At 59.1% G+C, this 110,193-nt stretch carries 119 protein-coding genes, 1 tRNA gene, 1 other RNA gene and 1 riboswitch (2 of these 122 only partly in view); of the genes, 96 read left to right on the top strand and 25 right to left on the bottom strand.

The window, feature by feature from the left end; genetic code table 11:
* The 3 genes from pomA to corA form a co-directional block, all read left to right on the top strand.
* Window positions 1–513: the 3' portion of a flagellar motor protein PomA gene (gene pomA / locus JJQ76_RS06595; RefSeq protein ID WP_210395920.1), read on the top strand. Its footprint begins 252 nt before the window's first position; 513 of the gene's 765 nt are visible here — the last part of the coding sequence; the start codon falls outside the window, past its left edge; the stop codon is at window positions 511–513.
* Between the two features lie 27 nt (window positions 514–540).
* Window positions 541–1,491: a flagellar motor protein MotB gene (locus tag JJQ76_RS06590; RefSeq protein WP_210395919.1), complete on the top strand. Its 951-nt coding sequence runs from the start codon at window positions 541–543 to the stop codon at window positions 1,489–1,491.
* Between the two features lie 115 nt (window positions 1,492–1,606).
* Window positions 1,607–2,557, top strand: a complete 951-nt coding sequence (corA, locus tag JJQ76_RS06585) for a magnesium/cobalt transporter CorA (RefSeq protein WP_210395918.1) — start codon at window positions 1,607–1,609, stop codon at window positions 2,555–2,557.
* An 18-nt stretch (window positions 2,558–2,575) separates the two neighbouring features.
* Here the strand turns inward: corA and JJQ76_RS06580 are convergent, their stop codons facing one another.
* Both JJQ76_RS06580 and JJQ76_RS06575 read right to left on the bottom strand, forming a co-directional pair.
* Complete coding sequence (locus tag JJQ76_RS06580) at window positions 2,576–3,229, bottom strand: DsbA family oxidoreductase (RefSeq protein ID WP_210395917.1); 654 nt, start codon at window positions 3,227–3,229, stop codon at window positions 2,576–2,578.
* On the bottom strand, window positions 3,226–3,591 hold the full coding sequence (locus JJQ76_RS06575; protein ID WP_210395916.1) for a rhodanese-like domain-containing protein: 366 nt from the start codon (window positions 3,589–3,591) through the stop codon (window positions 3,226–3,228). Before JJQ76_RS06575 ends, JJQ76_RS06580 begins: the two co-directional genes overlap by 4 nt.
* Before the next feature lie 85 nt (window positions 3,592–3,676).
* Here JJQ76_RS06575 and JJQ76_RS06570 point away from each other — a divergent pair, with 85 nt between their 5' ends.
* From JJQ76_RS06570 to JJQ76_RS06555, 4 genes are read left to right on the top strand one after another with little or no spacing between them, the layout of a single operon-like run.
* Complete coding sequence (locus JJQ76_RS06570; protein WP_210395915.1) at window positions 3,677–4,021, top strand: ArsR/SmtB family transcription factor; 345 nt, start codon at window positions 3,677–3,679, stop codon at window positions 4,019–4,021.
* Entirely contained in the window at window positions 4,014–7,313 is a 3,300-nt protein-coding gene (locus tag JJQ76_RS06565) for an efflux RND transporter permease subunit (protein WP_210395914.1), read from the top strand. The genes JJQ76_RS06570 and JJQ76_RS06565 overlap by 8 nt, the downstream gene beginning before the upstream one ends.
* Window positions 7,310–8,368 carry an efflux RND transporter periplasmic adaptor subunit gene (locus JJQ76_RS06560; RefSeq protein ID WP_210395913.1) on the top strand — a complete coding sequence of 353 codons (1,059 nt, stop codon included), beginning with the start codon at window positions 7,310–7,312 and terminating at the stop codon, window positions 8,366–8,368. Before JJQ76_RS06565 ends, JJQ76_RS06560 begins: the two co-directional genes overlap by 4 nt.
* Before the next feature lie 39 nt (window positions 8,369–8,407).
* Entirely contained in the window at window positions 8,408–8,881 is a 474-nt protein-coding gene (locus tag JJQ76_RS06555; protein ID WP_210395912.1) for a peroxiredoxin, read from the top strand.
* Window positions 8,882–8,902: 21 nt separating this feature from the next.
* Here JJQ76_RS06555 and JJQ76_RS06550 read toward each other — a convergent pair whose 3' ends face one another.
* The 3 genes from JJQ76_RS06550 to JJQ76_RS06540 all read right to left on the bottom strand — a co-directional run bounded on the left by JJQ76_RS06550 (window position 8,903) and on the right by JJQ76_RS06540 (window position 12,311).
* Complete coding sequence (locus JJQ76_RS06550) at window positions 8,903–9,358, bottom strand: thioesterase family protein (RefSeq protein WP_210395911.1); 456 nt, start codon at window positions 9,356–9,358, stop codon at window positions 8,903–8,905.
* Between the two features lie 100 nt (window positions 9,359–9,458).
* Window positions 9,459–10,034, bottom strand: a complete 576-nt coding sequence (locus JJQ76_RS06545; protein WP_425515224.1) for a TMEM165/GDT1 family protein — start codon at window positions 10,032–10,034, stop codon at window positions 9,459–9,461.
* A 4-nt stretch (window positions 10,035–10,038) separates the two neighbouring features.
* Window positions 10,039–10,219: riboswitch (yybP-ykoY riboswitch) on the bottom strand.
* A gap of 55 nt (window positions 10,220–10,274) precedes the next feature.
* Window positions 10,275–12,311, bottom strand: a complete 2,037-nt coding sequence (locus JJQ76_RS06540; protein ID WP_210395910.1) for an NADPH-dependent 2,4-dienoyl-CoA reductase — start codon at window positions 12,309–12,311, stop codon at window positions 10,275–10,277.
* A 113-nt stretch (window positions 12,312–12,424) separates the two neighbouring features.
* On the opposite strand from JJQ76_RS06540, the gene JJQ76_RS06535 reads away from it, so the two are divergent.
* The 5 genes from JJQ76_RS06535 to JJQ76_RS06515 all read left to right on the top strand — a co-directional run bounded on the left by JJQ76_RS06535 (window position 12,425) and on the right by JJQ76_RS06515 (window position 16,624).
* Window positions 12,425–13,021 (top strand): TetR/AcrR family transcriptional regulator, encoded by a 597-nt coding sequence (locus JJQ76_RS06535; RefSeq protein WP_210395909.1) that lies wholly within the window; start codon window positions 12,425–12,427, stop codon window positions 13,019–13,021.
* Window positions 13,022–13,131: 110 nt separating this feature from the next.
* A complete protein-coding gene (locus JJQ76_RS06530; RefSeq protein WP_210395908.1) occupies window positions 13,132–13,560 on the top strand; it encodes a hypothetical protein in 429 nt (142 codons plus the stop codon).
* A gap of 152 nt (window positions 13,561–13,712) precedes the next feature.
* A complete protein-coding gene (locus JJQ76_RS06525) occupies window positions 13,713–13,889 on the top strand; it encodes a hypothetical protein (RefSeq protein WP_210395907.1) in 177 nt (58 codons plus the stop codon).
* 4 nt (window positions 13,890–13,893) lie between these two features.
* The gene (locus tag JJQ76_RS06520) at window positions 13,894–15,993 is read left to right on the top strand and encodes a marine proteobacterial sortase target protein (RefSeq protein ID WP_210395906.1); all 2,100 of its coding nucleotides are present in this window, start codon (window positions 13,894–13,896) and stop codon (window positions 15,991–15,993) included.
* Window positions 15,986–16,624 (top strand): class GN sortase, encoded by a 639-nt coding sequence (locus JJQ76_RS06515; protein WP_210395905.1) that lies wholly within the window; start codon window positions 15,986–15,988, stop codon window positions 16,622–16,624. Before JJQ76_RS06520 ends, JJQ76_RS06515 begins: the two co-directional genes overlap by 8 nt.
* Before the next feature lie 2 nt (window positions 16,625–16,626).
* On the opposite strand, the gene JJQ76_RS06510 is transcribed toward JJQ76_RS06515, so the two are convergent.
* The 3 genes from JJQ76_RS06510 to smpB form a co-directional block, all read right to left on the bottom strand.
* The gene (locus JJQ76_RS06510) at window positions 16,627–17,919 is read right to left on the bottom strand and encodes a GAF domain-containing protein (RefSeq protein WP_210395904.1); all 1,293 of its coding nucleotides are present in this window, start codon (window positions 17,917–17,919) and stop codon (window positions 16,627–16,629) included.
* Between the two features lie 137 nt (window positions 17,920–18,056).
* Window positions 18,057–18,419, bottom strand: a transfer-messenger RNA (tmRNA) gene (gene ssrA / locus JJQ76_RS06505).
* Window positions 18,420–18,499: 80 nt separating this feature from the next.
* Complete coding sequence (smpB, locus tag JJQ76_RS06500; RefSeq protein ID WP_210395903.1) at window positions 18,500–18,976, bottom strand: SsrA-binding protein SmpB; 477 nt, start codon at window positions 18,974–18,976, stop codon at window positions 18,500–18,502.
* 121 nt (window positions 18,977–19,097) lie between these two features.
* On the opposite strand from smpB, the gene JJQ76_RS06495 reads away from it, so the two are divergent.
* The 3 genes from JJQ76_RS06495 to JJQ76_RS06485 are packed head-to-tail and all read left to right on the top strand — an operon-like array spanning window position 19,098 to window position 21,218.
* Window positions 19,098–20,465: a sodium-dependent transporter gene (locus JJQ76_RS06495; protein ID WP_210395902.1), complete on the top strand. Its 1,368-nt coding sequence runs from the start codon at window positions 19,098–19,100 to the stop codon at window positions 20,463–20,465.
* Between the two features lie 11 nt (window positions 20,466–20,476).
* Window positions 20,477–20,911 (top strand): type II toxin-antitoxin system RatA family toxin, encoded by a 435-nt coding sequence (locus JJQ76_RS06490; RefSeq protein WP_210395901.1) that lies wholly within the window; start codon window positions 20,477–20,479, stop codon window positions 20,909–20,911.
* Between the two features lie 4 nt (window positions 20,912–20,915).
* Window positions 20,916–21,218, top strand: a complete 303-nt coding sequence (locus tag JJQ76_RS06485) for an RnfH family protein (protein ID WP_210395900.1) — start codon at window positions 20,916–20,918, stop codon at window positions 21,216–21,218.
* A gap of 25 nt (window positions 21,219–21,243) precedes the next feature.
* Here JJQ76_RS06485 and JJQ76_RS06480 read toward each other — a convergent pair whose 3' ends face one another.
* Window positions 21,244–21,564, bottom strand: coding sequence for an outer membrane protein assembly factor BamE (locus JJQ76_RS06480; RefSeq protein WP_210395899.1), 321 nt, complete (start codon window positions 21,562–21,564; stop codon window positions 21,244–21,246).
* An 81-nt stretch (window positions 21,565–21,645) separates the two neighbouring features.
* On the opposite strand from JJQ76_RS06480, the gene fur reads away from it, so the two are divergent.
* Window positions 21,646–22,068 carry a ferric iron uptake transcriptional regulator gene (gene fur / locus JJQ76_RS06475; RefSeq protein ID WP_210395898.1) on the top strand — a complete coding sequence of 141 codons (423 nt, stop codon included), beginning with the start codon at window positions 21,646–21,648 and terminating at the stop codon, window positions 22,066–22,068.
* A gap of 61 nt (window positions 22,069–22,129) precedes the next feature.
* Here the strand turns inward: fur and recN are convergent, their stop codons facing one another.
* Window positions 22,130–23,788: a DNA repair protein RecN gene (gene recN / locus JJQ76_RS06470; protein WP_210395897.1), complete on the bottom strand. Its 1,659-nt coding sequence runs from the start codon at window positions 23,786–23,788 to the stop codon at window positions 22,130–22,132.
* A gap of 181 nt (window positions 23,789–23,969) precedes the next feature.
* On the opposite strand from recN, the gene grpE reads away from it, so the two are divergent.
* The 3 genes from grpE to dnaJ all read left to right on the top strand — a co-directional run bounded on the left by grpE (window position 23,970) and on the right by dnaJ (window position 27,866).
* Window positions 23,970–24,596, top strand: a complete 627-nt coding sequence (gene grpE / locus JJQ76_RS06465) for a nucleotide exchange factor GrpE (RefSeq protein ID WP_210395896.1) — start codon at window positions 23,970–23,972, stop codon at window positions 24,594–24,596.
* Window positions 24,597–24,694: 98 nt separating this feature from the next.
* Complete coding sequence (dnaK, locus tag JJQ76_RS06460) at window positions 24,695–26,617, top strand: molecular chaperone DnaK (protein ID WP_210395895.1); 1,923 nt, start codon at window positions 24,695–24,697, stop codon at window positions 26,615–26,617.
* 109 nt (window positions 26,618–26,726) lie between these two features.
* On the top strand, window positions 26,727–27,866 hold the full coding sequence (gene dnaJ, locus JJQ76_RS06455) for a molecular chaperone DnaJ (protein WP_210395894.1): 1,140 nt from the start codon (window positions 26,727–26,729) through the stop codon (window positions 27,864–27,866).
* Window positions 27,867–27,920: 54 nt separating this feature from the next.
* Here the strand turns inward: dnaJ and JJQ76_RS06450 are convergent, their stop codons facing one another.
* Window positions 27,921–28,898: a PA2778 family cysteine peptidase gene (locus tag JJQ76_RS06450; protein WP_210395893.1), complete on the bottom strand. Its 978-nt coding sequence runs from the start codon at window positions 28,896–28,898 to the stop codon at window positions 27,921–27,923.
* Between the two features lie 3 nt (window positions 28,899–28,901).
* A complete protein-coding gene (locus JJQ76_RS06445; protein ID WP_210395892.1) occupies window positions 28,902–29,294 on the bottom strand; it encodes a DUF6627 family protein in 393 nt (130 codons plus the stop codon).
* A gap of 237 nt (window positions 29,295–29,531) precedes the next feature.
* Between JJQ76_RS06445 and dapB the strand changes: the two genes are divergently transcribed.
* The 9 genes from dapB (at window position 29,532) to JJQ76_RS06400 (ending at window position 38,605) form a co-directional block, all read left to right on the top strand.
* A complete protein-coding gene (gene dapB / locus JJQ76_RS06440; protein ID WP_210395891.1) occupies window positions 29,532–30,335 on the top strand; it encodes a 4-hydroxy-tetrahydrodipicolinate reductase in 804 nt (267 codons plus the stop codon).
* 231 nt (window positions 30,336–30,566) lie between these two features.
* Complete coding sequence (locus JJQ76_RS18120; protein ID WP_210395890.1) at window positions 30,567–31,355, top strand: OmpA family protein; 789 nt, start codon at window positions 30,567–30,569, stop codon at window positions 31,353–31,355.
* Between the two features lie 258 nt (window positions 31,356–31,613).
* On the top strand, window positions 31,614–32,744 hold the full coding sequence (gene carA / locus JJQ76_RS06430) for a glutamine-hydrolyzing carbamoyl-phosphate synthase small subunit (protein WP_210395889.1): 1,131 nt from the start codon (window positions 31,614–31,616) through the stop codon (window positions 32,742–32,744).
* Window positions 32,745–32,815: 71 nt separating this feature from the next.
* Window positions 32,816–36,049, top strand: a complete 3,234-nt coding sequence (carB, locus tag JJQ76_RS06425; RefSeq protein WP_210395888.1) for a carbamoyl-phosphate synthase large subunit — start codon at window positions 32,816–32,818, stop codon at window positions 36,047–36,049.
* A complete protein-coding gene (gene greA / locus JJQ76_RS06420) occupies window positions 36,046–36,522 on the top strand; it encodes a transcription elongation factor GreA (protein WP_210395887.1) in 477 nt (158 codons plus the stop codon). Before carB ends, greA begins: the two co-directional genes overlap by 4 nt.
* A 67-nt stretch (window positions 36,523–36,589) precedes the next feature.
* Entirely contained in the window at window positions 36,590–37,018 is a 429-nt protein-coding gene (locus JJQ76_RS06415) for a hypothetical protein (protein WP_210395886.1), read from the top strand.
* 57 nt (window positions 37,019–37,075) lie between these two features.
* Entirely contained in the window at window positions 37,076–37,369 is a 294-nt protein-coding gene (locus tag JJQ76_RS06410) for a hypothetical protein (protein WP_210395885.1), read from the top strand.
* A 142-nt stretch (window positions 37,370–37,511) separates the two neighbouring features.
* A complete protein-coding gene (locus JJQ76_RS06405; RefSeq protein ID WP_210395884.1) occupies window positions 37,512–38,024 on the top strand; it encodes an outer membrane lipoprotein in 513 nt (170 codons plus the stop codon).
* A gap of 125 nt (window positions 38,025–38,149) precedes the next feature.
* Window positions 38,150–38,605, top strand: coding sequence for an Lrp/AsnC family transcriptional regulator (locus tag JJQ76_RS06400; protein WP_246480332.1), 456 nt, complete (start codon window positions 38,150–38,152; stop codon window positions 38,603–38,605).
* Between the two features lies 1 nt (window position 38,606).
* On the opposite strand, the gene JJQ76_RS06395 is transcribed toward JJQ76_RS06400, so the two are convergent.
* The 4 genes from JJQ76_RS06395 to JJQ76_RS06380 form a co-directional block, all read right to left on the bottom strand.
* Window positions 38,607–39,494, bottom strand: a complete 888-nt coding sequence (locus JJQ76_RS06395; RefSeq protein WP_210395883.1) for a DMT family transporter — start codon at window positions 39,492–39,494, stop codon at window positions 38,607–38,609.
* A gap of 155 nt (window positions 39,495–39,649) precedes the next feature.
* Window positions 39,650–41,524 (bottom strand): methyl-accepting chemotaxis protein, encoded by a 1,875-nt coding sequence (locus tag JJQ76_RS06390; RefSeq protein ID WP_210395882.1) that lies wholly within the window; start codon window positions 41,522–41,524, stop codon window positions 39,650–39,652.
* A 149-nt stretch (window positions 41,525–41,673) separates the two neighbouring features.
* Window positions 41,674–41,886 (bottom strand): hypothetical protein, encoded by a 213-nt coding sequence (locus tag JJQ76_RS06385; protein ID WP_210395881.1) that lies wholly within the window; start codon window positions 41,884–41,886, stop codon window positions 41,674–41,676.
* A gap of 60 nt (window positions 41,887–41,946) precedes the next feature.
* Window positions 41,947–42,321 carry a hypothetical protein gene (locus JJQ76_RS06380; protein ID WP_210395880.1) on the bottom strand — a complete coding sequence of 125 codons (375 nt, stop codon included), beginning with the start codon at window positions 42,319–42,321 and terminating at the stop codon, window positions 41,947–41,949.
* 195 nt (window positions 42,322–42,516) lie between these two features.
* Here JJQ76_RS06380 and ahpC point away from each other — a divergent pair, with 195 nt between their 5' ends.
* Together ahpC and ahpF are read left to right on the top strand one after the other, a co-directional pair.
* Entirely contained in the window at window positions 42,517–43,083 is a 567-nt protein-coding gene (gene ahpC / locus JJQ76_RS06375) for an alkyl hydroperoxide reductase subunit C (RefSeq protein ID WP_210395879.1), read from the top strand.
* An 83-nt stretch (window positions 43,084–43,166) separates the two neighbouring features.
* Complete coding sequence (ahpF, locus tag JJQ76_RS06370; protein ID WP_210395878.1) at window positions 43,167–44,744, top strand: alkyl hydroperoxide reductase subunit F; 1,578 nt, start codon at window positions 43,167–43,169, stop codon at window positions 44,742–44,744.
* A gap of 50 nt (window positions 44,745–44,794) precedes the next feature.
* Here the strand turns inward: ahpF and JJQ76_RS06365 are convergent, their stop codons facing one another.
* Window positions 44,795–45,790, bottom strand: coding sequence for a hypothetical protein (locus tag JJQ76_RS06365; protein WP_210395877.1), 996 nt, complete (start codon window positions 45,788–45,790; stop codon window positions 44,795–44,797).
* Window positions 45,791–45,963: 173 nt separating this feature from the next.
* Window positions 45,964–46,050, bottom strand: a tRNA-Leu gene (locus JJQ76_RS06360).
* 147 nt (window positions 46,051–46,197) lie between these two features.
* Between JJQ76_RS06360 and queA the strand changes: the two genes are divergently transcribed.
* The 6 genes from queA to rnr all read left to right on the top strand — a co-directional run bounded on the left by queA (window position 46,198) and on the right by rnr (window position 54,232).
* On the top strand, window positions 46,198–47,238 hold the full coding sequence (gene queA, locus JJQ76_RS06355; RefSeq protein WP_210395876.1) for a tRNA preQ1(34) S-adenosylmethionine ribosyltransferase-isomerase QueA: 1,041 nt from the start codon (window positions 46,198–46,200) through the stop codon (window positions 47,236–47,238).
* A 21-nt stretch (window positions 47,239–47,259) separates the two neighbouring features.
* Window positions 47,260–48,375 (top strand): tRNA guanosine(34) transglycosylase Tgt, encoded by a 1,116-nt coding sequence (gene tgt, locus JJQ76_RS06350; RefSeq protein ID WP_210395988.1) that lies wholly within the window; start codon window positions 47,260–47,262, stop codon window positions 48,373–48,375.
* A gap of 50 nt (window positions 48,376–48,425) precedes the next feature.
* Window positions 48,426–48,752, top strand: coding sequence for a preprotein translocase subunit YajC (yajC, locus tag JJQ76_RS06345; protein WP_210395875.1), 327 nt, complete (start codon window positions 48,426–48,428; stop codon window positions 48,750–48,752).
* A gap of 71 nt (window positions 48,753–48,823) precedes the next feature.
* Window positions 48,824–50,689, top strand: coding sequence for a protein translocase subunit SecD (gene secD, locus JJQ76_RS06340; RefSeq protein ID WP_210395874.1), 1,866 nt, complete (start codon window positions 48,824–48,826; stop codon window positions 50,687–50,689).
* Between the two features lie 4 nt (window positions 50,690–50,693).
* Window positions 50,694–51,602: a protein translocase subunit SecF gene (gene secF / locus JJQ76_RS06335; RefSeq protein WP_210395873.1), complete on the top strand. Its 909-nt coding sequence runs from the start codon at window positions 50,694–50,696 to the stop codon at window positions 51,600–51,602.
* Between the two features lie 110 nt (window positions 51,603–51,712).
* Window positions 51,713–54,232 (top strand): ribonuclease R, encoded by a 2,520-nt coding sequence (rnr, locus tag JJQ76_RS06330; protein WP_210395872.1) that lies wholly within the window; start codon window positions 51,713–51,715, stop codon window positions 54,230–54,232.
* Window positions 54,233–54,786: 554 nt separating this feature from the next.
* Here the strand turns inward: rnr and JJQ76_RS06325 are convergent.
* Window positions 54,787–56,202: a bifunctional DedA family/phosphatase PAP2 family protein gene (locus tag JJQ76_RS06325; RefSeq protein WP_210395871.1), complete on the bottom strand. Its 1,416-nt coding sequence runs from the start codon at window positions 56,200–56,202 to the stop codon at window positions 54,787–54,789.
* Window positions 56,203–56,308: 106 nt separating this feature from the next.
* On the opposite strand from JJQ76_RS06325, the gene serB reads away from it, so the two are divergent.
* The 34 genes from serB (at window position 56,309) to rplQ (ending at window position 76,980) form a co-directional block, all read left to right on the top strand.
* Window positions 56,309–57,517, top strand: a complete 1,209-nt coding sequence (gene serB / locus JJQ76_RS06320; RefSeq protein WP_210395870.1) for a phosphoserine phosphatase SerB — start codon at window positions 56,309–56,311, stop codon at window positions 57,515–57,517.
* The gene (locus tag JJQ76_RS06315; protein WP_210395869.1) at window positions 57,504–58,169 is read left to right on the top strand and encodes a TetR/AcrR family transcriptional regulator; all 666 of its coding nucleotides are present in this window, start codon (window positions 57,504–57,506) and stop codon (window positions 58,167–58,169) included. Before serB ends, JJQ76_RS06315 begins: the two co-directional genes overlap by 14 nt.
* 132 nt (window positions 58,170–58,301) lie before the next feature.
* Window positions 58,302–59,876 carry an ABC transporter ATP-binding protein gene (locus JJQ76_RS06310; RefSeq protein WP_210395868.1) on the top strand — a complete coding sequence of 525 codons (1,575 nt, stop codon included), beginning with the start codon at window positions 58,302–58,304 and terminating at the stop codon, window positions 59,874–59,876.
* Window positions 59,863–60,942, top strand: coding sequence for an ABC transporter permease (locus JJQ76_RS06305; RefSeq protein ID WP_210395867.1), 1,080 nt, complete (start codon window positions 59,863–59,865; stop codon window positions 60,940–60,942). Before JJQ76_RS06310 ends, JJQ76_RS06305 begins: the two co-directional genes overlap by 14 nt.
* Window positions 60,939–61,871, top strand: a complete 933-nt coding sequence (locus tag JJQ76_RS06300) for an ABC transporter permease (RefSeq protein ID WP_246480330.1) — start codon at window positions 60,939–60,941, stop codon at window positions 61,869–61,871. The genes JJQ76_RS06305 and JJQ76_RS06300 overlap by 4 nt, the downstream gene beginning before the upstream one ends.
* Before the next feature lie 51 nt (window positions 61,872–61,922).
* Entirely contained in the window at window positions 61,923–62,993 is a 1,071-nt protein-coding gene (locus tag JJQ76_RS06295) for a BMP family ABC transporter substrate-binding protein (protein ID WP_210395866.1), read from the top strand.
* Between the two features lie 247 nt (window positions 62,994–63,240).
* Entirely contained in the window at window positions 63,241–63,552 is a 312-nt protein-coding gene (gene rpsJ / locus JJQ76_RS06290; protein ID WP_210395986.1) for a 30S ribosomal protein S10, read from the top strand.
* 98 nt (window positions 63,553–63,650) lie between these two features.
* Window positions 63,651–64,289: a 50S ribosomal protein L3 gene (gene rplC, locus JJQ76_RS06285; RefSeq protein WP_210395865.1), complete on the top strand. Its 639-nt coding sequence runs from the start codon at window positions 63,651–63,653 to the stop codon at window positions 64,287–64,289.
* 12 nt (window positions 64,290–64,301) lie between these two features.
* Window positions 64,302–64,907, top strand: coding sequence for a 50S ribosomal protein L4 (rplD, locus tag JJQ76_RS06280; RefSeq protein WP_210395864.1), 606 nt, complete (start codon window positions 64,302–64,304; stop codon window positions 64,905–64,907).
* Window positions 64,904–65,200: a 50S ribosomal protein L23 gene (gene rplW / locus JJQ76_RS06275; RefSeq protein ID WP_210395863.1), complete on the top strand. Its 297-nt coding sequence runs from the start codon at window positions 64,904–64,906 to the stop codon at window positions 65,198–65,200. Before rplD ends, rplW begins: the two co-directional genes overlap by 4 nt.
* A gap of 3 nt (window positions 65,201–65,203) precedes the next feature.
* The gene (rplB, locus tag JJQ76_RS06270) at window positions 65,204–66,028 is read left to right on the top strand and encodes a 50S ribosomal protein L2 (RefSeq protein WP_210395862.1); all 825 of its coding nucleotides are present in this window, start codon (window positions 65,204–65,206) and stop codon (window positions 66,026–66,028) included.
* Between the two features lie 26 nt (window positions 66,029–66,054).
* A complete protein-coding gene (gene rpsS / locus JJQ76_RS06265) occupies window positions 66,055–66,333 on the top strand; it encodes a 30S ribosomal protein S19 (protein ID WP_210395861.1) in 279 nt (92 codons plus the stop codon).
* A gap of 8 nt (window positions 66,334–66,341) precedes the next feature.
* Window positions 66,342–66,680 carry a 50S ribosomal protein L22 gene (gene rplV, locus JJQ76_RS06260; RefSeq protein WP_425515227.1) on the top strand — a complete coding sequence of 113 codons (339 nt, stop codon included), beginning with the start codon at window positions 66,342–66,344 and terminating at the stop codon, window positions 66,678–66,680.
* An 11-nt stretch (window positions 66,681–66,691) separates the two neighbouring features.
* The gene (gene rpsC / locus JJQ76_RS06255) at window positions 66,692–67,375 is read left to right on the top strand and encodes a 30S ribosomal protein S3 (RefSeq protein ID WP_210395859.1); all 684 of its coding nucleotides are present in this window, start codon (window positions 66,692–66,694) and stop codon (window positions 67,373–67,375) included.
* An 11-nt stretch (window positions 67,376–67,386) separates the two neighbouring features.
* Window positions 67,387–67,800, top strand: coding sequence for a 50S ribosomal protein L16 (rplP, locus tag JJQ76_RS06250; RefSeq protein ID WP_210395858.1), 414 nt, complete (start codon window positions 67,387–67,389; stop codon window positions 67,798–67,800).
* The gene (gene rpmC / locus JJQ76_RS06245; RefSeq protein WP_210395857.1) at window positions 67,800–67,991 is read left to right on the top strand and encodes a 50S ribosomal protein L29; all 192 of its coding nucleotides are present in this window, start codon (window positions 67,800–67,802) and stop codon (window positions 67,989–67,991) included. The genes rplP and rpmC overlap by 1 nt, the downstream gene beginning before the upstream one ends.
* 2 nt (window positions 67,992–67,993) lie before the next feature.
* Complete coding sequence (gene rpsQ, locus JJQ76_RS06240) at window positions 67,994–68,254, top strand: 30S ribosomal protein S17 (RefSeq protein WP_210395856.1); 261 nt, start codon at window positions 67,994–67,996, stop codon at window positions 68,252–68,254.
* Between the two features lie 74 nt (window positions 68,255–68,328).
* Entirely contained in the window at window positions 68,329–68,700 is a 372-nt protein-coding gene (gene rplN / locus JJQ76_RS06235) for a 50S ribosomal protein L14 (RefSeq protein ID WP_210395855.1), read from the top strand.
* 107 nt (window positions 68,701–68,807) lie between these two features.
* A complete protein-coding gene (gene rplX / locus JJQ76_RS06230) occupies window positions 68,808–69,125 on the top strand; it encodes a 50S ribosomal protein L24 (protein ID WP_210395854.1) in 318 nt (105 codons plus the stop codon).
* A 14-nt stretch (window positions 69,126–69,139) separates the two neighbouring features.
* Window positions 69,140–69,679: a 50S ribosomal protein L5 gene (gene rplE, locus JJQ76_RS06225; RefSeq protein ID WP_210395853.1), complete on the top strand. Its 540-nt coding sequence runs from the start codon at window positions 69,140–69,142 to the stop codon at window positions 69,677–69,679.
* Between the two features lie 12 nt (window positions 69,680–69,691).
* On the top strand, window positions 69,692–69,997 hold the full coding sequence (gene rpsN / locus JJQ76_RS06220) for a 30S ribosomal protein S14 (RefSeq protein WP_210395852.1): 306 nt from the start codon (window positions 69,692–69,694) through the stop codon (window positions 69,995–69,997).
* 53 nt (window positions 69,998–70,050) lie between these two features.
* On the top strand, window positions 70,051–70,443 hold the full coding sequence (rpsH, locus tag JJQ76_RS06215) for a 30S ribosomal protein S8 (protein WP_210395851.1): 393 nt from the start codon (window positions 70,051–70,053) through the stop codon (window positions 70,441–70,443).
* A 10-nt stretch (window positions 70,444–70,453) separates the two neighbouring features.
* The gene (gene rplF, locus JJQ76_RS06210; protein WP_210395850.1) at window positions 70,454–70,987 is read left to right on the top strand and encodes a 50S ribosomal protein L6; all 534 of its coding nucleotides are present in this window, start codon (window positions 70,454–70,456) and stop codon (window positions 70,985–70,987) included.
* Between the two features lie 12 nt (window positions 70,988–70,999).
* Window positions 71,000–71,350, top strand: a complete 351-nt coding sequence (gene rplR / locus JJQ76_RS06205) for a 50S ribosomal protein L18 (RefSeq protein ID WP_210395849.1) — start codon at window positions 71,000–71,002, stop codon at window positions 71,348–71,350.
* An 11-nt stretch (window positions 71,351–71,361) separates the two neighbouring features.
* Window positions 71,362–71,862, top strand: a complete 501-nt coding sequence (gene rpsE, locus JJQ76_RS06200; protein ID WP_210395848.1) for a 30S ribosomal protein S5 — start codon at window positions 71,362–71,364, stop codon at window positions 71,860–71,862.
* 6 nt (window positions 71,863–71,868) lie between these two features.
* Window positions 71,869–72,051, top strand: a complete 183-nt coding sequence (gene rpmD, locus JJQ76_RS06195) for a 50S ribosomal protein L30 (RefSeq protein ID WP_210395847.1) — start codon at window positions 71,869–71,871, stop codon at window positions 72,049–72,051.
* A 14-nt stretch (window positions 72,052–72,065) separates the two neighbouring features.
* The gene (rplO, locus tag JJQ76_RS06190) at window positions 72,066–72,500 is read left to right on the top strand and encodes a 50S ribosomal protein L15 (RefSeq protein ID WP_210395846.1); all 435 of its coding nucleotides are present in this window, start codon (window positions 72,066–72,068) and stop codon (window positions 72,498–72,500) included.
* Window positions 72,501–73,826 (top strand): preprotein translocase subunit SecY, encoded by a 1,326-nt coding sequence (gene secY, locus JJQ76_RS06185; RefSeq protein ID WP_210395845.1) that lies wholly within the window; start codon window positions 72,501–72,503, stop codon window positions 73,824–73,826.
* 20 nt (window positions 73,827–73,846) lie between these two features.
* Window positions 73,847–73,963 carry a 50S ribosomal protein L36 gene (rpmJ, locus tag JJQ76_RS06180; RefSeq protein ID WP_114697044.1) on the top strand — a complete coding sequence of 39 codons (117 nt, stop codon included), beginning with the start codon at window positions 73,847–73,849 and terminating at the stop codon, window positions 73,961–73,963.
* A 141-nt stretch (window positions 73,964–74,104) separates the two neighbouring features.
* The gene (rpsM, locus tag JJQ76_RS06175; RefSeq protein ID WP_210395844.1) at window positions 74,105–74,461 is read left to right on the top strand and encodes a 30S ribosomal protein S13; all 357 of its coding nucleotides are present in this window, start codon (window positions 74,105–74,107) and stop codon (window positions 74,459–74,461) included.
* Window positions 74,462–74,485: 24 nt separating this feature from the next.
* Complete coding sequence (gene rpsK, locus JJQ76_RS06170; protein WP_210395843.1) at window positions 74,486–74,875, top strand: 30S ribosomal protein S11; 390 nt, start codon at window positions 74,486–74,488, stop codon at window positions 74,873–74,875.
* A gap of 13 nt (window positions 74,876–74,888) precedes the next feature.
* Window positions 74,889–75,509, top strand: coding sequence for a 30S ribosomal protein S4 (gene rpsD / locus JJQ76_RS06165; protein ID WP_210395842.1), 621 nt, complete (start codon window positions 74,889–74,891; stop codon window positions 75,507–75,509).
* Between the two features lie 23 nt (window positions 75,510–75,532).
* Window positions 75,533–76,537 (top strand): DNA-directed RNA polymerase subunit alpha, encoded by a 1,005-nt coding sequence (locus JJQ76_RS06160; protein WP_210395841.1) that lies wholly within the window; start codon window positions 75,533–75,535, stop codon window positions 76,535–76,537.
* A 41-nt stretch (window positions 76,538–76,578) separates the two neighbouring features.
* A complete protein-coding gene (rplQ, locus tag JJQ76_RS06155; RefSeq protein WP_210395840.1) occupies window positions 76,579–76,980 on the top strand; it encodes a 50S ribosomal protein L17 in 402 nt (133 codons plus the stop codon).
* A 74-nt stretch (window positions 76,981–77,054) separates the two neighbouring features.
* Here rplQ and uvrA read toward each other — a convergent pair whose 3' ends face one another.
* Entirely contained in the window at window positions 77,055–79,898 is a 2,844-nt protein-coding gene (gene uvrA, locus JJQ76_RS06150; RefSeq protein ID WP_210395839.1) for an excinuclease ABC subunit UvrA, read from the bottom strand.
* Between the two features lie 177 nt (window positions 79,899–80,075).
* On the opposite strand from uvrA, the gene ssb reads away from it, so the two are divergent.
* The 7 genes from ssb (at window position 80,076) to JJQ76_RS06115 (ending at window position 85,348) form a co-directional block, all read left to right on the top strand.
* On the top strand, window positions 80,076–80,639 hold the full coding sequence (gene ssb / locus JJQ76_RS06145; RefSeq protein WP_210395838.1) for a single-stranded DNA-binding protein: 564 nt from the start codon (window positions 80,076–80,078) through the stop codon (window positions 80,637–80,639).
* A gap of 12 nt (window positions 80,640–80,651) precedes the next feature.
* A complete protein-coding gene (locus JJQ76_RS06140; RefSeq protein WP_210395837.1) occupies window positions 80,652–81,521 on the top strand; it encodes an SDR family oxidoreductase in 870 nt (289 codons plus the stop codon).
* 111 nt (window positions 81,522–81,632) lie between these two features.
* Window positions 81,633–82,643: a GTP 3',8-cyclase MoaA gene (gene moaA / locus JJQ76_RS06135; protein WP_210395836.1), complete on the top strand. Its 1,011-nt coding sequence runs from the start codon at window positions 81,633–81,635 to the stop codon at window positions 82,641–82,643.
* Between the two features lie 125 nt (window positions 82,644–82,768).
* Window positions 82,769–83,887 (top strand): 1-acyl-sn-glycerol-3-phosphate acyltransferase, encoded by a 1,119-nt coding sequence (locus tag JJQ76_RS06130; RefSeq protein ID WP_210395835.1) that lies wholly within the window; start codon window positions 82,769–82,771, stop codon window positions 83,885–83,887.
* A 3-nt stretch (window positions 83,888–83,890) separates the two neighbouring features.
* The gene (moaC, locus tag JJQ76_RS06125; RefSeq protein WP_210395834.1) at window positions 83,891–84,403 is read left to right on the top strand and encodes a cyclic pyranopterin monophosphate synthase MoaC; all 513 of its coding nucleotides are present in this window, start codon (window positions 83,891–83,893) and stop codon (window positions 84,401–84,403) included.
* Window positions 84,396–84,644, top strand: a complete 249-nt coding sequence (gene moaD / locus JJQ76_RS06120; protein ID WP_210395833.1) for a molybdopterin converting factor subunit 1 — start codon at window positions 84,396–84,398, stop codon at window positions 84,642–84,644. Before moaC ends, moaD begins: the two co-directional genes overlap by 8 nt.
* 5 nt (window positions 84,645–84,649) lie before the next feature.
* Window positions 84,650–85,348, top strand: a complete 699-nt coding sequence (locus tag JJQ76_RS06115; protein WP_210395832.1) for a lysophospholipid acyltransferase family protein — start codon at window positions 84,650–84,652, stop codon at window positions 85,346–85,348.
* 70 nt (window positions 85,349–85,418) lie between these two features.
* On the opposite strand, the gene fabB is transcribed toward JJQ76_RS06115, so the two are convergent.
* The 3 genes from fabB to ispB form a co-directional block, all read right to left on the bottom strand.
* On the bottom strand, window positions 85,419–86,636 hold the full coding sequence (gene fabB, locus JJQ76_RS06110) for a beta-ketoacyl-ACP synthase I (protein ID WP_210395831.1): 1,218 nt from the start codon (window positions 86,634–86,636) through the stop codon (window positions 85,419–85,421).
* Window positions 86,637–86,752: 116 nt separating this feature from the next.
* Entirely contained in the window at window positions 86,753–87,268 is a 516-nt protein-coding gene (gene fabA, locus JJQ76_RS06105; protein WP_210395830.1) for a 3-hydroxyacyl-[acyl-carrier-protein] dehydratase FabA, read from the bottom strand.
* Window positions 87,269–87,358: 90 nt separating this feature from the next.
* On the bottom strand, window positions 87,359–88,327 hold the full coding sequence (ispB, locus tag JJQ76_RS06100) for an octaprenyl diphosphate synthase (RefSeq protein WP_210395829.1): 969 nt from the start codon (window positions 88,325–88,327) through the stop codon (window positions 87,359–87,361).
* 227 nt (window positions 88,328–88,554) lie between these two features.
* Here ispB and rplU point away from each other — a divergent pair, with 227 nt between their 5' ends.
* The 4 genes from rplU (at window position 88,555) to proB (ending at window position 91,635) form a co-directional block, all read left to right on the top strand.
* A complete protein-coding gene (gene rplU / locus JJQ76_RS06095; protein ID WP_210395828.1) occupies window positions 88,555–88,866 on the top strand; it encodes a 50S ribosomal protein L21 in 312 nt (103 codons plus the stop codon).
* 28 nt (window positions 88,867–88,894) lie between these two features.
* Window positions 88,895–89,152 (top strand): 50S ribosomal protein L27, encoded by a 258-nt coding sequence (gene rpmA / locus JJQ76_RS06090; protein WP_210395827.1) that lies wholly within the window; start codon window positions 88,895–88,897, stop codon window positions 89,150–89,152.
* Window positions 89,153–89,293: 141 nt separating this feature from the next.
* Window positions 89,294–90,496 (top strand): Obg family GTPase CgtA, encoded by a 1,203-nt coding sequence (gene cgtA, locus JJQ76_RS06085; RefSeq protein ID WP_210395826.1) that lies wholly within the window; start codon window positions 89,294–89,296, stop codon window positions 90,494–90,496.
* Window positions 90,493–91,635, top strand: coding sequence for a glutamate 5-kinase (gene proB / locus JJQ76_RS06080; RefSeq protein WP_210395825.1), 1,143 nt, complete (start codon window positions 90,493–90,495; stop codon window positions 91,633–91,635). Before cgtA ends, proB begins: the two co-directional genes overlap by 4 nt.
* Window positions 91,636–91,703: 68 nt before the next feature.
* Here proB and rpsT read toward each other — a convergent pair whose 3' ends face one another.
* Window positions 91,704–91,964, bottom strand: a complete 261-nt coding sequence (gene rpsT / locus JJQ76_RS06075; protein WP_210395824.1) for a 30S ribosomal protein S20 — start codon at window positions 91,962–91,964, stop codon at window positions 91,704–91,706.
* A gap of 149 nt (window positions 91,965–92,113) precedes the next feature.
* Between rpsT and murJ the strand changes: the two genes are divergently transcribed.
* From murJ to JJQ76_RS06005, 14 genes are all read left to right on the top strand, one after another.
* Window positions 92,114–93,670: a murein biosynthesis integral membrane protein MurJ gene (murJ, locus tag JJQ76_RS06070; RefSeq protein ID WP_210395823.1), complete on the top strand. Its 1,557-nt coding sequence runs from the start codon at window positions 92,114–92,116 to the stop codon at window positions 93,668–93,670.
* 71 nt (window positions 93,671–93,741) lie between these two features.
* Entirely contained in the window at window positions 93,742–94,686 is a 945-nt protein-coding gene (gene ribF, locus JJQ76_RS06065; protein ID WP_210395822.1) for a bifunctional riboflavin kinase/FAD synthetase, read from the top strand.
* Window positions 94,687–94,710: 24 nt separating this feature from the next.
* Window positions 94,711–97,530 (top strand): isoleucine--tRNA ligase, encoded by a 2,820-nt coding sequence (gene ileS, locus JJQ76_RS06060; protein WP_210395821.1) that lies wholly within the window; start codon window positions 94,711–94,713, stop codon window positions 97,528–97,530.
* On the top strand, window positions 97,517–98,029 hold the full coding sequence (gene lspA, locus JJQ76_RS06055) for a signal peptidase II (protein WP_343232487.1): 513 nt from the start codon (window positions 97,517–97,519) through the stop codon (window positions 98,027–98,029). Before ileS ends, lspA begins: the two co-directional genes overlap by 14 nt.
* Before the next feature lie 13 nt (window positions 98,030–98,042).
* Window positions 98,043–98,480 carry an FKBP-type peptidyl-prolyl cis-trans isomerase gene (locus tag JJQ76_RS06050; protein ID WP_210395819.1) on the top strand — a complete coding sequence of 146 codons (438 nt, stop codon included), beginning with the start codon at window positions 98,043–98,045 and terminating at the stop codon, window positions 98,478–98,480.
* Between the two features lie 198 nt (window positions 98,481–98,678).
* Window positions 98,679–99,221, top strand: coding sequence for a GspH/FimT family pseudopilin (locus JJQ76_RS06045; RefSeq protein WP_210395985.1), 543 nt, complete (start codon window positions 98,679–98,681; stop codon window positions 99,219–99,221).
* Complete coding sequence (gene pilV / locus JJQ76_RS06040) at window positions 99,218–99,658, top strand: type IV pilus modification protein PilV (protein WP_210395818.1); 441 nt, start codon at window positions 99,218–99,220, stop codon at window positions 99,656–99,658. Before JJQ76_RS06045 ends, pilV begins: the two co-directional genes overlap by 4 nt.
* Complete coding sequence (locus JJQ76_RS06035) at window positions 99,655–100,680, top strand: PilW family protein (protein ID WP_210395984.1); 1,026 nt, start codon at window positions 99,655–99,657, stop codon at window positions 100,678–100,680. Before pilV ends, JJQ76_RS06035 begins: the two co-directional genes overlap by 4 nt.
* A gap of 21 nt (window positions 100,681–100,701) precedes the next feature.
* On the top strand, window positions 100,702–101,208 hold the full coding sequence (locus tag JJQ76_RS06030) for a pilus assembly PilX family protein (protein ID WP_210395817.1): 507 nt from the start codon (window positions 100,702–100,704) through the stop codon (window positions 101,206–101,208).
* Window positions 101,209–101,235: 27 nt separating this feature from the next.
* Window positions 101,236–105,036: a pilus assembly protein gene (locus tag JJQ76_RS06025; RefSeq protein WP_210395816.1), complete on the top strand. Its 3,801-nt coding sequence runs from the start codon at window positions 101,236–101,238 to the stop codon at window positions 105,034–105,036.
* Window positions 105,037–105,093: 57 nt separating this feature from the next.
* Window positions 105,094–105,543 carry a type IV pilin protein gene (locus JJQ76_RS06020; protein ID WP_210395815.1) on the top strand — a complete coding sequence of 150 codons (450 nt, stop codon included), beginning with the start codon at window positions 105,094–105,096 and terminating at the stop codon, window positions 105,541–105,543.
* 78 nt (window positions 105,544–105,621) lie between these two features.
* Complete coding sequence (locus JJQ76_RS06015; protein WP_210395983.1) at window positions 105,622–106,209, top strand: GspH/FimT family pseudopilin; 588 nt, start codon at window positions 105,622–105,624, stop codon at window positions 106,207–106,209.
* A gap of 64 nt (window positions 106,210–106,273) precedes the next feature.
* Window positions 106,274–107,383 (top strand): NAD(P)/FAD-dependent oxidoreductase, encoded by a 1,110-nt coding sequence (locus JJQ76_RS06010; protein ID WP_343232486.1) that lies wholly within the window; start codon window positions 106,274–106,276, stop codon window positions 107,381–107,383.
* Between the two features lie 52 nt (window positions 107,384–107,435).
* Window positions 107,436–109,061, top strand: coding sequence for an NAD+ synthase (locus JJQ76_RS06005; RefSeq protein WP_210395814.1), 1,626 nt, complete (start codon window positions 107,436–107,438; stop codon window positions 109,059–109,061).
* Between the two features lie 21 nt (window positions 109,062–109,082).
* Here JJQ76_RS06005 and JJQ76_RS06000 read toward each other — a convergent pair whose 3' ends face one another.
* Window positions 109,083–110,033, bottom strand: coding sequence for an outer membrane protein assembly factor BamD (locus JJQ76_RS06000; RefSeq protein ID WP_210395813.1), 951 nt, complete (start codon window positions 110,031–110,033; stop codon window positions 109,083–109,085).
* 149 nt (window positions 110,034–110,182) lie between these two features.
* Between JJQ76_RS06000 and rluD the strand changes: the two genes are divergently transcribed.
* Window positions 110,183–110,193, top strand: partial view of a 23S rRNA pseudouridine(1911/1915/1917) synthase RluD gene (gene rluD / locus JJQ76_RS05995; protein ID WP_210395812.1) — the 5' portion only. It continues 955 nt past the right edge of the window; the window shows 11 of its 966 coding nt (coding positions 1–11); it begins with the start codon at window positions 110,183–110,185; the stop codon falls past the right edge of the window.

The raw sequence follows: 110,193 nt of genomic DNA, 5'->3' as shown, positions 1-110,193 counted from the left end.
GACGCGGCCCGCAAGGGTGGCCTGTTGTCGCTGGAAGAGAAAGAGGTCAGCAACGATTTCATGCAGCGGGGTATCCAGCTGCTGGTGGATGGCCACGACCCCGAGGTGGTGCGTCTGCTGCTCAACAAAGACAAGGTGCAGGCCGAAGAGCGCCACGAGGTGGCCATTGGCATGTTCAAGGCGATGGGGGATGTGGCACCGGCGATGGGGATGATCGGTACCCTGGTCGGTCTGGTGCAGATGCTCTCCAATATGGATGACCCCAAGGCGATCGGACCGGCGATGGCGGTGGCGCTGCTCACCACCCTCTACGGCGCCATTATCGCCAACATGATCGCGATTCCGATCGCCGACAAGCTGGCGACACGTAACGCCGAGGAGACCACCAACAAGGCCCTGATCATCGATGGCTTGTTGGCGATTCAGGCCGGTCAGAACCCCCGCGTGATCGAATCGATGTTGCGCAACTACCTGCCCGAAGGCAAACGCGGCTCGGCCGAAGCGGATGCCTGATTTTAGTTCGCGGAACGGTATCCTGGCATGAGTGACGAGCAGAAGTGCAAATGTCCACCACCCGGCGCGCCGGCGTGGATGGCCACCTTTGCCGACCTGATGTCGTTGTTGATGTGTTTCTTCGTGCTGCTGCTCTCTTTCTCCGAAATGGATGTGCTCAAGTTCAAGCAGTTGGCCGGCTCCATGCGCGAAGCGTTCGGGGTGCAGAACCAGATCAAGGTCAAGGATATCCCCAAGGGCACCAGTATCATTGCCCAGGAGTTCAGTCCGGGGCGGCCGGAGCCGACACCGCTCAACGAGGTGCGCCAGTTCAGCACCGAAACCGCCAAGTCCGATCTCGATGTGCGTCGCCAGGAGGGCGAATCCGATTATCTGGATCCCAAGGCGGGTGAGCTGCAGGAGCTGATCCGCAAGATGCAGGCCCAGCAGCTTGAAGATCAGTCCGAGGCCGAGCAGGATGCCATGACCATGGCGATGGCGCTCGAAGAGGAGATCGGCGAGGGCAGCGTCGATGTCGAGACCAAAGAGGGCAAGGTGATCATCCGGGTGCGGGAGAAGGGCTCCTTCGAATCCGGTGCGGCGGAACTGAATGCGGCATTCGTACCGATCATCGCCAAGATTCGTGACGTTCTGGTCAACGTTCGCGGTGCCGTGTCCGTCGAGGGACACACCGACAATATCCCCATCTCCACCGCGGAGTTCGAGTCCAACTGGGGGTTGTCCATGGCACGTGCGCTGTCGGTAGCGCAGGAGTTGTTCGCCGACCCGCGCATTGACCAGCGGCGTTATCAGGTCACCGGTTACGCCGATACCAAGCCGCTCGCCCCGAACGACAATGCGCTCAATCGCGCCCTCAATCGGCGTGTGGAGATCGTGATTCAGAAGGGCAAAGACGAAGAACTGCTCAACCGGCTGCAAGCGCTGCCTGATGGCGCCCAGAGTGTCGGCGGCGAGCTGTCCCCCCAAGAAATTTTCTGACCGGCAGCGGTCGGCTGCTAACCTTTTAATGGCGGCACCCGGTGCTGCCATAGTTGTCACATTGTGTTGCGAGAATCGGTAGCTTACCGGTACCGGTGGTAAACGGGAGAACTCTATGCTGCGTGTGTTTAATATCGAACAGGGTAGTCTGGCTGAGCAGGAACAGGGTCCGGAAGGACACTTGCTGTCGGCCCGGGGTGTCTGGGTCGATACGCACGAGCCCACTGATGAGGAGCGTGAACTGCTACAGCAGTTTCTGCGCACCGAACTGCCCGAATCGGATGATGTTGAAGAGATCGAGTCATCGGCGCGCTATTTTGTCGATGCGGCCGGGATCCATGTCCACTCCCTGTTCTTGGCCCAGAGCGAGGGCCGCCATCACACCGTTACCACCGCGTTCATCCTGCAGAAAGATCGTCTGTTCACCCTGCGTGAGGAGGAGTTGGCGGACTTTCGTCTGCTGCGGATGCGCGCGCGGCGCGGTCAGGTCGAGGTGCATTCGCCGCGTGAGCTGATGGTGGAGATCTTTGACCAGAAAGTGGAAAACCTGGCGGACCAGCTGGAGGATATCCATACCAAGCTGGAAACGGTCAGTCATCTGGTGCTGGAGGATGAAGATGCCAGCCTGGAGGACGCCATCGACCAGCTGGCCAAGCTGGAGGACAGTAACGGTAAGATCCGCCTCTGCCTGATGGACACCAAGCGTTCGGTCTCCTATTTGATGCGGCATCTGCGCAGTGATCAGGAGATGCAGGAGAACGCTCGCATCATCATGAAGGACGTTGATACCCTGATGTCCCACAACACCTTCTTGTTCGACAAGATCAACTTCCTGATGGACTCCACCCAGGGCTTCATCAACATCGAGCAGAACCAGATCATCAAGATCTTTTCTATCGCTGCGGTCACTTTCCTGCCGCCGACGCTGGTGGCCAGTATCTACGGCATGAACTTCCAATTGATGCCGGAACTCAACTGGCAGTTGGGTTACCCGTTTGCCCTGGGATTGATGGTGATATCCGGCATCTCCCCCTACCTCTATTTCAAACGCAAAGGCTGGTTGTAGCTGTTTGCGCCCGAACGCTCAGCACCAGCAGGCTTCGTCGGCTGGGTGTTTGAGTAGCTCTTCAACGTTGGCGCTCAACACTCGGTAGCCAACGTTGCCATACAGGGTCTGTCGACCCTCGTTCATGATCCAGCAGGGGCTGCCTTGCAGATTCTGGGCTCGCGCCTGCTGATAATCCGCCATCAAGGCTGCCATGGCGCGGCCGTCGTCCAGACGCTGGCGCAAAGCTTTGACGTCGATCTGCTGCTCCGCCGCGATGGCGATCAGGGTGTCGCGGTGACTGATGTCACGGGCATCGACAAAGAACGCATGACGTAGTGCCAGTGCCAGGCGGTCGGCGATCGGGCTGCCGCTCACCAGCTCGGCGGCCTTGATCAGCAAATGGGCCGGCAGGCTACTGGTGGGGCGCACCTGGCGCCAGATAGCGGGATTGACCGGTGCGGTGTCGTAGGGGGCGGCGGCGGCTTCCACATGCTCGGCAAATCCCTCGAATCCGCCGCGATCCTGCCACTGCTTCTGCAGCCGCCCGTGGGCATCGCCAAACACATCGACAAAGCGGTTGGTGATGGTTACCTGCTGGTCCCATTGCCGACCCAGCTCCTCCACCCGTTTCTGCGCGATCCAGGCCCACACACAGAGCAGATCGCTGTAGTAATCGATGGGCAGGCTCATGCGCAGGTCTCCGGGCGACAGAGGCTGTCCATGGTGTCGATCGGGCAGCTGATGACGGTGACATTGCGGTAGCCGATCCGTTGCAGCTGTTCAGCCGACAGCGTGGCACGCGCGCCGGTGGCGCAGTGAAGGTAGATCGGCAGATCCGGATCGCCGTAATGGCTGCTGAGTTTCATCTCCAGTACACCGCGGGGAATATTGATGGAGCCGTCGATGGGGCGCTCGGCAACCTCGGCGGGTTCGCGCACGTCAATCACCAGACTGTTGGGGCGCTGCGCTGCTTCGGCCAGCGCCTGTTCGGCGCTTAGCACGCGGAGGTGGGGGCGAATGGAACGGATCAGTTCGGGGATAGTGGTCAGCATGGTGCGTGCTCCTGTGGTTACCGGGGTTATTCTATTAATAAAATGCTAATATAGACAAGTCTTAAATAATGCTTATACTGGCGCCATGAAGCAGAATTTGACCGAAGATGCCATCCAGGCACGCGCCGAGCTGGAGCGCCGCGCGACCCGGGCGGAGCAGTTGCTGCGCCGCCTGGGTAATCGCCAGCGCCTGATTATTCTGTGTTTGTTGTCCGATACCGAGCTGTCGGTGGGTGAGCTTAACCGGCAAGTGGCGCTCTCTCAGTCGGCGTTGTCACAGCACCTGGCGCAACTGCGCCGTGCCGGGGTGGTGGCAACGCGGCGGGAGTCGCAAACCATCTATTACCGCTTGCGTGATCAGCGGGTGCTGTCGCTGTTGACCGCACTCTGTGATCTGGGGGCTCCGGCGGGGGGGCAGATCGATGCATAAGCCAGACTGGCTGGACCGCGTGGTGGAACGCTCGCTCGGCGGCGCGCTGCCGGCACTGATCTTTGTGATGGCGCTGCTGGCGGGGGCGATCGCGCTGCAGTGGACGCCGCGCGAGGAGGAACCGCAGATTGTGGTGCCGATGGTGGACGTCAGGGTAGCGGTGCCTGGCCTGGATGCCGAACAGGTCGAGCGTCAGGTGACCCAGCCGCTGGAAAAACTGCTGGCGCAGATACCCGGTGTCGAGCACCTCTATGCCAGCTCCTTTGCCGGCGGTGGCAACGTGACCTTGCGCTTTTTCGTCGGTGAAGACCGTGAAGACGCGCTGCTCAACACCTACAACAAGTTGTACTCCCATCAAGACCAGGTGCCGGCCATTGTCAGCCGCTGGCAGGTAAAGCCGGTAGAGGTGGACGACGTGGCCATCCTGCTGCTGGGCCTCTGGAGCAGTGAGCCGGAGCGCTATAGCGATTTCGAACTGCGGCGTGTGGCTGAGGAGTTGACCACTGGCCTGCAGGCACTGCCACAGGTGAGCGAGATTCAGCTGGTTGGCGGGCGGCCGCGCAGGGTGCAGATAGAACTGGATCCTGAGAGGTTGGCGGCGCGCCTGACCACGCCGATGGAGGTGGCTGCGGCTATCGGTCAGTCCAACCTGCGCCAGCGTGCGGGTACCTTGACCCTGGCCAACCGCGCGTTGGTGCTGGAGGGTGGTGACTTGTACACCGATCTTGAGGATCTGCGCTCGCAGGTGGTCAACGTGGTTGACGGTACTCCGGTCTATCTCCGCGATGTGGCGACCGTGGTCGATGGTCCCGCCGAGCCGTCCCGCTATACCTGGCTCGATTTTGCTGATTCCCGCCTCGGTGACGGGCGGCCGATGGTGGCGCTCAGCATCGCCAAGCAGCGGGGCAGTAATGCGGTGGCGGTTGCTGCGGCGGTGCATGCGGAGTTGGCCCGGTTGAAAGCCGATCTGTTGCCGCCGGCCATCGACGTAGCGGTGCTGCGCGACTATGGCCAGACCGCCGACGACAAGGTTGATAATCTGGTTTCCAGCCTGGCGTTCGCGGTGTTTACCGTGGTGGTGTTTATCGGCGTGTTTCTTGGTTGGCGGCCGGCGCTGGTGGTCGGACTGGCGGTGCCAATCTGCTACGGCGTCACCCTGGCACTGGATCTCTGGTTCGGTTACACCATCAACCGGGTCACCCTGTTTGCGCTGATCCTGTCGCTGGGACTGCTGGTCGATGATCCGATCACCGGGGTGGATAATATCGAGCGCTTCATGCGCGGGGGTGAAGGCAGCACCAGCGAGCGGGTAGTGGCAGCGATTCGTGAAATTCGGGTGCCGTTGGTGATGTCTACGCTGGCGATCGTCATGGCGTTTCTGCCGCTGGCCTACATCACCGGCATGATGGGGCCCTATATGGCGCCGATGGCGTTTAATGTGCCGGTCAGCGTCGGTGTCAGCACGCTGGTCGCTTTTCTGGTGACGCCCTGGCTGGCGGCGCGCCTGTTGCGCCCGAATGCCACCGCTACCGTCGCAGCGGGCTCGTCGATGGAACGGCTATACCGGGCCCTGCTGGCACCGCTGTTGCAGCGCCGTGCGCGTGCTCGCTGGTTGCTGTGGGGCGTGCTCGGATTGTTTCTGCTGGCGGCCTCACTGCCGCTGCTGCGGTTGGTGCCGCTGAAACTGCTGCCGTTCGACAACAAGAGCGAAGTGCAGGTGGTGATTGATCTGCCCGAGGGCAGCAGTCTGGAACACACCGCCGCGGTGGCACAGCGGGTATCGCTGGAGGTGCGGCGGCTGCCGGAGGTGACCGCGGTGGCCGCTTTTGTGGGTGAGCCGTCGCCGATCGATTTCAACGGCATGGTGCGTCAGTACTACCTGCGCACCCAACCCCATCAGGCCGATCTGCGCCTGACCCTGGTCGACAAGTCCGAACGTGAACACCAGTCTCACGCGGTGGTGCTGCGGCTGCGTCAGCTGCTGGCCCCGCTTAACGCTGACGGGGTGCAGGTCAAGGTGGTGGAAGTGCCGCCGGGTCCGCCGGTGATGAGCACCCTGGTGGCGGAGGTGAGCGCAGACCCGCTGGTGCCCTACGCCCGTCAGCAAGCCGCGGCGGAGTTGCTGATGGCGCGTCTGGCGGCGGAGCCGCACGTGGTTGAGATCGACTCCAGTCTGGAACAGCCGGCCGAACGGCTGCGGTTTGTGTTGGATAAGCAGAAAGCCGCGCTTTCCGGCGTCTCCACCGAGGATGCCAACCAACTGCTGGCGCTGGCCAACAGTGGCCTGATTGCCAGCTATCTGCAGCAGCCGCGTGAAGCGCGGCCGTTACCGATCGAACTACGCCTGCCTCTGGATCAGCGTAGCGATCCCGGCGACTTTGAGCGCTTGCAGTTGAAGGGGCGCGCGGGGGTGGTGCAGCAGCAAAGCAGCGGCGGCCTGGATGCCGCGCCGCAGGCGCTGGTGGCGCTAGGCGAGCTGGGAGAATTTTTGCGCCTGCCCACCGAGCCTGCCCGGCTGCGCAAGGATCAGCGGCCGGTGATCTACGTGACCGCGGAACTGAACGGCCGCACCCCGGCGGACGTTATTGCCGACCTGCATGCGGATTTGGGCGCTCCTCCGGGCGAGCCGAGTGACTGGCAGCAGCGCACCTTCCTCACGGCGGGTGCCGGTCTGGGTTGGAGCTTGCCGGCCGGGACCGATATTCACTGGACCGGCGAAGGTGAATGGCGAATTACCAAGGATGTGTTTCGGGATATGGGGTTGGCGTTCATGTTTGCGCTGGTGGCGATCTTCTTCGTGCTGCGGGCGCAGACCGGCTCGGTGGCGTTATCGCTGATTATCATGCTGGCAATTCCGCTGACGGTGATCGGTATCATGCCCGGCTTCTGGCTGCTTAACCAGTTTGGCGAGCGTGTGGTGGCCGGCGCCCCCGATCCCGTTTTGTTCACCGCTACGGCGATGATCGGGATGATTGCTTTGGCTGGTATCGTAGTGCGCAACTCGCTGATTCTGGTTGAGTTCATCTCTCAGGCGCGGGCGGCTGGTGCGGCACTCAAGGAAGCCCTGATTCAGGCCGGTGCGGTGCGTATGCGGCCGGTGCTGCTGACCGCCGGGACCACCTTACTGGGCAATCTGGTGATTATTCTGGACCCGGTGTTCAGTGGTCTGGCGCTGGCGATCATCTTCGGCATCATCGCCTCGACCCTGTTCACCCTGCTGGTGGTGCCGGTGGTTTATCTGCTGGTGTTTGATCGACCGACGGCTGCTGCTAATGAGGAGATAGATCCATGAGTCAAGCCAAGCGTATAGGGGTGCCGCTGCTGGCGGTGGCGGGGCTGTTGCTGATGGTGGCCTACATGGCGGGGATGTTCAGTGAACGTCTGGCACCGTCGCTTGAGCGACTACCGCAGGCGCTGCCGCAGGACCTGCTGCCGGTCAGGACCCTGACCCGTGAACGGATTGAAAAGGTCCCCGCCAGCGTGCAGGCCAAGCAGGCGTCGTTGATATCGTCACGGCTACTGGCCACCATCAACGCGGTGCATGTTCGCGCCGGTGATATGGTCAGGGCCGGTGATCTGCTGCTGGAACTGGATCCGCGCGATCTGCAGTCACGCCTGGCCCAAAGCCAGGATCAGGTGCGCGTGGTTGCAGCCAGGCTGCAAGAGGCACGCGCTAACCGCGAGCGGATAGAGGGTCTGTTTCAGCGCAAGCTGGTAGCTCAGGCCGATCTTGACCGGGTGCGGGCCGAGTTCGACAGTCTGACAGCGGAGCTGGACTCGGCCCGGGGGCGAGTTGAAGAGGCGCGGGCGGCGCTCAGTTATACCCGCATTGAGGCGCCCATCGACGGGCGGGTAATCGATCGTCTGGCCGAGCCCGGGGATACCGCTTCTCCCGGTGTGCCGCTGCTGTCGATCTACAATCCGGGCACGCTGCGCATCGAAGCCCGGGTGCGTGAGGAGCGCGCACTGGCGCTGCAACCCCAGCAGATCCTGAAAGTATCCGTGCCGGCGCTGCAGGTTACGCTGGACGCTACGCTGGAGGAGCTGGTGCCGAGCGCCGATCCCGGCTCGCGCAGCTTTCTGGTCAAGGCCCGGATAGCACAGGACAACCGCCTGCTGCCGGGTCTGTACGCTGAACTGCAAGTGCCTGCAGGCGAGGAAACACTGCTGCTGATTCCGCAGCAGCGGGTGGCCCGTGTCGGTCAGCTCAATCTGGTGCTGGTTTCAACTCCGGTGGGCCCGGAACGGCGCTTTGTGCGCCTCGGCGGCGAGGTGGGCGATCACTCTATCGTGCTGTCCGGGGTCGAGGCGGGCGAACCGCTGCTGCCCGTCACAGATCAACCCTAACCAGCTACACTGACCAGACTAACCAACTGGAGAACTGTCATGATCGCCGTAGGAGACAAGATACCCGCCGTTAACCTGACTTTGGTTGCCGCCGAAGGAGACGAAGTGCTGACTGCTGACGCGCTGTTTGCGGGTAAGAAAGTGGTGCTGTTTGCTGTGCCCGGCGCGTTTACCCCCACCTGCTCCCGCGCTCACTTGCCGGGTTTTGTGGTGCATGCCGACGAGATCAAAGCCAAGGGGGTGGATATGATCGCCTGTGTGGCGGTCAACGACGGCTTTGTGATGCGCGCCTGGGGTGAGCAGCAAAATGCCGAGGCCATAACCATGCTCGCCGATGGTGGTGCGGCCTTCACCAACGCCATCGGACTGACGATGGATACCGGTGATTTCGGCGGTGTGCGCTCTCAGCGTTACGCCATGATCGTCGAGGATGGCAGCGTAACCCACCTCAACGTCGAACAACCCAAGAGCTTTGAAGTCAGCAGCGCCGAGGCGATGCTGGCGCTACTGTAATCTCGCCAGCTGGCCGCCGCCTCAGCTGACGCTGTAGGTGGCGGTGCCCAGTGCGATCTCGTTACCACTTTCGTTCTTCAGGGCCATGCGGGTTACGGCGACCCGGTTGCCATGGCGAATCACGTGGGCCTCGGCTTCGAAATAGTCCCCGCGCCCCGGCATCAGGTAATCGACGCGCATATCGATGGTACTGATTTTCTGCAGCCGTTTGACCACTTCGTCGATGCCGATCGCGCTCAGCTTGTTGATGGTGCCGCTCATGGCGGCCAGTCCGCCGGCGATATCCAGCAGGGTGGCGGTGACACCGCCGTGCAGAATCTGCTGGAAGGTGTTGCCGATCAGCTCCGGCTTCATCGGCGCGCGGATCAGGGTGTGGGCGGCGGAAACATCGATCACCTCGATCCCAATCAGTTGGTGAAACGGGACCTGATGGTTGAAGTGGTCGGTTATTCCGTCAATCAGTTGCTGCTGCTCCACATTCTGCTCCTGTCTGCTTTGGGCTGGCTCGCTGTCCGGCTGCTGAAACGCTAGCCGGTGAGCGGATGGATGGCAATGACCAAACAGCTCGCCCTGCGGCTCAGAGCCCGTAGGCTTCACCCGCGCCGAGCAGGGTAAGAACACCCAGCACGGCAAAGATCAGCGCGGCGACACCGTGGACCAGTCGGGTGGGCATCTTGTGAGCGATTCTGTCACCCAATATTACAGCGGGCGCGTTAGCGATCATCATGCCCAGTGTCGTTCCGGCCACGACCCAGCCCAGTGCCTGATACTGGGCGGCCAGCGCCACGGTGGCGATCTGGGTCTTATCCCCCATCTCGGCAAGAAAAAAAGCGATCAGGGTGGTGGTGAATACGCCAAAGCGTGCCAGCTTGGCGTCCTCTTCGTCGAATTCGTCCGGCACCAGAATCCAGGCAGCCATGGCAAGAAAAGAGCCGCCCAGGATCCAGCGCAGGGTTTCGGCGCTGATCAGGGTGGTGAGCCATTGGCCGAGGGCGCCGGCAAAACCGTGATTGACCAGGGTTGCGACCAGAATCCCCCAGATGATCGGCCAGGGGCGGCGAAACTTGGCGGCCAGAATGAACGCCAGCAGCTGGGTTTTATCACCGACTTCCGCTAACGCGACAATTCCGGTGGAGACGAGAAAGGATTCCACAATTGATTCTCCGGGCCGGTTCAACACCAAAGACCACGACACCTCCCGGCCCATGCGAGGGGATCGTGGTCAAAGGTCTTGCCAAACCGAGGTCGCCTGCACCATGGCCTTCGGCCAAGTCTGTTGATACAGGCCCTTTTTTCCGGTTAAGGAGGGAAAGGAGGCTACTCCCCAATGACGAGCGCGATTCTAATCAGCGCCCGCCGCGCTGTCCAGTCCGGCGGGCGCTGGTGGCCCTGCTCAGATCGCCATGGCCAGCCGCGTACCCTGATCGATGGCGCGCTTGGCATCCAGCTCGGCCGCCTTGTCGGCACCGCCGATCAGGTGATGGGGTTTGTCGAGGCCATCAACCAGCGCCCGCAGCGGTTCCTGACCGGCACAGATCACCACGTTATCCACCGCAAGCAGCCTTGGCTCTCCGGCAATACTCAGATGCAGGCCGTGGTCGTCGATCCGCTGGTACTCACAGCCCGACAGCATCTCTACTCCTTTGGCCAGCAGCCCCGCCCGGTGCGCCCAGCCGGTGGTTTTGCCGAGGCCCGCGCCGACCTTGCTTTGTTTGCGCTGCAGCAGCCAGATCTGACGGGGCGACGGCGCGACCTCCGCGCGGACACCCTCCACGCCGCCGCGTGCTTGCAGCGACATATCCACTCCCCAGCTTTGCATAAACGCCGGAATGTCGGTGCTGGTATCAGCACCGGCGTGAGTCAGTACCTCACAGATGTCGAAACCGATGCCGCCGGCACCGATCACCGCGACCTTGTTGCCGACGGCAGTGCCGTTCATTACCTCCAGATAGCTCAGTACCTTGGGGTGGTCGACGCCGTCGATGGGCGGGGTGCGCGGCACGATGCCGGTGGCCAGAACTACCTCGTCGTAGTCGCCCTGATTGAGGCGGTCGGCATCAACTTCGGTATTGAGTCGCAGCTCGACGCCGGTCAGCTCCAGTTGACGCTGGAAGTAGCGCAGGGTCTCGTAGAACTCGCCCTTGCCAGGGATGCGCTTGGCGATATTGAACTGGCCACCGATCTCGCTCTGGCGGTCGAACAGGGTGACCCGGTGACCACGGGCCGCCGCGGTGGTGGCAAAAGCCAGCCCGGCGGGACCTGCGCCTATAACCGCCAGCTTCTTGGGTGTAGCGGTCGGCGTGGGGTTAAGCTCGGTTTCGCGACAGGCGCGTGGATTGACCAGACAGCTGGTCAGCTTGCCCTGAAAAATATGGTCCAGGCAGGCCTGATTGCAGCCGATACAGGTGTTGATTTCATCAGCGCGGCCGGCCGCCGCTTTGGCGACGAAGGCCGGGTCGGCCAGGAAGGGGCGTGCCATGGAGACCATGTCGGCGTCACCGCGTTCGAGCACCGCTTCGGCCACATCCGGCGTATTAATGCGGTTGGAGGTGATCACCGGAATGCTCAGCGCCTGTTTCACCTTGGCGGTCACCCAGGTGAATGCGGCGCGCGGCACCTTGGTGGCGATGGTGGGGATCCGTGCTTCATGCCAACCGATACCGGTGTTGATCAACGTAGCGCCGGCTTGTTCGATCGCTTGCCCGAGGGTCACAATCTCGTCGTAACTGCTGCCGCCTTCCACCAGATCCAACATCGACAGGCGGTAGATGATGATGAACTGTTCGCCCACCCGTTTGCGTACCCGCTTGACCACCTCGATGGCGAAACGGATTCGGTTCTCGTAGGCACCGCCCCAGGCGTCGTCGCGCTGGTTGGTACGGGTGACGATGAACTGGTTGATGAAGTACCCCTCGCTGCCCATGATCTCCACGCCGTCATAACCGGCCTCTTTGGCCAGCGCGGCGCACTGGGCGAAGTCTTCGATCTGCTGTTCGATCTCCGCTTCAGTGACCGCGTGGGGTTTGAACGGGTTGATCGGTGCCTGAATGGCCGAGGGGGCAATCAGCTGCGGGCTATAGGCGTAGCGACCGGTGTGCAGGATCTGCATGCAGATCTTGCCACCTTCCGTGTGCACCGCGTCAGTGACTATACGATGGGCCTCGGCATCTTCGGCGCTGGCCATCACGCTGGCGCCCGGCATCACCACGCCCTGCTGGTTGGGGGCGATGCCGCCGGTGACAATCAAACCCACACCGCCGCGGGCGCGCTCGGCGTAAAACGCGGCCATTTTTTCGTGCCCGTTGGGCAGCTCCTCCAGACCAGTGTGCATGGAGCCCATCAGGACCCGGTTCTTAAGCGTGGTAAAGCCCAGATCCAGCGGGGCCAGCAGGTGCGGGTAGGGTGTTTCGGTGGCGATAGCGGCGCTCATGATGATGATCCTGTCGAGCCGTTACGACGGCGTTTATTAGGGTTGTAGTAACTGGACGGTGTCAAGATAACGCCTCATTTTGACGCCGTCAAGATGAGGTGTAAGATGCGTCCATGAACAATCCAAAATCGAGTTACCACCACGGCGACCTACGCAGTACCCTGTTGCAAGCCGCTACCGACCTGATTCGTGAGGGCGGTGTCGAGGCACTGAGCATGCGTAAGCTGGCGGATCGTGTCGGGGTGTCGCGCACCGCCCCCTATCATCACTTCACCGATAAGCACGCGCTGCTGTCGGCACTGGCCGAGGAGGGTTTTCGCCGTTTTGAGCAGCGGCTGCAGGCAGAGGTCGGCGACTGCGCGCCGGCCGAACGGCTGGATCAGTTCGTGCGCTGTTACATGGATTTCGCCCTGGCCAGCCCCGAGACCTACAACCTGATGTTCGGCAGCGGTGTCTGGCAGGCTGGCGCGCCGACCCCGACGCTGAAGGCGGAGGCCCATGGCAGCTTTCGCCGTTATGTCGAGCGGGTGGAACAGTGGCAGGCCGAGGGGGTGCTCCCGGCAGAAGTCGATCCGTTGCGATTTGCGCAGATTAGCTGGAGCACTCTGCACGGGCTGGCGCGGCTGATGATCGACGGGATCTATGTGGATGCCCATCATCTGGAGGCGTTGCTGGATACCGCGGTTGGACTGTTTCGGCAGGCGTTGTAGCTCATTGGCGCAACCGGAAAGCGGGAACTAGACTGTGCAGGTGTTGTTTTTTTCACGAGGAGCCTGATTAACCGGGGCGTCGCACGCGTCCGCAACGAGGAGGAATCGCCATGGGATTCTTCAGCGATCTGTTTTCAAGTCATCCGAAATACCCGCCGCTTGACCTTAACAGCCACTCCGCCCAGCTGCTGGAAGAGGTCAAACCCCAACTGAAAGAGCTGGCTGGCAAAGTGTCCGACCCGCTGGAGGTGATTCCCTCCGAGCATGCGGCCTATGTCTTTATCGGCAAACCTCCGAAGAGCTTCGGTCTGGCCTGGGTGCACGACGGTGAGGTCAGCGGCCTCAATACCCTGATTGAAGAGCACGGCATGAAACCGGACGAGATCGCCCATGTGGTCGATGAGCTGCGAGAGGCCTACAAGCACTGTGATCGGGCCGAACGGTACAGTGCCGAACTGGAAGGCACCAAACTGGTGGTCACGCCGTCCGATCAGCTGGAGCACGAAGTTCACGACATCATCGATAAACTGACCCACTGACTCTTGCCACGGGGCGGGATTCACCCGCCCCGTGGCAACCGGCTCCCTTTTCTCTCCCTTTTTCCTCCCTCCTGGGTCCCATTCTTTTGGTTGCCCGCTTGCTTTAATGCGCTCATTCCCACCCGCAACTTCACCTGAACACGGAGCGCGCGATGAAATACTTTGTCCCCCTTGATGATGATCAGCTGTACCGCAGTCAGCCGTTAAAACAGTACCGGCTGGTGCCTTACGACCCCGCTCTCCATCTCAGCGCGGTGCGCAAGCGATACGCCCAAAAGAACGGTGCCCGGGCAGAGGGGAGGACGCGCGATGCCAATGGTAAGAGCTAGGGACATGATCGTGCTGGGGCTGATGCTGCTCGGGTCCCACGCGATGGCCATGGTAACGCCATCACTGGCGTCTGAGGTCCGCGCGGGGCTTTTGCTGCAGACCGACGATGGCCGCCGCTCTGCGGCGCTGCTGCAGCACACCACTGTCAGTTTCGACATCAGTGGTCTGTTGGTGCGCACCCGGGTGGAGCAGGCCTTCGTTCATCAGGGTGACGGCTGGGTCGAGGGTATCTACAGCTTTCCGCTGCCCGACGATGCGGCGGTTGACCGGCTGCGGATGCAGATCGGTGAGCGGCTGATCGAGGGCCAGATTCACGCACGCGAGGAGGCTCGCCAGCGTTATGAGCAGGCCCGCGTGCAAGGCAAACGAGCCAGTATTGTCGAGCAGCAGCGCCCCAATATCTTCACCACCTCGGTAGCCAACATCGCCCCGGGAGACAGGGTGGTTATCGCTATCGAGTATCAGCAGCGAGCCGGTTACAGCGGTGGCCGTTTCAGCTTGCGGTTTCCGCTGACACTTATGCCGCGCTACATCCCCGGTACCCCCTTGCTGCCCTCCGAGGCGCGGATTGGCGATTCCGACCAGCGACCTGCTGCGCTCATTATCGACAATCGAGCCTTTGGCTGGGCAGCCGCCACCGATCAGGTGCCGGATGCCGCTCTGATTACCCCGCCGGTGGCGGCTTCCGGTGAACCCTTAACCCATCGGGTCTCGCTCAGTGCCCGCCTGAAACCGGGCTTTGCCCTGGCGCGGGTTGAAAGCCGCTATCACCCGGTGACGGTGACGTCGATCGCGCCCGGTGAGCTGGCTATTGAACTGGCCGATGAGAGCGCCATCCCGGACCGTGACTTTGCTTTGGAGTGGGAGGCAGAGTCTGGAGCGCAGCCCGTGGCCGCGTTGCTGGAGCATGAGCAGGATGGTGCCTACTACGGCAGCCTGATGATTCTGCCCCCGGCGCCTGAAAGCGGCGCGACCCCTCTGCCCCGGTCGCTAACGCTGGTGCTCGATATATCCGGCTCCATGCATGGGGCGTCGATCACACAGGCCCGGCAAAGCCTGCAACAGGCGATCGCCGCGCTGAGGCCGCAGGACCGGTTCAATATTATCGTGTTCAACAACCGCTCTTATAGCCTGTTCGAGCGGCCCCTGGCCGCGTCGCCCGTTAACCGGATGCAAGCACTTACTTACATTGCGGGTCTGGAAGCAGAGGGCGGCACCGAAATGGCCGCAGCGATCAAGCGCGCCCTGTCCCAGCCGGAGCAGCCGGGCTATGTTGAGCAGCTGCTGTTTATCACCGACGGTGCAGTGGGCAATGAAGCGGCGCTGTTTAACCTGATCCAAGCCCGGCTCGGTCGCCAGCGGTTGTTCACCGTTGGCATCGGCTCGGCACCCAACAGTTACTTCATGCGCAAGGCGGCGCAGTTGGGGCGGGGCACCTTTACCTTCATCGGCAGCAGCGGCGAGGTGCAGCAGCGGATGGAGGCGTTGCTCGGCAAGCTCGATGCGCCGCAAATGACGGCGATCGGGATTGACAGCGACGAGGCCCTGGAACTCTACCCCGACCGCCTGCCGGACCTGTATCCCGGTGAGCCGCTGATGGTCACCTTCCGCGCCCGCCAACGACCGGGTCGGCTTACGCTGCGCGGCAGCACGGGCGAACGCCCCTGGCAGCAATCGCTGATGCTCAAGACCGGCGCTGAGAATCCTGCGATCAGCGTGCTCTGGGGCCGGGAGCGAATTGCCGCACTGATGGATGATTACCGCCAGGCCGGTGATCCTTCAGCGCGGGATGCGCTCCGCCAACAGGTGGTGGAAGCGGCGTTGGCACACCATCTGGTATCCCGGTTTACCAGTCTGGTGGCGGTGGATGTGACCCCGTCCCGTCCGGTGGGTGAGTTGCTCGCAACGCAGGTGGAAAAGAACCGCTTGCCGCATGGCACCAGCCAGCAGCAGATCTTTGGGTTGGCCAAAACCGCCACCAGCGCGCCGCTGCAGATCGCCATGGGGCTGCTGTTGCTGCTGGCGGCCTGGCTGGCTCATGCCCAGGGTAGGCGGCTGGTGAGTTGCTGTATGGCGATCAGAAAGGAGTGTGATCATGCTTAAGCGGGTCCCGTTGCTCGGTGTGGCGCTGGGTCTGGCGGGGCTTATGTTGCTGACCAACGGTGGCTGGATCTGGGCCAAAGCGCAGTTGGCCCAGCTGTTGTTGCAGCGCAGCTGGAGTGCGATGCAACAGCAGGGGCGTGAGCTCAAACCCTGGCCCTGGGCCGATACCCATGCGTTAGCCCGACTGCGCCTGCCGGCGCTCGGTGTCGACCAGCTGGTGCTGGACGGCGATAGTGGCCGCACTCTGGCTTTTGGACCGGGCTTGAACAGTAATAGTGGTCTGCCCGGGAGCAGCCGGTTAACCCTGATCAGCGGTCACCGCGATACCCATTTTCGCTTTTTGAGCCGAATCGAGTCCGGCATGGAGATAGAGGTGGAAACGCTCCAAGGACGCTGGCGCTACCGGATTGAAGCCCGTCAGGTGATCAACATTGATGAAGGGGCGGTCAGCGTATCGGACAACCGGCCCGGTCTGCTGCTGGTGACCTGCTACCCCTTTGATACGCTCGAACCGGGCGGACCGCTGCGGTTGTTGGTGTGGGCAGAACCCGCAGAGCAGGCTTTGGCCCACACCAACGACCCGGCACTATCGGCGCCACAGCCTCAGGGGCTGGACCCGGTGCGGATATGAACTTAGTGCTTGGGCTGGGTGACTTCGTAGACCGCTTCAGTGTGCTGCGCTGCTTTTCCCAGGTTGCTGGCCGGTAGCTGGGTCGCTTGAAAGGGTTCCGGCAGCAGCTGTTGCAGCTGCTCGTCGATTATTACTACGTTGCGATCACGCGGCCCGCTCTGGCATAAATTAACCGCTGCGTTGACTGCGGGGCCGAACAAGGTTTGGTACTGGTACTGAGGATGGCCGATGGTCGCTTGCTGAACGGGGCCGTAGGCCAAGCCCGCACGGAAGTAAACGCCAGTCAGGTCCTCGCCCATGGTAAGCCACTCCTGTTTGATCTGCTCAAACACACGACTCATCTCCAGCGCGGCCTCCACGGCCACTTGGGGGTGATTGTCTACCGCTTGCGGGACGTTAAAGCGCAGTAATACACCGTCCCCCATGTACTTATCCACGGTGGCGCCGTATTTGAAAGCGACACTGCAGACCCCTTCAAGGTACTCGTTGATGTGATGAATGGCGGCGGTAACGTTGAGTTGGTTAAACAGCTGCGACGAGTTGGTCAGGTCGCTAAACAGCAGCGTGGCGTACTCTGTTTTACGCACATTGTTGACGCCGAGAAGATCGCGAAAGCCCGGTTGTTCTGTGAACTCGGCCACCTTGCGTGCCAGCCGGTTGGACAGTTGCTCTACCAGCGCTAGGCAGGCGTCATCAAACTGCCCCTGCTGGCGATTCAGCAGCTGCAATACTCCTACCGCCTCGTTTCCGTCGAATAGCGGGACGCAGAGTATATCCTCGGAGTGATATCCGCTAACCGCGTCGGCCTTGGTAAAGTGATCGGGGGAAACCAGCGAGTTGGACAAAGTGAACGATTGGGCGTCGGTGAAGCATTTGCCGGCTAGACTTTTCAGTGGAATGATCTTGCGCCGCAGCTTCAGGGTTTGGTCGTTGACCGGCAGCAGTGATAGAAACACCAGGTCGGTGACCTGATCGTTGTCGCTGCGATTGGGCAGATAGACGGAACCACCGCTGGCTTGAGTCATCTGCATCAGATTGGCCAGCTCCCGATCGATTTCCGACTTCTTGGCCGATGCGGCTGCCCCGGTGCGTCGGGCAATCGACAGCTCGTCCAGCAGCAGCTTGTTGGTGGCGCGCAGGTTAGCTTGGTTCTGGTCCAGTTGATTCTTCTCGTTTTCCAGCCGTTCCAGCTTAACCTCCAGCTGCAGTTTGGTGATGTAACGGGTTACCGCCACAATCACCCCCGCGACCGATAACAGGCCGGTGACAATACCCAGTATTTCTGACCAGGCCATAACGCCACTCCTTGAACCGCTGCTCAGGTACTGACTCAGTGTAGACGGCGCGCTTGGCAAAGGCGGTGGACAAAAAAATGCCCGCTAAAGCGTTGGTGGGCTTTGCGGGCATCGGTTAGGTCGCGGTGACCTGTTGTTGGTGGAGCTGGCGGGACTTGAACCCGCGTCCAGAATGTTTCCGAACCAGTGATACTACATGCTTAGTCAGTCATTTGGTTAACCCTATGGACTCCGGCTGACAGGATTCCGTCGGGCGAGCCTGATTGGTTTTAGCGCTTTGGCTCCAGGCGAAGCCGCCGTCGCGATCCTGTATAGGATGACCTTCCGAACCCCGACCTACAGGCAAATACAGGTGGAAGGGCTTCTACTGCTGTTTAGGCAGCGAGAGCGTAGTTTTCGTCGTTTGCGACTATATGTTGGTAAGGTTGATTTACGTGATCACTTACCGCTCACGGCATGCACACAGGACATACGCACCCTGTCGAAACCAAATCAGCCCCGGAAACCGGTTTTGTTGGGCAGGTGGGTTACCTGTAACGCTTAGGACCGACATTGTGGCAGAAAATTCCTGCCGCGAACATCAGTGCCTGTTCATAATCCGTTGTTTCTGGCGATTCCAGTCGCGATCTTTCTCGGTATCGCGCTTGTCGTGCTGGCGTTTGCCCTTGGCCAGGGCTATTTCACACTTCACCTTGGAGCCTTTCCAGTACAGCGCCAGCGCGATGCAGGTGTGGCCTTTCTGTTCGGTAGCAGCGAACAGTTTGGCCAGCTCGCGCCGGTGCAGCAGCAGCTTGCGATCACGGGTGGGATCGGCCACTACATGCGTACAGGCGGTCTGCAGCGGGCTGATATGGGCGCCCACGAGCCAAGCCTCCTGATTCTGGAGGATGACGTAGGAGTCCACCAGCTGCGCTTTTCCGGCCCGCAGGCTTTTGACTTCCCAGCCGGCCAACGCCATACCCGCCTCGAAGGTCTCTTCGATGTGATAGTCGAAGCGGGCCTTTTTGTTGAGCGCGATGGTGCCGCTGCCGGTACCTTTTTTCTTTGCTTTTGCCATGGGCGGCGATTATATAGAGGCGCTGGTGCGAAAGCGAGATGCGGCTTCGCCTTCGTGGCGGTTGTGTCAGCCGGTCGGTCCGGTACAATGCGCCCTTTTTTATCCAAGCAGATGATTTTTTATGCAGGAACGGCAGTCGATACACGGTTCTTGGGCGAGCCGCTGGACCTTTATTCTGGCCGCAACGGGGTCATCCGTCGGTCTCGGTAACATCTGGAAGTTCCCCTACATTACCGGCGAGAACGGTGGTGGCGCCTTTGTGCTGGTCTATCTCGCCTGTATCGCGGCCGTGGGGATTCCCATCTTTATGGCTGAAGTGGTGGTGGGGCGCCGAGGTCGCCAGAGCCCGATCCACTCCATGCGTGATGTAGCGCTGGAGGCGGGACGCGATCCGCGTTGGTCCTGGCTGGGCTGGATGGGCGCGCTGGCAGGCTTCATGATCTTTGCCTTTTACAGCGTGGTTTCCGGTTGGGTGCTGGCGTATGTGTTTCATACCCTGAACGGTACCTTCAACGGCGCCGGCAGCGAGGCGGTGGGCGCAGTGTTTGACGGTATGCTGGGCGATCCGACCACGCTGACCCTGTGGCACACTATCTTTGTGGCGATGGTGATGGTGGTGCTGTCCCGGGGTATCAGCAAGGGGTTGGAGCAGGCGATCCGCATCATGATGCCGTCGTTGTTCGTGCTGGTGTTGCTGCTGTTGATGTATGCGCTGACCACCGGTTCCTTCGGGCGTGGCGTGGAGTTTCTGTTTGCGGCTGATTTCTCCAAGTTGAGCTGGAACTCGGTGCTGGTAGCGCTGGGTCATGCGTTCTTCACCCTCAGCCTGGGGATGGGGGCGATGATGGTTTATGGCTCTTACATGCCCAAAAATGCCTCCATTGCCGGTACTGCCATGATCGTCGCGGGTCTGGATACCTTGGTGGCGCTGGCCGCGGGGATGGCGATCTTTCCGCTGGTGTTTGCCAACCAGCTCGATCCCGGTGCCGGTCCCGGCCTGATGTTCGTGACGCTGCCGGTGGCCTTTGGCGGGATGCCCGGCGGACAGGTGTTCGGCTTCCTGTTCTTTCTGATGGTGTCGATTGCCGCCTGGAGTTCAGCGGTATCGCTGATGGAGCCGGCGGTGGCTTGGATGGTGGAGCGCTTTCCCGTCAGTCGTAACCAGGCCTGTCTGGTGCTGGGCGCCGGTGGTTGGGTGCTGGGTCTGGGCGCGCTGGCGTCGTTCAATATCGGTGCCGACTGGCTGCTGTTCGGGATGAACTTCTTTGATTTCCTTGATTTTGTCACCGCCAACCTGTTGCTGCCGCTGGGTGGGCTGCTGACGGCGCTGTTTGTCGGCTGGTGGCTGCCGGCGCGTATCAGTCGTGACGAGATGAGCAGGGATAACGCTGCGGGTTACTCCCTGTGGCTTTTGCTGGTGCGATTTATCGCCCCGGTGGCGGTTCTGGTAGTATTTGTAGCGAATCTTTACAGCAAGTTCGCAGCATAAGGGGCGTTTTGATGACACAGGTAGATCGCAGTGCGCTGGTTCTGCATTCGGCGCGGCAGATGTTCGACCTGGTCAACGATGTGAAAAGTTACCCCGGTTTTCTGCCTTGGTGTTCCGGGGCCGAGATCATAAGCGCCGGTGAAGAGGAGATGGTAGCCAAGCTTAAGGTCGCCAAGGCGGGCTTCAAGTACAGCTTTACCACCCGTAACCGGCTGGAGGCACCTGACCGTATCCACATGGAGCTGGTGGAAGGGCCGTTTAGCTCGCTGGCGGGGTACTGGACGTTCACCCCATTGAGTGAGGACGCGTGCAAAGTGAGCCTGAGTCTCAGTTTTGATTTTGCCGGCAAGCTTACCGGTATGGCGATGGGAAAAGTGTTCAATCAGATCGCGGTGGCGATGGTCGACGCGTTTTGCCGTCAGGCCGACCAGCGCTACGGAGGTTAGTACCATGATTCAGGTCGAGGTCGCTTATGCGCTGCCCCACGATCAGAAGATCGTCAAGCTGAAGGTAGAAGAGGGCTGTACGGTATATGAGGCGGCTGTGCGCTCGAAGTTGAAAGATCATTTCCCCGAGATCGACCTGAACAGTGCGCCGATGGGGATCTTCGGCAAGGCGGTGCGTAACCCCAAAGGTGAGCTGATCCGTGAGGGGCAGCGGGTTGAGATCTACCGGCCGCTGTTGATCGATCCCAAGGCTGCGCGAGCGAATCGTGCAGCGAAGGTGAAAGCTGAAAAAAAGGCCGCTGACTAACGGCCTGTTGTCTCGCTGTTGCTACTCAGGGTTGGGGGCGGAAATCGCCGCTGAGGCGACTCAGCTTGTCGTCGTCGAAGTACAGGGTCAGACGTTGTTGCTGACGCTCTCCGCCACCCTCTTGCAGGGTATAGAGATAATCCCAGCGGTCCTGATGGAAGGTGTCCGTGACGGCCGGCGTGCCGAGCACAAAACGCACCTGGCTGCGGCTCATGCCGGGGCGCAGCTGGTCAACTTGCTCCTGAGTAATGACGTTGCCCTGCTGGATGTCGATTTTGTGCACTCCGGGAAAGAAGGAGCAGCCGGCCAGTGTCAGGGCGAGAATGCTAATAATAACCTTTTGCATTTGTAAACAGCTTCCACTATCGCGCGAAATCGGGATAATACAGCAATACTAAGCATAAGCTAAGAGTTCAGAGTGGCCCCTATGACGGTTGAAAATCAGGAGTTGCGCAAGGCAGGTCTTAAGGTGACCCTGCCGCGAGTCAAGATCTACCAGATCCTCGAACGTGCCGGTGAAGGTGATCACTGGAGCGCAGAAGATATCTACAAGATCCTGATGGAGTCCGGTGATGATGTGGGTCTGGCGACCGTCTATAGGGTGTTGACCCAGTTTGAAGCTGCCGGTCTGGTGGTGCGCCATCACTTTGAGGGCGGGCACTCGGTATTCGAGCTGGCGGCTGACGAGAAGCACGACCATATCGTCTGCGTTAAGTGTGGCCGGGTGAAGGAGTTCAGTGATCCTGAGCTCAAGCGCCGTCAGGACCAGATTGCTAAGGAGCTGGGTTTTACCATCTCTGATCGCACCCTCTATCTCTACGGGGAGTGTGATGGCGGTTGCGAGAAGTAACCGCTGGTTCAAGCGTTAAAAGCCGGGCTGAGCCCGGCTTTTTTTGTGGGTACTGGCTGGATTAACGTAGAGCCAGCATCTCTTCGGCGTGGTCCAGCGAGCGCTGGGTGATTTCAATACCACCGAGCATGCGGGCCACCTCTTGCACCCGGGCCTGTTGGTCAAGCGCTTCGACCCGCGAGTAGCTGTCGTTGTTGGCGCTTTGCTTGCTCACGTAGAGGTGGTGATGGCCGCGGGCAGCAACCTGGGGTTGATGGGTGACGCAGAGAACCTGGCAGCGCTCGCCCAGTTGGCATAGCAGGCGCCCGACCACTTCGGCGATGGCCCCGCCGATACCCACATCCACCTCATCAAAGGCCAGCACTGGTGTGGCGCTGGTTTTGGCGGTGACCACCTGGATGGCGAGACTGATGCGTGACAGCTCACCGCCGGAGGCGATCTTTGCCAGCGCCTTGGGCGGGTTGCCGGGGTTGGTGCTGATCAGGAATTCAATCTCCTCCAGCCCTCCGGGGCCCGGGTCACGCTCGTTCAGGCGGGTTTCGAAGCGGGCGTTGCTCATCCCAAGCTCGGTCAGTTGGTCGTTGATCTGCTGGTTCAGGGCGGCGGCAGCGTCGCGTCGGCGTGTCGTGAGCTGGTCGGCCAGTTGGCGGTACTGCTGTTCGGCGGCGTCGGCTTCGGCGTTCAAGGCTTCAATGGCGGCTTCCGGCTGCTCCAGGCTATCCAGTTCGTCGGCCAGACTCTGGTGCAGTGCGGGCAGCTCTTCCGGTGCGACCCGGTGCTTGCGTGCGACCTGCAACAACAGGCTGAGGCGCTCGTCGACCTCCTGCAGGCGCTGGGGATCGAGTTCGATTCGGTCCAGGTAGCGGGCCAGTTCTGCGGAGGCTTCTTCGACTTGGATCAGCGCGCTGCTCAGCAACTCGTTAACGTTGTTGAGTTCGGCGGAATCGATCTGCAGGTCTGCCAGGCAGTGCAGGCTCTGGTTGAGCAGGCTGGCGCAGCTGCCTTCTTCACCCTCGGTGATCCACTGGCGCACCCCTTCGCCGCTCTGCAGCAGTTCACCGGCGTTGGCCAGCTCGCGCTGTTCGGTTTCCAGTTGCTGCAGTTCCCCCTCGGTCGGCGAGAGCTGGTCCAGCTCCTCGACCTGGTAGCTCAGCAGTTGAATCCGGGCGCTCTGATCGTCGGCGTTCTGTTGAACCTGGGCCAACTGCTTGGTCAGGCCGCGCCAGTGGCGAAAATGCTCGCGCAGCTCGTTGGCGTCGTTGTCGAGACCCGCGTAGGCGTCCAGTAGTGGGCCGTGATTGTCGCGTTTGAGCAGGCGTTGGTGTTCGTGCTGGCCGTGGATCTCGATCAGTAGCTCGCCCAGTTCGCGCAGGTGCTGCAGGGGGCTGGGTTGGCCGTTGATAAACGCCCGCGAGCGGCCGTTGCGGCTGATCACCCGGCGCAGGATGCAGTCATCGCTCTGGTCGAGGGCGTGCTCCTGCAGCCAGAGCCGTGCCCCCTGCAAGGTGCTTAGATCAAAGCTGGCGCTGATGTCGGCGCGGTCACAGCCCTGGCGGATCATGTCGCTGTCAGCGCGGTCACCTAGGGCCAGGCCCAGGGCGTCGAGCATGATCGATTTGCCAGCACCGGTTTCGCCGCTAATCACGGTCATGCCGGTGTCCAGCTCCAGTTCCAACTGGTCGATAAGGGTGAAGTCGCGGATGCTGAGATGGGTAAGCATAAGGGGGCGCCTGCACTGTGGTGTCTGTGTATTTATACAGTAGTTTTGGGGTTCTCGCCAGCGATTCAAAAGCCATGCGTAACGGGGGGTAAAAAACCGCTTGAAACGGATGGCATCATCCCCATATAGGGGAGTCAGATCGATTTGATGCTCGGATTTCACCCGATATTTGGAGGCGTAAATGGCGAACGACAAGAAAACTCAGGCAGCACAGCCGGAGACGGAGGCAGACGTAGTGCAGCCCGAAACCGCAGAGACGGCCGCGGCTGAGGAAGCGGTTGCCGGGAACGAGGATTCTGTCGGCGTAGATCAGTTGCAGGCGGAGCTGGAGAAGGCTCAAGCCGCGCTGAAAGAAGCTGAGGAGCAGGTGCTGCGGGCGCGTGCCGATGCCCAGAATATTCGCCGGCGAGCTGAGCAGGATGTGGAAAAAGCGCACAAGTTTGCGCTGGAGAAGTTCGCCAACGAGCTACTGCCGGTGGTAGATAACCTGGAGCGCGGGCTCGAGTCTGCGGGCCAGGAAAATGTTGCGGTCGAAGCGATCCGCGAGGGGGTTGAGATGACCCTGGGGATGTTCCAGAGCGCGCTGGGTAAGTTCAATGTTGAAGCGCTCGACCCTGCCGGTGCAGCCTTTGATCCCCAGCATCATCAGGCGATGTCGATGGTGGAAAGCCCCGATGCGGCCCCCAATACCGTGCTGCACGTGATGCAGAAAGGTTACCTGCTCAACGGTCGTCTGCTGCGCCCGGCGATGGTGGTGGTAGCCAAGGCGCCGGCTGGGCAGGCGACATCGATCGACGAAAAGGCTTGAAACCCTGATTTTCGAACCAATATAGAGACCAAGATTCACGAATTTGTCGGCCCGGGTCCCGATTCCGGTGCCGAACATGACCAAACCTGGAGAAAGCAATGGGCAAAGTAATTGGCATCGACTTGGGTACCACCAACTCCTGTGTGGCGATCCTGGATGGCGACAAAACCAAAGTTATCGAAAACGCTGAGGGCGATCGCACTACGCCTTCCATTATCGCTTATACCGATGACGATGAGATTCTGGTTGGCCAGTCTGCCAAGCGTCAGGCGGTAACCAACCCCAACAACACCCTGTTTGCCATCAAGCGTTTGATCGGCCGTCGTTTCAAAGACGACGTGGTGCAGAAAGATATCAAGATGGTGCCCTACAAAATCATCGAAGCCGACAACGGCGACGCTTGGGTTGACGTAAAGGGCAAGAAGCTGGCTCCGCCGCAGATCTCTGCCGAAACCCTGAAGAAGATGAAGAAAACCGCCGAAGATTTCCTCGGCGAGAAAGTGACCGAAGCGGTAATCACTGTACCGGCCTACTTCAACGACTCCCAGCGTCAGGCGACCAAAGACGCCGGTAAGATCGCGGGTCTGGAAGTCAAGCGGATCATCAACGAGCCGACCGCGGCCGCTCTGGCCTACGGCATGGACAAGCAACGCGGTGATCGTACCGTCGCGGTTTATGACCTGGGTGGTGGTACTTTTGATATCTCCATCATCGAGATCGCCGACATGGATGGCGAGCACCAGTTCGAGGTGCTGTCCACCAACGGTGACACTTTCCTCGGTGGTGAGGACTTTGACCTGCGTGTGATCGAATATCTGGCCGAGTCCTTCAAGAAGGATACCGGCATCGATCTGCACAACGACCCGCTGGCGCTGCAACGCCTGAAAGAGGGCGCAGAGAAGGCCAAGGTTGAACTGTCCAGCTCGCAGCAGACTGACGTTAACCTGCCCTACATCACCGCAGATGCCAGTGGCCCCAAACACCTTAACGTCAAACTGACCCGCGCCAAGCTGGAGTCGCTGGTTGAAGAGCTGGTTACCCGTTCGCTGGCACCCTGTGAGCAGGCGCTGAAAGACGCAGGCCTGTCCACGTCCGAGATCGACGACGTGATTCTGGTCGGCGGCCAGACCCGGATGCCGCTGGTGCAGCAGAAGGTGAAAGAGTTCTTTGGCAAAGAGGCGCGCAAGGACGTAAACCCCGACGAAGCGGTTGCCATTGGCGCGGCGATTCAGGGTGCGGTGCTTTCCGGTGACGTCAAAGACGTGCTGCTGCTGGACGTAACCCCGCTGACTCTGGGTATCGAAACCATGGGTGGCGTTGCGACGCCGCTGATCGAGAAGAACACCACCATCCCGACCAAGAAATCGCAGGTGTTCTCGACCGCTGACGACAACCAGACCGCGGTAACCATTCACGTGGTTCAGGGTGAGCGCAAGCAGGCGGCGCAGAACAAGTCGCTGGGGCGTTTTGACCTGGCCGATATTCCGCCGGCGCCGCGTGGTATGCCGCAGATCGAGGTCAGCTTCGACATCGACGCCAACGGTATCCTCAACGTGTCCGCCAAGGACAAGGCCACCGGCAAGGAACAGTCCATCGTCATCAAGGCTTCCTCCGGTCTGTCCGATGAGGAGATCGAAAAGATGGTGGCGGACGCCGAGGCGCACTCCGCCGAGGACAAGAAGTTCGAAGAGCTGGTCACAGTGCGCAACGCTGCCGATGGTATGATCCACACCAGCAAGAAGACGCTGGAAGAGGCGGGCGACAAGGCAACCGCGGACGAAAAAGCGGCGATCGAAAAGGCGATCGAAGAGCTGGAAGAAGCCCTCAAGGGCGACGACAAGGATGCCATCGAGGCCAAGACCACCGCGCTGACCGAAGCGGTTTCAACTGTAGCTCAGAAGATGTACGCCGAAGCGCAGCAGCAGGCTGAAGCAGAAGGTGCCGAGCAGCAGGCTGACAGCGGTGCTTCGGACGACGCGGTAGACGCCGAGTTTGAAGAGGTGAAAGACGACAAGAAGTAATGCTTGTCGCCTGAACTCATCATACTGACGCAACGCGGGAGACTCTCCCGCGTTTGCGGTTAAGTCTGCGGGCCTTCGGCCCGGGCTGATTTAAGACAACGGACCCGTTATGTCGAAGAGAGATTACTACGAAGTTCTGGGGGTTTCCCGTGACGCCTCTGATCGCGATATCAAGAAGGCGTATCGCCAGGCGGCGATGAAACACCACCCGGATCGCAACCCTGGCGATAAAACGTCGGAAGAGAAGTTCAAGGAGGCCAATGAGGCCTACGAAGTGCTTTCCGACGCGCAGAAGAAGGCGGCGTACGACCAGTATGGCCATGCCGGTGTTGATCCCAACTCCGGTGGCTTCGGTGGCGGCGGTGGTTTCCAGGGTGGTGGTTTTGGCGACATCTTCGGCGATGTATTCGGCGATATCTTCGGCGGCGGAGGCGGTGGCGGTGGTCGTCGTTCGCGCGTTCAGCGCGGCGCTGATCTGCGCTACAACATGGAGCTGGATCTGGAGGAAGCGGTCCGCGGGGTCGAGAAGAAAATTCGTATCCCGACGCTGGTTGCATGTAAGAAGTGTTCCGGCACCGGTGCCAAAGAGGGCTCCAAGCCCAAGCAGTGTACTACCTGTGGCGGTGTCGGCCAGGTGCGGATGCAACAGGGCTTCTTTTCGGTTCAGCAAACCTGTCCCGCCTGTCACGGTGAAGGCTCTATTGTCACTGACCCCTGTGGTGATTGTCGCGGCCGTGGTCGGGTCGAGGAGACCAAGACCCTGTCGGTGAAAATTCCGGCGGGGGTTGATACCGGTGATCGTATTCGTCTGTCCGGCGAAGGCGAGGCGGGTACCCACGGCGGCCCGGCGGGCGATCTGTTTGTGCAGGTGGCGGTGCGCAAGCACGCGATCTTCGAGCGCGACGGGCGCAATCTCTACTGCGAAGTGCCGATCAGCTTTGTCGACGCGGCCCTGGGCGGCGAACTGGAAGTGCCGACTCTGGATGGTCGGGTGAAACTGAAAGTTCCGGAAGAGACCCAAAGCGGCAAGATGTTCCGTCTGCGCGGCAAGGGGGTGACTCCGGTGCGCGGTGGCCCAGCTGGCGATCTGCTGTGTCGGGTATTGGTGGAAACACCGGTCAACCTCAACAGTCGTCAGAAAGAGCTGCTGCGTGAATTCCAGTCCAGTCTGGATGAAAAGTACGCCAAGCACTCCCCCAAGAAGACCAGCTTCTTCGACGGGGTGAAGAAATTTTTCGAAGATATCTAGAGATGTTGCGGTAAAACAACGTGATATCAAGCGGCCTGCGGGCCGCTTTTGCGTTCAGGGGCAGAGGATGATCGGGCAGTTGTCCGCCTGAGGTTGACTCACGGGTTTGCTCGCGTTGCCCAGTTCGTTCAGGCTGTCGAGCAACCGGGCATCGCTCGGGTCGTACCTTAAGCCGCAGTGCAGTGAGGCAATCGCCTGCCCATCGCACCCGATACGCTCCAGTGCGTAGGCTTGGTTGTTCCAAGCGCTGGTATTGGCTAAGTCCAGCCTCAGGGCCTGCTGATAGTGGCTTAGCGCTAGGGCAGGGCTGCCCGCGCTGTAGTCGGCGTTGGCTCGCGCGATCCAACCATCGACGAATTCAGGCCACTGGGTGGTCAGGCTGCGGTAGCCCTGTTGCGCGCTGGACAGCTGTCCGACCTGCTCCAGCTGCAGGGTGGCCCGCAACCAGGACTTGGCGGTGGCCGTGGCGGGCGGTTGGGTCGGCGAGGTAACCACCAGTGCCCAGCGTTGGGCGCGGCTCCAGCTTTGTTCGAATAGTGCCAGGGGGCGGCGCAGTGCCCTGTTTTCGCCGGAATGTAGAATAATGGCCTGCTGCTCGCGATCGTAACCGACCGCCACGGCGTAGTGCCAGCGGGGAAGCATGTCCAGGCCGAGATTCTGCAGTACCAGCACCGGGTTGCCGGCGGCCAGCTCCTGCAGCAGCGCACCCAGCTCTGGCGGGAGCGGAAAGGGCTGTAACCCGGCGGCACGGGTCGCCGCAATCAGGTCGCTTTGCAGGCTGCCGCCACGCTGCGCCAGATAAACGCTTTGGCGCAGCTGCTCCGGGTTGGTGTCTATCTGGCGAAAGTTAAGCACGGCGGCCAGTGCTGCCGGGCCGCACTGGTCGGTAGTCTGGGGGTAAAACGGCACCCCGCTAACCAGCGACGATGGCTGGTCGAGCAAGCCGCTCTCTCGTAGCTGGGTGGTTTGTGGGGCGCTGGTACAGCCGGTCAGCATGGCGGCCAACAGCGCCGCCAGCCATAGCCTGTTCATAGGTCAGTGTTTTACCGGGTGGATGAACGGGAAGATGTCGGTGGCACCGATCACATCGGTGACGACGAAGACAATAAACACCACCAGTGCGATACCCAGCACACCCGATCCGGCGGGCAGCTCTTCAAGCTTGCCATTGATCGCGGCCAGCTCATCGGTTGTCAGGTGGTTGATGCGCTGGTCCAGTGTGGCCGGGTCGGCGCCCAGTGCCAGCAGTTGGTCGCGGACGTCGTCGCGAGCCAGCAGTTGTTTCAGTTGCTGGCGCTGTTCGTCCATCTGGCTGTGTCCGAACAGAGTGCTGTTGTCGACCATCGCTGCGTTCGCGGCCGGCAGCGTGGCGAACAGCAAGGAGAAAGAGGTAGCAAGGGCAAGAAGCTGACGGGAAAAACGATGCATGGTGATCTCCTGTTGAGTTGTGCCTGAGACAGTATAAGCGAAGCGTGCCCCTGGGCTGGAAAGCGCCAGCTAAGGGTTTATAGATACGCAGCGAATGCGTGCCGGAAGCACGCGCCCCTTAGTGGCGCTTGATGTGACAACACCTCAGGCGCTCAGTTCTTCCCGCGTGGACTAACCTGCGCAAGCCGAATCTGTATAATGGCCGCCATTGGGCAGTATTGAGTGTGGAGACAAGCTATGACACGCATCGCGGTGACCGGCGCAGCCGGACGGATGGGTAAGAACCTGTTGCAGGCCGTAGTGGCGGCAGAGGGTGTTGAGCTGGGCGCGGCTATTGTAAACCCGAGCAGCAGCCTGGTGGGGGTCGATGTCGGCGAGTTGATTGGTGTCGGCAAGCTCGGCGTGCCGGCTTCCGGGAGCCTGGCGGCGGTAGTTGATCAGTTCGATGTGCTGATTGACTTCACCACCATCGAACTGACACTGGCCAATCTGGCGTTCTGTTGCCAGCACGGCAAGCAGATTGTGATTGGTACTACCGGTTTCAACGATGCGCAGAAGCAGCAGATTGCCGCGGCAGGTGAATCGGTTGGTGTGGTGTTTGCGCCCAACATGAGCGTGGGAGTGAACCTCTGCTTCAAGCTGCTGGAAGTGGCCGCCAAAGTGCTGAACGAGGATTACGACATCGAGGTGATCGAGGCGCACCATCGCCACAAAGTGGATTCGCCATCGGGCACTGCGCTGCGCTTGGGCGAGGTGGTGGCTGAAGCGCTTGGTCGCGATCTGTCCGAGTGTGCGGTCTACGGCCGCGAAGGCCAGATTGGCGCCCGTCCCGCCGGGGAGATCGGGTTTGCCACCGTGCGTGCTGGTGATGTGGTGGGGGATCACACCGTGCTGTTTGCCACCGAAGGTGAACGGGTAGAGATTACCCACAAGGCCAGCAGCCGGATGACCTTTGCCAAAGGTGCGGTGCGTGCTGCAGCGTGGTTGCAGCAGCATCACAAGGGGCAGTTCGATATGCAGGACGTGTTGGGGCTGCGCTGAGTTCGCGACTGGGTAGTGCGCTGATAGAAGCCGGTTTTTACCGGCTTTTTTTGTTTCCGGCTGGTTTTTTTCGAGGCAGCAACTATAACCACTTGTACCACCCCCATTACTGCGTGGTTCGTTTGTCCGGCGGCTGTCCGTATCAGACGACCCGCGTGACAAGTTCGAGGCCGGTAGTGGCAGCAAGGGGGGCTGTCGGGGTGCGGCAGCGTGACTACAAGGAGAGCGTTTATGAGAAAACTGGTATTGGTTTCCGCGGCTTCGGCTCTGCTGTCGCTGCCGCTGCAGGTGCTGGCTCATGGGAGTTGTACAGAGGGCGATTTGGATCACTGTGCCTATTGGCATGACAGCAGTGGCGTTTATGCCAAAGACAGTGACGGTGACTGTGTCCGCACCGGGCGTTGGACCAAGGGCACCCAGGTTGAAGGCTGTGACGAGATCATGAAACCGATGATGGCGGCACCGGAGCCGGTTGATTCGGACGGTGACGGTGTTGTTGACGCCCAGGATCAGTGCCCGAACACCCCCAGGGGGGTTGAGGTTGATGCCGTGGGCTGTCCGCTGGATAGCGATGGCGATGGCGTGGCCGATTATATGGACCAGTGTCCGGGCACCGCGCCGGGTGTCGCGGTTGACGACAAGGGGTGTGAACTGCAGACGATGAAAACCGTCTCGGTTAGCCTGAACGTGCAGTTTGCCAACAACTCAGCTGAAGTGACGTCGGCGTATGCGACCCAGATGGAGGCGCTGGCTTATGTGCTGAAAGCGGATCCGGACACCAGAGTCACTATTCACGGACACACCGATAGCCAGGGCGCTGCGGCCTATAATCAGGATCTGTCCCAGCGCCGAGCGGATGCGGTCAAGCAGTACATGGTGGATAACTACGGTGTCGACGCCGGTCAGCTAGAAGCTGTGGGTCATGGCGAGAGCGACCCGATCGCCGACAATAGTACCCGCGAGGGGCGTGCCAAGAACCGTCGTGTCGAGGCCGAGGTGAGCGGTATGGTTAAAAACTAGCTCGTTACCCTTCCAGGCATGGCCGCGGCGGTTAACGTCGCGGCTTTTTTTTTGGCGCCGCAGCAAGTTGGTGAGTGCCAATTGGCGCTGGAATCGATGCGGCTATTCCGGTAATATGCAGCCAATTTGGCCGACAGAAAGTCGCCAGGAAAAATCTTCCTGAAAAAGCGGGATGCGGATGATCGGTTCGCATCTCGCTTTTTTGCAGATAACGGCCAGCTTTTTATCAGGTTACAGCGCATTTCGGGGGAAATAACATTGAGCAAACCAGCCATTCTGGCCTTGGCGGACGGATCCGTCTTCAAGGGTGTGGCCATCGGTGCAGACGGACAAACCAGCGGCGAAGTGGTTTTCAACACTTCCATGACCGGCTATCAGGAGATACTCACCGATCCCTCCTACGCCCGTCAGATCGTCACTCTGACCTATCCCCATATCGGTAATACCGGTACCAACAGTGAAGACGAGGAGTCCAGTCGCATCTGGTCAGCGGGCCTGGTCATCCGTGACCTGCCGTTGCTGTCGAGCAACTGGCGCCAGGAAAAGTCGCTGGATCAATACCTGCGCGATAACAACATCATCGGCATTGCCGATATTGATACCCGTCGCCTGACCCGCATCCTGCGCGAGAAGGGCTCGCAGAACGGGTGCATCATGGCGGGTGACGCAATCGATGAGGCTGCCGCCATTGCCGCAGCACAGGCGTTTCCCGGTCTCAAGGGTATGGACCTCGCCAAAGAGGTGACTACCAACGAAACCTATCAGTGGACAGAGTCCACCTGGCAGCGCGGCGTCGGCCACCCTACCCCCGAGGGTGAGCAGCCCTACCACGTGGTGGCTTATGACTTCGGCGTCAAGCGCAACATCCTGCGGATGTTGGTGGAGCGCGGTTGCAAACTGACCGTGGTGCCGGCCAAGACTCCGGCTGCGGATGTGTTGGCGATGAATCCTGACGGCGTGTTCCTTTCCAACGGCCCTGGCGACCCAGAGCCCTGCACCTATGCCATCGAGGCGATTCAGCAGGTGCTGGAAACCGAACTGCCGGTGTTTGGCATCTGTCTGGGGCACCAACTGCTGGCGCTGGCCAGTGGCGCGCAGACGATCAAGATGAAGTTTGGCCATCACGGTGCCAACCATCCGGTGCAGGATATTGATCAGGGCACGGTGATGATCACCAGCCAGAATCACGGCTTCGCTGTGGACGAAGCGACTCTGCCGACCAACCTGCGTGCCACGCACAAATCACTGTTTGACGGCTCGCTGCAGGGCATTGAGCGTACCGACAAGTCGGCGTTCAGTTTCCAGGGGCATCCGGAAGCCAGCCCCGGGCCGCGTGACGTGGCGCCGCTGTTCGACCGCTTTATCGACGCCATGCAGGCGCGTCGCTGATCACCAGCGAACGGGATGTGCGGTGCCAGTCACCGCACCGTCAGAGAACGAATTACTATCGGTTTTGATCCATGCCAAAACGTACAGACATTGAAAGCATCCTTATTCTCGGTGCCGGCCCCATCATCATCGGCCAGGCGTGTGAATTTGACTACTCCGGCGCCCAGGCGTGTAAGGCGCTGCGCGAAGAGGGCTACCGCGTCATTCTGGTGAACTCCAATCCGGCCACCATCATGACCGATCCGACCATGGCCGATGCGACCTATATCGAGCCGATTAACTGGAAGACCGTCACCAAGATCATTGAAAAAGAGCGCCCCGATGCGGTGCTGCCCACCATGGGCGGCCAGACGGCGCTCAACTGCGCCCTGGACCTGGCCCGTGAAGGGGTGCTGGAGAAGTACGGTGTCGAGATGATCGGCGCCACCGCCGATGCCATCGACAAGGCCGAAGACCGCGACCGTTTCGACAAGGCGATGAAGAGCATCGGCCTTGAGTGTCCGCGCGCGGCGATTGCCCATAGCATGGAAGAGGCGCTGCAGGTACAGGCATCATTGGGCTTCCCCTGCATCATCCGCCCCAGCTTTACCATGGGCGGCTCTGGTGGCGGTATTGCCTACAACAAAGAGGAGTTCGTGGAGATCTGCGAGCGCGGCCTGGAGCTGTCGCCCACCAACGAACTGCTGATCGACGAATCCCTGATCGGCTGGAAAGAGTATGAGATGGAGGTGGTTCGCGATAAGAACGACAACTGCATCATCGTCTGCTCGATCGAAAACTTCGACGCCATGGGTGTGCACACCGGCGACTCCATCACCGTGGCGCCCGCTCAAACCCTGACCGATAAAGAGTATCAGGTGATGCGGGACGCCTCGCTGGCGGTATTGCGCGAGATCGGTGTCGAGACTGGCGGTTCCAACGTCCAGTTCGGCATGTGCCCCACTACCGGCCGTATGGTGGTGATCGAGATGAACCCGCGGGTGTCGCGCTCCTCTGCACTGGCTTCCAAGGCGACCGGCTTCCCGATCGCCAAAGTGGCTGCCAAGCTAGCGGTGGGTTACACCCTGGATGAGCTGCAGAACGAGATCACCGGTGGCCGCACGCCCGCGTCGTTTGAGCCCTCCATCGACTATGTCGTGACCAAGATCCCGCGGTTCGCCTTCGAGAAGTTTCCGCAGGCCAACGACCGCCTGACTACCCAGATGAAGTCTGTGGGCGAGGTGATGGCGATCGGCCGGACCATTCAGGAATCGATGCAGAAAGCCCTGCGCGGGCTGGAGGTCGGGGTCAATGGTCTGGATCCGGTGCTGGATCTTAACGACGAAGAGGCCCGCGATCAGCTGATGCGCGAGTTGAAGGATCCGGGTTCCGATCGCATCTGGTATATCGGCGATGCCTTCCGTGCCGGCATGAGTGTTGATGAGCTGTACAAGATCACCGGTGTAGATCCCTGGTTCCTGGTGCAGCTGGAAGACCTGATTAAAGAGGAGGCCAAGGTTGCCAAGCTGGGTGCTGCCGACCTCAATAAAGAGTTAGTTTACCGCCTCAAGCGCAAGGGCTTCTCTGACGCTCGTCTGGCCGAATTGCTGGGCGTGTCCGAAAAAGAGTTCCGCAAGCGCCGCCACGCGCTGGGCGTGCGTCCGGTTTACAAGCGGGTGGACACCTGCGCCGCCGAGTTTGCCACCGATACCGCGTACATGTACTCCACCTACGAGGAGGAGTGTGAAGCCAATCCCTCCAGCCGCGACAAGATCATGGTACTGGGTGGTGGTCCCAACCGCATCGGCCAGGGGATCGAGTTCGACTACTGCTGCGTACATGCTGCGCTGGCGATGCGTGAAGACGGTTACGAGACCATCATGGTCAACTGTAATCCCGAGACGGTATCCACCGATTACGATACCTCTGACCGGCTGTTCTTTGAGCCGGTGACGCTGGAAGATGTGCTTGAGATCGTCAATGTTGAAAAGCCCAAGGGTGTGATCGTCCAGTATGGCGGTCAGACCCCGCTGAAGCTGGCCGTGGCGCTGGAAGCGGCCGGCGTGCCAATCATCGGTACCAGCCCTGAAGCTATCGACCGTGCCGAGGACCGCGAACGGTTCCAGCAGATGATTCAGAAACTGGAGCTCAAGCAGCCGGAAAATGCCACCGTGCGCTCGCTGGAAGAGGCGGTCGTGAAGGCCGAACAGATTGGCTATCCGATGGTGGTGCGCCCCTCCTACGTGCTGGGTGGCCGGGCGATGGAGATCGTTTACAACGAGGACGAACTGCGTCGCTACATGAACGAGGCGGTGCAGGTTTCCAACGACGCACCGGTACTGTTGGATCGCTTCCTGTCCGCCGCCATCGAGGTCGATATTGACGCCGTTTGCGATGGTGAACGCGTCGTTATCGGCGCGATCATGCAGCATATCGAACAGTGTGGTGTGCACTCCGGTGACTCTGCCTGCTCCCTGCCGCCCTATAACCTGGCCAAAGAGGTTCAGGACCAGATGCGTGACATGGTTGCGGCCATGGCCATGGAGCTGGGTGTGGTGGGCTTGATGAATACTCAGCTGGCCTATCAGGATGGTGAGATTTACGTCATCGAGGTGAACCCGCGCGCGTCGCGTACCGTGCCCTTCGTTTCCAAGTGCATCGGAACTTCGTTGGCCAAGATCGCGGCTCGCGTGATGGCGGGTACGAGCCTGGAAGCGCAGAACTTCACCCAGGAGATTGTACCCAGCTACTTCAGCGTCAAAGAAGCGGTGTTCCCGTTCAACAAGTTCCCGGGCGTCGACCCGATCCTTGGTCCGGAGATGAAGTCTACCGGTGAAGTCATGGGTGTCGGTGACACCTTCGGTGAGGCGTTCTGGAAAGCCCACGTGGGTACCGGCGAGAAGATGCCTTCCACTGGCAAGGCGTTTATCAGCGTTCGTGACGTCGACAAGGACGGCGTGGTTGCTGTTGCTCGTGATCTGGTGGCGCTCGGCTTCGAACTGGTGGCGACCGAAGGAACCCACACTCTGCTGAGCGAGAATGGCATTGCGTCGGAGCGGGTCAACAAGGTTAACGAGGGGCGCCCCAATATCGTCGACATGATCAAGAACGACGAGATCGTGTATGTGGTCAATACCACCGAAGGGCGCCGTGCGATCGCCGATTCCGCGGCTATCCGTCGCTCTGCGCTGCAGCATAAAATCCCCTACACCACCACCTTGGCCGGTGCCGTGGCGGAGGTTGCGGCAATGCAGTTTGGTGAAGAGAAACAGGTTCGGCGTTTGCAGGATCTGCACGCCGGAATCAGTGCAGGTAATCAGCTATGAAGAAGATCCCGATGACCGTAGCGGGGGAGAAGCGCCTCCGCGAAGAGCTCAATACGCTGAAAACTGTCGAACGTCCGCGCATTATCCAAGCGATCGCCGACGCGCGGGAGCACGGCGATCTGAAAGAGAACGCCGAGTATCATGCTGCGCGTGAGCAGCAGGGCTTTGCCGAAGGTCGGATCAAGGAGATCGAGAGCAAACTGTCGTTGGCTCAGGTGATCGATGTCACTGCGATTCCCCATAGTGGGAAGGTGATTTTTGGCACCACGGTTGATCTGATCAATCTGGGTACTGACGAAGAGGTGAGCTATCAAATCGTTGGTGACGACGAGGCCGACCTCAAGTTGAAGAAGATTTCAGTTAATTCACCTATCGCACGTGCGCTGATCGGCAAAGAGGAAGGCGACGAGGTCGTGGTGCAAACACCGGGTGGCGAGGTTGAGTTTGAAATCGCCCAGGTGCATCATCGTTAACTGATGCTGCGTTAAAAAAGCCGGGCATGCCCGGCTTTTTTGTGCCCGATTGAGCCGGAGAACAGAGATGAGCGGTAAATTATCGAGCCAGGAGTGCGACCGTCTGTTGGTGGGGCTGCAGCAACTGTCGGCCACGGCATTCCCCAAGCGTTGCGCCAACTGCGGTGCGATTTATGCCAGCCCTGAGGAGTTTGTCCAGCACACCGATACGCCGGTAACCGGTCGTTCGGTCAAGGCGGTGGACGACGAGGAGGAGGGGCGGTTTCTTGAGCTGTATCGCAATTGCCGCTGCGGTTCTACCCTTATGGATCTGTTCTCCGACCGCCGTATGGACCAACCGCAAAGCAACGTGTCGCGGGCTTGTTTCGAACGTTTGCTCCGGCAGCTACAGGCGCACGGCATGGGCAAGGCGGATGCACGCGAGCAGCTGTTGCAGCTGATGCGCGGCGAACCGGCGGCGGATATCGAACGTCTGGGGATCCGGGTGCACCCTTGAAGCGCTGACGGCAATTGGCTGTCTATAGTGTTAAGCAGGGGTTGATGGGGAGCAGCGGTGACGGACACGCAAGATGATGTGGCAAGACAGCTGTCGGAGTCGATGGTTGAGGCTGATTTTCTTTGGCGGGAGATCGGCGTCGGTGATCGGGTCATGGTGGAGCACGCCTATGATGAAGCAGGGGTGGAGCTACTGACTCCCGGTCGCGCCTATCAGGTGATTGCCAAGCCGGTGTCCGAGTCCGGCGTGCTGACCCTGCTGGTCGAGAGCAATCTGCCTGAGCATCTGGTCACCCTCTATCCGCAGCACGTGGCGAGCTATGATGCCAGTGGGCGCATCCTGTTGAGTTGAAACCCGTTTGTGGTGACTATAGCTGCATGCCGGATGTGATTGCTGGCCGTCGACGTGATCATAACCCTGACTGTTTAACGGAACTCTTTGCCTTAACGAAAGCCCAATCGGGGATAAGCACACCGTGCTACAGGAGACACCTATGAACCGCCTTCATTATCTCGTGCTGGCCGCCGCACTCCCGCTTACCCTGAGTGGCTGTCTGTCCAACCCTACCAACCTGCAGCAAGACACCTATAGCGCTGCCGAGGCGCAGCGGGCGACCTCCATCCAGCGTGGCGTTATTTTGACCGTCGAAGAGGTGGCGGTTAAAGATGGCGGAACGGCGGGTGGGCAGCTGGTCGGTGCCATTATTGGTGCCGGTTTGGGGCATCAGGTTGGCGGTGGCTCCGGTCAGGACTGGGCCACGGCGGGCGGTGCGTTGGTAGGGGGCATGGTGGGGGATAAGGCCACCTCTTACAACGAGAAAGCCTTCGCCTATATTGTTGAGCTGCGAAATGGCCGTACGGTTCAGGTGGTGCAGCAGGGAGCGCAGATGCTGCCCAACACCCCGGTGTTCGTCAAATACCTGTCCGGTGGGCGGGCGGTATTGCAGCTCGATACCAGTCAGCAGCAGATCTACGATCGTACCCACGAAACCCAGTATCGCGACTAGACCGCGGGGTCGAACAGGCCGGACGTGCCGGCTTGCTCCTTACCCGAAGGCGCGGCTGGCTGTTGAGCTGCAGCGCGTTCTTGGCCATAGTGCGCAGGTGACTGATACTAGGGACCTTCCCCGCTATGCTGGATCCGATTAACTGTAAAATTATCAAAACGCTGCAGGACGATGCCCGGATATCCTTTGCTGAGCTGGGCAAGCGTGTGCACCTGTCGGCTCCGGCGGTAGCGGAGCGTGTGCGCAAGCTAGAAGCCGCCGGTGTGATACGTGGCTACCGAGCCGACATCGACCTGGACAAGTTGGGATACCCCATTGTGGCACTGGTGCAGTGCCGGGTGTTTCGTGCCAAAGAGAAGCAGTTCAAGCAGCTGGTGCTCGACAGCGATGAAGTAATCGAGTGCTATAACGTCACTGGCGAGCAGGCCTTTATCGTCAAGGTGGCGGCACCCACCATGCCGATGTTGGACGACGTGCTGGAGCGTTTCTGTACCCTCAGTGATACCAATACCATGGTGGTGCTGTCCAAACCCCGCGACCGGGTATTACCGGGCAGCTTTGTGGACGCTGCCGGGCGCTGATTTACCCCGCTGCCGGCAGTGCCTGTTGGCGCGTTTTGGCGGGCCATTGACTGATCAGCATGCCGGCCAGCATCAGCGCGCAGCCGGTCAGCTCACGACTTCCCAGCGACTCGCCCAGTAACAGCCAGCCGCCGATGACCGCGAACACCGCTTCCAAAGATAGAATCAGTGCGGTGATGCTGGGTTCGACCTTGCGCTGGGCGATGATCTGCAAGGTAAAGGCGATACCGCTGGAGGCGACTCCGGCGTAAACAAGCGACAGCCAGGCGTTGCCAAAGTCCCCCAGTTGCGGCGTCTCCAGCCAGAGCGCGATGGCGGTGGCCCACAGGCTGGCGACGACAAACTGCCAGATGGCCAGGCTGATGGCGTCTACTTTGGGCGATAGCCAGCCAATCACCAGTACATGGGCGGTCCAGAACAGGGCGCCGATCAGTACCTGCAGGTCGCCACGGTTGATACTGAAATCAGGCCCGATAGACAAACTGTAAAGTCCGGCAACCGCCAGCGCCACGCCGGCCCAGGTATGTGGCCGGGGGCGTTGGCCGAGCACGAAGCCGACCAACGGCACCATGACGATATACATGCCGGTAATAAAGCCAGCGTTGCCCGCGGTGGTATCGACCAAGCCCATCTGCTGACAGGCGAATCCTCCGAACATGATGCTACCCGCCAGCGCGCCGCCCAGCCACAAAGGGCGCCCCCCGGGCTGTCGCCGCTTGCCCATCAGAAGCCACAGCGGCACCAGAGACAGTGCTCCCAGAGCCAGTCGCGCGGCGTTAAAGCTGTGGGGGCCGAGATGATCCATGCCCGCACTTTGGGCAACAAAGGCGAATCCCCAGATGGCGGCAACGGCAAACAGCATCAGATGAGAGAGACCAAACAGCGGCATGGTGGTGTCCGTCGGCAGTGAGTGTGGACGCTATTGTAGGGCGGGCGGCGCGGGTTTTAGCAGGGTAATGCGAAGGAAATGATGGCTGTAGCCCTGTTGTTTGGGCTTAATTGATCGCCTTGGCCTTTGAATCGAAGGCCAAGGCGATTCGGAGGTTAATCCAGCTGGAAACGGTGGGTAAGCTGCTGCAGCTCGGTCGCCTTGTGAGCTACTTGCTGACTGGTATCGACAATGCTGTCTACCTGGCGGGCGCTATCGTTCACCGCCCCGGAGATCTCCTCCATATTGGCGGCCATCTCCTTGACGGTGCTGGAGAGCTGCTCGATTGCGACGGCGATCTGGTCGGTGCCCGAAGAGGCGCTTGCCACCTGCTGCTCGATCTGGGCAACCGCCTCTGCGGCGCTGGCCCCATGGGCATTGCCCTGCTCGGCACGCTCTTTGCCCGCTTCAATGGCGCTAACCGCATCGCGCGTGCCTTGTTGCAGGCTGTGGACAATTTCGGTGATTTCGTCGGAGGCCTGTACCGTCTTCTCTGCCAGTGCGCGTACCTCGTCGGCAACCACAGCAAAACCACGGCCGGCTTCACCGGCTCGGGCCGCCTCGATGGCCGCGTTCAGAGCCAGCAGATTGGTCTGCTCGGCGACGCCTCGAATAACCTCGATCACCATGTCGATTCGTTCGGTTCGTTGACCGAGTTCAGCCATCTGCCCCGCCGTATTGCTGACAGTCTCCGCCACGTCGCCCAGTGCTCGCAGGGCGCGGGAGATCACCTGGCTGCCATCGGTGGCCGCTTGCTTGGCCTGATCGGTCGCTTCGTTGACCTGATGCGTGGTTTGGGCGACTTCCGATACCGTTGCGCTCATCTGCTCGGTGGCTGCCGCGAGAGAGGTGGCCTTTTCTGCGACCTGTTGGTTACCTCGGGCGATGCTGTCCACCGAACCGGAGAGACTGTCCGACATGCTGCTGAGCTCGCTACTGCTGCTGCTCAGATGACCCACCACAGATTTCAGACCGTCACTCATCTGGTTGACCGAACGTGCCAGATCGCCGAACTCATCCCGTCGGCTACTTTCCAGTTGGACCCGGAGGTCACCCGCGGCCACCCGGCTGAGGGCCGTGTTGGTGGCCGCGAAGCCGCGGTTGGCCGCCCGTCCGGTCGTCACCAGCAGCAGTGCGATCAGAACCAGCGCCAGGCTGCCGGTGCCAATAATCATCGGCTGGGCGCGACTGGCGGCCATTTCTGCATGCTGGGAGGCTTGCACCATCAGCTGATCTTCAATCAGACGCTCCAGCTCGCCGCTGATCGCGATCAGTTCGCTGACCTCCTGGCGGAGCTCCTTCTCCAGCGTGACCAGTTCGCCATAGCCGGCGCTCAGTTGGGTGAACTGGGCTTGGTACTGATCGGTCAGGGTGACGTATTTGTCGAAGTCGAAATCCACCAGGTCCTTGCGCAGTTGCGCCAGCGCGTCGAGTGCAGCGCTGGCGTTGGCCGGGTCGGCGGACAATAGAAAGTCTTTCTCGTGCTGGCGCACGGTCTGGAATACCCCCGCCAATCCAGAGAAGTTGGATACCCCTTGGTTCAGATCTTCAGCGGTACGATTAAGTTGCCCCAGCAGTCCATCGGCGGGGGTCAGTCCGAACTCTTTTTTCAGCACTACCCAGCGGCGCAGATCAGTGACGTGTCGATCCAGAGCATTCAGTATCGGCGGCAGTGAGTCGTGTACCCGGGGCTCCTGGGCCGCCTTGGCCGAAGCCTCAAGATTGCCACGGTATTCACCGGCCACGGCTTCTATCTGGGTCTCAAGTTGGGCGACGGTGTCCGGCGCGAGCCGGCTGCCGATCTCGCGAGCGGCGTAGAGCTCTATCTGCAGCTCCATGCTGCTGTCGGCGACCTCGCGAAGGCTGTTGAGGTGATTCTGGGCTTTGAGGATGGCGTTCATCGCTACCAATGATGTGATGGCCAGCGCGCCGGTACAGAGTACGGCGATCAGAATGACCAGCGATATTTTTCTTTTAAAGGTCAGGGTCATGCGAACTCCATGGAAACCGCTAACGCAAATTAGCGAGTGCTGAAAAGGTACCGGAAATTTAGCACAACGGCTATCGGGTGAGCAGATCAGGAGGGCAGGAAGAGCAAATGCCGGCGCGGGCCTCAAGCCCGCGCGGCGGAGGGGCGGGTTTAATGAACTGCGTGGCTGACGCCGAGGCGGCAACCGTTGGCGCTGATCTCAGCCTTCCAGCGCATCCAGCGCATGAAGTCGACGAGGCTCCGCCACAGCAATGCCAGTTGAGTCGGTTGTTCGGGGTGGCCATCAAAGGCACCCATCGCCTGTAGTTCGCGGTTAATTCGACGGTCGTCGTCGGCCAGACCGGTGTAGCTGATCGGGTTCATGGGAGTTCTCCAGTAATTAACGGCGCCATTATAGCGCTGCATGCTGCGTTGCACTATGAGCTAGATCAGGGCGCGCCGACGATCGTGTCGCTGACGGCGTTCCTGTCCAACGGACGCTGTTATTTGGTGGTAGGTGCGATCCAGATGGGTGCGTCGATCGCCGCTGCGACGATCTTCATGGTGCTTGAAGCGGCAATTGCACTGGCTGCAGTCGCAGTTCTCAAGCGGCAGGGTGGGTGATTCACGCGACAGAAAACGATGTCCACGGGCGTTGTGGGCGGCGCTGCACGCATTAGCGCTGGCGAGTACTTCAACCGCATGCCAGCGCGACTTCGGCGCCTTCTTTGCTGGCGCTGAGCGCTGCTTTGCTGAGGGTTGCCGACGCCACAGCCAAACCAGCGCGGCGGCAACGGCGAGAGCGGTGAGGATCTCCATAGGGCTGTCCTTACCAGCTTTGGGCCCAACAGGGGCTGGCCGGTAACAGGAAGGTTAGCTTAAAAACGATAGTCTTATTTCTATAGCTAAAAGCTATCGAATTATTTTTTTTAATCAATTTAACAACAGGGATGCTTGCTCGTATTCTGATCTCGAGTTCGAGGCTAACCCTAACAACTGACTATGGAGATCAACATGTCCTCATACATTAACACTGAGATTAAGCCGTTTAACGCGACCGCTTTCCACAACGGCGAGTTTGTGCCGGTTTCTGACGAAGCCCTCAAAGGCAAGTGGTCCATCCTGTTCTTCTACCCGGCGGACTTCACCTTTGTGTGCCCCACTGAGCTTGGCGACCTGGCGGACAACTACGCCGAGTTTCAGCGCATGGGTGTAGAGATCTATGCGGTATCCACCGATACCCACTTTACCCACAAGGCCTGGCATGACAGCTCCGAGACCATCGGCAAGATCCAGTTCCCGATGATTGGTGATCCAACCGGCCAGCTGACTCGCAATTTTGACGTCATGATCGAAGAAGCCGGACTGGCCGAGCGGGGTACGTTCGTGATCGACCCCGACGGCAAGATCCAGATTGTCGAGATCACCGCCGGCGGTATCGGGCGCGATGCCAGTGAACTGCTGCGCAAGGTCAAAGCAGCGCAGTATGTCGCGGCGCACCCGGGTGAGGTGTGCCCGGCGAAGTGGAAAGAGGGTGAGGCGACCCTGGCTCCCTCGCTGGACCTGGTCGGCAAGATCTAACGGCTGCCTGCTGCTACCGCTCCGCCGAGTCGGGGCGGTAGCTGTTACCAGGTGTTAACGCTCAAATTTAGAAGGACACGCCCATGTTAGACGCAACGTTAAAGCAACAGTTGGACACCTATCTGCAGAAGATCGTCGCGCCGATCACCCTCAGCGTGTCCAGCGATGAAAGTCCCAAGGGGCAAGAGTTGACGGCACTGGCCGGCGAGATTGCTGCGCTGTCGGCACAAATTACCGTGGAAGCCGTGGCGGACACGCGCACCCCCAGTCTGGGCGTGGGCTTGGCCGGTCACGTGCCGCGCATCCGCTTCGCGGGTATTCCGCTGGGTCATGAGTTTACCTCGTTGGTGCTGGCGCTGTTGCAGAGCAGCGGTTATCCGGCGCGGGCGGACGAAGCTCTGCAGCAGCAGATTCGCGCGCTCGAGGGGGACTACCACTTTGAAACCTATGTGTCGCTCTCTTGCCAGAACTGCCCTGATGTGGTCCAGGCGCTGAATCTGATGGCGACACTCAATCCCAATATCAGCCACGTGATGATCGATGGTGCGCTGTATCAGGACGAGGTCGAGCGGCGCAACGTCATGGCGGTCCCCTCGGTCTATCTGAACGGTGAGCTATTTGGTAATGGCCGCATGAGCTTGGAGGAGATCGTCGCCCGGCTCGATAGCGGATCGTCGGAGAAGAGCGCCGCCGAACTGAACGAGCGTGCGCCTTACGATCTGCTGGTAGTCGGTGGTGGGCCCGCTGGTGCAGCGGCCGCGATCTACGCCGCCCGTAAGGGCATTCGTACCGGAGTGGTGGCCGAGCGCTTCGGCGGCCAGGTGGCCGATACGGTCGGTATCGAGAACTTTATCGCCACGCCCTATACCGAGGGTCCGAAGCTGGTGGCCAGCCTGGAGGAGCACGTCAAGAGTTACGCGGTTGAGGTGATCACCAATCAGCGGGCAGCGTCGCTGGAGCGTGATGAGTTGATCCGAGTGGGGCTGGAGAGCGGCGCGACCCTGTCAGCGCGTGCGGTGGTGTTGGCTACGGGTGCCCGCTGGCGAGAACTGAACGTGCCGGGCGAGCAGCAGTATCGGGGCAAAGGGGTTGCCTACTGTCCACACTGCGACGGTCCGCTGTTTAAAGGCAAACGCGTGGCGGTGGTTGGTGGCGGCAACTCGGGTATTGAAGCGGCGATCGATCTGGCGGGTATCGTTGAGCATGTCACGGTGCTGGAGTTTGCCGACAGCTTGCGTGCCGACGAAGTCTTGCTGCGCAAGGCACGTTCGCTGGCCAACGTTGATATCATCGCCAGCGCGCAAACTACCGAGGTGCTGGGCGACGGTACCCGAGTAACCGGCATGCAGTACACCGATCGCAGCAGCGGCGAAAGCCACACTCTGGATGTTGCTGGTATCTTTGTGCAGATCGGGCTGATGCCGAACACCGAGTGGCTGCGAGAGGGTGCGGTCGAGCTGACCCGCTTTGGTGAAATCGAGATCGACAGCCGCGGTGCCACGTCGATGGCCGGGGTGTTTGCCGCCGGAGACGTGACCACCGTACCATTCAAGCAGATCATCATCGCTATGGGCGGCGGGGCCACAGCCGCACTAGGGGCGTTTGACCACTTGATCCGCAGTGCTGAACCGGACGCTGACGAGAGCTCGCAGGCTGCTTAACGGTGCTCGACAAAAAAAAGCCGCCCCTCAAGGGCGGCTTTTACTTTAATTTAGATTCTATCCTCGGCGTAGCCGAAAAAGAGTTCCAGCTCGAAAGTCAGGATCGGCTCCAGGCGAAAGTTATTGTCGCGGGTAAAGAACAGCTCCGGTGCGATCTTGCCGTACAGCCAGTTCTTGTAGAGCTGGTGGCGGTACTCGGTACGGATCCAGTAGTCGCGGGTCTGGGTACGTGGGCGGGTGTCGCCGCTGACGCCGATTTGATGTTGAAACGCTGAACGGTGGGTCAGGCTTTGGTGCAATGACAGTGCTTGGTAGAGCTCCCAGTTGTCGTCGCGGTCGATAAACTGGCCCGCGGTGCTGGACTGGAAGGTGAGTCGTTCAGTGAGGGGGCGGAAAAAATCTACACTGGTTTCGGCCCGGAACCGCTCCTCGTGAAAGTAGGAAAACTTCTGCTGCAGGATGGTCTGCCAGTTGTCAGGCAGTTCGATAACTCGCGAGAAGTTGGCGCGCGCATAGGGGTTGAGCGGAATATGTAGCCGAATGCCGACGTTGTAGTCGCTCTTCCAGTGGCGCCCCAGCTCACTCAGGTAGCCCAGCCCGACCACGGTGGTGTTCTCCAGGTCGCGCCGGGAGCTGGACGCCGGCCCTTGGTCGCGCCGGCGGTTACTGATCGATTCGAAGTCGTCCGGGTCGCTGTCAAAGGTCAGCCTGAGCTGATTTTTTGTATGGGGTAGCTTGAGCTTGGCCTTGATATCGGCATCAAAGTTGCGCTCGCCGCCTTTCTCAAGGCGTTCACGCATGCGCACCCGCACGTAGCTTTCGTTCACTAGCGGTTCGGTGATGTCGTCGCGAGCGATGTAGCCGTCAATCCCCGCAGCAGAGTTTAATACTACCTCAGACAGATCGTCGCGCTGAGTTTCCAGCCAAGCCCCGGTGATACTCAGCCAGCCCGGTTCGGTGGTGTTTGGGGTGGTGTCGGCGCAAACAGGCAGCGCCAGCAGCGACAGCAGCAGCCCCGCAAGCCGGGGCTTGGATAACCTATCCATATGAAGTCCGTCATATCCTTGCCAGAAGGAACGTACCATGCGCTAAATCGGGGGGCTTAGTAAAGTATTGCCGCTGGATGGCGATGTTGCTGGCGCGTTTGCCGGATTGCGGCCAGGCACCGTGAGGCGGGCATAAAAACGGCAATGCCCCGAAATCGCGAGGCATTGATGCATGGTACCAGTGGGCGGACTCGAACCGCCACGCCCGTGAAGGCAACGGATTTTGAATCCGTCGTGTCTACCAATTTCACCACACTGGCATCAAAAGAGCGTGCTATTATAAGCGCCTTTCTCAACAGGTCAATCGCGATCGGGCGCTGATTTCAGTCGGTGCCTTCGGGCTGCGATCAGAGGCCGTTTCCGGTAAGCTAGGCGGCTTTTTTTGGGCCGTTGCGATGCAGAGTTCCATGCGCGTTAAAGATTTCACTTTTGATCTACCTGATCGGTTGATTGCCCGCTATCCCACCGAGGAACGCAGCGGCAGCCGGCTGTTGTGCCTCGACGGTAACAGTGGTGAGTTGCAGCACACCCAGTTTCGCGAACTGTTGGAGCGGGTGCGCCCTGGCGACCTGATGGTGTTCAACAACACCCGGGTGATTCCGGCGCGAATGTTTGGCGTTAAGGCTAGTGGCGGCAAGATTGAGCTGCTGGTGGAACGGATTGTCGACGAACATAACGTGCTAGCGCATATTCGTGCCAGCAAAGCGCCCAAACCAGGTACCGCGCTGACGCTGGAGGGCGTCTGCCCGGCCGAAGTGACGGGTCGGCAGGAGTCACTGTTTGAGGTCCGCTTTGGCGGTGATCGAACGGTGCTGCAATGGCTGGAGCAAGTGGGCCATATGCCGCTGCCACCCTATATTGATCGCGCCGACCAGTTGTCTGACCGCGAGCGTTACCAGACCGTTTATAGCGAACGCCCCGGCGCGGTGGCGGCGCCCACCGCCGGATTGCACTTTGATGATGCGCTGCTGGCGGCGCTGCGAGACAAGGGGGTGGAACAGGCGTTCGTGACTCTGCATGTGGGCGCGGGCACCTTTCAGCCGGTACGGGTCGACACCATCGCCGAACACAAGATGCATGCCGAACAGATTGAGGTGACCGCCGCGGTGGTGGACAAAGTGAGGGCGACGCGGGCTCGCGGTGGCCGGGTGATCGCGGTGGGTACCACCAGTGTGCGCTGCCTCGAAAGCGCGGCCCGCGATGGTGAACTCAAACCCTATACCGGTGATACCGACATCTTTATTTACCCGGGCTATCGCTGGCAGGTGGTCGATGCGCTGGTCACCAACTTTCACCTGCCGGAATCGACCCTGCTGATGCTGGTCAGCAGCTTTGCCGGCACCGCGCATGTGCGCCATGCCTATGAGGAGGCTGTGCGCCAGCAATACCGTTTTTTCAGTTACGGCGACGCCATGTTTATTACTCGGCGCACGCTTGACGAGGAGTAGATCGTGTCTCGTGAATGTTTTATGAGCTTTGACCTGTTGGCGACTGACGGCAAAGCCCGGCGTGGCCGGCTTAGCTTTCCCCGCGGGGTGGTGGAGACGCCGGCCTTCATGCCGGTGGGTACCTACGGCACCGTCAAGGGGATGCTGCCCCGGGATATCGTCGATACAGGGGCGCAGATTATTCTGGGGAATACCTTCCATTTGATGCTGCGCCCGGGTACCCAGGTGGTCCGTGAGCACGGCGATCTGCATGACTTTATCCAGTGGCAGGGGCCGATCCTGACCGATTCCGGTGGTTTTCAGGTGTTCAGCCTGGGGGCGATGCGCAAGATCACTGAAGAGGGCGTCAAGTTTCAGTCGCCGGTGGACGGCTCCAGGGTGGAGTTGACTCCGGAACGCTCGATGGAGGTTCAGCGCGAGCTGGGATCCGATATCGTGATGATCTTTGATGAGTGCACACCTTATCCGGCCACGGAGCAGCAGGCGGCGGATTCCATGCGCCTGTCACTGCGCTGGGCGCGGCGCTCCAAGGATGCTCACGGCGACAACCCCTCGGCGCTGTTTGGGATCGTGCAGGGGGGGATGTACGAATCGCTGCGTGAAGAGTCGCTCACGGGTCTGGCCGATATCGGCTTTGATGGTTACGCCATTGGCGGATTGTCGGTGGGTGAGCCCAAAGCGGATATGTTGCGGATTCTGGACCACACCGCGCCCAGACTGCCCGAGGATCGGCCACGTTATTTGATGGGGGTTGGGCGCCCTGAGGACCTGGTTGAAGGCGTGCGTCGCGGGGTGGATATGTTCGACTGCGTAATGCCGACCCGCAACGCCCGCAACGGCCACCTGTTCACCTCCGAAGGGGTGGTGAAAATCCGTAATGCCGGTCATCGTCACGACACCGGCCCGCTTGACCCGGACTGTGACTGCTACACCTGCCAGAACTTCAGTCGCGGCTATCTCCATCACCTCGACAAGTGCAAGGAGATGCTCGGTGCGCAGCTGAATACCATTCACAACTTGCGCTATTACCAAAACCTGATGGCCGGATTGCGAAGCGCCATCGAACAGGGTAAATTGGACGCCTTTGTGACGGAGTTCTACCACAAACGTGGGCAGAACGTGCCCGAACTGGGCTGATTACATGCGGTCGATGACCGCCTAGAAGTTAAGTGTCTTAGGAGACCTCAATGAGCTTTTTTATCTCTCCCGCGTGGGCTGAAGCGGGTGCGGCCGGACCCAGCGATATTTCCGGTATTATTTTTCTGGTTGGTTTCGCCCTGATCTTCTACTTCATGATGTGGCGCCCCCAGAGCAAGCGTGCCAAAGAGCATAAAGCGCTGATCGCGGATCTGGCCAAGGGTGATGAAGTGGTAACCAGCGCCGGTATTCTGGGCAAGGTGACCAAGCTGGACGACGATTACGTGGTCCTGAGTGTTGCCGAAGGCACCGAGCTTAAATTCCAGAAGATGCACATTACTGCCGCGCTGCCCAAAGGCACCATCAAGGAAATCTAAGCGCGCTGTAAACGCTTCCCATAACGCCACTGCATACCAGTGGCGTTTTCTTATTTAAGACTGACACCGATATGCTGAATCGATACCCCCTGTGGAAAAACCTGCTGATCGTGCTGGTACTGGCGGTGGGCGTTATCTATGCCGCGCCCAACCTGTACCCTGATGACTATGCCGTGCAGGTGACGGGCGCCAGCTCTGCAACGCCCATCGACGACCGGATACTGGAGCGCGCCAAGCGGGCGCTGGAAACTGAAGGCCTCACCAGCACAGCCAGTGAGCTGGAGAGCAACGGGGCGTTGCTGCGCTTCCGGAGTTCCGACGAGCAGCTGCGTGCCCAAGAGGCGATCAAGCGAGGTCTGGGTGACGACTATGTTACCGCGCTCAACCTGGCACCCACCACGCCGGACTGGCTGACCAGTATCGGTGCCGGGCCGATGAAACTGGGTCTGGACCTGCGTGGCGGGGTTCATTTCCTGATGGAGGTGGATATGGTGGCCGCGGTCAAACAGCGGCTGGATGTCTACGTCAGTGAAATCAAAACCAAGTTGCGGAGTGAGCGGATTCGCTATCGCGCTATCACCCACAACGAGGATGGCAGCCTGAACGTCAAATTCAGCGATGCCGAGGCCCGTGATGCGGGTCAGACCCTGCTGCGGCGCGAATACAGCGAGTTCCAGATTGCAGCTGAGGACGCTGATGGCGAGTCCTTCCTCAACATCAATCTGACCGAGGCGAAGATCCGTGAAATCGAGGATTACGCCATCAAACAGAACCTCACCACCATTCGCAACCGGGTCAATGAGCTGGGTGTGGCGGAACCGCTGGTACAGCGCCAGGGCCGTAACCGCATCGTGGTGCAACTGCCGGGCGTACAGGATACCGCTGCGGCCAAGCGTATTCTGGGTAAAACTGCCAACCTAGAGTTCCGTCTCGAAGCGCGCCCGGACGAGTCTCGCGCCAATACCGAAACCTTCGAGTTCCGCGACGAGCGCTCACGTCCGGCCACCATAGAGAAAGATATCATTATCACCGGCAGCAGCGTTGCCAACGCGCAGGCCAACTTCGACGAAAACGGCATGCCGCAGGTCTCCATTACCCTCGACGGTAACGGCGGTCGGATGATGAACCGAGTGACCCGCAACGCGGTCAAGCGCCGTATGGCGGTGCTGTTTATCGAGCATAAGACCCGCACTCGCTACGAAATGGTCGAGGGCGTCGAGCAGGAGATTCGCACCCCCTACGTTGAGAAGAAGATCATCAGTCTGGCAACCATCCAGACCGCGTTGGGTAACCAGTTCCGCATTACCGGCCTCGATGGCGCCGGTGAGGCCTCGGAGCTGGCGTTGTTGCTGCGCGCCGGTGCGCTGGCGGCACCGATCTACTTTGTTGAGGAGCGCACGGTGGGGCCGAGCCTCGGGCAGCAGAACATTGAGCTGGGGGTGACCTCGGTCCAGATCGGCTTTGCCCTGGTGCTGGTGTTCATGCTGGTGTTTTACCGCGTCTTCGGTATTGTCGCCAACGTCGCGCTGAGTCTGAACCTGGTGATGCTGGTGGCGGCGATGTCGATGTTGTCGGCGACCCTGACCCTGCCGGGTATTGCGGGTATTGTGCTGACGGTGGGCATGGCGGTGGACGCCAACGTGCTGATCTTCTCGCGAATCAAGGAGGAGCTGAAAAACGGTCTGCCGCCCCAATCGGCGATTCATGCCGGTTACGAGCGTGCCTTCTCGACCATCTTCGATGCCAACCTGACGACCCTGCTGGTGGCGGTGATCCTGTTCGCCGTTGGTACCGGGCCGGTCAAAGGCTTTGCGGTGACCCTGTCGTTGGGGATCATCACCTCCATGTTTACCGCCATCATGGTGACCCGCTCGCTGGTCAACCTGATCTACGGTGGGCGAGAGATCAAGCGGTTGTCCATCGGTGGAGGAGTTTGAAGCGATGAAAACGATTAATTTCATGGGCGTACGCAAGCTGCTGGCGGCGTTCTCCATCGCGCTGGTGCTGGGCTCGATAGCTTCATTGTTCGTCAATAAGTTACAGTTTGGCCTGGACTTCACTGGCGGTGCGCTGGTGGAGGTGGCCTATAGCAAAGCCCAGCCACTGGAAGATATCCGTGCCAGCCTGGGGCAGGCCGGCTACCCGGAGGCGATCGTGCAGACCTTTGGCTCGCCCACCGACATCATGGTGCGGCTGGCACAGGATCACACCGCCACCCTTGGCGACGAGGTGCTGAGCGCGCTGCGTGCCGGCACCGAGGCTGAGGTCAGTCTGCTGCGCTCGGAGTTCGTCGGTGCCCAGGTGGGCGAAGAGCTGCGCGAGCAGGGCGGTCTTGGCATGTTGCTGGCGCTGGCTATCGTCATGCTTTACGTGGCGTTCCGCTTTCAGTTCAAGTTTTCGGTTGGCGCTGTGGTGGCCCTGGCGCACGATGTTTTTATCGTGTTGGGCGTGTTCTCACTGCTGAAACTGGACTTCGACCTGACGGTGCTGGCGGCGATTCTGGCGGTGATCGGTTACTCCCTCAACGACACCATCGTAGTGTCCGACCGCATCCGCGAAAATTTCCGCAAGATGCGCAAGGGTGACTCGGAGGAGATCATTAACGAGTCGCTGAATCAGACCCTTGGCCGCACCTTGATGACCTCGTTGACCACCTTGCTGGTGCTGTTTGCGCTGTTCTTCTTCGGTGGCGAAATGATTCACGGCTTCGCTACGGCGTTGATGATTGGCGTGTTGGTGGGTACTTACTCCTCCATTTATGTTGCTGCCAACGTCTTACTGGTGATGAACATCAGCCGCGAGGATCTGCTGCCGCCGGAAAAAGAGGAAGAGGTGGACGACCTTCCTTGATAAATCTATCCGTGCCGGCGACCGCCGGCACGGCTTCCCCCTCCCCCTGGCAGTCGATAACCTGCTAGCCTTCAGCCTGATGCTGATTAATTATCCAGAGAATTCATACCATGAGCCGCGACCCCCACGCTGATCGCGAAGCGCGTAACTACGACAACCCGATTCCCAGTCGCGAATTTATCCTCGACCTGCTGCGCGAGCGCGGCAAGCCCCTGAAGCGCGAACAGCTGGCGGCGGAGCTGAAGCTGTTTGACGACGAGCAGCAGGAGGCGCTGCGGCGGCGGCTGCGGGCGATGGAGCGCGATGGTCAGGTGATCCGTGATCGCAAGGGCGGTTACGGCTTGGTGACGCATATGGATCTGATCGCCGGACGGGTGATCGGTCATCGGGACGGCTACGGCTTTCTGGTGCGCGACGAAGGCGGTGACGATCTGTTCCTGCACAATCGCCAGATGCGCAAGGTCTTTGACGGTGATCGGGTGCTGGTGCGGATCAGCGGGCTGGATCACCGGGGGCGCGAAGAGGCCAAAATTGTGGAGGTGCTGGAACGCAACACCAAGCAACTGGTTGGGCGGCTGCGCGTCGATCAGGGGATATGCATTCTGCTGCCGGAAAATAACCGCATCTCCAACGAGATCCTGATTGCCGACGACGATCGCCGCGGTGCTGAAGACGGCCAGTATGTGCTGGCAGAGATCACCCAATATGCCGATCGGGTGTCGATGATCCGGGCGCGGGTGGTGGAGGTGCTGGGTGACCATATGGCGCCCGGCATGGAGATCGATGTCGCGATCCGCAATCATGACATTCCCCATGTGTGGCCCACGGCCGTGACCCAGGCGGCCAGTAAGCTGGGAGCCGAGGTGGCAGAAGCCGATAAGGCCAACCGGATTGACCTGCGCAATACGCCGCTGGTGACCATCGATGGCGAGGACGCCCGCGACTTTGACGACGCTGTCTATGCCGAAGCACGCAAGGGCGGTGGCTGGCGGCTGTTCGTGGCGATCGCCGATGTGTCCCACTACGTGACTCCGGGCAGCGCGCTGGATCAGGAAGCGGAAAACCGTGCTACCTCGGTTTACTTCCCCGGCCAGGTGGTGCCGATGCTACCAGAAGCGCTGTCCAACGGACTGTGCTCGCTCAACCCCGATGTTGATCGGTTGGCGATGGTGTGCGAAATGACCATCAGCGCCCGCGGCAATCTCAGCAGCTACTGTTTTTACGAAGCGGTGATCCGTTCTCATGCGCGGTTGACCTACACCCAGGTGGGCGCGCTGCTGGAGGAGCCGGAGTCGGAAACCGGCCAGCAACTGATCGGCGATCATGAGGCGTTGGTGCCGCACTTGATCGAACTGCACAGCCTGTACAAAGCGTTGCGCCGCGCCCGCTACGAGCGCGGTGCGATCGATTTCGAAACCACCGAGACCAAGATCCAGTTCGGCCAGGAGCGCAAGATTGAACGCATCGTACCCGTCGTGCGTAACGACGCCCACAAGCTGATCGAGGAGTGCATGCTGTGCGCCAACGTAGCCACGGCGCGTTTTCTGCAGAAGCTGAAGATACCCGCGCTCTACCGGGTGCATGAAGGGCCGAAAGCGAAGAAGCTGGAGAGTCTGCGCACCTTTCTGGGCGAGCTGGGGCTGGATCTGGGGGGCGGCGACAAGCCGACTCCCGCCCATTACGACAAACTGCTCAGTAGTATCGGTGAGCGGCCGGATGCCCACGTGGTGCAAACCATGATGTTGCGCTCGTTGAGCCAGGCGGTCTACACCCCTGATAATCAGGGTCACTTTGGTCTCTCCTACCCGGCTTACGCCCACTTTACTTCACCGATCCGCCGTTACCCGGATCTGCTGGTGCACCGGGCGATTCGCTCGGTGATTCACAGCCCTGAAAGTGGCGGGTTACTGACCCGGGCCATGAAGTCGGTTACCGGGCGCGGTAGTGATCCGGTCCGTCGACTCAAGGGGGCGCCGGTGCAGGAGCCCGCCAAGAGTTACCCCTACGACATGGCGGCCATGGTGGCGCTGGGAGAGCACTGTTCCATGGCCGAGCGCCGCGCTGATGCCGCCAGCTGGGATGTGCAGGCGTGGCTGAAGTGCGAATACATGCAGGATTGCATCGGCAACGAGTTTGTCGGGGTGGTCAACGGGGTGACCAACTTTGGTCTGTTTGTGGAACTGAAGGATATCTATGTTGAGGGGCTGATTCATGTCACCGCGCTGGCCGGTGACTACTATCACTTTGATGCGGCCAAGCAGCGTCTGACCGGCGAGCGAACCCGGGTTAGTTATCGTTTGGGCGATGAGTTGCTGGTCAAGGTGGTGCGGGTTGATCTGGACGAGCGCAAGATCGACTTTGAGCTGGTGGACAAACTGTCGGGGCGGAACAAAGGCAAAGGCGGCGCGCGTGCCAAGACTGGCAAGAGCTCGGGCGAATGGCAGAATCCGGCCAAGAAGAGTTCCTCCTCCCGGTCGGGCAAGTCCGGCTCCACCCGGGATAAGCTGCGCCAGGGTAAGGTCGGCAGCAAACCTGCCGGTGGGGCGGGGAAAAAGCCGGCAGACGGCAAGCCCGCCGGCAAGGCTCCGGCCAAGTCGGGCGGAGGAAGCCGGCGGAAACGTAGCCGCTAGAACCGGAGTCATTCGTAGAGGGGAGCTAAGCTCCCCTTTTTTGTGGTTCATCGCGCCTTTTGGAGCAGTGTCCGAGAACGGCAGATTCGAGCCATCCCTTCCCTGACCCGCGAAGCACCTTTTGATGCGGGCGGCTGGCACGCGCGGCGTGTCCGTGCCTGACCGTCAGGCTGAATTATGGGCGAATAACGACCAATTGCTGCCAGCCTCGCGGTGGCGGCTGTTCGAGCTTTCCGCCACAAGTTTGTTAACACTTTTATCCACAGCTTCTGTAGATAACCTGTACGCGAGACAAAGCGAATCTCATCTGGTGTTCTGTCGATAAAATAACGGATTAGGGGTTGACTTTGACTCTGCTTGTTAACATCGAAAAAGCTGTGCCATGACCCTTGCAGATCCCCTGCTCAGCGAATCATCATCGGCCGCAAAGCCCCGTTATGTCTGGGCTGTAGCGAAGCGCTAATAGGCTGTTAACAATGTTATGCACAGAATCTGTGGGCAATAAGTCGCGGCTGGCGGGCGCTCCGAGGCTCGCCCTGTGTGGCGTTTCCGGGTCAGAGCGGAATCGGGGTGTAGCCGACGAGTGCGGAGGGATAACGCCAGCAGAGATAGAGCGTCGTCCACAGGCTGGCGCCAAGCAGCAGAACAAGGCCGGACCGCCGAAAACGGACCGGCTGCTGCCAGCGGCTATGGCTGAAGCGCGTGGCAGCGCAAACCGTCAGCGCCAGGCAGACGCCGCCAATCACATCGGTAAGCCAGTGCACGCCAAGATAGAGGCGCGACAGGCAGATTGCGGCTGCCGGCAGCGTGGCCAGGGCGTAGATCCCCAGGCGTTGATGGTAGGGGCGGCTCTGCGCCAGCCAACAGGCGCAGAGAGCGAAAAACAGGGTGCTGTTGGAGCTGTGGGCGCTGGGGAACGAATAGGAGCTGAGCGGTTGCAGCAGATAGTCGGGCCGTGGCAGGGCGAAGCCGGTTTTGGTGAGGTGATTGAGCAGCGCCAGCAGCAGCATGGCTCCGATCCAGTGCAATGCGCCGGCCCGGTCTCCGCGATACCACAGAAACAGTGCGATCAGCAGGCTTAGCGGTAACAGATTGGCACTATCACCAAATGAGGTGATCAGGACGACCAGGCTGTCCCACTCTGGCGTGCGGGCGTTGCGGAACAGTGCGGTGATGGCCTGATCGAGCGGTGCCAGCGGGTTGCCCAGCGTGACGGTCAGGGCGATGGCAACAAAAGTCGTGAGCGCAACTATGCCCAGCGCCATGGAGGTGAGCGGTAGTTCGCCGCTCAGCGGGCTGCGCCACTGTTGCCATGTGGGGTGGTGATCCAGTTTTTGATAAGCGGCGCTACCGGGGGATAGTCCGCGGTGCAGTAAGCCCAGTGTAATCAGTCCGCCGGCGATAATGACCAGCAGTAACAGGTTGAGCCAGGGACTATTCTGGGGCGCGTCCAGTCCCGCTTCGGCCAGGCGGCCAAACAGATACCCGGGCAGAATATAAGCTGGCGACCAGAGCATAGCCGACAGTGCGTTAACCGGAATAAAACGCTGCGGTGGCATCGCCAACATGCCGGCGACAAAGGGCAGTACCGGCCGTATCGGGCCAACGAAGCGCCCGATGACTACGCTGGGGATGCCGTGGCGCTGGATAAAGCGTTCGCCACGGATGATCCAGTCTGGGTGCTGTTTGAACGGCCACACCCTCAGGGCCGGGCGGTGGGCGTATCGGCCCAGATAAAAACTGGCGACATCGCCGATAAAAGCCCCCAGGGCGGCGGCACCGATACAGGCGGCCAGCGAGATGTCGAGTACGCCGGCCAGGGCCGACGCAGCGTACAGGACAGCGACACCGGGTATTACTACGCCGATCATCGCCGCCGATTCGATCAGGGCGGTCAGACCCAGAGTCAGGGGGATCCATTGCGGGTTCTGGCCAAGCCAGTCGCTGAGGGCGCTGAGCGTGTCGTTCATCGGTCCATGGTCTGGCGCGTTGGTATGAGGCCTAACCTTTAACGGCCACAGAGGTTAGAATAGCGGCCCGCGATAAAATTCCGACAGTCGAACAGGTAAAGGGCGCGTGAAGGAAATCATTCTTATCACTATTGCCGGTGAAGACAAGCCCGGCGTCACCTCCACCATCACCCAGACGCTGGCGCGTTATCAGGTCAATATCCTCGATATCGGTCAGGCGGTGATCCATGACAACCTGTCATTGGGGATTCTGGTGGAGATCCCCAAGGCGGCGGAGTCCTCGCCGATTCTCAGTGACGTGCTGTTCCGGATGCACGAGCTGGGGATGACCACTAAGTTCGACCCGGTGAATCATCGTGACTATGAACGCTGGGTCGAGGGGCAGGGCAAAGCGCGTCACATTATTACCCTGCTGGCACGGCGCATCAGTGCCGGCCATATCGCCAAGGTGACCCAGATCGCGGCGGATCACGGGCTTAATATCGACAACATCAGCCGGCTCTCGGGTCGTATTCACCTCAACGATGCCGATCAGCGCACCAAGGCTTGCGTTGAGTTTTCGGTGCGTGGTGCACCGTCGGAAAGCCTGCGTGCGGAGTTTCTGGCCGCCGCCAGCGAACTGGATGTGGATATTGCCTTCCAGAAAGACGACATCTACCGCCGCAATCGCCGGCTGGTGGTGTTCGACATGGATTCGACCCTGATCGAAGCGGAAGTGATCGACGAGTTGGCCAAAGAGGCCGGAGTGGGCGAGCAGGTGGCGGCGATTACCGAAGAGGCGATGCAGGGCAAAATCGACTTCACCGAAAGCTTCAAACGCCGGGTGGCGCTGCTCAAGGGGCTGGATGACTCCGTGTTGGAGCGAATCGCCAAGCGGCTGCCGATGACGGAAGGGGCGGAGGAGTTGGTGTCCAATCTCAAGGCGCTGGGTTTCAAAACCGCGATTCTGTCCGGTGGCTTTACCTACTTCGGAGAGCACCTGAAAAATAAGCTGGGGTTTGATTACGTCTATGCCAATGAACTGGAGGTGGAAGACGGTAAAGTCACCGGGCGGGTGACCGGTACGGTGGTGGACGGTAAGCGCAAGGCCGAACTGCTGCGTGAGATTGCTGCACGCGAAGGGGTGCGTCTGGAGCAGACCATTGCCGTCGGCGATGGTGCCAACGATCTGCCGATGCTCAGTATTGCGGGCCTCGGTATCGCTTTCCGTGCCAAGCCGCTGGTGCGCGAGAACGCCAAGCAGGCGATCTCAACCCTGGGGCTGGATGGCATTTTGTACCTGATTGGATTCCGTGATCGCGATGCCCTCCACTAAAGCCAAGGTTTCGCCGGGCGGTCGCCGCGCCGGCCGTATTCGCCGTGAGCGCTGTGCTGCTATTTTGGCCGCCGCCGAGACCCTGTTTGCGCGCGACGGTTTTCGTGGTACCAGCACCCAGGCGATCGCCGAAGCGGCGGGATTGGCCAAGGCTCAGGTGCACTACTACTACGAGACTAAAGAGGTGCTCTACCGCGCGCTGCTGGAACAGATTCTCAACGACTGGAACTGCCCGCTGGACAGCGTGACTGCGGATGACGATCCCCGCCAGGTGTTGAGTGACTATATCGACGCCAAACTGCGCTTGTCCTGGGAGCGTCCCGAGCGCTCGCGGGTGTTCGCGGCTGAGGTGATGCGTGGTGCGCCGGCGCTGCGTGAGTTCCTGCATAACGAGCAGCAAGCCTGGGTCGATCGCTTCAGTGCGGCCATTGAAGGCTGGATCGCGCAGGGGAAAATGCGGGCGCTTGATCCGCTGCAGTTGATCTTTATGCTGTGGTCGGTGACCCAGCACTACGCCGATTACGAGGCGCAGGTACTGCTGTTTATGCGGCGCGAGCAGTTGAGCGAGGCCGATTTCGAGCAGATAAAAGCGCAAGTGACGACTATGTTTCTACGTGGCTGTGGTGTTGAATCGACCGTCTCGAAAAATTGACCGGTAGTATAATTTTTGCGCCGGTTCGGGCATAATGCCCCGCTTTCCGGACCGGCCATGTTTGGTGGCGGCCGTACCCTATTCGATCAAGCCCGCTCTGGCGGGTTTTGTGTTTTATAGAGAGCTCTGGGGATGACAACCCAAGACTTTACTCCGCGGCTGCAATTGCAGCAGGTGGTTAAGGCTTTTCCCGGTTGCCTGGCCAACGATCGCGTTGACCTCAGGGTGATGCCGGGCGAGATTCACGCGCTGCTGGGTGAAAACGGCGCGGGCAAAAGCACGCTGGTAAAAATGATCTTCGGCTTGCTGCGCCCCGATGCCGGCACTCTGAGCTGGGAGGGCGAAACCGTCCGGGTTGAGTCACCGGCGCGTGCGCGCCAGCTGGGTATCGGCATGGTGTTCCAGCACTTTTCCCTGTTTGAAGCGCTGACGGTCAAAGAGAACATCGCTCTGGGGATGGGCAATCCGCCGCCGATGAAGGAGCTGGAGCGGCAGATTCTGGCGGTGGAGGAGCGCTACGGCCTGCCACTGGATCCCAATCGTGCGGTTCACAGTCTGTCGGTGGGCGAAAAGCAGCGGATCGAGATCGTGCGCTGCCTGCTGCAAAACCCCCGTCTGTTGATTATGGATGAGCCCACCTCGGTATTGACGCCGCAGGAAGCGGACAAGTTGTTCGTCACCTTGCGCCAGTTGCGGAGTGAAGGCTGCTCCATCCTGTATATCAGTCACAAGCTCGACGAAGTGCGCCAACTCTGTGACGCCGCCACGATCCTGCGTGGCGGCCGCAATGTCGGTACCTGCGTGCCGGCGGAGGAAACCGCAGCCAGCATGGCGGCACTGATGGTGGGTGAGACCATCGAGGTCGTTGAAAGTGGTGTTGCGGTTGAGCGCGGCGCTGTTCGGTTAGCGCTGCGTCAGGTCAGTCGCCCCGCCGCCAGCGCGCTGGCGGTAGCGCTGGATGAAATTTCGCTGGAGGTCCATAGCGGCGAGATCGTCGGTATCGCCGGAGTGGCCGGTAACGGTCAGGCGGAGTTGCTGGAGGCGTTGAGCGGCGAGTGGCTGTGTGCCGCAGACAAAGTCTCGCTGGATGGGCAGGGCGTGGGTCATCTGGGGCCGCATAAGCGGCGCCAGCGCGGGCTCTGTTTTGTGCCTGAAGAGCGGCTGGGGCATGGCTCGGTGCCGGAGATGAGTCTGCACGACAACGCTCTGCTCAGTGGCTACTCGCGCCAGCCGTTTCTGCGCCGCGGCTTTGTGCGTCAGGGCGCGGTGAAAGATTTTGCCCGTGAGGTGATCGACCGTTTCGACGTCCGCTGCAGCGGCTTTGGCGCGGCGGCCGGCAGCTTGTCCGGCGGTAATCTGCAGAAGTTTATCGTCGGACGCGAGGTGCACCAAACGCCGGAGGTACTGGTGATCGCTCAACCCACCTGGGGCGTAGACGCAGGGGCCGCTGCCATTATTCATCGTTCACTGCAGGCGCTGGCGGCACAAGGTACGGCGGTGTTGGTGGTGTCGCAGGATCTCGACGAGCTGATGCTGATCAGTCACCGCATTGGTGCCATCTGCGGCGGGCGTTTGTCACCGCTGTACCAGCGCAACGATCTGACCATCGAGGAGGTCGGCTTGCTGATGACCGGTACGGCGCTGGAGACCGCCGGGGTTATGTATGCCGCCGATCATTCCAGGGGGGATGCCCATGTTGCGTCTTGAGCCGCGGCCGCAGGCCTCGAAAGCGATGGTGTATCTGTCACCGCTGCTGGCGTTGCTGTTGACCCTGGTCAGCGGGTTTTTGATTTTCATGCTGCTGGGCGTGAATGCGGGGGAGGCGTTATACGCCTTCTTTATCCAGCCGGTCAGCGACAGCTATGGTGTCAGTGAACTGCTGGTCAAGGCGGTACCTTTGGTGCTGATTGGCGTCGGGCTGGCGGTCGGCTTTCGCGCCAACGTGTGGAACATCGGTGCCGAGGGGCAGCTGGCGATGGGCGCGGTATTTGCCGGTGGTCTGGCGATCTGGGTGCCTACTGACAGCGGCGGCTGGGTGCTGCCGCTGATGATGGTGTTGGGGGTGCTGGGCGGTATGTTCTGGGCCGCCATCCCGGCGCTACTGCGCACCCGCTATAACGCCAATGAAATCCTCACCAGTCTGATGCTCTCCTATGTGGCGTTGCTGTTCCTGAGCTACCTGGTGCATGGTCCCTGGCGCGACCCGGACGGCTTCAACTTCCCTGAATCAAAATTGTTTGACGACTTTGCCACCCTGCCGTTGCTGCTGGAAGGCACCCGTTTGCACCTGGGGTTACTGCTGACCCTGGTGATTGTTGCCGGGGTGTGGGTGATGCTGGCGCGAACGCTGGTGGGTTTTCAGGTGCGGGTTGTCGGGGCGTCGCCGCGGGCGGCCCAGTTTGCCGGCTTCAGGGAGCGGGCGCTGGTCTGGTTCGCGCTGCTGCTATCGGGCGCCCTGGCGGGTCTGGCCGGTATGATCGAAGTGTCCGGCCCCATCGGTCAGTTGGTGCCACAGGTGTCGCCGGGGTATGGCTTTACCGCCATTATCGTCGCCTTTGTGGGGCGCTTGCATCCGCTGGGGGTAACCATTGCGGGCGTGCTGTTGGCGCTCTCGTATCTGGGCGGGGAGAACCTGCAGATTGTCATGGGGCTGCCGCAGGCGGTGACCGGGGTGTTCCAGGGGATGTTGCTGTTTTATTTGCTCGCTTGTGATGTGCTGATTCAGTATCGCGTGCGCGTCGGACGGCCTCGAGTGGCAGGAGGAGAGCTATGAGCGAGTCGGTGCTGATGTTGCAGGCGGTGGCATTGACCATTATCGGCGCGGCCACGCCGCTGCTTTTTGCCGCCTTGGGGGAGATGGTGACCGAGCGCTCCGGGGTGCTGAATCTGGGGCTTGAGGGGATGATGCTGATAGGTGCGGTCGCGGCTTTTGCAGCCACCGTGGTCAGCGGCAACCCCTATCTGGGCGTGTTGGCCGGCGCCGCTGCTGGCGCGCTGGTGGCGTTGTTGCATGGACTGTTGGTGTTGAGCCTGCTGGCCAATCAGGTCGCGACCGGGTTGGCGATGACCCTGTTTGGCGTCGGCCTGAGTGCGTTGCTGGGGGCCGGGTTCGTCGGCACCACCATTACTCCGCTGCCAACATTGGCGATTCCGTTGCTGGCCGATGTTCCGCTGCTGGGATCTTTGCTGTTCGATCACAACGCGCTGGTGTATTTGTCGTTGCTGCTGGTGGTCGGGTTGAGTCTGTTTATCTATCACACCCGCGCCGGACTGATTCTGCGTGCGGTGGGGGAGTCGCCGTCGTCGGCTCACGCGCTGGGATACCCGGTGATTCGGATTCGCTACTTGGCACTGATTTTCGGTGGGGCGATGGCGGGTGTTGGCGGTGCTTACCTATCGTTGGTGTCCACCCCGATGTGGTCGGAGAATATGACCGCCGGGCGTGGCTGGGTGGCTTTGGCGCTGGTAGTGTTCGCCTCCTGGAAGCCGGGGCGTGTGCTGGCAGGGGCCTACATGTTTGGCGGGGTTACCATTCTGCAGCTGCACGGGCAGGGGATGGGGGTGTCGATTCCCTCGCAGTTCCTGTCTATGCTGCCCTATCTGGCGACGGTGGTGGTGCTGGTGCTGATCTCGCGTGACAGCGTCAAGCTGCGCGAGAACCGACCGGCGTCGCTGGGGCGGGTGTTTAGACCTTCGGCCTGACAGGGTTGACGACTTCTTAAATTCAATCTGGATCGATGCGGAGAGAACGCAATGGGTAATCGAGTGAAGCAGTGGTTGGGTGTGCTGTCAGCAATGATGCTGCTGACGGGCGCAGCGCAGGCCGAAACCAAAGTGGGCTTTATCTACGTGGGGCCGGTGGGAGATCACGGTTGGAGCTACCGTCATGACAAGGGGCGTCAGGCGATTGAAGCGGCGCTGGGCGAGCAGGTGAAAACCAGTTACGTCGAGAGTGTCAAGGAGGGGCCGGATGCGGAGCGGGTGATTCGCCAGCTGGCCGCCAGCGGCCACGAGCTGATCTTCACCACCTCATTCGGCTTTATGAACCCCACCCTAAAGGTTGCCAAGCGCTTCCCCAAAGTGAAGTTCGAGCATGCCACCGGCTACAAGCGCTCGGCTAACGTCAGCACCTATGCGGCGCGCTTCTATGAGGGGCGTTACGTGGTGGGTACCGTGGCCGGTCGAATGACCCAGAGCAACGTGATCGGCTATGTAGCCTCCTTCCCGATTCCTGAGGTGGTGCGTGGCATCAACGCCACTATTCGGGCTGCTCGTGCGGTGAATCCGGATGCGGTGATCAAGGTCGTGTGGGTGAACTCCTGGTATGACCCGGGCAAAGAGGCTGATGCGGCCAAGACCCTGATCGATCAGGGGGCGGACGTTATTCTGCAGCATACTGACAGCCCGGCACCGTTGCAGGTGGCGGAGCAGCGTGGTGTGTGGGGCGTGGGTCAAGCCTCCGATATGGTCAGTTTTGCACCCAAGGCGCAGTTGACTGCGATCATCGACAACTGGGACGAGTACTACGTGGCGCGCACCGAAGCGGTGATCAACGGCAACTGGAAGTCCGGCGATACCTGGGGCGGGATCCAGTCGGGGATGGTCGACTTTGCAGCCTGGAACGAGGCTATTCCGGCCGAGGTGGTTGCCGAGGCGGAACAGATCAAGTCCGATATAGCCAATGGCAAGCTGCATCCCTTCCAGGGGCCGGTGGTGAATCAGGCCGGTGAGGTGGTTGTGCCCGAGGGTGAGCGGATGAGCGATCAGGCGCTGCTGGGTATGAACTTCTACGTTGAAGGTGTTGAAGGCAGCCTGCCCAAGTAACTCACGCGTTGAAGCCTTCGTCGGTGTCAAATAGCGCTGGCGGAGGCTCAAGGCTTCCGCTACACTCCCGCCCTCTTTCGCGCTTTTGCGCGCGCTAACAGCCTGTTTTGCCAGCTTGTTAAATAAAGTTGGTTTTTCTTTGTGCAATCAGTTGCGCTACCCCCTGCCAATGCGTACAATTCCGTACCCTTTTTTTAAGGGGCGGCAGCTTATTGTCGTTTAAATTCGAAGCGGAGTTGTGATCGAAATGCAAAACCAGAAAATCCGAATTCGATTGAAGGCTTTTGATCATCGCTTGATCGACGCCTCCACTCAGGAGATCGTCGAAACAGCCAAGCGTACCGGCGCGCAAGTGCGCGGCCCGATCCCGCTCCCGACTCGCAAGGAGCGCTTCACGGTGCTGATCTCTCCTCACGTGAATAAAGATGCACGTGACCAGTATGAGATTCGTACTCACAAGCGCGTTCTGGACATCGTCGAGCCGACTGAAAAGACAGTCGACGCGCTGATGAAGCTGGATCTTGCAGCGGGTGTGGATGTTCAAATTAGCCTGGGCTAATCGAAAGGCGCGCAAGCGCATTTTATAGTGAGGAATGCTCTGAAAAGGGCAGCCATAGTGGGTTAAAGCCCCGTACTCAACTGGCAAGAGGTTAAAAAATGGCTATTGGTTTAGTCGGACGTAAAGCGGGAATGACCCGCGTGTTCACTGAAGACGGTGCGTCCGTGCCAGTCACGGTCATCGAGGTGGAGCCGAACCGCATTACTCAGGTTAAGAGCCTGGAGAATGATGGCTACAGCGCTGTGCAGGTAACTGTCGGTGCCAAGAAATCTTCTCGCGTTAACAAGCCGCAGGCGGGTCACTTCGCCAAGGCGGGTGTTGAAGCGGGTCGCGGTTTGTGGGAGTTCCGCCTGGCAGGTGACGAAGAAGTTCAGGTGGGTGACGCCCTGACTGTCGAGCGTTTTGAAGCTGGACAGAAGGTGGACGTTACCGGTCAGTCCAAAGGTAAGGGTTTCCAGGGTGTTATCAAGCGCTGGAACTTCCGTACTCAGGACGCAACTCACGGTAACTCTCTGTCTCACCGTGCTCCTGGTTCTATCGGTCAGTGTCAGACCCCGGGTCGCGTATGGAAGGGCAAGAAGATGTCCGGCCATATGGGCGACGAGCGCGTTACTGTTCAGACCCTGGAAGTGGTTCGTGTTGATGTAGAACGCAACCTGCTTCTGATCAAGGGTGCAGTCCCAGGTGCGACTGGCAGCGACGTTGTTGTAAAACCGGCTGTGAAAGCGCGCGGCTAAGGGGAGCTAACAATGAATCTGACTATTGCAGGTGCCGGTGGCTCGGTAGAAGTATCTGAGCTGTCGTTTGGCAAAGAGTTTAATGAAGCCCTGGTTCACCAGGTAGTAACCGCTTATCTGGCTGGTGCTCGTCAGGGAACGCGTGCTCAGAAGACTCGTTCTGAAGTATCTGGCGGCGGCCGCAAGCCGTGGCGTCAGAAGGGTACTGGTCGTGCACGTGCCGGTACAATCCGCAGCCCGATCTGGCGCAGCGGTGGTGTGACTTTTGCTGCTAAGCCGCAAGATCACTCCCAGAAAGTAAACAAGAAGATGTATCGCGCAGCGATTCGCTGCATCTTCTCCGAACTGGTACGTCAGGAGCGTCTGGTTGTGGTTGAGGCGCTAGCCATCGACGCACCCAAGACCAAGGCGATGGCCGCCAAGCTGAAAGAGCTGGACCTGAGCAACGTACTGGTTGTCACTGAAGAGGTAGATACCAACCTGTACCTGGCCGCGCGTAACCTGCCGCACGTTGACGTGCGCGATGCGCAGGCGATCGATCCGGTTTCTCTGATCGGGTTCGAGAAGGTGTTGGTGACTGTGGCTGCCCTGAAGAAAATCGAGGAGATGCTGGCATGAACCAAGAGCGTATCTTCCAAGTGCTGTTAGGTCCGCACATTTCCGAGAAGGCGACCATCGTGGCAGAAGATGCCAAGCAGGTTGTTTTCCGTGTCGCGCCCGACGCAACTAAGCCCGAAATCAAGAAAGCTGTTGAGCAGCTGTTCGAGGTCAAGGTTCAGAGCGTTCGTGTTCTGAATGCCAAAGGCAAGACCAAGCGCACCATGCGCGGTCTGGGTAAGCGTAAGGATGTCCGCAAGGCTTACGTGCGCCTGGCCGAGGGTCACGACATCGACTTTATCGGGGAGGCTTAACAGATGGCTATCGTTAAATGTAAACCGACCTCTGCCGGCCGTCGCCACGTAGTTAAGGTCGTTAACAATGATCTGCACAAGGGTGCGCCTTACGCTCCGCTGCTGGACAAGAAGTCCAAGACCGGTGGTCGTAACAACAACGGCCGCATCACCACTCGCCATAAGGGCGGTGGTCACAAGCAGCACTACCGTATCGTTGACTTCAAGCGCAACAAGGACGGTATTCCTGCTGTGGTTGAGCGTCTGGAGTACGATCCGAACCGTACCGCCAACATCGCCCTGCTGAAGTATGCCGACGGTGAGCGTCGTTACATCATCGCCGCTAAAGGCATGCAGGCGGGTGACAAGGTTGTTTCCGGTGCACACGCTGATATCAAGGCGGGTAACACTCTGCCGCTGCGTAACATTCCGGTGGGTAGCGTTATTCACTGCGTCGAGCTGAAGCCTGGTAAAGGTGCACAGATTGCGCGTAGTGCGGGTGCTTCCGTACAGCTGGTTGCTCGTGAAGGTGCACACGCGACTCTGCGTCTGCGCTCTGGTGAGATGCGCAAAGTGCTGGTCGACTGCCGTGCCACTCTGGGTGAGGTCTGCAACAGCGAACACAGCCTGCGCTCTCTGGGCAAGGCTGGTGCGTCTCGCTGGCGTGGTGTTCGTCCCACCGTTCGCGGTGTTGCGATGAACCCGGTAGATCACCCGCACGGTGGTGGTGAAGGCCGCACTTCCGGTGGTCGTCATCCGGTATCCCCCTGGGGTACACCGACCAAGGGTCACAAAACACGTAAGAACAAGCGTACCGATAAGCTTATCGTACGTCGTCGTTCTAAGTAATTTTCACTGAATTCGAGGAAACGGCTGTGCCACGTTCACTTAAGAAAGGTCCTTTTATAGACCTTCACTTGATGAAGAAGGTTGAGGCTGCTGTCGAAGCGGGCGACCGAAAGCCGATCAAAACTTGGTCGCGTCGCTCTACCATCTTCCCGAACTTTGTCGGGTTGACGATTGCAGTCCATAACGGACGCCAACATGTTCCTGTTTTCGTTACCGAAGACATGGTAGGTCATAAATTGGGTGAGTTTGCTGCCACCCGGACCTACCGCGGACATGCTGCTGACAAGAAAGCTAAGAAGCGTTAAGCGAGGATATAGAGATGGAAGTAGCCGCTAAATTGAAAGGCGCCAGCTTATCCGCGCAGAAGGCTCGCTTAGTAGCTGACCAAATCCGCGGTAAGTCGGTAGATGAGGCCCTGAATATTCTGGCTTTCAGCACCAAGAAAGGTGCTGCAATCATGAAGAAAGTGCTGGAGTCGGCCATTGCCAACGCCGAGCACAATGAAGGTGCTGATGTCGACGAGCTGAAGGTATCCACGGTATTCGTGGACGAAGGTATGACCATGAAGCGCATTAAGCCGCGTGCTAAGGGTCGTGCTGATCGTATCCTGAAGCGCACCTGTCACATCACCGTTAAGGTTGCTGAGAGCTAGGAGACACCAAGATGGGTCAGAAAGTAAATCCTACCGGTATTCGGCTTGGTGTCGTTAAAGACCATACCTCTGTTTGGTATGCAAGCCGCTCTGCCTACGCGAAAAACCTGCTTCAGGACCTCAAGGTGCGCAAGTACCTCGAGGAGGAGCTGAAGCAAGCATCTGTTAGCCGCATCGAGATCGAGCGTCCGGCGCAGAATGCCAAAATCACCATTCACACTGCCCGTCCCGGCATCGTGATTGGTAAGAAAGGTGAAGATGTTGAGAAGCTGCGCAACTCTGTCAGTCAAATGATGGGTGTGCCGGTCCACATCAACATTGAAGAGGTTCGCAAGCCTGAGCTGGACGCCAAACTGGTTGCCCAGGGTGTTGCTGGTCAGCTGGAGCGTCGTGTGATGTTCCGTCGCGCCATGAAGCGTGCGGTTCAGAACGCCATGCGTCTGGGTGCCAAGGGCATCAAGATTCAGGTTGGCGGTCGTCTCGGTGGTGCGGAAATCGCCCGCTCCGAGTGGTACCGCGAAGGGCGTGTTCCTCTGCACACTCTGCGTGCCGACATCGATTACGGCACTTATGAAGCTCACACCACTTACGGCGTTATCGGCGTTAAGGTGTGGATCTTCAAGGGTGAGATTCTGGGTGGTATCGAGCAGGTTCGTGCTCAGAAAGGTGCCGCTAAGAAGAAAGCTGCTAAGTAGAGGATACGTCAATGCTGCAACCTAAGCGTTTGAAGTACCGCAAGATGATGAAAGGCCGCAACCGCGGTCTGGCACAGCGCGGTAGCAAAGTAAGCTTTGGCGAATTCGGATTGAAAGCTACCGGTCGTGGTCGCATCACTGCGCGTCAGATCGAAGCTGCACGTCGTACCATGACTCGTCACATTAAGCGTGGCGGTAAGATCTGGATTCGCGTGTTCCCGGACAAGCCGATCACTACCAAGCCTCTGGAAGTACGTCAGGGTAAAGGTAAGGGGAACGTGGAGTACTGGGTCGCTCAGATTCAGCCCGGTAAGGTGCTGTTTGAGATGGAAGGTGTGTCTGAGCAACTGGCTGGCGAAGCATTTGCGCTGGCTGCTGCCAAACTGCCTGTTTCTACCACCATTGTTAAGCGGACGGTGATGTAATGAACGCAACTGAATTACGTGAAAAGTCCGTGGATGAGCTTAATCAAGAGCTGCTGGGCCTGCTGAAGGAACAGTTCAATCTGCGGATGCAGAAGAGCTCTGGTCAGCTGGCGCAATCCCATCTGCTGGGTAAGGTGCGTCGCGATATCGCTCGTGTCAAAACAGTCCTGAACCAGAAGGCAGGTAACTAATAATGGCTGAAACCAAGACCCGTACTGCCACTGGCCGAGTTGTCAGTGACAAGATGGAAAAGACCATCACAGTGCTGGTTGAGCGCAAAGAGAAGCACCCGATTTACGGTAAGTACATCAAGCGCTCTACCAAGCTCCACGCCCATGACGAGAACAACGAGTGTGGGATTGGCGACCTGGTTACAGTCCAGGAAACCCGTCCTTACTCCAAGTCTAAAACTTGGGCTCTGTTAAAAATTGAAGAACGCGCTGCAAAGGTGTAATATACGCGCCTTTGCTCCGGCAGGTCCGGGGCTGCCCTCGGGCAGGTCAGTGCTATCGTTTGATGGAGTAGACCATGATTCAGACCGAATCAATGCTGGATGTCGCCGACAACAGCGGCGCGAAGCGCGTTCAGTGCATTAAAGTGCTGGGTGGTTCGCATCGTCGCTACGCTCGCGTAGGTGACATCATTAAAGTGACCGTCAAGGAAGCGATTCCGCGCGGTAAAGTGAAGAAAGGCCAGGTACTCAAGGCTGTGGTTGTGCGTACTCGTAAGGGCGTTCGTCGTCCGGACGGTTCGCTGATCCGTTTTGATACCAACTCTGCGGTGTTGTTGAACGACAACTCAGAGCAGCCGATCGGGACCCGTATTTTCGGCCCGGTGACGCGTGAGCTTCGTACTGAGAAGTTCATGAAGATCATTTCCCTGGCTCCTGAAGTGCTGTAAAGACCTGACTCCACGTAGTCAGTGTCCATGTGAAACGCTGAGGCCTGAGTTGTTTGGGTCTCGGCGTTTTGAGCATGAGAGGGTAGTAGGAAAGATAGGTAACACAGATGCGTAAAATCAGACGTGATGACGAAGTCATCGTTATCGCCGGTAAAGATAAAGGTAAGCGCGGCAAGGTCGTTCGTGTATTGACTGACGACCGTTTTGTCGTTTCTGGCATCAACATGGTCAAGAAGCACCAGAAGCCCAATCCGATGCTGGGCCAGGCTGGCGGAATCGTAGAGAAGGAAGCGCCGATTGCGGCTTCCAATGTTGCGATCTTCAATCCGGCGACTGGTAAGGGCGATCGGGTCGGCTTCAAGATTCTCGAAGACGGTACCAAGGTCCGTTTTTATAAGTCCAACGGCGAAGTCGTCGGCGCTTAAGGGGAGCAGGTACCATGTCAAGATTGAAAGCGCTTTACAAAGAAACCGTTGCGCCGCAGCTGAAAGATGAACTGCAGCTGGGTAACGTAATGGAGATTCCCCGCATCACCAAGATCACCCTCAATATGGGTGTGGGTGAAGGTATCGGGGATAAGAAAATGATCGAGAACGCAGTAGCTGATATGGAAGCGATTGCGGGTCAGAAAGCCGTTGTAACCCTGGCGCGCAAGTCTGTTGCGGGCTTCAAGGTGCGTGAAGGCTGGCCGATCGGTTGCAAGGTAACCCTGCGGGGTGAACGGATGTGGGAATTCTTTGACCGTCTGGTGGATATCGCGATTCCGCGTATCCGTGACTTCCGCGGTCTGAACTCCAAATCTTTTGATGGCCGTGGTAACTACAGCATGGGTGTCAAAGAGCAGATCATCTTCCCCGAAATCGACTACGACAAGGTCGACAAGCTGCGCGGTATGGATATCACTATCACTACCACTGCGCGGACTAACGAGGAAGGTCGTGCGCTGCTGACCGCCCTGGGTTTCCCTTTCAAAAAGTAAAGGTGAGTTACGATGGCTAAAACATCAATGAAGGCGCGTGAAGCCAAGCGCGCCAAGCAGGTTGCAAAGTTCGCGGAAAAGCGCGCAGCCCTGAAAGCGATCATCAAATCCGTTAACGTCTCCGATGAGGAGCGTTGGGAAGCACAGGTCGCGCTGCAGAAGCTGCCCCGTGATGCAAACCCTGTCCGTCAACAGCGTCGCTGCCAGATTACTGGCCGTCCGCACGCTGTCTACCGTAAGTTCGGGTTGTCCCGAATCATGCTGCGTGAAGCCGCCATGCGCGGTGATGTACCTGGCTTGAAGAAAGCTAGTTGGTAAGCGTCGGCCTCATTCCGGGGCCGTTCTGCTGCACAATAGTGAGGACTCATTAAATGAGCATGCAAGACACTCTTGCGGATATGTTTACCCGTATCCGTAATGCACACATGGCTGAAAAACAGTCTGTGTCTATGCCTGCATCCAAGCAGAAGGCGGCTGTTGCCCAGGTTCTGCAGGATGAAGGTTACATCGCTGGCTTCAGCGTCGAAGGCGACGTCAAGAAGACTCTGAGCATCGAGCTTAAGTACTTCGAAGGTAAGCCGGTTATCGAGAAAATCGATCGCGTGAGCAAGCCCTCGCTGCGCATCTATAAGGCCGCTAACGAGCTGCCGAAGGTGTCTGACGGTCTGGGTGTGGCGATCATTTCTACCTCCAAAGGCGTGATGACCGATCGTGCTGCCCGTGCCGCTGGCATCGGTGGTGAAGTCATCTGCACCGTATTCTAAGGAGGCTGAGATGTCACGTATTGCTAAGGCGCCCGTTGCGATCCCGGCCGGAGTTCAGGTCAAACTGGATGGCCAGCAACTGAGCGTTAAAGGGGGCAAAGGTGCCCTGGAAATGACAGTTCACCCGAACGTTGAAGTCAAGAGCGAAGACGATGCGCTGAAGTTTGCGCCGCGTGATGGTTCCAAGCAGGCGCGTGCGCTGGCCGGTACTATGCGTTCTCTGGCCAACAACATGGTTGTCGGTGTGAGCGAAGGTTTTGAGAAGAAGCTGGAGTTGATCGGTGTTGGTTATCGTGGTGCCGTTAAGGGCGACGTGCTGAACCTGACTCTGGGTTTCTCTCACCCGGTTGATTATCAGCTTCCCGAGGGCGTTTCTGCCGAGATGCCGAGTCAGACTTCTGTGGTGTTGAAAGGCGCCGACAAGCAGAAGCTGGGTCAAGCCGCCGCTGAAATTCGCGCGTTCCGTCCGCCTGAGCCTTATAAGGGCAAGGGTGTTCGCTACGCTGACGAATATGTGCGTCGTAAAGAAGCTAAGAAGAAATAATAGGGCAGGATTATGAGCGTAAAGAATGAATCCCGTCTGCGTCGTGCCCGTCGTTCCCGCATCAAGATGCGTGAACTCGGTGCGACTCGACTGAGCGTGCATCGCACACCTCGCCACATCTATGCCCAGGTGATCTCTCCCTGTGGTGGTCAGGTGCTGGTGAGTGCTTCTACGGTAGAGAAAGATCTGCGTGACGGTGCGACCAGCAACGTCGATGCAGCCGTCAAGGTCGGCCAGCTGATCGCTGAGCGTGCCAAAGAAGCAGGTATCACTAAGGTTGCTTTCGATCGTTCCGGGTACAAGTACCACGGTCGGGTGAAGGCGTTGGCAGATGCGGCTCGTGAAGGCGGCCTGGAATTCTAAAGGGTTTGGAAATGGCAAATCACGATCAGAAAGATGGTGACCTGCAAGAGAAGCTTGTACAGGTCAACCGCGTCGCCAAGGTGGTTAAGGGTGGTCGTATCTTCGGCTTCACCGCGCTGACCGTCGTTGGTGACGGCAATGGTAAGGTCGGCTTCGGTCGCGGTAAGGCACGTGAAGTGCCGGTCGCGATTCAGAAGGCGATGGAGCAAGCTCGTCGCAACATGATCAAAGTTGATCTGAACGGCGGCACTCTGCAGTACCCGATCAAGGCTCGTCACGGCGGTTCCAAGATCTACATGCAGCCTGCTTCTGAAGGTACCGGTGTAATCGCCGGCGGTGCGATGCGTGCTGTGCTGGAAATGGCCGGCGTTCACAACGTACTGGCGAAGTGCTACGGCTCTACCAATCCGGTAAACGTCGTGCGCGCAACCATCAACGGTCTGAAGTCCATGAAGGCGCCGGAAGAAGTGGCAGCCAAGCGTGGCAAAACCGTTGAAGAGATTCTGGGGTAATCTGCGATGGCAAAGACAATTAAAGTGACGCAGGTCCGTAGTTCAATCGGTACGCTGCCCAAGCACAAGCTCTGCTTGAAAGGTTTGGGTCTGCGCCGCATCGGGCATACGGTTGAAGTCGAGGACACGCCTTCTGTACGCGGCATGGTTAACAAAGTTAACTACATGGTTCGCGTCGAAGGCGAATAACGGAGAGGCATATCATGCGTCTGAATTCTCTGAGCCCTGCTGCCGGTTCCAAGCAAGCGCCCAAGCGCGTTGGTCGTGGTATCGGTAGTGGTTTGGGCAAGACCGCGGGTCGCGGTCACAAGGGTCTGAAGTCCCGCTCTGGCGGTACCGTCAAGCCCGGTTTTGAAGGCGGCCAGATGCCGCTGCAGCGTCGTCTGCCGAAGTTCGGCTTTACCTCTCTGAAGGCCCTGTCTCGTGCTGAGATTCGCCTGAATGAGTTGGCAAAAGTTGACGCAGAGGTGATCGATCTGGCAGCGCTTGAAGCAGCCAACATCATCCACCGCGGTATCAAGGAAGCGAAAGTTATCCTGTCTGGTGAAATCAGCAAGGCGGTTACCGTCAAAGGGCTGAAAGTCACCAAGGGTGCTCGCGTAGCAATTGAAGCGGCAGGCGGAAAAGTCGAGGACTAAATGGCTAAGCAAGGAACTATTCCAACCGGGGTACAAAGCGGTCTGGGCGAGCTCAAATCTCGTCTGCTCTTTGTTTTTCTGGCGATAGTGGTTTATCGGATCGGGGCGCACATTCCGGTGCCCGGAATTAACCCTGACCGCCTTGCTGCCATGTTTGACCAAAACCAGGGCACCATCCTGAGCCTGTTTAACATGTTCTCCGGTGGTGCTTTGGAACGCATGAGTATTTTGGCGTTGGGCATCATGCCCTACATCAGCGCCTCAATTATCATGCAGCTGCTGACAGTCGTCAGCCCGCAGCTGGAACAGCTGAAGAAAGAAGGTGAAGCAGGACGGCGGAAGATTAGCCAATACACCCGCTACGGTACCGTAATACTCGCTACCGTTCAGTCCTTAGGTATGGCGGTCGGTCTCGCAGGGCAGGGTATTGCCTTCAGCGCAGACCTAAGCTTTTACTTCGTCGCTGTTGTCACTCTTGTTTCCGGCGCTGTATTCCTGATGTGGCTCGGTGAGCAGATCACCGAACGGGGTATCGGTAACGGTATTTCGCTGCTGATCTTCGCGGGTATCGTCGCGGGATTGCCCGGTGCTATCGGTCAGTCCTTCGAAGCGGCCCGGCAAGGGGATCTGAACATCCTGGCACTGCTGGCCATCGCCGTTGTTGCGGTGGTGACCGTGGCCTTTGTCGTGTTTATGGAGCGCGGTCAACGCCGTATCACCATTAACTACGCCAAGCGCCAGCAGGGCCGGAAAGTGTTCGCGGCGCAATCCAGTCATCTGCCGCTGAAGGTGAATATGTCGGGGGTTATTCCGCCGATCTTCGCTTCCAGTATTCTGTTGTTTCCGGCATCGGTCGGGCAGTGGTTCGGTCAGAGTGAAGGTATGGATTGGCTGCAGGATGTGGCACTGGCGCTCGGTCCGGGTCAGCCGTTGTACATTCTGCTGTTTGCCGCAGCGGTTATTTTCTTCTGTTATTTCTATACCGCTATCGTTTTCAATCCGAAAGACGTGGCGGATAACCTGAAGAAGTCCGGTGCCTTTATCCCTGGTATTCGTCCTGGTGACCAGTCGGCGCGTTACATCGACAACGTGCTGTCGCGTCTGACATTGTTCGGTGCTCTGTATATCACCGGCGTGTCGTTGATGCCGCAGTTCCTTGTTGTTGCCTGGAACGTGCCGTTCTACTTCGGTGGTACATCGCTGTTGATCGTGGTTGTCGTAGTCATGGATTTCATGGCCCAAGTGCAGTCACATCTGATGTCTCACCAGTATGAGTCGCTGATGAAGAAATCTAATCTTAAGGGCGGTGGCGGTCTGATCCGCTAATCGTCGGTCTGGAGTAGATCATGAAAGTACGTGCATCTGTTAAAAAGATCTGCCGTAACTGCAAGATTGTCCGCCGCAATGGTTCGGTCCGGGTAATCTGCAAAACAGAACCTCGCCACAAGCAGCGTCAGGGTTAAACCCTGATCGTTGGAGCGTGAAAGGAACAGTTGGGTTGATTTATAAACGATCAGCCAGTATTATCTTGCGCCTTTCGCGGAAAGGTTAACGTGTAGCGCGGTGCAGCCAGGCTGCTGCACCCGATCAACGGAGTAAATTGAATGGCCCGTATAGCTGGCGTCAACATCCCAGACAATAAGCATGCGGTTATCTCCCTGACTTACATCTTTGGTGTGGGTCGTACAACTGCTCAGCAGCTGTGCGACGCGACTAACATCGCGACCACGACTAAGATCGGAGATCTGTCTGAGGAACAACTGGATAGCCTGCGTGCAGAGGTTGCAAAGCTCTCTGTAGAAGGCGACCTCCGTCGGGAGGTTAACATGAATATCAAGCGTCTTATGGACCTGGGTTGCTACCGCGGTATTCGTCACCGTCGTAGCCTGCCTCTACGTGGACAGCGCACTAAGACTAATGCGCGTACTCGTAAGGGGCCTCGTAAGCCCATCCGTAAGTAGTGCTAGCGACAGGAATCATCCGATATGGCTAAGCCACAACGCACAGTACGTAAGAAGATTAAGAAGCAGGTAGTGGATGGGTTCGCTCATATTCACGCTTCCTTCAACAATACCATCGTGACCATCACTGACCGTCAGGGTAATACCCTGAGCTGGGCAACTGCTGGCGGCTCCGGCTTCCGTGGTTCCCGCAAGAGTACGCCGTTCGCCGCGCAGGTAGCTGCAGAGCGTGCCGGTAATGCTGCTCAGGAGTACGGCCTCAAGAACCTGGACGTTTTCGTCAAGGGTCCTGGGCCGGGTCGTGAATCCGCCGTTCGTGCACTGAACAACGTCGGCTTCAAGATCACCAATATCACCGACGTGACGCCGATTCCCCATAACGGATGTCGGCCGCCTAAGAAGCGTCGCGTTTAAGGAGACGGTATAAATGGCTCGTTACATTGGACCTAAATGTAAACTGTCTCGCCGTGAAGGTACGGACCTGTTCCTCAAGAGCGGTGTCCGCGCACTGGATTCCAAGTGCAAGGCAGAGACTCCTCCCGGTGTCCACGGCGCACGCCGTGGCCGTCTGTCAGACTACGGTCTGCAGTTGCGGGAAAAGCAAAAAGTACGTCGTATCTACGGCATTCTGGAACGCCAGTTCCGCGGCTACTACAAAGAAGCCGCCCGTCGTAAAGGTGCGACCGGTGAAAACCTGCTTCAGCTGCTGGAAAGCCGGCTGGACAACGTCGTTTATCGCATGGGCTTTGGCTCGACGCGCGCCGAAGCGCGTCAGATCGTCTCTCACAAGGCGATTCTGGTAAACGGCCAGACGGTCAACATTCCGTCTTACCAGGTACAGGCTGGTGACGTGGTATCCGTACGTGAAAAGGCCAAGAACCAGCTGCGCATCAAACACGCACTGGAACTCGCTTCTCAGCGTACGGCGATCGAGTGGGTTGATGTTGATAACGGCAAGATGGAAGGCACTTTCAAGGCAACACCTGAGCGTGCTGAACTCTCTTCCGACATCAACGAACACCTGATCGTCGAGCTGTACTCTAAGTAAGACTAAGTTGCTAGGTGGAATAAATGCAGGCTTCAGTAAACGAATTTCTAAGCCCCAGTCGGATCGACGTGGAAGAGATCAGCGCCACGCGCGCCAAGGTCTCTCTCGAGCCGCTTGAGCGCGGTTTCGGCCACACGCTGGGTAATGCACTGCGACGGATTCTTCTGTCCTCCATGCCCGGTAGTGCGATCTCTGAAGTAGAGATCGATGGCGTGCTTCACGAATACAGCTCCATCGAGGGCGTGCAGGAAGACGTGATCGAAATCCTGCTTAACCTCAAGGGCGTTTCTGTAGCTATGCACCAGGGCGAAGAAGCACTGGTTACCCTTTCCAAGAAGGGTGCAGGTGTGGTTACCGCCGGAGATATTCAGCTCAATCAGGATATTGAAATTGCCAATCCTGACCACGTTATCGCTAATCTGAGCGATAACGCGGAGCTGAATATGAAGCTGAAAATCACTCGTGGTCGCGGCTATGTGCCGGCCGACGCGCGTGACAGTGGTGAAGAGGAGAGCCGTCCCATTGGTCGGTTGCTGCTCGACGCGACTTACAGCCCGGTTCGCCGTGTGTCCTACGTGGTTGAGAGCGCTCGTGTTGAGCAGCGTACCGACCTCGACAAGCTGGTTATCGACCTGGAAACCAACGGTTCCATCGATGCCGAAGACTCAATTCGTCGTGCCGCAACCATTCTGCAGCAGCAGCTGGTTGCCTTCGTTGACCTTGATAACATCAAGACTGGCGATGAGCCGGAAGCACCGGAAGAGGCTATTGACCCGATCCTGCTGCGCCCGGTTGATGATCTTGAGCTGACTGTTCGTTCTGCGAACTGTCTGAAAGCAGAGAACCTCTACTACATCGGTGACCTGATCCAGCGCACCGAAGTTGAGCTGCTGAAGACCCCGAATCTGGGTAAGAAGTCACTCACCGAGATCAAAGACGTGCTTGCGTCCAAGGGCTTGTCTCTGGGTATGCGCCTGGAAAACTGGCCGCCTGCAAGTTTGAAAAATGACGACAAAGTGGCTTCCTGAGTCACTTTGTTCGACAACGTTAGTTCTGTAGGGAATTAAACATGCGCCATCGTAAAAGTGGGCGTCAACTGAATCGCAATAGCTCACATCGCAAGGCGATGTTCAAGAACATGGCGGTAAGCCTGTTTGAGCATGAGCTGATTAAGACGACTTTGCCCAAAGCTAAAGAGCTGCGTCGTGTTGCTGAGCCGCTGATCACACTGGCTAAGGAAGACTCCGTAGCGAATCGCCGTCTGGCATTCGACCGTACTCGCAGCAAAGAAGCTGTGGGTAAACTGTTCAACGAACTGGGCCCGCGTTACGCGAACCGTCCCGGTGGCTACGTGCGTATCCTCAAGTGCGGCTTCCGCGCTGGTGATGCGGCACCGATGGCTTACGTTGAGCTGGTTGACCGTCCGGTTACCGGTGAAGTAGAAGAAGCTGCCGAGTCTTCCGAAGACTAAGCAGCGGTCGCAAGACCTGAAAAACCCGGCCCAGGCCGGGTTTTTTTGTGCCTATAAGAAAATAGGGTGTTGGTTTACTGGGAGTCGCGAGCCAGCAGCGGCTTTAAGAACCGCCCGGTATGGGATTGCTGGGCGGCAGCGATCTGCTCAGGGGTGCCAGTGGCAATTATCTGGCCGCCATTGATTCCCCCTTCGGGCCCTAGATCCACGATCCAGTCGGCGGTCTTGATCACGTCCAGGTTGTGCTCGATCACCACCACGGTGTTACCGTGGTCGCGCAGGCGGTGGAGTACGTTGAGCAGTTGCTGAATGTCGTAGAAGTGGAGGCCGGTGGTGGGCTCGTCCAGAATATAAAGGGTCTTGCCGGTGTCGCGCTTGGACAGCTCCTTGGCCAGTTTGACCCGCTGCGCTTCGCCGCCGGATAGGGTGGTGGCCGACTGACCCAGGCGGATGTAGGAGAGGCCGACGTCGATCAGAGTCTGCAGCCGGCGCGCCAGCATCGGCACCGCATCGAAGAACTGGCGCGCGTCCTCGACGGTCATCTCCAGTACTTCGTGAATGTTCTTGCCCTTGTAGGTCACCTCCAGAGTTTCCCGGTTGTAGCGCTTGCCCTTGCAGACGTCGCAGGGCACGTAGATATCAGGCAGAAAGTGCATCTCTACCTTGATCACCCCGTCGCCCTGGCAGGCTTCGCAGCGCCCCCCCTTGACGTTGAAGCTGAAGCGCCCCGGTTTGTAGCCGCGTGAGCGGGCTTCTTGGGTGGTGGCGAACAACTCCCGTACCGGAGTGAATATACCGGTGTAGGTTGCGGGGTTGGAGCGTGGGGTGCGGCCGATGGGGCTCTGGTCGATGTCGACTACCTTGTCCAACTGGTCCAGTCCGGTCAGTTCGCTATAGGGCGCTGCCTCAAGGGTGGTGGCCTTGTTCAGCTCGGTAGCCGCTACCGGGTAGAGGGTGTTGTTGATCAGGGTTGACTTGCCGGAGCCGGATACGCCGGTGACGCAGGTCATCAGCCCCAGCGGAATGCGCAGGTTGACCTGCTGCAGGTTGTTGCCGCTGGCGCCGTCCAGCGTCAGCCAGTGGGCCGGGTCTGCCGGGTGGCGGGCGGGTACCTCAATGCGCTGGGTGCCGCTCAGATACTGGCCGGTGAGCGAGTCGGGGTTGTCCATCACCTGTTGCGGGGAACCCTGGGCGATGATCTGGCCGCCGTGCACACCGGCGCCGGGGCCGATATCAACCACGTAATCGGCCAAGCGAATGGCGTCTTCATCGTGTTCGACCACAATCACCGTGTTGCCGAGATCGCGCAGGTGGGTGAGGGTGTTGAGCAGCCGTTCGTTATCGCGCTGATGGAGGCCGATGGAGGGTTCGTCGAGAATGTACATCACGCCTACCAGGCCGGCACCGATCTGGCTGGCCAGACGAATACGCTGGGCTTCGCCGCCGCTCAAGGTGTCGGCGTTGCGGTCGAGGGTCAGATAGTCGAGCCCCACATTGACCAGAAAGCTCAGCCGGATGCGGATCTCCTTGAGGATCTTGTCGGCGATCTCGCCCTGCTTGCCGGTCAGTTGCAGATCGTCAAAATACTGTTTGCAGCTGCCCACCGGCATGGCGGTGATATCGCCGATGTTGTGTTCGTCGATGAAGACGTGGCGCGCTTCGCGGCGCAGCCGGGAACCGTCACAGCTGGGGCAGCGCTGCTGGGTCTGGTATTTGGCCAGATCCTCGCGTACCGATTGTGACTCGGTATCGCGATAGCGCCGCTGCATATTGGGGATAATTCCCTCAAAGGGGTGGGCGCGGGTGGCGATCTCACCGCGGTCGCTGAGGTATTTGAACGCAATCTTGGTGCTGCCGCTGCCGTTCAGCACCGCGTTGCGCTGGACGTCGGTAAGGCTGTCAAAGGGCTGGTCGGTCTTGAAGCCGTAATGCTCGCCGACCGCTTTAAGTAGCTGGAAGTAGTAGACGTTACGACGGTCCCAGCCGCGGATAGCGCCTTCGGCCAGGCTCAGGCTGGCGTCGCTGATTACTTTGCGCGGGTCGAAGAACAGCCGTGATCCGAGGCCGTCACAGGAGGCGCAGGCGCCGTGGGGGTTGTTGAACGAGAACAGTCGAGGTTCCAGCTCCTGAATGCTGTGGCCGCACTCGGGGCAGGCAAAGCGGGCCGAGAAGATCAGGGTTTCGTCGTCGCCCTTGCCCTCACCCTCCATCGGCGCCAGCATGGCGATGCCGTCGCTCAGTTCCAGGCAGGTTTCGAGCGACTCTGACAGTCGCAGCTGGATATCGGGCCGGATCTTGAAGCGGTCCACGACCACTTCGACGGTATGCTTCTTGTTCTTGTCGAGCTCGGGCGGCTCGTCCAGGTCGGTCACGATGCCGTTGATACGCGCGCGAACAAACCCTTGGGCCTTGAGGTTGCTGAGCAAGTGGAGATGTTCACCCTTGCGGTCTTTCACTACCGGTGCCAGCAGCATCACCTTGCTGCCCTCCGGCAGCGCCAGAATCTGGTCGGTCATCTGGCTGACGGTCTGGGCTGCCAGGGGGAGGTTGTGATCGGGGCAGCGTGGTTCCCCTGCACGGGCGAATAGCAGTCGCAGGTAGTCGTAGATTTCAGTAATGGTGCCAACGGTAGAGCGCGGGTTGTGTGATGTTGACTTCTGCTCGATCGAAATTGCCGGTGACAGCCCTTCGATGTGATCCACATCGGGCTTCTCCATTACCGACAGGAATTGACGTGCATAGGTGGACAGGGATTCCACGTAACGCCGCTGTCCCTCGGCATAGAGGGTGTCGAAGGCCAAGGATGACTTGCCGGAACCAGACAGGCCGGTGATTACGATTAGCTTGTCGCGCGGCAGGTCGAGATCCACGTTTTTGAGATTGTGGGTGCGCGCGCCGCGAATCAGAATGTTGTCCATTACCGTCTCTACCGCCAAGTCAAACGGGCATTATATCGACCTTGGCGGGCTTTGCGTAAACAAACCTTGGTGTGCCGCTGACAGGCGGAGCAGATGTGGTATTCTAAGCCGCTGGACGATGCGCGCTCGGGCCCAGCGAGGGTGCAACCGAAACACACTGGAAAGGGTAAAATCGCTATGGCACGGGGTGTAAACAAAGTAATTCTGATCGGTAACCTGGGGCAGGACCCGGAAGTACGCTACCTGCCCAACGGCAATGCGGTAACCAACGTCACCCTGGCAACCAGCGACAGCTGGAAAGATCGCGAAACCGGTCAGCAGCAGGAACGTACCGAGTGGCACCGGGTGGTGTTCTTTGGCAAGTTGGCTGAGATTGCCGGCCAGTATCTGCGCAAAGGCTCCAAGGTCTACGTTGAAGGGGCGTTGCGCACCCGCAAGTGGCAGGACAATCAAGGTCAGGATCGCTATACCACCGAGATCGTGGTGGATATGAATGGCCAGATGCAGATGCTTGATAGTCGTGGTGAGGGCGGTAGTTACCAGCAGCCGCAGCAGCAGGGCGGTTTTGCTCCGCAGCAATCGGCCCAGCAACCGCAGCAGTTCAAACAGCCAGCGCAGGGCGGTTATTCCAATCAGCCTCCGCAGCAGCCGGCCCAGAACTCTTCGCGTCAGCCGGCACCGCAGCCGCAAACGCCCGCCGCCGGTGGCTTTGATGACTTCGACGACGATATTCCGTTTTAAGACCTTTCTCCTTTGTTCGAACTACCGCTGATTCTGGTCACCGGTGCGGATGGGCAGCTCGGGTACGATACCGCTGCCCTCGCGCAGGAAGACGGCTTCCAGATCGTTGCGCTCAGCCATGCCGGGCTGGATATCTGCGATCCGGCGGCTGTGGCGGCGGCTCTGGCCGAACACCGTCCCGCGTATGTGGTCAACGCGGTGGCGGGGTTTGATGATGGCAATTTGGCGGTTAATAGCACGGGCGCAGCGGTGTTGGCGCAGGCATGCGCGGACGCTGGCATCGCGCTGGTTCAGGTCTCCTGCGCCGAAGTGTTCGATGGGCTTGATGAGGCTCCGTACAGCGAGGAGTATCATCCGGCACCGGTTAGTGCGTACGGTAGCTCCAAGGCTGCCGGTGAAGAGGCGGTGCGTGCAGTGCTGCCGCGGCATGTCATTCTGCGAACGGGTTGGCTGTTCAGTGCTCGCGGCGACAACATTGTGCGGCAGCTGCTGGAGCAGGCGCGCCGACAGGAAGAGGTCGAGGTTTGCGATCTGCTGATGGGCTCTCCAACCGCGACAATGGACCTGGCCCGGGTGGTGCTGGCGATCATCAAACAGCTGGACAGCGGCAGCGAAGGCTGGGGAACCTACCATTATGCCGGTGGTGAGCCGATCAGCTGGTTTGGTTTCTGTGAGGCGGTGATTGCAGCCGCTCGCCAGTATGAGGATCTTCGGCTGGAGCGTCTGTTGCCGGTCCAACGGGCACCCGCCGGGTGGCGGGCGATGCCGCTCAATACCCAGCTCGATTGCAGCCGCATTCGTGGTACCTTTGGGGTCCATCAGCGCACCTGGCGAACAGGCTTGATGCAGGCAATGCGCACCCTTCACGCTTGGGATAGTTGATCTTCCGGCGTTCAAACCGGTCCTATCGGAGGATAGGAATCGGTTGAGACCGGCGCTAGGGTATACTTATCGGGTTGGTATCACGCCGTCGGTCGCAGGAGAACAATAACCATGAGCCAGGGTCCGCACTTTCCCTCTTTGTTGATTGACCGTTTTGGTCGCACGGTTGATTACGTGCGGATCTCGGTCACCGACCGCTGCGATTTTCGTTGTGTCTACTGCATGAGCGAGCAGATGACCTTTCTGCCGCGTGCCGAGGTGCTGAGTCTTGAAGAGATTGAGCAGGTTGCCACGGCGCTGGTGGAGCTCGGGGTTCGCAAGATTCGCCTGACCGGGGGCGAGCCGCTAGTCCGGCGCGGTATCGAAGAGTTGGTTGCCAAGCTGGGGGCGCTGCCGGGTCTGGATGAGCTGGTAATGACCAGCAACGGTTCGCAGCTGCCCAAGTATGCCGACAGTTTACGTCGTGGGGGCATGAAGCGGATCAATATAAGCCTTGACTCGCTGCGGCCTGAACGGTTTGAGCATATAACCCGTACCGGTAAGCTCGACAAGGTGTTGGCGGGTATCGACGCGGCCAAAGCAGCGGGGTTCGAGCGGATCAAGCTCAACGCGGTGATCATGCGTGGCCGCAATGAGGACGAAGTGCTTGACCTGGTGGAGTTCGCCCGCGAACGCGCACTCGATATCAGCTTTATCGAAGAGATGCCACTCGGGCGGATCAGTGATCATCATCGTGGTGAGACTTACTGCTCCAGTGACGAGGTCCATGCAATGATCAGTGAGCGCTATCCGCTGGTTGAGGCAACCGAACGCACCGCAGGCCCGTCTCACTATTTTCGCATGGCAGACAGTTCTACCCGTATCGGCTTTATCTCGCCACACAGTCATAACTTTTGCCACGAGTGCAACCGGGTTCGCGTGACCGTCGAGGGCCGCTTGCTGCTTTGTTTGGGTAACGAGCACTCGGTTGATCTGCGTGAGGTGGTGCGCCGCTATCCGGGTGACTCGACCCGGCTCAAGCAAGCCCTGATCGACGCGATGGAGATCAAACCGGAGCGACACGAATTCAATGTTGACGAAGAGCCGCAAATCCTGCGCTTCATGAATATGACCGGTGGTTAAAACGGCCCGTGGGCGTGGCGTAAATGCGCTCTTTGGACACTGCTTTTTTGCCGTCAATATGGGTAAAATACGCACTTTTGCCACGCCGGCTGCCGCTGGTAGGCTGAGCCGTTGTTGAGGAATTCATGAGCGAAAACCCGCAGGATCCCTATGCTGATATCCGCCCCTATAACGACGATGAAGTGGGGCCGGTTGTTGTCCGCCTGCTTGGCAATGCCGAATTTATCGATGCCCTGACCCGCTTCCGTTTTCCTCTTTCCAGTCGTTGGGTCGGGTTTCTGTTGCGTCCCTTGGTGCGTGGTGTGCTCAAGCGTGAGTTGTCTGGCGTCGATAGTATCGACACCATGCAACAGGTGATCGCCAGTTACATGCAGCGGATGATCGAGCGGACTACCGGGGAGTTGAGTTTTTCCGGCTTGGACCGGTTGGAGCCCGACAGCGCGTACCTGTTTATTTCCAATCACCGCGATATCGCTATGGATCCGGCCTTCGTTAACTGGGGGTTGTTCCATCATGGTCTGCAAACGGTGCGTATTGCCATCGGTGACAATCTGCTGCGCAAGCCCTACGTGTCGGATCTGATGCGGCTCAACAAAAGCTTTATCGTCAAACGCTCTGCCAAAGGGGTGCGCGAGAAGCTGGCGGCATTGATGGAGCTGTCGTCCTATATCAACCACTCTGTGCACAGCGGTCATTCGATCTGGATCGCGCAGCGTGAGGGGCGAGCCAAAGATGGCAACGACCAGACCGACCCCGCGATTCTCAAAATGCTGCACGTGAGCCAGAAAAAGGGAGCCACCTTTGCCGAGGCGGTCAAGAAGCTGAATATCGTTCCGGTGGCGATCTCTTACGAATATGATCCCTGTGACGCGGCCAAGGCGCGTGAGCTGCGGGCGTTGGATGCCGAGGGCAGCTACGAGAAGTCGCAGTTCGAAGATATTGATAGCATTGCGCGCGGCATCACCGGTTATAAAGGGGATGTGCATGTGGCCTTCGGCGAACCGGTGCAGGGAGAGTTTGACACCGCCGAGGCATTGGCGGCCGAGATTGATCGCCAGATTCACGCCAATTACAAACTCCACAGTAGCAACCTGATCGCTGCGGGAGATACTGCGGGAGTGTCGGCGGACAAACAGCAGCAATATCAGCAGCGAATCAGTGAGCTGGATGAGGGCGCGCGTACCTGGTTCGAGCGCATGTACGCCTATCCGGTGATCAATCAACGGACCGGCATGGAGTCTTGATGCATGAGTGATACGGGTGAACTAACTCATCTGGACGCCAAAGGGCGCGCCCATATGGTGGATGTCTCTGCCAAGCAGGCGACCACGCGCGAAGCAACGGCAGAGGCGTATGTGCAGATGCTGCCCGCCACGCTGCAGATGATCGTTGATGGCGGGCATCCCAAGGGAGATGTGTTTGCCGTGGCCCGTATCGCTGGAATACAGGCGGCCAAGCGCTGCGCCGACATTATTCCGCTCTGTCATCCCCTGATGCTGAGTTCAGTGCGGGTGGAGTTGCAGGCAGAGGTTGAGCACAGCCGGGTGCGTGTGGAAGCGAGCTGTAAATTGAACGGTCGCACGGGTGTTGAGATGGAGGCCCTGACCGCAGCGTCTGCGGCTGCACTCACACTGTACGATATGTGCAAAGCGGTGGACCGGGGAATGGAGATTCAGGCGGTGCGGTTGCTGGAGAAGAAAGGCGGCAAGAGCGGTCACTGGCAGGTGGCATCCCGGAGTGATGAGGTGAGCAATGATTAAAGTGGTTTACTTCGCCAGTATTCGCGAGCAGCTCGATTGCGAGCAGGAGCAAGTGGAGGCGAGTGCGGGCATGACAGTCGAGGCGCTGCTGCAGGTGCTTAAGTCTCGCGGGACGCCCTGGGATACCGTGCTGGGCTCGTCGTCGCTGTTGATCGCCGTTAATCAGGAGATGGTTGCTGCTGACCAGGCTGTCAAAGATGGCGATGAAGTAGCCTTCTTTCCCCCGGTTACGGGAGGCTGAAGCGGATGCTGCAGCTTCGTTCCGCGCTGTTTTACCTGTTTTTTGTCACCGGTGTGGTTGTTATCTCGTTGCTTAGCGTGGTGCTGGCCAGCTGGTGGCCTTTCCGGCCCCGGTTTCGTTTTGTTACTGCCGCCAATCATTGGGCGATCTTCTGGCTACGTGTCTGCTGCGGAGTGAGGCTTGAGGTGGTGGGGCGTGACAATCTGCCTGCCGATGGCAGTTTTGTCATCATGGCTAATCACCAAAGTGCGATGGAGACCCTGTTCCTGCAGATGCTGGTGGGGCCGCAATGCACCGTGCTGAAAAAAGAACTGCTGCGTATCCCGTTTTTTGGCTGGGGGTTGGCTTTGTTGAAGCCTATTGCCATCGATCGCAGCAAGCGTGCGGGAGCCATGAAGCAGATCCTCAAAAAGGGCAAGGAGCGTCTGGCCGCAGGAATTCCGGTGCTGATCTTTCCGCAGGGGACCCGTGTACCGCTTGGAGAAAAGGGCAAGTTCAACAAAGGTGGTGCCATGCTGGCTTGCAGTGCGGGGGTTCCGGTGCTGCCGGTGGCGCACAATGCAGCGGCGTGCTGGCCGTCGGGCGAGTTTGTGAAGCGTCCCGGGGTGGTGAGGATTGAGTTCGGTGCCTTGATCGAGACTGTCGGTCGCAGCGTCGATGAAGTGAACGGCGAGGCGGTGGGCTGGATTGAGCAGCGGATCTAGTCCGCGCGCTAAGCGCGTGAGCTGGGCACAAAAAAAGGCCGCATTGAGCGGCCTTCTTTAATGGCGGTGGTTAACCGTTATAGCGCTGGAATACCAGTGAGGCATTGGTGCCGCCAAAGCCGAAGCTGTTGGACATCACCCGCTGTAAGCCGGCGTTATCCTTGCGTTCGGTAATGATTGGCATCCCTTCTGCTTCCGGGTCCAGCTGCTCGACGTTGGCGGAAGCGGCAATAAAGTCCTCTTCCATCATCAGCAGGCTGTAGATCGCTTCCTGTACGCCGGCGGCGCCCAGCGAGTGACCGGAAAGGGATTTGGTCGAGCCCACCACGGGGATGTTGTCACCGAACGCCTGCTTGACCGCTTTGAGCTCCTGCATGTCACCAACCGGTGTGCTGGTGCCGTGGGCGTTGATATAGTCGATCGGCCCGTCAACGGTGCTCATCGCCTGCTGCATGCAACGCAGCGCGCCTTCGCCGGAGGGGGCAACCATGTCGTAGCCGTCAGAGGTGGCGCCGTAGCCCACCAGTTCGGCGTAGATTTTGGCGCCGCGGGCCTTGGCGTGTTCCAGCTCTTCAATCACCAGCATGCCGCCGCCGCCGGCGATGACAAAGCCATCGCGATTGGCGTCATAGGCGCGGCTGGCTTGCTCCGGCGTGTCGTTGTACTTGGATGACAGCGCTCCCATGGCATCAAACAGGCAGCTCATGGACCAGTGCAGCTCTTCGCTGCCGCCGGCAAATACCACGTCCTGCTTGCCCAACTGGATCATCTCCATGGCGTTGCCGATGCAGTGTGCGCTGGTGGAGCAGGCCGATGTAATGGAGTAGTTGACCCCTTTGATCTTGAACGGCGTTGCCAGGCAGGCCGAGACCGTGCTGCCCATGGTGCGTGTGACGCGGTAAGGGCCGACGCGCTTAAGGCCGCGCTCGCGGAGGATGTCGGCCGCTTCGACGATGTTGGATGAGGAGGCGCCGCCAGAGCCGGCGATCAGGCCTGTGCGGACATTGGATACCTGCTCTTCGCTCAGGCCGGAGTCTTTGATTGCGGCGTCCATCGCCAGATAGGCGTAGGCGGCGGCATCGCCCATGAAGCGCATCAGTTTACGATCAATCAGCGATGCGAGGTCGAGGTCGACTTTGCCTGCCACGTGGCTGCGAAAGCCCATCTCTTTGTATTCTTCCTGAAAGCTGATGCCGGAGCGGCCCTGTTTCAGAGCGTCGGTGACGGTTTCCTTGTCGCAACCCAGACAGGATGTGATACCGATACCGGTGACTACTACGCGTCGCATGGGGCAAGCCTCTTGTTGTATATGCTGTATGGCCGGATTTTTTACCGAAAGGGGGTATTTTCGGATATTAGCGGGCTCTTGACCAGTTTTGCCGGCAGCGCCCGCTGCCAGGTGTGTCAGAAGTCGTCGGTGGAGGTGAACAGGCCGACCCGAAGATCTTTGGCAGTGTAAATTTCACGGCCGTCAACGGACAGGGAGCCATCCGCGATACCCATAACCAGCTTGCGTTCGATAACTCGCTTGAGTTCCAGGTGGTAGGTGACCTTCTTGGCGGTCGGTAGAACCTGGCCGAAGAATTTGACCTCGCCGGAGCCGAGTGCGCGCCCGCGACCTTTGTTGCCCTTCCAGCCAAGGAAGAAGCCGACCATCTGCCACATGGCGTCCAGGCCCAGGCAGCCGGGCATGACCGGGTCGCCGGGGAAGTGGCACTCGAAGAACCACAGATCAGGGTTGATATCCAGCTCGGCAATGATTTCGCCCTTGCCGTAGCGGCCGCCATCTTCAGAGATAGAGAGAATGCGATCTACCATCAGCATGTTGTCGACCGGCAGCTGGGCGTTGCCCGGGCCGAACATTTCGCCGTGGCCGCACTTCATTAGTTGGTCACGCTCAAACGAGGAGGGTCTAGTCATTGATACGAAGATCCTGATCTTATGGTGAGTGGCGATTATAGCGGCGTTCGGGGCGCAAAGCCTAGTCCGGTCCGCGTAACGCGTCTCGAGTTAATGCTTGCGTGTCACTGCCGCCTGGCTTAGTTGTTCCAGAATGTCGCGGTAGGGTGACGGCGGAAGATTCATAAGTGCTTGCTGTGCAAGCGAAACTTGTTCTTCGGCGCGAGTCAGGGTGTAGTCGATGGCGCCGGTCTCCAATACAGCTCGCGTAATCGGCTCCAGATCATCGAGCCCGCCCTTGCGAATGGCCTGGCGGATCATCTTGCGTTGGGCTTCGCTGCCGCTGCGCATCGCGTGAATCAGCGGCAGGGTCGGCTTGCCTTCTGCCAGATCGTCGCCGACATTCTTGCCCATTTCGTCAGCGGAACTCTGGTAGTCGAGCAGGTCATCCACCAGTTGGAAGGCGATGCCGAGATGGCGCCCGTAGAGTTGCAGCGCTTCTTCTTCGGCGGAGCTGGCGTTCGCGATCACGGCGCCGGCCTGGGTCGCCGCTTCGAACAGCATCGCTGTTTTGCCGAGAATGACCTTCATGTAGTTCTCTTCACTGACATCCGGGTTCTTGCAGTTCAGTAGCTGCAGAACTTCACCCTCTGCGATCACGTTGGTGGCGTGGGAGATGATCTCCATAACGCGTACCGAACCCATCTCTACCATCATCTGGAATGAGCGTGAATAGAGAAAGTCACCAACCAATACGCTGGGTGCATTTCCCCAGCGAGCATTGGCTGTGGCCCGGCCGCGACGCAGATCCGAGGTGTCTACAACATCGTCATGAAGCAGGGTTGCGGTGTGGATGAACTCGATCACCGAGGCCAGGGTGACATGGTGCGCACCGTCATAGCCGCAGGCTCGGGCTGCCAGCAAAACCATCAGCGGGCGTAGCCGTTTGCCTCCGCTCTCAACGATGTAATGTCCTATTTTTTCAACCAGCGGTACGCCCGAGTGCAAGTGATCAAGGATGTAGCGGTTTACCGCCTCAAAATCGTCGGCGATCTGGGGATGGAGCTGATGTGGCTGCATATATAAGGAAGGACTGGCTACGGTCGGTTCGGGCATGCTAAGGGGCGCTCAAGGGGGTGTCAAGGAATGCTTGGGGTCAGTGCAAATAGCACTTGTGGTGGTTTTTGCTTTGGGTTAGTATTCGCCCCCCTGTAGTTCGTCCAATTTGTTCGCTCCCTACCATATGGTTTTTCCATTAGAAGTAGGCAACTTTCAGTAGCCGGGCGGGCTGAAACTCGGAGAGAGATATGTACGCAGTGATCGTTAGCGGTGGTAAGCAGCACCGTGTAAGCGAGGGCGAAACCCTCAAGGTTGAGAAGCTGGCCGCTGAAGCGGGTTCCACCGTGGAATTCGACAAGGTGTTGCTGGTTGCCAATGGCGAAGAGATCAAAATCGGCGCGCCGGTTGTTGATGGCGCCAAGGTAAGTGCGGAGATCGTAGCTCATGGTCGCGGCAAGAAAGTTCGCATCATGAAGTTCAAGCGTCGTAAGCACCACATGAAGCAGATGGGCCACCGTCAGTGGTTCACCGAGATCAAGATCACCGGTATCAGCGCTTAAGCTAAGCTGGTTCGAAAGGAGATAATCCATGGCTCACAAAAAAGCTGGCGGTAGTACTCGTAACGGCCGCGACTCGGAATCGAAACGCCTTGGCGTAAAGCGCTTCGGCGGTGAAAAAGTTAGTGCGGGCAGTATCATCGTGCGTCAGCGCGGCACTCGTTTCCATGCTGGTGTAAACGTCGGTTGTGGCACTGACCACACTCTGTTCGCTAAAGCAGACGGCGAAGTGAAGTTTGAAGTTAAAGGTCCGAACAACCGCAAATACGTAAGCATCGTTACCGCTTAAATCGCGCGGATTCTGGTACCCAAAAAAGCTCCGCCTGTGGCGGGGCTTTTTTTGTTTTGGTTGGCTTGTTGTTGTGAAATATCGGCACTAGGCTGACGGCAGCCATTTTGGCAACCGTTTGGTTGTGCACTGGAGCAAGTTATGAAATTTGTCGACGAGGTCGTCATATCGGTCGAAGCGGGTAAGGGTGGTAATGGCTGCCTGAGCTTTCGGCGCGAGAAGTTTATTGAAAAAGGCGGCCCGGACGGTGGTGATGGCGGTGACGGCGGCTCGGTCTGGGTCGAGGCTGATCGCAATCTCAATACGTTGGTGGATTATCGTTATCAGCGGCGCTATAAGGCGGACAATGGTCAGCAGGGCATGAGCCGCAACTGTACGGGCGCCAAGGGCGAAGAGCTGGTGCTGAAGGTGCCGGTCGGTACCACTATCATCGACGAAGACACCGACGAGGTGTTGTGTGATCTGACCCGGGAAGGGCAGCGTGAGAAAGTCGCCCAGGGCGGGTTTCATGGTCTGGGCAATACCCGCTTCAAGTCGAGTGTTAATCGTGCGCCGCGGCAGACCACCAAGGGTAGCTTGGGTGAGTCGCGCAACCTTAAGCTCGAGCTGAAGGTGCTGGCTGACGTAGGGTTGCTCGGGTTGCCGAATGCGGGTAAGTCGACCTTTATTCGTGCGGTGTCGGCGGCCAAGCCCAAAGTGGCTAACTACCCCTTTACCACGCTGGTTCCCAACCTTGGGGTGGTGCGGGTTGAGCAGGATCATAGCTTTGTGATCGCCGATATCCCTGGTCTGATCGAAGGCGCGGCTGAGGGAGCAGGGCTGGGGATTCGCTTCCTCAAGCATCTGGCTCGTACCCGTATTCTGCTGCATCTGGTCGATATGGCGCCCTGGGATGGGGTTGAGCCGGCCGAGTCGGCGCTGACTATCGTGCGGGAACTGGAAAAATTCAGCCCGGCACTGGCGGAGCAGGAGCGCTGGTTGGTGCTCAATAAGCTCGATATGGTGCCGGAAGAGGAGCGTGAAGCGCGCTGCCAGGCGGTGGTTGATGCGCTGGGCTGGACCGGTCCGGTGTTCAAGGTGTCGGCGATTCAGCAGGAGGGCACCTGGGCTGTTTGTCAGCAGATCATGACTTATATCCTTGAGCGTCAGGAAGCCGAGGCGGGTGACGAAGAGCTGGCCCGGGCTGAAGCGGAGCGCAAGGAGCGCCTGGAGGCCGAGGCGCGCGAGCGCATGCGCCGTTTCCGTGAAGAGCAGCGCATGCGCCGGCGCCTGGGTGAGGACGATGACTGGGACGACGACTTTGATGACGACGACTACGATGTGGACGTGGAGTATGTGCCTTGAGTGAAGTTGAGGCGGGCCTCGGGCGTGGGCGTCTCGCCAGGGCGCGGCGCTGGGTGGTCAAGATCGGCAGTGCGCTGTTGACAAACGACGGGCAGGGGCTGGATGAGGCCTCTATTCGTGACTGGGTCGACCAGATAGTCGCGCTTAAGCGCGCGGGTGTTGAGGTGGTGTTGGTCTCCTCAGGTTCAGTGGCGGCGGGCATGCATCGTCTGGGATTGACGGCGCGGCCGCAGGAGTTGCATGGCTTGCAGGCGGCCGCTGCGGTCGGTCAGATGGGGTTGGTGCAGACCTACGAAGCGTTGTTTCAGCGCCATGGTATGCAAACCGCCCAGATTCTGCTGACCCATGATGATCTGTCCAATCGCAAGCGCTACCTGAATGCGCGTAGCACCTTGGGCGCGCTGCTCTCCTGGGACGTGATCCCGGTGATTAATGAAAATGATACCGTGGTGACCGACGAGATACGGTTTGGTGACAACGACACTCTGGCTGCGCTGGTGGCTAACCTGGTGGTGGCGGACGCGCTGGTGATCCTGACCGACCAGTTGGGGTTGTTTGATGCTGACCCGCGCAGTAATCCGGGGGCCAAGCTGATTGCTGAAGCTCGGGCTGAAGATTCGGCGCTGGATGCGGTTGCGGGTGGCAGCGCCGGTGCCTTGGGCCGCGGTGGTATGGCAACCAAGTTGCGGGCGGCTCGTCTGGCGGCGCGCTCCGGTGCGGCGACGGTAATCGTCGGTGGGCGTCAGGCTGATGTGTTGACCCGTTTGCGAGCTGAAGAGTCGCTGGGGACTTTGCTGCTGCCTGAGACCGAGCCGCAGGCCGCGCGCAAGCAATGGCTGGCCGGTCATCTGCAGGCCAAGGGGACCTTGGTGCTCGACGCCGGCGCGGTGAAGGTGTTGCGCAACTCCGGGCGCAGCTTGCTGCCGGTCGGGGTGCGTGAGGTGAGCGGGCGTTTTTCCCGTGGAGAGATGGTGATCTGCGTCGACGAGCAGGGCGGCATTGTGGCGCGTGGTCTGGTTAACTACGACGTTGCTGACGCGCGGCGGATTATCGGTCAGCCCAGTTCGCGGATTCCCGATATTCTCGGCTACACCGGCGATGAGGAGTTGGTGCACCGGGATAATCTGGTGTTGGCTTGAGGGCAGGCTAAGACGCGGGCGAAAAAAAACCGGCCCGAGGCCGGTTTTTTTTATGATCAGTGCGCTGCTTACAGGGCTTTGATCTGGGCGTTCAGGCGGCTCTTGTGACGAGATACCTTGTTCTGATGGAAGATGCCCTTGGAGGCTGCCTTGTCCATTGCAGAGACGGCAACACCGTACGCTGCCTGTGCAGCTTCCTTGTCGCCAGCTTCAACAGCAGCGTTAACTTTTTTCAGATAGGTGCGTGCCATGGAGCGCAGACTAGCGTTATGCTGACGGCGCTTTTCTGCCTGGCGTGCGCGTTTTTTCGATCCTGCGGAATTTGCCACAATCTGGCTCCTCAAAATACCGTTGCTAAGGGTTGTACAAATCAAAGAGGCGAAATTATTCCTACCTGGCCGGCTGGTGTCAACTTATTTCGGGTTTTTTATTGCGGGTGCCGCTATCATAGGCGCCAAATTGGGTTGTTGAGGGCGTTATGTCGGGCGACAAGGTTGTTAAATCTCCGTCACTGCTGAGATCCAGTGCGGTGGTCGGTAGCATGACCATGCTATCCCGTGTGCTGGGGTTGCTGCGTGATATCGTGATCGCCCACGGCTTTGGGGCCGGTGCCAGTGCCGATGCCTTCTTTGTGGCCTTCAAAATCCCCAACTTTCTTCGTCGTCTGTTCGCCGAGGGTGCATTCTCCCAGGCGTTTGTCCCGGTGTTGTCGGAATATCGTACCCAGGGGGATGTGGCCGAGGTTCGCCGTCTGTTGGATCGTGTCGCGGGCTCATTAGGACTGCTGCTCAGCCTGCTGACCGCGCTGGCGATAGTCGGGGCGCCGGTGTTAGCGGCGCTGTTCGCGCCTGGGTTCTATTTCGGCGAAGAAGCCAAGTACCTGCTTACGGTTGAGATGCTGCGCATCACCTTTCCCTATCTGTTGCTCATTTCGTTAACCGCCTTTGCCGGCTCTATTCTCAACAGTTACGACCGCTTTGCGGTGCCGGCCTTTACTCCGGTATTGCTGAATCTGTCACTCATCGCTTCAGTCTACTGGTTGCAACCCTGGATGGATCCGCCGGTGATGGCGCTGGCCTGGGGGGTATTGATCGCTGGTGGCGCGCAGTTGTTGCTGCAGCTGCCTTTTCTGCTGCAGCTGGGTTTGCTGCCGCGTCCGCGTGTCGGTTTTGGTCATCCGGGGGTGAAACGGATCATGGCCCTGATGGTGCCGGCGCTGTTCGGGGTGTCGGTGAGCCAGATTAATCTGCTGCTGGATACGGTGCTGGCGTCATTTCTAGTGACGGGGAGCGTGTCCTGGCTCTACTTCTCTGACCGTTTGGTGGAGTTGCCGCTGGGGGTGTTCGGGATTGCCATCGCTACGGTCATACTGCCCAGCTTGTCGCGCAAGCATGCAGGCCGCTCCGCGCAGGAGTTTTCCGACATGCTCAACTGGGGTTTGCGTATGGTGCTGCTGATCGGTGCTCCGGCTGCTCTGGCCCTGTGGCTGCTGGCGGAACCGCTGATTATCACTTTGTTTCATTACGGCGCGCTCACTGATGGTGATGTGGTCAAGACGGCCGCCAGCCTGCGCGCTTACAGTTTGGGTTTGCTGGCTTTTATGTTGATCAAGGTGCTGGCTCCCGGTTTCTTCTCGCGCCAGGATACGAAAACTCCGGTGCGCATTGGCATCCAGGCGATGGCTGCCAATATGGTGATGAATCTGGTCCTGATTGTGCCGCTCAAGCATGTTGGTTTGGCGCTGGCGACGGCGTTGTCCGCGTATCTCAATGCGGGGTTGTTGATGCGTGGCTTGCGCCGTGCCGACGTGTTGCTCTGGTCGCCCGGATGGGGGGTGTTTTGGGCGCGCCTGCTGTTTGCCAATGGTGTAATGGCGCTGTTGCTTTGGTGGTTGGTGGCTCCAGCCGCTGAGTGGCTTGGCTGGGCGCTGGAACAGCGGGTCTGGCAGTTGGCGGTGTTGGTTATTGCCGGAGCGGGTGCGTATGGGGCTGCGTTGTTGCTGGTCGGGATCCGGCCTCGCGACCTGCGGCACTGAAGGATGGTATTCGCGCGGCGGGCGCTGCGTTATAATGCCGCGTTTGATCGACAGGCGACGAAAAGGACCCAATGGAGTTAATCAGGGGGCTTCACAATCTGCGTGACCAGCATCGAGGCTGCGTGGCGACCATCGGCAATTTTGACGGCGTACACCTTGGTCATCATCGGGTGTTGGAGCAGGTTCGCGAGAAAGCCCGGGCCCTGGGCCTGCCATCGGTGGCCATCGTGTTTGAGCCACAGCCGCGGGAGTTCTTTGAACGTGAAAAGGCACCGCCGCGTCTGACCCGGTTTCGAGATAAATTTACCCTGCTGCGGGATCATGGCATTGATCGGGTGTTTTGCCTGCATTTCAATCAACGGCTAAGGGCGCTGACCGCGGAGTCGTTCATTGACCAGTTGCTGCTGAACGGGCTGGAGGTTAAGTACTTCGTGGTCGGCGACGACTTTAGATTTGGCTGTGACCGTTGCGGCAATTTCGACCTGCTGCAAAGCTACGGCCAGACTCATGGATTTACCGTGGTTAATACCCGCACCTACGCCATCACCGGCGACCGGGTCAGCAGTACGCGGATTCGTCAGGTCCTCGGTGAACATGATTTTGTGCAGGCAGAGCGCCTGCTGGGGCGGCCGTTCAGCCTTAGTGGCAAGGTGATCCACGGGCGCAAGCTGGGGCGTCAGATCGGCGTGCCGACCGCCAATATTTCACTGCAGCGCAAGCGCCTGCCTTTTGATGGCGTTTACGTAGCCGAGTTGACCACCGCGGATGGTTTACGCCATTGCGGGGTGGCTAACGTGGGAGTGCGTCCTACCGTTAGCGGCACCACGCCGCTATTGGAGGTGCACCTGTTTAATTTCAACCGTTCCCTGTATGGCGAGCGGGTAAGAGTGGAGTTCAAGGCCTTTCTACGTAACGAACAGAAGTTCGACAGTATCGAGGCGCTCCGACAACAGATTCAGTCCGACATCGCCGCGGCGCGGGCCTGGATTGACCGAGTCGCCGAAGCTTCGGCCTAACCTAGCGACAAGTGAAGACGCGCAATGACCGACTATAAGCACACTTTGAATCTGCCGGAAACCGAGTTCCCCATGCGGGGCAATCTGGCGCAACGCGAACCGCTGATGCTCAAAGAGTGGCAGCATATGGATCTGTATGGAGAGATCCGCAAGGTTAGCCAGGGGCGCGACAAATTTATTCTGCACGATGGCCCCCCCTACGCCAACGGCAGCATTCATATCGGTCACGCGGTTAACAAGATCCTCAAGGACATTATCGTCAAATCCAAGAATGTCAGTGGCTTCGACGCGCCCTACGTGCCGGGATGGGACTGCCACGGTCTGCCGATCGAGCACAAGGTTGAAACCAAGCACGGCAAGGCCGGAACCAAGCTGAGCTTCAAAGAGTTTCGCCAGAAATGCCGTGACTACGCCCGCGAACAGGTGGACGGGCAGAAGAAGGATTTCATTCGTCTTGGCGTGTTCGGTGATTGGGATAACCCCTATCTGACCATGAACTTCGATACCGAGGCCAATATCATTCGGGCGCTCGGAAAAATCGTTGCCAATGGCCACCTGGTAAAAGGCTACAAGCCGGTCTACTGGAGCGTGGTCGGTGCTTCGGCCCTTGCTGAAGCGGAGGTGGAGTATCAGGACAAAACCTCTACCGCTATCGACGTACGCTTCGCGCCGGTGGACGAGGCGGCATTTCTGGGGTGTTTCGACCAACTGACCGGCAACGGCCCGGCGAGTGTGGTGATCTGGACCACTACGCCCTGGACGCTACCTTCGAATCAGGCGGTATCGCTCAACGCTGAACTCGACTATGTGCTGGTTCAGGTGGACCTGGGCGCGGGTGCCGAGCGTATTCTGCTGGCCGAGGGGTTGCTTGAAGACGCCATGGCGCGTTACGAGCTGGACGGTTACCGGGTGGTGGGACGCTGTAAAGGTGCCGCGTTGGAAGCTCAGCAGCTGCAGCACCCGTTCTATAACAAGCAGGTGCCGATCATTCTGGGTGATCATGTCACACTGGATGCCGGTACCGGCGCGGTCCATACAGCCCCCGATCATGGGGTTGAAGACTTTGAGGTGGGCAAGAAATACGCCATTGAAACCCTCAATCTGGTCGATGGCCACGGTATCTTTATCGAAGCGGCCGGTGACTTTGCCGGGCGGCACGTTTACAAGGTCGACGACGAAGTGGTTGCGCTGTTGCGAGACAAGGGGCGGCTGGTCAAAGAGCACAAGTTTCAGCACAGCTACCCGCACTGCTGGCGCACCAAAACACCGCTGATCTATCGTGCCACGCCGCAGTGGTTCGTCAGCATGGACGCCAAAGACCTGAAAGGCGATGCCATGGAAGCGATCAAAGGGGTGCAATGGTTCCCGAGCTGGGGGCAGAATCGCATTGAATCAATGGTCGAGCAGAGCCCCGACTGGTGTGTTTCTCGCCAGCGTACCTGGGGCGTGCCGATCACCCTGTTCATCCATAAAGAGACCCAGGAGATCCATCCGCGTACTGCCGAGCTGATCGAACAGGTGGCGCAGCGGGTTGAAAAAGAGGGGATCGACGCCTGGTTTGATCTTGAGCCGAACGAGTTGCTTGGAGATGAGGCCGAGGCCTACATCAAGGTGAACGACACGCTGGATGTGTGGTTCGACTCCGGTGTTACCCACTACTCAGTGCTGGACCAGCGCGATAATCTGCAGTTCCCGGCCGATCTTTATCTGGAAGGCTCCGACCAGCATCGCGGCTGGTTCCAGTCATCCCTCAAGACCGGTATCGCGATCAAGGGGGTGGCCCCCTACAAACAGGTGCTGACCCACGGCTTTACCGTTGACCAGGATGGTCGCAAGATGTCCAAGTCGTTGGGGAATGTGGTCGCGCCGCAGGATGTGATGAACAAATACGGCGCGGACATTCTGCGCCTGTGGGTCGCGGCTACCGATTTCAGCGGCGAGATGGCAGTGTCGGACGAGATCCTCAAGCGCACCGCTGACGCCTATCGTCGCATCCGCAACACCGCACGCTTCCTCCTGGCCAATCTCAACGGTTTTGATCCGGCAGCCGATCAGGTGCCGGCCGCCGATATGCTGGCACTGGATCGCTGGGCGGTGGATCGCGCGGCGCAGCTGCAGAGCGAGATCCAAAAGGCCTATGACGGCTACCAGTTCCTCAGCGTGTACCAGAAGGTCCACCATTTCTGTTCGCTGGATCTGGGCGGCTTCTATCTCGATATCATCAAGGATCGCCAGTACACCACCCAGGCGAACAGCCTGGCACGACGCTCCTGCCAGACGGCCCTCTACCATATCGTCGAGGCGCTGTGCCGCTGGGTGTCGCCGATTCTGAGCTTTACTGCCGAGGAGATCTGGCAGAACTTGCCGGGAGAACGCAGCGCGTCGGTCCATCTGGAAACCTGGTACACCGGCCTGTTTGAGCTTGATGAAGCTGAAAGCATGGGGCGTGCCTTCTGGCAGCAGGTGATGGCGGTGAAAGATGCCGTAAACAAGCAGCTTGAGAATATGCGCAATAAGGGTGAAGTGAAGTCGGCGCTGGCCACCGAACTGGTACTCTTCTGTGAGCCCGACCTGCAGGCACTGCTTGAGCGTCTGGGCGACGAGCTGCGATTTGTCCTGATCACCTCGGCGGCGCGCGTAGAAACCCTTGATGCCGCGCCTTCAGCTGCTGTTGCCACGGACCTGGATGGCCTGAAAGTGTTGATCCGCGTCAGCGAACATGGCAAATGCACCCGCTGCTGGCACCTGCGCGATGATGTCGGCCAGCATGCCGATCATCCGGAGTTGTGCGGCCGTTGCGTCGATAACGTCGAGGGCACCGGTGAAGAGCGTGCCTACGCTTAACGGTTCGCTGGTGTCATCACCTTCCTATGGCGCCCTGCGCTGGCTGTGGTTGAGTCTGGGGGTAATCCTGCTGGATCACCTCACCAAGTGGTTGGCAACGGCTTATCTCAGCTACGGCGAGCCGGTTGCGCTGCTGCCGGTGTTTGATCTGACCTTGCTGCACAATACCGGCGCGGCGTTCAGCTTTCTGGCCTCAGCCGGGGGCTGGCAGCGCTGGTTTTTTGCCATTGTTGCGCTGGGGGTTAGCATCTATCTGGTATTGTGGCTGAAGCGCACGCCGCTGTCTCAGCGCTGGCTGGCGGTTTCGCTGGCGCTGATCCTTGGAGGAGCGCTGGGCAACCTGATCGACCGCGTGCTGTTTGGTTATGTGGTCGACTTTATTTCGCTGCATTGGCAGCAGTACTACTATCCCGCCTTCAATATTGCCGATTCCGCCATCACGGTGGGTGCAGTTATGCTGGTCTGGGACAGTTTTCGCAGTAAACCCGCAACCTCTTAACGGAGCAGTTTCAATGACCGCTATCGGCCAAGGGACCGAAGTTACCCTGCATTTCACTATCGAACTGGAAGATGGCAGTGTGGTGGATTCAACCCGTGAGCGCAGTCCGGCGACCTTTACCGTGGGCGACGGCAATCTTCTGCCCGGATTTGAACGCGCGCTGTTCGGATATCGCGCCGGTGATCAGCAGCGCTTGCGTATCTTGCCGGAGCAGGGCTTCGGAATGCCCAACCCCGGTAACGTGCAGAGCCTGCCGCGCAGCGCCTTTGAGTCGCTGGAGCAAGAGCTGGAGCCGGGAGTGGTGGTCTCTTTTGCCGACCCGTCACAGGGTAATCTGCCTGGCGTGATCAGGAATGTGGGCGCTACCCAGGTCGAGGTAGACTTTAACCACCCGCTTGCTGGCCGCACCCTCTACTTTGATGTTGAAGTTTTGTCTGTAACGGCTGTTTGAACAAAAAACGCGCCCTCCTCTTGAGATAAGTCAAACTTTGGGCTACTCAGGTTCGCTTTTCACTGCCGCTAATCTATCCTTCCCGTAACACAGGCATCAATCAGCCGGTAAACCCATTTGCCGGCTGATTATGCTGGCTAAGCCGTGGTGAAGTAGCTTAATCTGTTAGCTACAAAGCCACTTTTTCAGGGATTTGAGATGGGTTTTCAGGCTTCTTATCGCCACTCCTCCGGTCGTTCCGGCTGCCAGACCGGCTTTACCTTGGTCGAGCTGCTTGTTGTTTTAGCTATCGTCGCTGTACTGATTTTTGTCGCCACGCCTAACTATGACGGTGTAATGGTCGAGAGCCGATTGGAGCAAGAGCGCTTGCGCTTGGCAACCGGTTTGGCTTTTGCGCGCAGTGAGGCGATTGAGCGCGGGCAGACTGTTTCCATTTGTGCTTATGCTAACAGTGGATGCACAGGCAGTGATGCGAAAGTCACAGGGGGGGTTGAGTGGGCTGGTGGATGGCGCATTGAAAGCGGTGGTGAATTGCTGCAGCGTGCAGAAAAGCAGGAGCCAAGGCTTTTAATCAAGTATGAGTGCAGTTCGCGCTTGGTGTATGGCTCGCTAGGGGATCGATCAAGTTCGGCCAATGAAGGTTCCTGCGAGTTCAAGTTCACTGATCCCGGTTATCCTTCAATCTGGAAAAGTTTGATTATCTCGGAAGGCGGGCGGGTGCGAATGGAGAGCTCGTCGTGATCAAAAAACATCAGACAGGCTTTACGCTGGTAGAAATTTTGGTAGCTGTGCTTGTGCTTTCGGTCGGTATCCTTGGTTTGGTGGGGCTTGAATCTCTGGCGATGCAGAGCAATCAGGAGGCCTACTTCCGGAGTCAGGCGACACTGCTTTCCTACGAGCTTGCCGATCGGATGCGTGCCAATCCGAGTACCGACTACAGTACGGTAACCCCTGCCTCCCATGGGTGTGTTTCGTATACAGGGGCGGCAACCAGTTGTTCTTCGTTGCAGGTAGCGGAGGAGGATGTGCTCAACTGGCAAGCCGCGATTGCGGAGAAATTACCGGCGGGTACCGGATCCATCTCCGCGAGCGGATCGTTGTTGTCTGTCAATGTGCTTTGGGACAGCAACCGCAACGGCTCGCCGGACCAGACCTTTTCGATCAAGGTAGAGCTATGAGCACCAGCGCGCCGGTTAGAGGCCAGCAAGGACTGTCGATGGTCGAGCTGATGGTGGCCATGACCTTGGGCCTGCTGCTCACTGCGGCGGTGCTGCAGACCTTTGTCGGCGCTAAACGCACCTACGAATTTCAGCAGGAGTTCTCGCGGGTGCAGGAAAATGGCCGCTTTGCCATGAACTACCTGACTCGCGCTATTCGCCAAGCGGACCATTGGGGCTGTTTGACGGATAATGCCACGGTTGACAGCATTGTCAGCGGCTCGGCAGGCTCTGCCGGCGCCGGCTTCGACGTGATCGATCAGGGGAGTTCCTATACCCTCGGGGCGGGCTTGGGGCCTCGGCCGGATCGCGTATTGATGCGCGGCGTTATTGGCGGCGGATACCCGTTGACTCAGCCAACTGATACCGGTGCTTCGATCCATTTTCAGAAGGTCGGCAACCCCCAAGCGGCCCTGATCGATACGGGCGATATGTTACTGGTAACTGATTGTACCCGCGGCACGGTGTTTCAGGTCACGACGGCCAATCCAAACAGCAATACCGTGACCCATAATACCGGCTCGGTTCCGGGCGCGAATCCGGGCAACGCGTCTGCGGCGATACCCTCGCCACCCTATTCGCCGCCATCGGCGTTTGTTTACAAGGCTGACTCGCGCCAGTTCTGGATTCGCCAGAGCTCCTCTCCCAGTGCTGAGCCGGTTCTGGTTCGCGGCAGCGAATACGACCCTACCAGCGGTGGAGTAGAGCTGGTAGAAGGGATTGAAAATATGCAAATTTTGCTGGGCTTCGACGGCGATGGCGACGGAGTGGCGGACTACTATAATCCCCCACCACCGTTGGTGACGGGAGATATGGATGAGGTGGTTGCGGTGGAAGTGAGCATCGTGGCGCGCAGCCTGCGGGATAATTTGCTGACTACGCCCGACCCGTTCGAGTTTAACGGCCAGACCTATACCCCCGCCGACCGACGGTTGAGGAAAGTGTTTACCGCCAACGTCGCCCTTAGAAATCGACTGGATTGATACGCCGTGTGGAATCGACCTATGCAGCACCGTTCAACTCAACAGGGCATTACCCTGATCACCTGCATGATCGTACTGGTGATTATTACGCTGCTTGGGCTGGCTTCTATCGAAGACAGCACTCTTGAAGAAAAAATGGCAGGCAACCTGCGTAACCGCAATCTGGCGTTTCAGCTGGCGGAGTCGGCATTACGGCAGGGCGAAACCTACATTCTGACGGTGAGTTCGCTGCCAGACTTCGACGGTACCGGCGGGCATTATCAGGCCATGGGGGACGTTTTGCATGACTTCCCCGCAGCATCTTGGTCCAGCGCATCGGCGCGGCAATACACGGGAGCCGATGTCGCCAGCCTGCAGACAGCAGAGATGCCATTGTACATTATCGAACAGTTGAAGGCGGAAGCCCCCGGCGCCGATACGGAAGCGGGAACTGCAATCGACGACGAGCGATTCTACCGGATAACCGCACGAGCCGTGGGCGGAAACAGCTCCGCGGAAGTGATATTGCAATCTATTGTGAAGCGTTAAACGCCCCGAAGGGCAAGCGAGGTTGTTATGAGACGGATACTGACCCATGGAGCCAAGGTAGCTGTCTTGTTCCTGTCCCCCATTACCTGGGCGGCAACCGCACAGGTACCGTTGCACCTGTCGAGCACGCCGGATCCGAACGTGTTGATCAATATGTCGGTGGAGACGCCGATGGGGGGCGCAGCCTATAACGATCAGCTCGAAGTTGATGAAAGCGGTAATACCGTTTGCGGTGGGCGCGTGTCTCGTGACTCTGGTGATGTCGGCATCTGCTACTCGGGTGCCAAAACCTACCTTGGCTACTTTGATCCCGACAAGTGTTACACCTACGATACAGCGACCACGCCCAATCGCTTCGTGCCTGCCGCGGCTGCCACTAACCGCACTTGCACTGGCCAGTTTAGCGGTAACTTCATGAACTGGGCCACCATGACCGCCATGGATATGTTCGCGCTGACCATGACCGGTGGTAACCGTATCGTCGATACCACTAGCGAAACGGTGGTGCGGCGGATGCGTAAAACTAACAACGACGGTTGGTTCCCGCATAAGTATTTGAGCAGTTCGGACAATGTTGCGCCTTCAACGGTAACGCCATTTACCGATAGCGAGATTTTTATTTACAACACGGACTTCGGTGTTCAGTTTGGGCGAGGGCGCGGAGACTCTGACCGTGGGACTTTTGACCTTGCGGTCAAGGTCTGTGACTCAACTGCCGGGCTGGAAGCCAACTGTGTCACCATCGGTTCTGCCATTAAACCGGTGGGGCGGATCCAGCAAAATGCGGATCACATGCGCTTTGGTGTTACCAGTTTTTCACTGGACGGCTCCCGCACGCGCAATGGCGGTATTTTGCGATCCAATATGAAATATGTCGGCGCAACCATGCCGGATGGTAGCGGTGGCACGATGGCCAACCCACTGGCCGAGATTAATGCCAATGGGTTGTTTTTAAACAATCCAAATGCGTCGGATGCGACAGCCAGCGGGGTAAGTAACTCGGGGGTTATCAATTACCTCAACAAATTCAGCGATTCGGGCTACAAGTCATTGGACCCTGCCAGTGAGTTGTATTACGAGTCAATTCGCTACTTCAAGAATTTGGGGCGTACGCCGGAGTACGCAAACAGCCTGTCCAGTGCCCAGCTAGGCGGTTTCCCCGCCGTAACTACCTGGGAAGATCCGATCCAGTACAGCTGCCAGAAAAACTTTATTCTGGGTATCAACGATGCTAATCCCTGGCTGGACAAGCGCCTGCCCGGCACTTACTTCACCGAAACCATTGCGAATCAGGCGCCTTTCAACAGTCGGGCAAATATTCTCGACGACGTGGATCCACCAGCGGATGCCGACCCGGATATCAACGTACGCCAGTTGACCAACCAGGTTGGCGAGCTCGAGGGATTGAATGGCACCTCGCAATGTATCGGCTGCACGGCGACCACCTGTGACGGACTGGCCACTAACAAAACAATCACCGCCTTGGGGGAGGTGATGGGCACCTGCCCATCACCCAATAAACAGAACTCCTATTACATCGCCGGTTTGGCCTACTACGCCAATACGCAGGATATTCGAGCTGACCTGAGTGGCAAGCAGACCATTACCAGCTTTTTTATCGACACTCAGGAGTTTCAGGCCAATCCGCTGGTCGGGCGAATGAACATGTTGTGGCTGGCGGGAAAGTACGGCGGCTTCATCGACAGCAATAACAACGGTGAGCCGGACTTGACCACTGAGTGGGATAGTGACGGCGACGGCGAACCAGATAACTATGTGCTGGCATCAAGACCGGATAAGTTGGTGCGGCAGCTGAATGCGAATTTTGCCGATATTGAAGAGCGTTCCTCGTCCGCGTCGGCGGTCACCACCAGTTCAACTCGCTTGAATACCAGCTCAACCATTTATCAAGCCCGCTTCAATAGCGGTGATTGGACCGGTCAGCTGTTGGCCTTTGCTATTACCAGCAGCGGCGCGGTTGGTTCACAACAGTGGGATGCCGCGGCGCAGATGCCCGCGCATGGTGCCCGGAATGTTCTGTCGTGGAATGGGACCTCTGGTTTTGTTTTTGATGGAACCACAGCTAATCTCGCAACCATCAATTCGATAATGGCGAGCGCCTCTGCGAGCAGCGTAACGCCGGGTTTGGTCAACTATCTGCGTGGCGACGATACCAATGAGCAAAGTAACGGAGGGTTGCTGCGTGATCGTATCAGCCGCTTGGGTGATATCGTCAACTCCGATCCGATCTTTGTGAGCAACGAAAATTATGGCTACACCAGATTGCCCGGTACAGAGGGCACTAGTTATGCATCCTTTCGTTCGCTTGCCAGCTATTCCAGCCGCTCGAAAATGGTCTACGTTGGTGCCAATGACGGCATGTTGCACGGCTTTAATGCTGCCAGCGGGGTCGAATTGATGGCGTACGTGCCCAAGGCCGTGTATCCCAATCTGGCGAGTCTTGCCGACCCTAATTACAGCCATAAGTTTTACGTAGACGGATCGCCACAGGTGGGCGATGCCTACTTTGACGTTGATGGTGATGGCTCCAAGGAGTGGCGTACGGTCCTGGTCGGTACCACGGGAGCGGGTGGGTCAGGCGTGTTCGCGTTGGATATCACTGCGCCCGACAGCTTTGGTGCCGGAAATGTCCTGTGGGATATTGATGCAAGTGATGCTAATTTTGCGGATCTTGGCGATACCATCGGTAGCGCCTCGATTGCGCGGATGCCCGATGGGCACTTCTATGCGGTGTTCAGTAACGGCTTCAACAGTGGTACTGGCAATGCGGTCATCTATCTGGCACGTCTCGGCGTACCGGGTGCTCCGACCGTGTTCAAGTTGGATACCCACACCAGCGCCAATGGTATGACTGCACCTCTGGTGGTTGACAGCGATGGTGACCGTATCGTTGACGCTATCTACGCCGGTGATCTTCAGGGCAACCTCTGGAAAGCAGAGTGGTTGCCGACGCCTGACCCCAATGACGCCGCAGACGCGCACAGTTGGCAGTTTTCCTTCGGCACCGAGCTCTCTCCCCAGCCGTTGTTCAGTGCGGCGGATGGCGCCAGCGTGGCGCAGCCAATCACCGCCAAACCGCAGACACGCAACCATCCGGCCGGAGGCACAATGGTCTATTTCGGCACCGGCAAATACTTCGAAAACAATGACAATATTGTCGGTGTTTCTCCTCAGGTCCAGACTTTCTATGGAGTGCGTGATCAGGGTAGTCAGGTCAGCGGTAAAGGGCAGTTGCTGCAACAATCGATTCTGGGTGAGGGGGCAATTGGTAGTTTTAACGTCCGTGCGACAACCAATCTGGATATTTCGACAGAGAAAGGCTGGTATATGGATCTGATTGTCTCGGGGGCTGCAAGTAGCCTGGGCGAGCGCGTGGTGGATCAACCGCAGCTGATCGGCGATCGGGTGCTGTTTACAACTATTCTGCCCAGCACCGACCCCTGTGCGTTTGGTGGTAGTAGTTGGTTGATGAATCTGGATGCGCTGTCGGGAGCGAGGATAGATAGGCCGACTTTCGACGTCGATAATGACGGTGTGTATAGTGCGTCCGATGAGCTAACCATTGATATCAATGGTACGCCCACTCAAGTGCCGGTCACCGGCTTGCAACAGAGTGGACTGGGCTTAATCAGTTCGCCCGCGTTGATGAGAACCGGCGCTGGCGAAATTACCGGATTCATGGGGGGCAGTGGAAATTCAGGCGGTAATGGAAATCAAGGTGGTGGGAACGGTGTACCTAACATTGGTAAAACCACGATGTTCATCAACGAGGATAGCGGCCGCCAGTCCTGGCAGCAGTTACAGTAAACGCGGAGGGCTGCTATCATGCAGCCCTCTTATTTTCTGTGGCCTTGGAAGGAATCGATGAACAGAAACCGTGGGTTTTCATTATTAGAACTGATGATAGCGGTGGCGATTGTCGGCATCATCGCGTCAATTGCCTACCCCTCCTATCAGGAGTACGTGCAGAAGTCTCGGCGGGCCGATGCGCAGGCGGCACTGGTGTCGTTTGCCGGTGCGCTCGAACGCCACTTTACCGTGAATAGTACCTACTGCGATGCGGGTACCACGGCGGCGGGGGGGTGTGGTGGTGCTGCGGGTGATACCGGAATTCCGACCATCTTCCCCAGCGAGGCTCCGCTGGACGGGGGTGACAAGTACTATGACCTGCGTATTGCCGCGGTGAGCGCATCGGGCTTTTCCATCACCGCCGCTCCAAAAGGGTCGCAGGCGGGAGATCGCTGCAATACCCTGACTCTTGACCATACCGGTGCCCGTTCTACCTCGCCGGCGGCGGCAGATTGCTGGCCTTGATCGAGCCTTAAAAAACTGGTCTATACTCCCTCCCTGTTGTGAACCGAATGCAGTCCAAGGAATGGCGGAGCATGGATCATGGACAGGGATGGGCGTTGTTATCGCCGGCGTCGTTCGACGCCGGCATCTGGTTTTACCTTAACCGAGTTGTTGATCGTACTGGCTATCACCACCGTGGTGATGACGCTGGGCGTTGGCAGCTTCAACTACTACATCGGCTCGACTCAGGCCGACACCATTATCAACCGGCTGCGCACGGCGCTGTCGCTGGCACGTGCCGAAGCGGTCAAACGCTCGGCGTCAGTGGTGCTGTGCCGGCAAAGCGCGGTTCCCGGTAGTTGCGCTGGTGGTGGTGCGACGGGGCGGCTGGACTGGAGCGAGGGGTGGTTGCTCTTTGTGGACCACAACCACGACCGTATTTTCGATCTGGGTGCCGGTGACGAGTTGCTGCGGGTTTTTCCGGCCATCGAGGCCGCCTTTGTTCTCAAGTGGAACCGGGGTGATTTTATCGCGTATCAGGGGTCCGGCAGTCTTAACTCTCTGAACGGGACCTTCTGTCTCGGCGACTATGAGGCCAGCACTGCATTTAGCCGCGAGTTGGTGATTCCTTATAGCGGTCGCGTTCGGGCCACACAGGGGGCCTGCAGTTACGCCCTGCTGCCTTGATCCCCTTGAGTTACTATGTCTGACTGACATACTGTGGCTTTCCTGGTCGGGTGCGGAGGTGCGGGTGAATTCGGATGCCATAGTGGTGGGTGGTGGCGTTATGGGGTTGATGTCCGCCCGTGAGCTTGCGTCAAGGGGGCTGTCGGTAACGGTTATCGATCGCGGTCCGCTGGCGGGTGAAGCGAGCTGGGCCGGCGGTGGTATCGTCTCGCCGTTGTACCCCTGGCGTTACGATCAGGCGGTAAGCGCGTTGTCGCAACTGTCGCAGCAGGCCTATGCGACCCTGGCTCCTGCGCTGCACCTTGAGAGCGGTGTTGATCCCGAATTACGCCAAAAGGGACTGCTGATGATGGCGGTCGCCGACACCGATGCCGCATTGGCTTGGGCCGGGCAGCAGGGGGCCGCGCTGGAGCAGGTTGAGGCGGAGTTCGCGCGCAGACTGGAACCTCGGGTCCGTCTTGCCGAGGGGCCTTTGCTGTGGATGCCCACGGTGGCCAGTATCCGTAACCCTCGTCTGGGTCGGGCTCTGGTTGCCAGTTTGCAACGTAACCCCCGGGTTCGGTTGCTGGCGGGTGAGCCGGTCGAAGCGCTGTTGGTGAGCCAAGGGCGTGTGACTGGGGTCAAACTGCTTGGGCAAACGCTCTCGGCGGACAACGTCATGATCTGTGGTGGAGCTTGGAGCCGCCAGTTGCTTGCTCCACTGGGCATTGCGCTGCCGGTCGAGCCGGTCAAAGGACAGATGATGTTGTTCAAGACCGACGGCATGCTGCTTGATCGGGTGGTGCTGGCCAACGGGCGTTACCTGATACCGCGCAGTGACGGCCGGATTCTGGTGGGTTCAACTCTGGAACGTACCGGCTTCAGTAAGCAGGTGACAGCTGCGGCCTACCAGAGTCTTTATCAGTCCGCGGTTGAGCTGTTGCCCGAGTTGCGGTCTCAGCCGGTTGAAGCGCAGTGGGCGGGTTTGCGCCCAGGCAGCCCACAGGGAATCCCCTTTATTGGTGAAGTGCCGGGGGTGCGCAATCTGTTTCTCAACGCCGGTCACTTTCGCAATGGACTGGTGCTCGCGCCGGCATCCTGTCGTTTGGTGGCAGAGCTGGTTTGCGGCGAAACGCCATCACTGGATCCGGCCCCCTATGGGCTGGATGCCGAACGGGGGAACGAGTTGCTTTGACCCCGCCGCTGGCGGAAAATAGCGCCCTTTACCAGCTTTTGGGTACGGGTTCATGGCAAGTCAATTACGGGTCGCGCTGGCGCAGCTGAACTTTCTGGTTGGCGATATTGAGGGCAACCGGGCGCTGGTGGTGGACACCGTGCAGCGGGCGCGGGCTGATCACCACGCCAATGTGGTGGTGTTTCCGGAGCTGACCCTGACCGGCTATCCGCCAGAAGATCTGTTGCTGCGGCCGAGTCTGGAAAAGCGCATCAGTCGCGCCATGCAGGGCCTGTGTCAGCAACTCGACCCTGATGTCTATGTGGTCATCGGCTACCCGCGCCGGATCGACGGCCAGCTCTACAATATGGCGGGGGTCATCCAGGGCGGCCAGCTGCGCGGCGAGTATGCCAAGCAGTGCTTGCCCAACTACCAGGTATTTGACGAAAAACGCTACTTTGAGGCTGGTAACGCGCCCTGTGTGGTGGATATCGACGGCCATCGGGTGGCGCTGACCATCTGTGAGGATATCTGGCATGCGCATCCCGTAGCCCAGGCCCGCGAAGCGGGAGCGACGCTAATGCTTAACCTCAACGCCTCGCCGTTCCATATCCGCAAAACCGATCATCGCCGTGAGCTGCTGGGCCAGCGCGCTAATGATGGCGGCTTTCCCATTGTATACACCAATCTGGTAGGCGGTCAGGACGAGCTGGTATTTGACGGCGGTTCGCTGGTCATCAATGCCAATGGCGAGTTGGTGCTGGCGGCACCGGAGTTCCAGCAAGGTCTGTATCTGGTGGATTTTGACGGCCAGCGTTGCCAGGCGGTGTCGCGCTCAGAGAAACCGCTCAGCCTGGAAGCCAGTGTGTATCAGGCGTTGGTGCTGGGCGTGCGCGATTACGTTAATAAAAATGGCTTCAAAGGCGTGGTGTTGGGGCTCTCCGGTGGTGTTGATTCGGCGCTGACCCTGGCGGTTGCGGTGGATGCTCTGGGTGCGGACCGGGTAGAAGCGGTGATGATGCCGTTTCGTTATACCTCGCAGATGAGTCTGGAAGACGCCGAAGAAGAGGCCCGCACGTTGGGTGTGCGCTATTCGGTGCACTCCATCGAGCCGATGTTCGAATCCTTCATGCAAACCTTGGCACCGGCTTTTGAAGGGATGCCGCGCGATACCACCGAAGAGAACCTGCAGGCTCGCTGCCGCGGGGTATTGCTGATGGCGCTCTCCAACAAGAAGGGCTATCTGGTGCTGACCACCGGCAACAAGAGCGAGATGGCGGTGGGTTATTCGACCCTTTATGGCGACATGGCCGGCGGTTTTGATGTACTCAAGGATGTGCCCAAAACTCTGGTTTTTGCCCTGTGCCGTTACCGCAACAGTCTGTCCCCGACGATTCCCGAGCGGGTGATCACCCGCCCGCCATCGGCCGAGCTGGCGCCGGACCAGAAAGATGAAGACAGTCTGCCGCCCTACGAGGTGCTGGACCGGATTCTGGAGCTCTATGTGGAGCAGGACTTCAGCGCCCATGACCTGATTGCCGAAGGCTTCGACGAAGCAGTGGTTGCCCGTGTGATTCGCTTGGTGGATCTGAACGAATACAAGCGCCGCCAGGCGCCGGTAGGGGTACGCATCACCCAGCGTGGCTTTGGTCGCGACCGTCGCTACCCGATCACATCCGGGTGGAAAGCGGGCGAATAAAGCGCTCGCAACGGACTCTGGCTAGCTGCCGTTGTGTTGTCGGGTGGTCTGGTCTTGGGCTGCCATCTCGCGCTGGCTGTCGGTGTTGATCAGGCGGAACCGTTCGCCCTCCGCGACGGCACTATACGCGGGTCGGGGAGCCTGCTTGTCGCCGGGGTGGAGCATCGGCATGCTCTGTTGTTGGCTGAACAGGTCGAAGGTCATGATGTCGAACAGTGAGCGTTCCTGCTGTGGCGGCTGGTAGTCGGGGAAGTTGCGCTCCAGCACTCGTTGCGCGTCACTGGCCAGCTCATTCATTCCTAGCTCTGTATAGGCGTGCACCATGACCGCGAGACCATCGGCCACGGAAGGAGTTTTCTGGAAGTTTTCTACCACATAACGACCGCGGTTGGCCGCGGCGATAAAGGCGCCGCGGGTAATGTAATAGCGTGCTACATGGATCTCGTACGCGGCGAGCTGGTTACGCAGGTAAAGCATCCGCAGGCGCGCATCGGGGGCGTACTGGCTCTGCGGATAGCGGTTCAGCAGGGTGGCAAAGTCCTTGAACGAATCGCGTGCCGCGCCCGGGTCCCGCTGGGAACTGTCGGTGGGCACGTAGCGGCCGATCACGTCGGCGTCCTCGTCAAAATTACTCAGCCCCTTGAGGTAATAGGCGTAATCGATATTATCGTGCTGCGGGTGAAGCCGGATAAAACGGTCGGCGGCAGAGCGGGTCTCCTCGCCGCGACCGGTGCGGTAGTACGAGTAGATCAGCTCCATCTGGGCCTGGGCGGAGAAGCGGCCGAAAGGAAAACGTGACTCCAACTGCTCCAGTTTGTCGATGGCGATTTCCCAGTTGTCTTCGCTTAGCGCTTTGCGGGCCTCGTCCCACAGTTCGATCTCGGTCGGCTCCGGTTCCTCGATCCCGAACAGCGAACAGCCTCCCAGCAACAGTACCAACAGAAGTGCAAGGCAGGGGCGAAGGGCGTGCATGGAGTTGATGTCCTTTATGATGAGGCCGATACGACGAACGCCGCGGCGGTGTTCTTCGGTTATACTAGCGCCCAGTATTTAACCACAGAGCCGAGCGGGCGCCAAAGCATCCGCGCGATATTCCCGGCTCGCCAATCCCTAGGATTTACATGGCTGAAAA

It is taken from the genome of Motiliproteus sediminis, assembly GCF_017912535.1.
Classification (GTDB): domain Bacteria; phylum Pseudomonadota; class Gammaproteobacteria; order Pseudomonadales; family Balneatricaceae; genus Motiliproteus; species Motiliproteus sediminis.
The sequence above is the reverse complement of the archived record's forward strand: the minus strand, read 5'-3'. Positions and strand labels throughout refer to the sequence as shown.

Bases quoted from the DNA above. Each gene is read 5' to 3' on its own strand.
- rpsD (WP_210395842.1), top strand. From the start codon at position 74,889: ATGGCTCGTTACATTGGACCTAAATGTAAACTGTCTCGCCGTGAAGGT.
- JJQ76_RS06405 (WP_210395884.1), top strand. From the start codon at position 37,512: ATGAACCGCCTTCATTATCTCGTGCTGGCCGCCGCACTCCCGCTTACC.
- recN (WP_210395897.1), bottom strand. From the start codon at position 23,788: ATGCTTACCCATCTCAGCATCCGCGACTTCACCCTTATCGACCAGTTG.
- JJQ76_RS06115 (WP_210395832.1), top strand. From the start codon at position 84,650: ATGCTGCAGCTTCGTTCCGCGCTGTTTTACCTGTTTTTTGTCACCGGT.
- tgt (WP_210395988.1), top strand. From the start codon at position 47,260: ATGAGCTTTGACCTGTTGGCGACTGACGGCAAAGCCCGGCGTGGCCGG.
- rpmC (WP_210395857.1), top strand. From the start codon at position 67,800: ATGAACGCAACTGAATTACGTGAAAAGTCCGTGGATGAGCTTAATCAA.
- JJQ76_RS18120 (WP_210395890.1), top strand. From the start codon at position 30,567: ATGAGAAAACTGGTATTGGTTTCCGCGGCTTCGGCTCTGCTGTCGCTG.
- JJQ76_RS06030 (WP_210395817.1), top strand. From the start codon at position 100,702: ATGCAGCACCGTTCAACTCAACAGGGCATTACCCTGATCACCTGCATG.
- ileS (WP_210395821.1), top strand. From the start codon at position 94,711: ATGACCGACTATAAGCACACTTTGAATCTGCCGGAAACCGAGTTCCCC.
- rpsQ (WP_210395856.1), top strand. From the start codon at position 67,994: ATGGCTGAAACCAAGACCCGTACTGCCACTGGCCGAGTTGTCAGTGAC.
- rplC (WP_210395865.1), top strand. From the start codon at position 63,651: ATGGCTATTGGTTTAGTCGGACGTAAAGCGGGAATGACCCGCGTGTTC.
- JJQ76_RS06520 (WP_210395906.1), top strand. From the start codon at position 13,894: ATGATCGTGCTGGGGCTGATGCTGCTCGGGTCCCACGCGATGGCCATG.
- rpsN (WP_210395852.1), top strand. From the start codon at position 69,692: ATGGCTAAAACATCAATGAAGGCGCGTGAAGCCAAGCGCGCCAAGCAG.
- ssb (WP_210395838.1), top strand. From the start codon at position 80,076: ATGGCACGGGGTGTAAACAAAGTAATTCTGATCGGTAACCTGGGGCAG.
- JJQ76_RS06160 (WP_210395841.1), top strand. From the start codon at position 75,533: ATGCAGGCTTCAGTAAACGAATTTCTAAGCCCCAGTCGGATCGACGTG.
- rpsJ (WP_210395986.1), top strand. From the start codon at position 63,241: ATGCAAAACCAGAAAATCCGAATTCGATTGAAGGCTTTTGATCATCGC.
- JJQ76_RS06050 (WP_210395819.1), top strand. From the start codon at position 98,043: ATGACCGCTATCGGCCAAGGGACCGAAGTTACCCTGCATTTCACTATC.
- JJQ76_RS06015 (WP_210395983.1), top strand. From the start codon at position 105,622: ATGGACAGGGATGGGCGTTGTTATCGCCGGCGTCGTTCGACGCCGGCA.
- JJQ76_RS06390 (WP_210395882.1), bottom strand. From the start codon at position 41,524: ATGACCCTGACCTTTAAAAGAAAAATATCGCTGGTCATTCTGATCGCC.
- ispB (WP_210395829.1), bottom strand. From the start codon at position 88,327: ATGCAGCCACATCAGCTCCATCCCCAGATCGCCGACGATTTTGAGGCG.
- dapB (WP_210395891.1), top strand. From the start codon at position 29,532: ATGACACGCATCGCGGTGACCGGCGCAGCCGGACGGATGGGTAAGAAC.
- carB (WP_210395888.1), top strand. From the start codon at position 32,816: ATGCCAAAACGTACAGACATTGAAAGCATCCTTATTCTCGGTGCCGGC.
- rplU (WP_210395828.1), top strand. From the start codon at position 88,555: ATGTACGCAGTGATCGTTAGCGGTGGTAAGCAGCACCGTGTAAGCGAG.
- dnaJ (WP_210395894.1), top strand. From the start codon at position 26,727: ATGTCGAAGAGAGATTACTACGAAGTTCTGGGGGTTTCCCGTGACGCC.
- moaA (WP_210395836.1), top strand. From the start codon at position 81,633: ATGAGCCAGGGTCCGCACTTTCCCTCTTTGTTGATTGACCGTTTTGGT.
- JJQ76_RS06025 (WP_210395816.1), top strand. From the start codon at position 101,236: ATGAGACGGATACTGACCCATGGAGCCAAGGTAGCTGTCTTGTTCCTG.
- fabB (WP_210395831.1), bottom strand. From the start codon at position 86,636: ATGCGACGCGTAGTAGTCACCGGTATCGGTATCACATCCTGTCTGGGT.
- moaC (WP_210395834.1), top strand. From the start codon at position 83,891: ATGAGTGATACGGGTGAACTAACTCATCTGGACGCCAAAGGGCGCGCC.
- JJQ76_RS06000 (WP_210395813.1), bottom strand. From the start codon at position 110,033: ATGCACGCCCTTCGCCCCTGCCTTGCACTTCTGTTGGTACTGTTGCTG.
- rpsC (WP_210395859.1), top strand. From the start codon at position 66,692: ATGGGTCAGAAAGTAAATCCTACCGGTATTCGGCTTGGTGTCGTTAAA.
- rpsH (WP_210395851.1), top strand. From the start codon at position 70,051: ATGAGCATGCAAGACACTCTTGCGGATATGTTTACCCGTATCCGTAAT.
- rpsM (WP_210395844.1), top strand. From the start codon at position 74,105: ATGGCCCGTATAGCTGGCGTCAACATCCCAGACAATAAGCATGCGGTT.
- yajC (WP_210395875.1), top strand. From the start codon at position 48,426: ATGAGCTTTTTTATCTCTCCCGCGTGGGCTGAAGCGGGTGCGGCCGGA.
- greA (WP_210395887.1), top strand. From the start codon at position 36,046: ATGAAGAAGATCCCGATGACCGTAGCGGGGGAGAAGCGCCTCCGCGAA.
- rplD (WP_210395864.1), top strand. From the start codon at position 64,302: ATGAATCTGACTATTGCAGGTGCCGGTGGCTCGGTAGAAGTATCTGAG.
- rplE (WP_210395853.1), top strand. From the start codon at position 69,140: ATGTCAAGATTGAAAGCGCTTTACAAAGAAACCGTTGCGCCGCAGCTG.
- JJQ76_RS06590 (WP_210395919.1), top strand. From the start codon at position 541: ATGAGTGACGAGCAGAAGTGCAAATGTCCACCACCCGGCGCGCCGGCG.
- dnaK (WP_210395895.1), top strand. From the start codon at position 24,695: ATGGGCAAAGTAATTGGCATCGACTTGGGTACCACCAACTCCTGTGTG.
- JJQ76_RS06300 (WP_246480330.1), top strand. From the start codon at position 60,939: ATGAGCGAGTCGGTGCTGATGTTGCAGGCGGTGGCATTGACCATTATC.
- rplX (WP_210395854.1), top strand. From the start codon at position 68,808: ATGCGTAAAATCAGACGTGATGACGAAGTCATCGTTATCGCCGGTAAA.
- rplQ (WP_210395840.1), top strand. From the start codon at position 76,579: ATGCGCCATCGTAAAAGTGGGCGTCAACTGAATCGCAATAGCTCACAT.
- rplP (WP_210395858.1), top strand. From the start codon at position 67,387: ATGCTGCAACCTAAGCGTTTGAAGTACCGCAAGATGATGAAAGGCCGC.
- JJQ76_RS06385 (WP_210395881.1), bottom strand. From the start codon at position 41,886: ATGAACCCGATCAGCTACACCGGTCTGGCCGACGACGACCGTCGAATT.
- JJQ76_RS06535 (WP_210395909.1), top strand. From the start codon at position 12,425: ATGAACAATCCAAAATCGAGTTACCACCACGGCGACCTACGCAGTACC.
- rnr (WP_210395872.1), top strand. From the start codon at position 51,713: ATGAGCCGCGACCCCCACGCTGATCGCGAAGCGCGTAACTACGACAAC.
- JJQ76_RS06020 (WP_210395815.1), top strand. From the start codon at position 105,094: ATGAACAGAAACCGTGGGTTTTCATTATTAGAACTGATGATAGCGGTG.
- JJQ76_RS06555 (WP_210395912.1), top strand. From the start codon at position 8,408: ATGATCGCCGTAGGAGACAAGATACCCGCCGTTAACCTGACTTTGGTT.
- JJQ76_RS06035 (WP_210395984.1), top strand. From the start codon at position 99,655: ATGAGCACCAGCGCGCCGGTTAGAGGCCAGCAAGGACTGTCGATGGTC.
- rplN (WP_210395855.1), top strand. From the start codon at position 68,329: ATGATTCAGACCGAATCAATGCTGGATGTCGCCGACAACAGCGGCGCG.
- JJQ76_RS06295 (WP_210395866.1), top strand. From the start codon at position 61,923: ATGGGTAATCGAGTGAAGCAGTGGTTGGGTGTGCTGTCAGCAATGATG.
- rpmJ (WP_114697044.1), top strand. From the start codon at position 73,847: ATGAAAGTACGTGCATCTGTTAAAAAGATCTGCCGTAACTGCAAGATT.
- JJQ76_RS06540 (WP_210395910.1), bottom strand. From the start codon at position 12,311: ATGAGCGCCGCTATCGCCACCGAAACACCCTACCCGCACCTGCTGGCC.
- moaD (WP_210395833.1), top strand. From the start codon at position 84,396: ATGATTAAAGTGGTTTACTTCGCCAGTATTCGCGAGCAGCTCGATTGC.
- JJQ76_RS06400 (WP_246480332.1), top strand. From the start codon at position 38,150: ATGCTGGATCCGATTAACTGTAAAATTATCAAAACGCTGCAGGACGAT.
- rplR (WP_210395849.1), top strand. From the start codon at position 71,000: ATGAGCGTAAAGAATGAATCCCGTCTGCGTCGTGCCCGTCGTTCCCGC.
- smpB (WP_210395903.1), bottom strand. From the start codon at position 18,976: ATGGCAAAAGCAAAGAAAAAAGGTACCGGCAGCGGCACCATCGCGCTC.
- JJQ76_RS06580 (WP_210395917.1), bottom strand. From the start codon at position 3,229: ATGAGCCTGCCCATCGATTACTACAGCGATCTGCTCTGTGTGTGGGCC.
- JJQ76_RS06130 (WP_210395835.1), top strand. From the start codon at position 82,769: ATGAGCGAAAACCCGCAGGATCCCTATGCTGATATCCGCCCCTATAAC.
- queA (WP_210395876.1), top strand. From the start codon at position 46,198: ATGCGCGTTAAAGATTTCACTTTTGATCTACCTGATCGGTTGATTGCC.
- JJQ76_RS06450 (WP_210395893.1), bottom strand. From the start codon at position 28,898: ATGAACAGGCTATGGCTGGCGGCGCTGTTGGCCGCCATGCTGACCGGC.
- JJQ76_RS06045 (WP_210395985.1), top strand. From the start codon at position 98,679: ATGGGTTTTCAGGCTTCTTATCGCCACTCCTCCGGTCGTTCCGGCTGC.
- JJQ76_RS06315 (WP_210395869.1), top strand. From the start codon at position 57,504: ATGCCCTCCACTAAAGCCAAGGTTTCGCCGGGCGGTCGCCGCGCCGGC.
- JJQ76_RS06530 (WP_210395908.1), top strand. From the start codon at position 13,132: ATGGGATTCTTCAGCGATCTGTTTTCAAGTCATCCGAAATACCCGCCG.
- murJ (WP_210395823.1), top strand. From the start codon at position 92,114: ATGTCGGGCGACAAGGTTGTTAAATCTCCGTCACTGCTGAGATCCAGT.
- rplO (WP_210395846.1), top strand. From the start codon at position 72,066: ATGCGTCTGAATTCTCTGAGCCCTGCTGCCGGTTCCAAGCAAGCGCCC.
- grpE (WP_210395896.1), top strand. From the start codon at position 23,970: ATGGCGAACGACAAGAAAACTCAGGCAGCACAGCCGGAGACGGAGGCA.
- uvrA (WP_210395839.1), bottom strand. From the start codon at position 79,898: ATGGACAACATTCTGATTCGCGGCGCGCGCACCCACAATCTCAAAAAC.
- JJQ76_RS06445 (WP_210395892.1), bottom strand. From the start codon at position 29,294: ATGCATCGTTTTTCCCGTCAGCTTCTTGCCCTTGCTACCTCTTTCTCC.
- JJQ76_RS06305 (WP_210395867.1), top strand. From the start codon at position 59,863: ATGTTGCGTCTTGAGCCGCGGCCGCAGGCCTCGAAAGCGATGGTGTAT.
- JJQ76_RS06515 (WP_210395905.1), top strand. From the start codon at position 15,986: ATGCTTAAGCGGGTCCCGTTGCTCGGTGTGGCGCTGGGTCTGGCGGGG.
- JJQ76_RS06495 (WP_210395902.1), top strand. From the start codon at position 19,098: ATGCAGGAACGGCAGTCGATACACGGTTCTTGGGCGAGCCGCTGGACC.
- secY (WP_210395845.1), top strand. From the start codon at position 72,501: ATGGCTAAGCAAGGAACTATTCCAACCGGGGTACAAAGCGGTCTGGGC.
- rpmD (WP_210395847.1), top strand. From the start codon at position 71,869: ATGGCAAAGACAATTAAAGTGACGCAGGTCCGTAGTTCAATCGGTACG.
- secF (WP_210395873.1), top strand. From the start codon at position 50,694: ATGAAAACGATTAATTTCATGGGCGTACGCAAGCTGCTGGCGGCGTTC.
- corA (WP_210395918.1), top strand. From the start codon at position 1,607: ATGCTGCGTGTGTTTAATATCGAACAGGGTAGTCTGGCTGAGCAGGAA.
- rplB (WP_210395862.1), top strand. From the start codon at position 65,204: ATGGCTATCGTTAAATGTAAACCGACCTCTGCCGGCCGTCGCCACGTA.
- ribF (WP_210395822.1), top strand. From the start codon at position 93,742: ATGGAGTTAATCAGGGGGCTTCACAATCTGCGTGACCAGCATCGAGGC.
- JJQ76_RS06575 (WP_210395916.1), bottom strand. From the start codon at position 3,591: ATGCTGACCACTATCCCCGAACTGATCCGTTCCATTCGCCCCCACCTC.
- JJQ76_RS06380 (WP_210395880.1), bottom strand. From the start codon at position 42,321: ATGGAGATCCTCACCGCTCTCGCCGTTGCCGCCGCGCTGGTTTGGCTG.
- ahpC (WP_210395879.1), top strand. From the start codon at position 42,517: ATGTCCTCATACATTAACACTGAGATTAAGCCGTTTAACGCGACCGCT.
- fabA (WP_210395830.1), bottom strand. From the start codon at position 87,268: ATGACTAGACCCTCCTCGTTTGAGCGTGACCAACTAATGAAGTGCGGC.
- JJQ76_RS06490 (WP_210395901.1), top strand. From the start codon at position 20,477: ATGACACAGGTAGATCGCAGTGCGCTGGTTCTGCATTCGGCGCGGCAG.
- JJQ76_RS06570 (WP_210395915.1), top strand. From the start codon at position 3,677: ATGAAGCAGAATTTGACCGAAGATGCCATCCAGGCACGCGCCGAGCTG.
- JJQ76_RS06510 (WP_210395904.1), bottom strand. From the start codon at position 17,919: ATGGCCTGGTCAGAAATACTGGGTATTGTCACCGGCCTGTTATCGGTC.
- rplF (WP_210395850.1), top strand. From the start codon at position 70,454: ATGTCACGTATTGCTAAGGCGCCCGTTGCGATCCCGGCCGGAGTTCAG.
- JJQ76_RS06005 (WP_210395814.1), top strand. From the start codon at position 107,436: ATGGCAAGTCAATTACGGGTCGCGCTGGCGCAGCTGAACTTTCTGGTT.
- JJQ76_RS06565 (WP_210395914.1), top strand. From the start codon at position 4,014: ATGCATAAGCCAGACTGGCTGGACCGCGTGGTGGAACGCTCGCTCGGC.
- rpsE (WP_210395848.1), top strand. From the start codon at position 71,362: ATGGCAAATCACGATCAGAAAGATGGTGACCTGCAAGAGAAGCTTGTA.
- JJQ76_RS06395 (WP_210395883.1), bottom strand. From the start codon at position 39,494: ATGCCGCTGTTTGGTCTCTCTCATCTGATGCTGTTTGCCGTTGCCGCC.
- JJQ76_RS06365 (WP_210395877.1), bottom strand. From the start codon at position 45,790: ATGGATAGGTTATCCAAGCCCCGGCTTGCGGGGCTGCTGCTGTCGCTG.
- secD (WP_210395874.1), top strand. From the start codon at position 48,824: ATGCTGAATCGATACCCCCTGTGGAAAAACCTGCTGATCGTGCTGGTA.
- rpsK (WP_210395843.1), top strand. From the start codon at position 74,486: ATGGCTAAGCCACAACGCACAGTACGTAAGAAGATTAAGAAGCAGGTA.
- JJQ76_RS06325 (WP_210395871.1), bottom strand. From the start codon at position 56,202: ATGAACGACACGCTCAGCGCCCTCAGCGACTGGCTTGGCCAGAACCCG.
- cgtA (WP_210395826.1), top strand. From the start codon at position 89,294: ATGAAATTTGTCGACGAGGTCGTCATATCGGTCGAAGCGGGTAAGGGT.
- ahpF (WP_210395878.1), top strand. From the start codon at position 43,167: ATGTTAGACGCAACGTTAAAGCAACAGTTGGACACCTATCTGCAGAAG.
- rplW (WP_210395863.1), top strand. From the start codon at position 64,904: ATGAACCAAGAGCGTATCTTCCAAGTGCTGTTAGGTCCGCACATTTCC.
- JJQ76_RS06415 (WP_210395886.1), top strand. From the start codon at position 36,590: ATGAGCGGTAAATTATCGAGCCAGGAGTGCGACCGTCTGTTGGTGGGG.
- JJQ76_RS06480 (WP_210395899.1), bottom strand. From the start codon at position 21,564: ATGCAAAAGGTTATTATTAGCATTCTCGCCCTGACACTGGCCGGCTGC.
- JJQ76_RS06310 (WP_210395868.1), top strand. From the start codon at position 58,302: ATGACAACCCAAGACTTTACTCCGCGGCTGCAATTGCAGCAGGTGGTT.
- fur (WP_210395898.1), top strand. From the start codon at position 21,646: ATGACGGTTGAAAATCAGGAGTTGCGCAAGGCAGGTCTTAAGGTGACC.
- rpmA (WP_210395827.1), top strand. From the start codon at position 88,895: ATGGCTCACAAAAAAGCTGGCGGTAGTACTCGTAACGGCCGCGACTCG.
- JJQ76_RS06560 (WP_210395913.1), top strand. From the start codon at position 7,310: ATGAGTCAAGCCAAGCGTATAGGGGTGCCGCTGCTGGCGGTGGCGGGG.
- JJQ76_RS06485 (WP_210395900.1), top strand. From the start codon at position 20,916: ATGATTCAGGTCGAGGTCGCTTATGCGCTGCCCCACGATCAGAAGATC.
- JJQ76_RS06525 (WP_210395907.1), top strand. From the start codon at position 13,713: ATGAAATACTTTGTCCCCCTTGATGATGATCAGCTGTACCGCAGTCAG.